Origin of the sequence: Sphaerisporangium sp. NPDC051011 (assembly GCF_040653595.1) — a bacterium.
Lineage (GTDB): Bacteria > Actinomycetota > Actinomycetes > Streptosporangiales > Streptosporangiaceae > Sphaerisporangium.
Map to the genome: position 1 here is coordinate 228,359 of NZ_JBFAGG010000005.1, position 115,343 is coordinate 343,701.

At 70.5% G+C, this 115,343-nt stretch carries 83 protein-coding genes and 1 pseudogene (2 of these 84 running past the window's edge); 39 read left to right on the forward strand and 45 right to left on the reverse strand.

Annotated elements, in window-relative coordinates:
- From treY to AB0H21_RS13935, 6 genes are all read right to left on the reverse strand, one after another.
- Positions 1-1,166 carry the 5' portion of a malto-oligosyltrehalose synthase gene (gene treY, locus AB0H21_RS13910; protein WP_358515988.1) on the reverse strand. Its footprint begins 1,111 nt before the window's first position, so the window shows 1,166 of its 2,277 coding nt (coding positions 1-1,166); it begins with the start codon at positions 1,164-1,166; its stop codon lies off the left edge, out of view.
- Between the two features lie 68 nt (positions 1,167-1,234).
- Positions 1,235-3,340: a glycogen debranching protein GlgX gene (gene glgX, locus AB0H21_RS13915; RefSeq protein WP_358515990.1), complete on the reverse strand. Its 2,106-nt coding sequence runs from the start codon at positions 3,338-3,340 to the stop codon at positions 1,235-1,237.
- 249 nt (positions 3,341-3,589) lie between these two features.
- Positions 3,590-6,889, reverse strand: a complete 3,300-nt coding sequence (locus AB0H21_RS13920; protein WP_358515992.1) for a BTAD domain-containing putative transcriptional regulator — start codon at positions 6,887-6,889, stop codon at positions 3,590-3,592.
- A gap of 153 nt (positions 6,890-7,042) precedes the next feature.
- Entirely contained in the window at positions 7,043-8,704 is a 1,662-nt protein-coding gene (locus tag AB0H21_RS13925) for a glycosyl hydrolase family 8 (protein WP_358515994.1), read from the reverse strand.
- A 221-nt stretch (positions 8,705-8,925) separates the two neighbouring features.
- Entirely contained in the window at positions 8,926-10,515 is a 1,590-nt protein-coding gene (locus AB0H21_RS13930; RefSeq protein WP_358515997.1) for a beta-N-acetylhexosaminidase, read from the reverse strand.
- 189 nt (positions 10,516-10,704) lie between these two features.
- Positions 10,705-11,010, reverse strand: a complete 306-nt coding sequence (locus AB0H21_RS13935; protein WP_358515999.1) for a hypothetical protein — start codon at positions 11,008-11,010, stop codon at positions 10,705-10,707.
- A 499-nt stretch (positions 11,011-11,509) separates the two neighbouring features.
- On the opposite strand from AB0H21_RS13935, the gene AB0H21_RS13940 reads away from it, so the two are divergent.
- The 8 genes from AB0H21_RS13940 to AB0H21_RS13975 all read left to right on the forward strand — a co-directional run bounded on the left by AB0H21_RS13940 (position 11,510) and on the right by AB0H21_RS13975 (position 22,434).
- On the forward strand, positions 11,510-12,358 hold the full coding sequence (locus tag AB0H21_RS13940) for a helix-turn-helix transcriptional regulator (protein ID WP_358516002.1): 849 nt from the start codon (positions 11,510-11,512) through the stop codon (positions 12,356-12,358).
- 188 nt (positions 12,359-12,546) lie between these two features.
- Positions 12,547-12,699, forward strand: a complete 153-nt coding sequence (locus tag AB0H21_RS13945; RefSeq protein WP_358516552.1) for a DUF397 domain-containing protein — start codon at positions 12,547-12,549, stop codon at positions 12,697-12,699.
- Positions 12,700-13,204: 505 nt separating this feature from the next.
- Positions 13,205-13,633: a large conductance mechanosensitive channel protein MscL gene (mscL, locus tag AB0H21_RS13950; RefSeq protein WP_358516005.1), complete on the forward strand. Its 429-nt coding sequence runs from the start codon at positions 13,205-13,207 to the stop codon at positions 13,631-13,633.
- 264 nt (positions 13,634-13,897) lie between these two features.
- Positions 13,898-16,333 carry a PQQ-dependent sugar dehydrogenase gene (locus tag AB0H21_RS13955; protein WP_358516007.1) on the forward strand — a complete coding sequence of 812 codons (2,436 nt, stop codon included), beginning with the start codon at positions 13,898-13,900 and terminating at the stop codon, positions 16,331-16,333.
- Between the two features lie 94 nt (positions 16,334-16,427).
- A complete protein-coding gene (locus AB0H21_RS13960; RefSeq protein WP_358516010.1) occupies positions 16,428-17,522 on the forward strand; it encodes an LLM class flavin-dependent oxidoreductase in 1,095 nt (364 codons plus the stop codon).
- Positions 17,523-17,834: 312 nt separating this feature from the next.
- Entirely contained in the window at positions 17,835-18,842 is a 1,008-nt protein-coding gene (locus AB0H21_RS13965) for a LacI family DNA-binding transcriptional regulator (protein ID WP_358516012.1), read from the forward strand.
- Positions 18,843-18,852: 10 nt separating this feature from the next.
- On the forward strand, positions 18,853-20,364 hold the full coding sequence (locus AB0H21_RS13970) for a protein kinase (protein WP_358516015.1): 1,512 nt from the start codon (positions 18,853-18,855) through the stop codon (positions 20,362-20,364).
- 660 nt (positions 20,365-21,024) lie between these two features.
- Positions 21,025-22,434 (forward strand): ice-binding family protein, encoded by a 1,410-nt coding sequence (locus AB0H21_RS13975; RefSeq protein WP_358516017.1) that lies wholly within the window; start codon positions 21,025-21,027, stop codon positions 22,432-22,434.
- A gap of 119 nt (positions 22,435-22,553) precedes the next feature.
- Here AB0H21_RS13975 and AB0H21_RS13980 read toward each other — a convergent pair whose 3' ends face one another.
- Positions 22,554-22,781 carry a DUF6158 family protein gene (locus tag AB0H21_RS13980; RefSeq protein WP_358516020.1) on the reverse strand — a complete coding sequence of 76 codons (228 nt, stop codon included), beginning with the start codon at positions 22,779-22,781 and terminating at the stop codon, positions 22,554-22,556.
- A gap of 486 nt (positions 22,782-23,267) precedes the next feature.
- Here AB0H21_RS13980 and AB0H21_RS13985 point away from each other — a divergent pair, with 486 nt between their 5' ends.
- Both AB0H21_RS13985 and AB0H21_RS13990 read left to right on the forward strand, forming a co-directional pair.
- A complete protein-coding gene (locus AB0H21_RS13985; protein ID WP_358516022.1) occupies positions 23,268-26,144 on the forward strand; it encodes a glycoside hydrolase family 48 protein in 2,877 nt (958 codons plus the stop codon).
- Between the two features lie 435 nt (positions 26,145-26,579).
- On the forward strand, positions 26,580-27,146 hold the full coding sequence (locus AB0H21_RS13990; protein WP_358516025.1) for an NlpC/P60 family protein: 567 nt from the start codon (positions 26,580-26,582) through the stop codon (positions 27,144-27,146).
- A 105-nt stretch (positions 27,147-27,251) separates the two neighbouring features.
- Here the strand turns inward: AB0H21_RS13990 and AB0H21_RS13995 are convergent, their stop codons facing one another.
- Positions 27,252-31,814 carry a cation-translocating P-type ATPase gene (locus AB0H21_RS13995; RefSeq protein ID WP_358516027.1) on the reverse strand — a complete coding sequence of 1,521 codons (4,563 nt, stop codon included), beginning with the start codon at positions 31,812-31,814 and terminating at the stop codon, positions 27,252-27,254.
- Positions 31,815-32,078: 264 nt separating this feature from the next.
- On the opposite strand from AB0H21_RS13995, the gene AB0H21_RS14000 reads away from it, so the two are divergent.
- Positions 32,079-32,441, forward strand: a complete 363-nt coding sequence (locus AB0H21_RS14000) for a DUF1304 domain-containing protein (RefSeq protein WP_358516030.1) — start codon at positions 32,079-32,081, stop codon at positions 32,439-32,441.
- A gap of 44 nt (positions 32,442-32,485) precedes the next feature.
- Here AB0H21_RS14000 and AB0H21_RS14005 read toward each other — a convergent pair whose 3' ends face one another.
- From AB0H21_RS14005 to AB0H21_RS14030, 6 genes are all read right to left on the reverse strand, one after another.
- The gene (locus AB0H21_RS14005; protein WP_358516032.1) at positions 32,486-33,691 is read right to left on the reverse strand and encodes an ImmA/IrrE family metallo-endopeptidase; all 1,206 of its coding nucleotides are present in this window, start codon (positions 33,689-33,691) and stop codon (positions 32,486-32,488) included.
- Between the two features lie 98 nt (positions 33,692-33,789).
- On the reverse strand, positions 33,790-34,140 hold the full coding sequence (locus AB0H21_RS14010) for a hypothetical protein (RefSeq protein ID WP_358516034.1): 351 nt from the start codon (positions 34,138-34,140) through the stop codon (positions 33,790-33,792).
- A gap of 226 nt (positions 34,141-34,366) precedes the next feature.
- Entirely contained in the window at positions 34,367-35,035 is a 669-nt protein-coding gene (locus tag AB0H21_RS14015; protein WP_358516036.1) for a response regulator, read from the reverse strand.
- Complete coding sequence (locus tag AB0H21_RS14020) at positions 35,032-37,599, reverse strand: ATP-binding protein (protein WP_358516038.1); 2,568 nt, start codon at positions 37,597-37,599, stop codon at positions 35,032-35,034. The genes AB0H21_RS14015 and AB0H21_RS14020 overlap by 4 nt, the downstream gene beginning before the upstream one ends.
- A gap of 72 nt (positions 37,600-37,671) precedes the next feature.
- Positions 37,672-38,499, reverse strand: a complete 828-nt coding sequence (locus AB0H21_RS14025) for a phosphatase PAP2 family protein (protein ID WP_358516040.1) — start codon at positions 38,497-38,499, stop codon at positions 37,672-37,674.
- A gap of 270 nt (positions 38,500-38,769) precedes the next feature.
- Complete coding sequence (locus tag AB0H21_RS14030) at positions 38,770-39,507, reverse strand: protein phosphatase 2C domain-containing protein (protein WP_358516042.1); 738 nt, start codon at positions 39,505-39,507, stop codon at positions 38,770-38,772.
- A gap of 127 nt (positions 39,508-39,634) precedes the next feature.
- Between AB0H21_RS14030 and AB0H21_RS14035 the strand changes: the two genes are divergently transcribed.
- Both AB0H21_RS14035 and AB0H21_RS14040 read left to right on the forward strand, forming a co-directional pair.
- Complete coding sequence (locus tag AB0H21_RS14035) at positions 39,635-41,809, forward strand: N-6 DNA methylase (protein ID WP_358516044.1); 2,175 nt, start codon at positions 39,635-39,637, stop codon at positions 41,807-41,809.
- A gap of 41 nt (positions 41,810-41,850) precedes the next feature.
- Complete coding sequence (locus AB0H21_RS14040; RefSeq protein WP_358516046.1) at positions 41,851-42,744, forward strand: serine/threonine-protein kinase; 894 nt, start codon at positions 41,851-41,853, stop codon at positions 42,742-42,744.
- Positions 42,745-43,029: 285 nt separating this feature from the next.
- On the opposite strand, the gene AB0H21_RS14045 is transcribed toward AB0H21_RS14040, so the two are convergent.
- Together AB0H21_RS14045 and AB0H21_RS14050 are read right to left on the reverse strand one after the other, a co-directional pair.
- Entirely contained in the window at positions 43,030-43,497 is a 468-nt protein-coding gene (locus tag AB0H21_RS14045; protein ID WP_358516048.1) for a MarR family transcriptional regulator, read from the reverse strand.
- 148 nt (positions 43,498-43,645) lie between these two features.
- Entirely contained in the window at positions 43,646-43,879 is a 234-nt protein-coding gene (locus AB0H21_RS14050) for a hypothetical protein (protein ID WP_358516050.1), read from the reverse strand.
- Positions 43,880-44,163: 284 nt separating this feature from the next.
- On the opposite strand from AB0H21_RS14050, the gene AB0H21_RS14055 reads away from it, so the two are divergent.
- The 6 genes from AB0H21_RS14055 (at position 44,164) to AB0H21_RS14080 (ending at position 49,675) form a co-directional block, all read left to right on the forward strand.
- Entirely contained in the window at positions 44,164-45,018 is an 855-nt protein-coding gene (locus tag AB0H21_RS14055; protein ID WP_358516052.1) for a helix-turn-helix transcriptional regulator, read from the forward strand.
- Positions 45,019-45,023: 5 nt separating this feature from the next.
- A complete protein-coding gene (locus tag AB0H21_RS14060; RefSeq protein ID WP_358516554.1) occupies positions 45,024-45,266 on the forward strand; it encodes a DUF397 domain-containing protein in 243 nt (80 codons plus the stop codon).
- Between the two features lie 158 nt (positions 45,267-45,424).
- Positions 45,425-45,802 carry a helix-turn-helix domain-containing protein gene (locus tag AB0H21_RS14065; protein ID WP_358516054.1) on the forward strand — a complete coding sequence of 126 codons (378 nt, stop codon included), beginning with the start codon at positions 45,425-45,427 and terminating at the stop codon, positions 45,800-45,802.
- A 190-nt stretch (positions 45,803-45,992) separates the two neighbouring features.
- Positions 45,993-46,472 carry a cold shock domain-containing protein gene (locus tag AB0H21_RS14070; protein WP_358516056.1) on the forward strand — a complete coding sequence of 160 codons (480 nt, stop codon included), beginning with the start codon at positions 45,993-45,995 and terminating at the stop codon, positions 46,470-46,472.
- 484 nt (positions 46,473-46,956) lie between these two features.
- A complete protein-coding gene (locus AB0H21_RS14075) occupies positions 46,957-48,045 on the forward strand; it encodes an FUSC family protein (protein ID WP_358516058.1) in 1,089 nt (362 codons plus the stop codon).
- Between the two features lie 493 nt (positions 48,046-48,538).
- Complete coding sequence (locus AB0H21_RS14080) at positions 48,539-49,675, forward strand: S1 family peptidase (protein WP_358516060.1); 1,137 nt, start codon at positions 48,539-48,541, stop codon at positions 49,673-49,675.
- A 73-nt stretch (positions 49,676-49,748) separates the two neighbouring features.
- Here the strand turns inward: AB0H21_RS14080 and AB0H21_RS14085 are convergent, their stop codons facing one another.
- Complete coding sequence (locus AB0H21_RS14085) at positions 49,749-54,005, reverse strand: BTAD domain-containing putative transcriptional regulator (RefSeq protein ID WP_358516062.1); 4,257 nt, start codon at positions 54,003-54,005, stop codon at positions 49,749-49,751.
- Positions 54,006-54,226: 221 nt separating this feature from the next.
- Here AB0H21_RS14085 and AB0H21_RS14090 point away from each other — a divergent pair, with 221 nt between their 5' ends.
- The gene (locus AB0H21_RS14090) at positions 54,227-55,372 is read left to right on the forward strand and encodes a hypothetical protein (protein WP_358516064.1); all 1,146 of its coding nucleotides are present in this window, start codon (positions 54,227-54,229) and stop codon (positions 55,370-55,372) included.
- A gap of 174 nt (positions 55,373-55,546) precedes the next feature.
- Entirely contained in the window at positions 55,547-56,473 is a 927-nt protein-coding gene (locus tag AB0H21_RS14095; RefSeq protein ID WP_358516066.1) for a hypothetical protein, read from the forward strand.
- Positions 56,474-56,569: 96 nt separating this feature from the next.
- Here the strand turns inward: AB0H21_RS14095 and AB0H21_RS14100 are convergent, their stop codons facing one another.
- The 3 genes from AB0H21_RS14100 to AB0H21_RS14110 all read right to left on the reverse strand — a co-directional run bounded on the left by AB0H21_RS14100 (position 56,570) and on the right by AB0H21_RS14110 (position 60,263).
- The gene (locus AB0H21_RS14100) at positions 56,570-56,974 is read right to left on the reverse strand and encodes a hypothetical protein (RefSeq protein WP_358516068.1); all 405 of its coding nucleotides are present in this window, start codon (positions 56,972-56,974) and stop codon (positions 56,570-56,572) included.
- A 60-nt stretch (positions 56,975-57,034) separates the two neighbouring features.
- Positions 57,035-58,783 (reverse strand): D-aminoacylase, encoded by a 1,749-nt coding sequence (locus AB0H21_RS14105; RefSeq protein ID WP_358516070.1) that lies wholly within the window; start codon positions 58,781-58,783, stop codon positions 57,035-57,037.
- Positions 58,784-58,859: 76 nt separating this feature from the next.
- Positions 58,860-60,263 carry an alanine racemase gene (locus tag AB0H21_RS14110; protein WP_358516072.1) on the reverse strand — a complete coding sequence of 468 codons (1,404 nt, stop codon included), beginning with the start codon at positions 60,261-60,263 and terminating at the stop codon, positions 58,860-58,862.
- A 108-nt stretch (positions 60,264-60,371) separates the two neighbouring features.
- On the opposite strand from AB0H21_RS14110, the gene AB0H21_RS14115 reads away from it, so the two are divergent.
- Positions 60,372-60,773: a RidA family protein gene (locus AB0H21_RS14115; protein WP_358516074.1), complete on the forward strand. Its 402-nt coding sequence runs from the start codon at positions 60,372-60,374 to the stop codon at positions 60,771-60,773.
- A 193-nt stretch (positions 60,774-60,966) separates the two neighbouring features.
- On the opposite strand, the gene AB0H21_RS14120 is transcribed toward AB0H21_RS14115, so the two are convergent.
- Entirely contained in the window at positions 60,967-62,124 is a 1,158-nt protein-coding gene (locus AB0H21_RS14120; RefSeq protein WP_358516077.1) for a hypothetical protein, read from the reverse strand.
- A gap of 334 nt (positions 62,125-62,458) precedes the next feature.
- On the opposite strand from AB0H21_RS14120, the gene AB0H21_RS14125 reads away from it, so the two are divergent.
- From AB0H21_RS14125 to AB0H21_RS14140, 4 genes are all read left to right on the forward strand, one after another.
- Positions 62,459-64,015 (forward strand): ATP-binding protein, encoded by a 1,557-nt coding sequence (locus AB0H21_RS14125; RefSeq protein ID WP_358516080.1) that lies wholly within the window; start codon positions 62,459-62,461, stop codon positions 64,013-64,015.
- A gap of 245 nt (positions 64,016-64,260) precedes the next feature.
- A complete protein-coding gene (locus tag AB0H21_RS14130; protein WP_358516082.1) occupies positions 64,261-65,502 on the forward strand; it encodes a glycosyltransferase family 87 protein in 1,242 nt (413 codons plus the stop codon).
- 153 nt (positions 65,503-65,655) lie between these two features.
- Positions 65,656-66,540: a decaprenyl-phosphate phosphoribosyltransferase gene (locus tag AB0H21_RS14135; RefSeq protein ID WP_358516085.1), complete on the forward strand. Its 885-nt coding sequence runs from the start codon at positions 65,656-65,658 to the stop codon at positions 66,538-66,540.
- Positions 66,533-68,149 carry a DUF2079 domain-containing protein gene (locus AB0H21_RS14140; RefSeq protein WP_358516088.1) on the forward strand — a complete coding sequence of 539 codons (1,617 nt, stop codon included), beginning with the start codon at positions 66,533-66,535 and terminating at the stop codon, positions 68,147-68,149. Before AB0H21_RS14135 ends, AB0H21_RS14140 begins: the two co-directional genes overlap by 8 nt.
- A gap of 43 nt (positions 68,150-68,192) precedes the next feature.
- Here the strand turns inward: AB0H21_RS14140 and AB0H21_RS14145 are convergent, their stop codons facing one another.
- Positions 68,193-69,737: a hypothetical protein gene (locus AB0H21_RS14145; protein ID WP_358516091.1), complete on the reverse strand. Its 1,545-nt coding sequence runs from the start codon at positions 69,735-69,737 to the stop codon at positions 68,193-68,195.
- 820 nt (positions 69,738-70,557) lie between these two features.
- Between AB0H21_RS14145 and AB0H21_RS14150 the strand changes: the two genes are divergently transcribed.
- Positions 70,558-71,655: an acyltransferase gene (locus AB0H21_RS14150; protein ID WP_358516094.1), complete on the forward strand. Its 1,098-nt coding sequence runs from the start codon at positions 70,558-70,560 to the stop codon at positions 71,653-71,655.
- Here the strand turns inward: AB0H21_RS14150 and AB0H21_RS14155 are convergent.
- The 6 genes from AB0H21_RS14155 to pstC all read right to left on the reverse strand — a co-directional run bounded on the left by AB0H21_RS14155 (position 71,633) and on the right by pstC (position 80,106).
- Positions 71,633-72,493 (reverse strand): methyltransferase domain-containing protein, encoded by an 861-nt coding sequence (locus AB0H21_RS14155; protein ID WP_358516097.1) that lies wholly within the window; start codon positions 72,491-72,493, stop codon positions 71,633-71,635. The genes AB0H21_RS14150 and AB0H21_RS14155 overlap by 23 nt on opposite strands.
- Positions 72,494-72,520: 27 nt before the next feature.
- Positions 72,521-74,890 (reverse strand): hypothetical protein, encoded by a 2,370-nt coding sequence (locus tag AB0H21_RS14160; RefSeq protein WP_358516100.1) that lies wholly within the window; start codon positions 74,888-74,890, stop codon positions 72,521-72,523.
- A 16-nt stretch (positions 74,891-74,906) separates the two neighbouring features.
- Entirely contained in the window at positions 74,907-76,871 is a 1,965-nt protein-coding gene (locus tag AB0H21_RS14165) for a substrate-binding domain-containing protein (protein WP_358516103.1), read from the reverse strand.
- 26 nt (positions 76,872-76,897) lie between these two features.
- Positions 76,898-77,668 carry a phosphate ABC transporter ATP-binding protein gene (locus AB0H21_RS14170; RefSeq protein WP_358516556.1) on the reverse strand — a complete coding sequence of 257 codons (771 nt, stop codon included), beginning with the start codon at positions 77,666-77,668 and terminating at the stop codon, positions 76,898-76,900.
- A 93-nt stretch (positions 77,669-77,761) separates the two neighbouring features.
- Entirely contained in the window at positions 77,762-78,811 is a 1,050-nt protein-coding gene (pstA, locus tag AB0H21_RS14175; protein ID WP_358516106.1) for a phosphate ABC transporter permease PstA, read from the reverse strand.
- A 179-nt stretch (positions 78,812-78,990) separates the two neighbouring features.
- Entirely contained in the window at positions 78,991-80,106 is a 1,116-nt protein-coding gene (gene pstC, locus AB0H21_RS14180) for a phosphate ABC transporter permease subunit PstC (RefSeq protein ID WP_358516109.1), read from the reverse strand.
- A gap of 243 nt (positions 80,107-80,349) precedes the next feature.
- Between pstC and AB0H21_RS14185 the strand changes: the two genes are divergently transcribed.
- From AB0H21_RS14185 to AB0H21_RS14195, 3 genes are read left to right on the forward strand one after another with little or no spacing between them, the layout of a single operon-like run.
- A complete protein-coding gene (locus AB0H21_RS14185; RefSeq protein WP_358516112.1) occupies positions 80,350-82,902 on the forward strand; it encodes a hypothetical protein in 2,553 nt (850 codons plus the stop codon).
- On the forward strand, positions 82,899-84,641 hold the full coding sequence (locus tag AB0H21_RS14190) for a sortase (RefSeq protein ID WP_358516115.1): 1,743 nt from the start codon (positions 82,899-82,901) through the stop codon (positions 84,639-84,641). The genes AB0H21_RS14185 and AB0H21_RS14190 overlap by 4 nt, the downstream gene beginning before the upstream one ends.
- 6 nt (positions 84,642-84,647) lie before the next feature.
- Entirely contained in the window at positions 84,648-87,110 is a 2,463-nt protein-coding gene (locus tag AB0H21_RS14195; protein WP_358516117.1) for a hypothetical protein, read from the forward strand.
- Positions 87,111-87,170: 60 nt separating this feature from the next.
- On the opposite strand, the gene AB0H21_RS14200 is transcribed toward AB0H21_RS14195, so the two are convergent.
- Together AB0H21_RS14200 and AB0H21_RS14205 are read right to left on the reverse strand one after the other, a co-directional pair.
- On the reverse strand, positions 87,171-88,049 hold the full coding sequence (locus tag AB0H21_RS14200; RefSeq protein WP_358516120.1) for a sulfotransferase: 879 nt from the start codon (positions 88,047-88,049) through the stop codon (positions 87,171-87,173).
- 164 nt (positions 88,050-88,213) lie between these two features.
- A complete protein-coding gene (locus AB0H21_RS14205) occupies positions 88,214-89,434 on the reverse strand; it encodes a substrate-binding domain-containing protein (RefSeq protein WP_358516123.1) in 1,221 nt (406 codons plus the stop codon).
- A gap of 276 nt (positions 89,435-89,710) precedes the next feature.
- Here AB0H21_RS14205 and AB0H21_RS14210 point away from each other — a divergent pair, with 276 nt between their 5' ends.
- Complete coding sequence (locus AB0H21_RS14210) at positions 89,711-90,151, forward strand: hypothetical protein (protein WP_358516125.1); 441 nt, start codon at positions 89,711-89,713, stop codon at positions 90,149-90,151.
- A 39-nt stretch (positions 90,152-90,190) separates the two neighbouring features.
- On the opposite strand, the gene AB0H21_RS14215 is transcribed toward AB0H21_RS14210, so the two are convergent.
- From AB0H21_RS14215 to AB0H21_RS14230, 4 genes are read right to left on the reverse strand one after another with little or no spacing between them, the layout of a single operon-like run.
- Positions 90,191-90,895, reverse strand: a complete 705-nt coding sequence (locus AB0H21_RS14215; protein WP_358516128.1) for a hypothetical protein — start codon at positions 90,893-90,895, stop codon at positions 90,191-90,193.
- A 23-nt stretch (positions 90,896-90,918) separates the two neighbouring features.
- Positions 90,919-92,163, reverse strand: a complete 1,245-nt coding sequence (locus AB0H21_RS14220) for a glycosyltransferase family 4 protein (RefSeq protein ID WP_358516131.1) — start codon at positions 92,161-92,163, stop codon at positions 90,919-90,921.
- Entirely contained in the window at positions 92,160-93,590 is a 1,431-nt protein-coding gene (locus AB0H21_RS14225) for an O-antigen ligase family protein (RefSeq protein WP_358516133.1), read from the reverse strand. Before AB0H21_RS14225 ends, AB0H21_RS14220 begins: the two co-directional genes overlap by 4 nt.
- Complete coding sequence (locus AB0H21_RS14230; protein ID WP_358516136.1) at positions 93,587-95,029, reverse strand: hypothetical protein; 1,443 nt, start codon at positions 95,027-95,029, stop codon at positions 93,587-93,589. Before AB0H21_RS14230 ends, AB0H21_RS14225 begins: the two co-directional genes overlap by 4 nt.
- A gap of 555 nt (positions 95,030-95,584) precedes the next feature.
- On the opposite strand from AB0H21_RS14230, the gene AB0H21_RS14235 reads away from it, so the two are divergent.
- Together AB0H21_RS14235 and AB0H21_RS14240 are read left to right on the forward strand one after the other, a co-directional pair.
- Positions 95,585-96,718 (forward strand): glycosyltransferase family 4 protein, encoded by a 1,134-nt coding sequence (locus AB0H21_RS14235; RefSeq protein ID WP_358516138.1) that lies wholly within the window; start codon positions 95,585-95,587, stop codon positions 96,716-96,718.
- Positions 96,718-98,160, forward strand: a complete 1,443-nt coding sequence (locus tag AB0H21_RS14240; protein ID WP_358516141.1) for a sugar transferase — start codon at positions 96,718-96,720, stop codon at positions 98,158-98,160. The genes AB0H21_RS14235 and AB0H21_RS14240 overlap by 1 nt, the downstream gene beginning before the upstream one ends.
- 329 nt (positions 98,161-98,489) lie before the next feature.
- On the opposite strand, the gene AB0H21_RS14245 is transcribed toward AB0H21_RS14240, so the two are convergent.
- From AB0H21_RS14245 to AB0H21_RS14280, 8 genes and pseudogenes are all read right to left on the reverse strand, one after another.
- A complete protein-coding gene (locus AB0H21_RS14245) occupies positions 98,490-98,651 on the reverse strand; it encodes a hypothetical protein (protein ID WP_358516144.1) in 162 nt (53 codons plus the stop codon).
- A complete protein-coding gene (locus tag AB0H21_RS14250; RefSeq protein ID WP_358516146.1) occupies positions 98,648-99,337 on the reverse strand; it encodes a class E sortase in 690 nt (229 codons plus the stop codon). Before AB0H21_RS14250 ends, AB0H21_RS14245 begins: the two co-directional genes overlap by 4 nt.
- Before the next feature lie 69 nt (positions 99,338-99,406).
- Positions 99,407-99,640, reverse strand: a complete 234-nt coding sequence (locus AB0H21_RS14255; RefSeq protein ID WP_358516567.1) for an LPXTG cell wall anchor domain-containing protein — start codon at positions 99,638-99,640, stop codon at positions 99,407-99,409.
- 666 nt (positions 99,641-100,306) lie between these two features.
- Positions 100,307-100,933, reverse strand: a pseudogene (locus tag AB0H21_RS14260) (HtaA domain-containing protein); the annotation flags it as partial.
- Positions 100,934-101,051: 118 nt separating this feature from the next.
- The gene (locus AB0H21_RS14265; protein ID WP_358516149.1) at positions 101,052-101,678 is read right to left on the reverse strand and encodes a class F sortase; all 627 of its coding nucleotides are present in this window, start codon (positions 101,676-101,678) and stop codon (positions 101,052-101,054) included.
- A 227-nt stretch (positions 101,679-101,905) separates the two neighbouring features.
- Complete coding sequence (locus AB0H21_RS14270) at positions 101,906-102,721, reverse strand: hypothetical protein (RefSeq protein ID WP_358516558.1); 816 nt, start codon at positions 102,719-102,721, stop codon at positions 101,906-101,908.
- 5 nt (positions 102,722-102,726) lie between these two features.
- Entirely contained in the window at positions 102,727-103,398 is a 672-nt protein-coding gene (locus AB0H21_RS14275; RefSeq protein WP_358516152.1) for a hypothetical protein, read from the reverse strand.
- 69 nt (positions 103,399-103,467) lie between these two features.
- Positions 103,468-105,180 (reverse strand): metallophosphoesterase family protein, encoded by a 1,713-nt coding sequence (locus AB0H21_RS14280; protein WP_358516155.1) that lies wholly within the window; start codon positions 105,178-105,180, stop codon positions 103,468-103,470.
- A 367-nt stretch (positions 105,181-105,547) separates the two neighbouring features.
- Between AB0H21_RS14280 and AB0H21_RS14285 the strand changes: the two genes are divergently transcribed.
- Positions 105,548-106,054, forward strand: coding sequence for a hypothetical protein (locus AB0H21_RS14285; protein ID WP_358516158.1), 507 nt, complete (start codon positions 105,548-105,550; stop codon positions 106,052-106,054).
- Positions 106,055-106,124: 70 nt separating this feature from the next.
- Here AB0H21_RS14285 and AB0H21_RS14290 read toward each other — a convergent pair whose 3' ends face one another.
- From AB0H21_RS14290 to AB0H21_RS14300, 3 genes are all read right to left on the reverse strand, one after another.
- Entirely contained in the window at positions 106,125-107,510 is a 1,386-nt protein-coding gene (locus AB0H21_RS14290) for an endo-1,4-beta-xylanase (protein WP_358516160.1), read from the reverse strand.
- Positions 107,511-107,832: 322 nt separating this feature from the next.
- On the reverse strand, positions 107,833-108,594 hold the full coding sequence (locus AB0H21_RS14295; RefSeq protein ID WP_358516163.1) for a GntR family transcriptional regulator: 762 nt from the start codon (positions 108,592-108,594) through the stop codon (positions 107,833-107,835).
- 123 nt (positions 108,595-108,717) lie between these two features.
- The gene (locus AB0H21_RS14300; RefSeq protein WP_358516166.1) at positions 108,718-109,839 is read right to left on the reverse strand and encodes an MFS transporter; all 1,122 of its coding nucleotides are present in this window, start codon (positions 109,837-109,839) and stop codon (positions 108,718-108,720) included.
- 471 nt (positions 109,840-110,310) lie between these two features.
- On the opposite strand from AB0H21_RS14300, the gene AB0H21_RS14305 reads away from it, so the two are divergent.
- The 5 genes in view from AB0H21_RS14305 to AB0H21_RS14325 are tightly spaced (at most 55 nt apart) and all read left to right on the forward strand, a layout consistent with a single transcriptional unit that may run on beyond the window.
- The gene (locus tag AB0H21_RS14305; RefSeq protein WP_358516169.1) at positions 110,311-111,069 is read left to right on the forward strand and encodes an SDR family oxidoreductase; all 759 of its coding nucleotides are present in this window, start codon (positions 110,311-110,313) and stop codon (positions 111,067-111,069) included.
- A gap of 55 nt (positions 111,070-111,124) precedes the next feature.
- Complete coding sequence (locus AB0H21_RS14310) at positions 111,125-112,462, forward strand: FAD-binding oxidoreductase (protein ID WP_358516171.1); 1,338 nt, start codon at positions 111,125-111,127, stop codon at positions 112,460-112,462.
- A gap of 38 nt (positions 112,463-112,500) precedes the next feature.
- Positions 112,501-113,346: an alpha/beta hydrolase gene (locus AB0H21_RS14315; RefSeq protein ID WP_358516173.1), complete on the forward strand. Its 846-nt coding sequence runs from the start codon at positions 112,501-112,503 to the stop codon at positions 113,344-113,346.
- Positions 113,343-114,872 carry an FAD-dependent oxidoreductase gene (locus AB0H21_RS14320; protein ID WP_358516176.1) on the forward strand — a complete coding sequence of 510 codons (1,530 nt, stop codon included), beginning with the start codon at positions 113,343-113,345 and terminating at the stop codon, positions 114,870-114,872. Before AB0H21_RS14315 ends, AB0H21_RS14320 begins: the two co-directional genes overlap by 4 nt.
- Before the next feature lie 10 nt (positions 114,873-114,882).
- Positions 114,883-115,343, forward strand: the 5' portion of a protein-coding gene (locus AB0H21_RS14325; protein ID WP_358516179.1) for a fumarylacetoacetate hydrolase family protein. It continues 397 nt past the right edge of the window; only the first 461 of its 858 coding nucleotides appear in the window; it begins with the start codon at positions 114,883-114,885; its stop codon lies off the right edge, out of view.

The window sequence follows — 115,343 nt, forward strand, 5'->3', positions numbered from 1 at the left end:
GAGCGGATCAGCCGCAGCGTCTCCTCCGGGGGCTCCTCCCCGGGCACGGCGTACGCGCGGTACACCGGCATGGCCGCGAGCAGCTCGACCATCGCCTCGCGCAGCTCGGGCACGTCCCGCGTCAGGCGGTCGACCTCGCCGGTGAAGAACTCGGCCAGCACCTGCTTCTTGGCGTCGTACCGGACGGTCTCGTAGTCGGTGGGGAAGCCGGTGTGCCGGACGAAGAGGTCCAGCAGCGGCCCCTCCCCCGCCGGGTCCACGAACAGCCGCGTCACCATGTTCAGCGCGTCGTAGCCGGTGGTGCCGTCGCACGCCCAGTCGTCCGGCAGCCGTTCGTCCTCGATGAGGATCTTCTCGGCGACCGTCCACACCGGGGCGCGCTCGCGCAGGCGCGCGAGGTAGCCGCGCGGGTCGGCCAGGCCGTCGGGGTGGTCGACCCGCAGGCCGGTGACCAGGCCCTCGGCCACCAGCCCCAGGATGACCTCGTGCGTGGCCTCGAACACCTGCGGGTCCTCGACGCGCAGGCCGATGAGCGAGCACACGTCGAAGAAGCGGCGGTACCCGGGGGCGTCGCGCCAGGACGCCAGCCGGTAGTACTGGTCGGCGAGCCGCCCGTCCCCGCCGGGGCGCAGCGGGAACGCGTGGTCGTGGTAGCGCAGGACGTCGCCGTCGGCGACGATGCCGGTCTCGGGGCCGGTCTCGGGGCCGATCGCGGGGTCGGCGTCGGAGGCGAGGACGGGCATCGCCATCTTGCCGCCGGCCCAGTCGATGTCGAACCACCGCGCAGAGGCCGCCTCCGGCCCGTTGCGGAGCACGTCCCACAACTGGGCGTTGCCCGACTCCGGGACCGGGATGGTCATGTGGTTCGGCACGATGTCGGCCACGATCGGCAGGCCACGGGCGGCGAGCGCGCGCAGGCCCGCCAGGCCCCCGAACTCCTCCCGGACGCGCGAGTGGTCGGTGACGTCGTACCCGTGCTGCGACGACGGCACCGCCTGAAGGATCGGCGACAGGTACAGGTGGCTCACGCCGAGCTCGGCGAGGTACCCCGCGAGCTCGGCGGCCTCCGCGAACCCGAACGCCGGGGTGAGCTGCAGCCGGTACGTCGCCGTGGGCGCCCCCTTGGCCGGTCCTGCGTGCTGGGGGGGCTTCACGGATTCGGTCACGTCATTCCTTCCGGGTCTCGGGCGGGCGGGGGCAGGCGGGGGCCCTCAGGGGGCACGAATCAGGCGCGTCAGGCGCGGCGCAGCACGCGGACCGAACGGCCCGCCACCGGCACCTCGTCCCCCGCGCGGTACAGCCGGGAATCGACGGAGATGGGCACTGTGGTGTCGATCTCTGGCATCCACACCTCGCCGAAGTCCTTGGGGATCGCGAACTCGATGGTCTCGTGGTGGGCGTTGAACATCAGCAGGAACGAGTCGTCGACGATGCGGCGCCCCCGCCGGTCGGGCTCGGTGATGGCCTCGCCGTTGAGGAAGACGGCCAGCGACTTGGCGTACCCGTTGTGCCAGTCGGCGTCGGTCATCTCGATGCCCGCAGGGGTGAGCCAGGCGATGTCGGTCAGCTCGTCGCCGGACCCGCGCACCGCGCGCCCGAAGAAGAACCGCCTGCGCCGGAACACCGGGTGGTCGCGCCGGAGCCGGGCGAGCCGCTGGGTGAACTCCAGCAGCAGCCAGTTCTCGCGGACGTCGGACCAGTCGACCCAGCTGATCGCGTTGTCCTGGCAGTAGGCGTTGTTGTTGCCGCCCTGGGTGCGGCCGAGCTCGTCGCCATGCGAGAGCATCGGCACGCCCTGCGACAGGAACAGCGTGGCCAGGAAGTTGCGCTTCTGCTGCTCGCGCAGCGCCTCGATCGCAACGCCGACCGGGCCCTCCGCACCGCAGTTCCAGGACCGGTTGTCGTCCGTGCCGTCGCGGTTGCCCTCGCCGTTGGCCTCGTTGTGCTTGTTGTCGTACGAGACCAGGTCGCGGAGCGTGAAACCGTCGTGGCAGGTAACGAAGTTGATGGACGCGGCGGGACGACGGCTGTCGTCCTGGTACAGGTCGCTGGAGCCGGTGAGCCGCGAGGCGAACTCCGGCAGGGCGGCCGGCTCGCCGCGCCACAGGTCGCGGATCGTGTCGCGGTAGCGGCCGTTCCACTCGGTCCAGCGCGGCGGGAAGTTGCCGACCTGGTAGCCGCCGGGGCCGACGTCCCAGGGCTCGGCGATGAGCTTGACCTGGCTGAGCACGGGGTCCTGCTGGACGAGGTCGAAGAACGCCGACAGGCGGTCGACCTCGTGCAACTCGCGGGCCAGCGTGGCCGCGAGGTCGAATCGGAAGCCGTCGACGTGCATCTCGATGACCCAGTAGCGCAGTGAGTCCATGATGAGCTGAAGCGTGTGCGGCGAGCGCATCAGCAGGCTGTTGCCGGTGCCGGTCGTGTCCATGTAGTAGCGCTGGTCGTCGTCCACGAGCCGGTAGTACGCCGCGTTGTCGATGCCGCGCATGCTCAGCGTCGGGCCGAGGTGGTTGCCCTCGGCCGTGTGGTTGTAGACGACGTCGAGGATGACCTCGATGTTCGCCTCGTGCAGCGCCTTCACCATCGCCTTGAACTCCAGCACCTGCCCGCCGAGCTCGCCGGAACTGGAGTAGGCGTTGTGCGGCGCGAAGAAGCCGATGGTGTTGTAGCCCCAGTAGTTGCTGAGGCCGCGCTGCTGGAGCGTGTCGTCCGTGACGAACTGGTGCACCGGCATCAGCTCGATCGCCGTGACCCCGAGCCCGGTCAGATGGTCGATGATCTCGGGGTGCCCGAGCGCGGCGTACGTGCCGCGGATGCGGTCGGGGATGCGGGGATGCTGGATGGTCAGCCCGCGGACGTGCGCCTCGTAGATGACGGTGTCGTGGTACGGCGTCGCGGGCGGCCGGTCGTGCCCCCAGCCGAAGAACGGGTTGACCACGACGGCCTTCGGCACGTACGGCGCCGAGTCGGTGTCCTCACGGCTGCCGGGGTCGCCGAAGCGGTAGCCGTACACGGCCTGGTCCCACTTCACGCCGCCCTCGATGGCCTTGGCGTACGGATCCACCAGGAGCTTGCCGGGGTTGCAGCGGTGCCCCCGCGCCGGGTCGTACGGGCCGTGGACGCGGTAGCCGTACCGCTGGCCGGGGCCTATGCCGGGAAGGTACCCGTGCCAGACGAACGCCTCGGTCTCGGCGAGCTCAACCCTTTCCTCCTTGCCGTTGTCGTCGAACACGCAGAGCTCCACGCGCTCGCCCACTTCGGTGTACAGCGCGAAGTTCGTTCCCGCGCCGTCGTATGTAGCCCCGAGCGGATAGGGGTCGCCGGGCCAAGTTTCGATCATGTCACCACCCGGATAGGGATTTGCCCCCATGTTCCCCGACCATGCGTACCCGCGCAGCCGTGTGCGTGGATCACTTGTCTGAGACCGACGTTGTGCACTTCCGCGCGAGCACCCTTCCGCGACCGGGCCCCTCGGCGACAGCCCGCCTCGGCGGCGTCGGCGGCCCGTTCCCGCGACCGGGCCGCCCATGTCAGGCTACTCGACGGACCCTTTCCGGCCTCGCCGGACACCCGGGCGGTAACAGAATGGTCACATAGGGCGATCGTCCCCGCTCCGTGTGCCTTCCAGGGAGGCGTCGGCGGCGAGCAGGGCGCGCGCCGGCGCCTCGTAGACCGTCGCGCCCGTCCGGCGCGCGAAGTCCAGCGCCGCGCGCAGGTACCGCCCGGCCGCGGCGTGGTCGCCGAGCGCGAGGGCCAGCCGTCCCTGGCACAGCTCGACCAGCGACCAGCCGATGACGCCCGTCCTGCCCTCCAGGCGGTCGCGCAGCGCGCGGGAGGCGGCGGCGTCCCCGGTGGCCAGGCAGAGCTCGCTGAGCGCGTCGAGGACGAACCTGTAGAAAAGGTCGTGGCGGACGGCCGCGTACCCGTCCGCGGCCAGCTCCGCGAGCGTCGCGCGCACCTCGCCGGTGTCACTGGCCAGGTCGAGCGAACCCTGGTCGAGCAGGGCCAGGCAGCGCACGAGCCGCCAGCTCAGGTCGTCCAGCCGGTCGGCCAGCGCCCGCGCGGCCAGGTCGAGCGCGTCGGCGGCCCGGCCGCGGGACCGCAGCACCAGCGCCTCGAACAGCCGTGCCCGCGCGTCGGGGTCACCCCGGCCGAGCGCGCCCTCGGGATGGGCGAGCGCGGACTCCCCGGCCGCGGTCAGCGCCTCGTCGAACCGGCCGCGCAGGTAGGCGGTGACGGCGGTCTGCCAGGCGGCGAGGCCCAGCATGGCGGGCTGGCGCAACCGCCGGGCGGTCTGCCGCAGCCAGGCCAGCACCGCCTCGGCGCCGTCGAAGTCGCCGCGCCACAGCCGCACGATGCAGCCGGCCTCGCGTCCGAGCCACTCGTACGGCAGGTCGCCGGTCCTGGCCCCGAGCTCGACGATCTCGTCGATGATGGGCTGTCGCGCGGGCGGGTCGCCGTCGCCGCGCGACACGATCTCCTGGGCGACCAGTGCCCGCAGCAGCGCCCGCTCGTCCCCCGCCTCCCTGGCCTCGCGGACGGCACGCGCGGCCAGCGCGTCGGTCTCGGCGTGCCCGCGCCCGTAGTACCCGGCGACGGCGAGCGCGGCGCGCAGTTGCGGCGCCCAGGACGAACCGGCGGGCGCGGCGTCCAGCACGCGTTCCAGGCGCGCGGTGAAGCGGCCGAGGCCGGACCACTCCTCGAAGGTCAGCCAGTAGATGAGGTCGGACAGGCCGAGTGCCGCCCGGGCGAGCCTGTCGGCGTCGCCGAGCCGCTCGGCGATCTCGGCGGCCTCGTCCAAGGTGGCACGCGCGGCCGTGCTCAGGCCCGCCACGGCCTGCGCCTCCGCCAGCTCCAGCAGCACGTCGCACCGCAGCCGCGGGTCCTCCGCCGGGAGCCGGTCGGTCAGCCGGACGGCGTGCTCCAGGTGCTCGGCCGCGTCCTCGTAGGCGTACTGGCTCATGGCGTGCGCCGCAGCCCGCCGGGAGTACCGGACGGCCTCGGCCGCCATCCCGGCGAGCACCACGCCCTCGCGCGCGTGGTGGGCGACCTCGGCCGGGGCCGCGTCGCCGCGCCGCTCCAGCACCGCGGCCACCCGGGCGTGCAGCCGCCGCCTGCGCATGGGGGCCAGCCCGGCGCGCAGCACGTCCCGGACGATGTCGTGCACGAAGCGGTACGCCACCGGCGGCCCGGGGTTCTCGGCGAGCAGCCGCGCCTGGACGGCCGCGTCCAGCACGTCGAGCACGTGGTCGCGGGGTACGTCCACACGGTCGGCGAGCACGTCGAGGAGCACCTCCAGCCCGGCCTCGCGGCCGAGCAGCGCGGCGGCGGTCAGCACGACGCCGGTGTGCTCGGGCAGCGCGGCGATCCTGCCCATGACCACGTCGGAGACCGCCTCGGGGGCGGGGGTCCCCTTGTCCAGGCGCACGACCTCACCGAGGAAGAACGGGTTGCCGCCGGTCAGCCTGGCCATCTCGCCGGCGAGCGCCGGGTCGGCCCCGGCGCGGCCGAGGTAGTCGGCGATGGCGTCCTCGGGCAGGCCGCGCACCGTGACGCGGCGGACGTGCGGCAGCCGCATGAGCTCGGCGAGCGGCCTCGCCGGTGTCTGGGCGGCCTCGGTGTCGCGGTAGGTCGCCACCACGGTCAGCCTCGGGCACGACCGGGTCGTGGCGAGGAAGGACAGCAGGCCGAGGGAGGACGCGTCGGCCCACTGCAGGTCGTCCAGGACGACGAGCGGGCGGTCGAGCCCGTTCAGCAGCCGCGCGACCGCCTCGTACAGCGTGACGCCCCGCGCCGCGCCCGCCAGTTCGGCCAGCTCGCCGTCGCCGCCGGTCAGCTCGCGCACGGCCTGCGCCCACGGCCAGAACGGCGGGGCTCCGCCGCCGTCCCAGCACCGGCCGAACGCCACCGCGCGCCCGTCGGCCAGGGCCGTGCGCGCGGCCTGCTCGGCGAGGCTGGTCTTGCCGATGCCCGGCTCCCCCGCGATCAGGACGACCCGGTGGCCGGGGCCGGACACGGCCTCGGCCAGCAGCGCCGACTCGCGTTCCCTGCCGAGCAGCGGGGGCGCCTCCGCGGCGGGCGGGGCGGGCGGGCGGGGCGGCGTCAGGGTGACCGCCGTCCTCGGGGTGAGGGCCGGGTCCTGGGCGAGGATGGCGCGTTCCAGTTCGCGCGAGGGCGGATCGGGGTCCAGGCCGAGCTCGTCCACGAGCATCCGCCTGCCCTCGGCCAGCATGGTGAGCGCGTCCGCCTGCCGTCCCGCCTGGTACAGCGCGTGCGCGGCGAGGCGGCGCGTCCGCTCGCGCAGCGGCGCCGCCGCGACCAGCCGGCTGAGCTCGGGCGCCAGCGCGGCTCCGAGGCCGAGCCCGAGGTCGGCCTCGGCGGCGTCCTCGGCCAGCGTCAGCCGCATCTCGCTCAGATGGGCGATCTCGTCGCGCGCCCAGGGGTCGTCCTCGAAGCCGGACAGGGGGTCGCCGCGCCACTCGGCGAGGGCCTGGCGCAGTTCACGCCCGGCGGCGGGCAGGTCGCCCCGGGCGAGCAGCCGGGTGCCCTCGGCGGCGCGCGACCGGGCCCGGCCGAGGTCCACGGTGTGCGCCGGGATCTCCAGGGCGTAGCCGCCGGGCCTGCTCACCAGGATGGTCGGGGGCACGGCCCGCGGCCGTCCGGGTTCGAAGACGCGGCGCAGCTTGGAGACGTACGCCTGCACGGTGTTGAGCGCGCCCGGCGGCGCGCCGTCCTCCCAGATGGCGTCGATGAGTCTGCCCGGGCTCACCGGCCGCGGCGCGGCGAGCAGGCACAGCGCGAGGACGGACCGCTGCTGGTGCGGCCCGAGTTCCAGCGGCTCGCCGTCGCCGCCGATGACGCATACGGGACCGAGAAGGCGGAACTCCACGATGCCCCCTCGGACGATCCGGTACAGACTGTGCGAACGGGCTGATATTAGCCGTGCGCGCGGAGAGCCGCCCAGGCATGGAGGTCTCCGGGCGGCTCTCGCCGCGCCGGGGGTGGGAGGGTCCCCCGGCGCGACGGCAGAGATCGGGAAGGGTCAGGGCACCCAGTAGTTGCCGCTGGCGAGGATCATCACCTGGAGCTGGATGCTTGTCGAGTAGTAGTCATTGGAGGTGAAGGAGGTGTTGAGCATCTTGGTCCAGAGCGCGTCCAGCCAGGCCTGGCTGCCGGGGTCAGTCATCGCGGCCACCGCGAACGGCGCGAAGAACGCCGGCTCGCTGCCGCTGCCGATCTGCGTCCCGTTCAGCGCGTAACCGACCGCGATCTTGTTCGGGTCGCCGCCCGTGTTGGCCTTGATCCAGGTGTTCAGCTTGCGCGCCGAGGCGAGCGAGGCGGAGTCGCCGGTGGTCACGGCGTCGGCGCCGATCCGCCACGGGTCACGGCAGGCGTTCCAGAAGTACTTGCCGTCGTTGGGGTCCTCCAGCACCTGGCCGGGCGCGGGCTTCGGCGTGGTGTTGGTGTTGACGACGAAGTCGGCGAGCAGGCCGGTCGAGGACGCGTAGGTGGCCTGCTGGGAGGTGATCAGGTTCTGGTGGGCCGTCCTGATCGTGTCCCACGCGGTGTCGCCGGTCGCCTTCTTGAACGCGCGGAAGTGGTCGATCAGCCAGTCGGAGGAGCGGCTGATGTAGTACGTCGAGTCGCCGGAGGTGCTCCAGTCGCCGAGCCGCATCAGGTGCGTAGTGGGGTTCACCTCGCTCGCCTTGATGGCGTTGATGTGCTTGACGGCGAGGTCCTTGTAGTTGTACGTGCCCGCGCTTCCCCACTGCCGGTCGGCCAGCAGCAGGCCGAAGGCGACGTCGAGGTCGCCGTCGGTGGCGGAGTCCGAGCCGTTGACGCTGCGGCAGGAGGTGTCCTGCTCGGCCGCCAGCAGGTTGGGGTTGTTGACCGACGGGTGCGCCAGCATGTACTTCACCATGCCGTCGAAGGCGGTCTTGGCGTTCGGGTCGGCCCCGGCCATCGTCGCCAGGATCACCATGCCGTAGCCCTGGCCCTCGGCGACGTACGGGTGGTCGGCGTCGGGCGAGATGACCTCGTACCAGCCGTTGCCGCAGTTCTGCTTGAGGAAGGCGGCCTTCCACTTGTTGTAGTACGTGATCACGGCCTGGTCGAGCGTGGCCTGCGATCCGGACGGCCTGAGGGTGCCGGAGGCGTAGGGGATCAGATGGCTGCCGAAGGGGACGGCCGGGCCGCCACCGCCGGTCCCGGTGGTCACGGTCAGGTAGTCCAGGTTGGGGTTGCCGTCGGCGGTCGTGGCGGTCGCGCGGATCTTGTTGGTCCCGGCGGCGAGCGCGGCGGTCAGCGTCCCGTCGGCCCAGGTGTCCCAGGAGCCGGTGCCGTTGAACGCCTTGGCGGACGCGACGACGGTCCCGTTCACGCTGATGTTCATCGGGCGGCCGGTCGTCGTGCCGTTGGCGTAGCGCAGGACCAGGTTCGCGGAGCCGGCGGCCGGCGCGGTGACCGTCCACTCGGTGTAGCTGCCGGCGACGTTGTCACCGTTGACGAACCCGGTGCCGGAGTACCCCGCGTGGTTCGACTCGACCACGCCCTGCGAGATCGTGGCGTTCTCGGCCTCGTACTTGCTCGTGTCCGCGGCGGCGCCGGTCCTCGCCGAGGCGAGGAGCGCCAGGGCGAGCGCGGCGACGAGGGTGGCGGCGGTGCGGACGGGGCGAGACATGCCCATGTATCCCTGTACCTTCATACGTCCTCTCCCTAGGGGGGTGTTCGGGCGAAAAGATGAGGAGAACGGGAGAGTTAAGAAAGCTTCTTAACTATATTTGACCATAGGAACACCGTCGTTTGGGCGGAGTCAAGCACCTGCGGCCCGGTATTCCGCGAGACTTGTCCGCGCAGTTCAAAGCAGCAACAGGCCCCGGTACGGCCTGGCCGTACCGGGTCAGCCCTCACCCCCCGCGCGGCCGGCTAGGACGGCCAGGGCACCTGCGGCGAGTGGTAGAAGTTCACCGAGCGCGCGGACCAGCGGGGCCCCTGGGCCGCGAGCCGCACGCGGTAGTCGTCCCACGAGCGTCCCCTTGCCGGGGACCAGCCGATCTCGGCGATCCCGGGCAGGCGCGGGTAGGCCAGGTATTCGAGGTCTCGGCTCGTGCGCGCCGTCTCGGTCCAGAGCGGCGCCTCCACGCCGAGCACGTCATCCTCGCCCACCCCGGCGACCAGCCGGGCCGGATCCCACGCGTACGCGCGGCGCACGTCCACCAGCCCCGCCCAGTCCGTCCCCAGGCGCGTCCGGGCGGTGTACTTCATGTCCAGGTACGCGTGGTCGGCCGGGGCCATGACCAGCTTCACGCCCCGGCGGGCGGCCGAGCGCGCGAGCTCGGTGCCGTCCTGCCGGCCGGTCACCGGGTTCCAGTGCTCGGCGACCGAGTCCGGCGAGGGCTTGGCGTCCGCGATCTCCTCCCAGCCCATCATGCGCTTGCCGTGCCTGTGGACGATCTTCTGGACGCGGGCCACGAACGCGCGGTAGCCGGCGCGCCTGGTGCTCTTGGCCTCGTCGCCGCCGATGTCGATGTACGGGCCGGGGGTGAGCCGCGCCAGCTCGCCGATCACGTCGTCGAGGAACCGGTAGGTCACGTCCTTGCCGACGCACAGCGAGCTGAACCCGACGTCGGTTCCTGTGTACGGCCTGCGGGCCCTGCCGTCGCAGTTCAGCCGGGCGTATGAGGCCAGGGCGGCGTTGGTGTGCCCGGGGGTGTCGATCTCCGGGATGACCGTTACATAGCGGTCCTGGGCGTACTTCACGATCTCGCGGTAGTCGTTCCGCGTGTAGAAGCCGCCGCGGTCGCCGCCCACCGCCGTCCGGCCGCCCACCTCGGTCAGGCGCGGCCATTTCCCGATCGCGATCCGCCAGCCCTGGTCGTCGCTCAGGTGCAGGTGGAACATGTTGACCTTGTACGCGGCGGCCAGGTCGATGTACCGCTTGACCTGCTTCACCGTGAAGAAGTGGCGGGCGACATCGAGCATCGCGCCGCGGTAGGCGAACCTCGGGCGGTCGGTCACCCGGGCTCCGGTGATCCGCCACGGGCCAGGCCGCCGGGACGGGCTCTCGGCCTTGGCGGGCAGGAGCTGGCGCAACGTCTGCACGCCGCGGAACAGGCCCTCGCCCGTGTCCGCCGCCAGCAGCACCCCCTTGCCCGACACCTCCAGGCGGTATCCCTCCGGGCCGAGCCCCTGCGGCGCGGTCGCGTCCAGGACGATGCCGCCGCCGGCGCCCGCGTCCTGGACGATCGGCAGGGCGTAGCCCGTGGACCGGCGCAGCAGGCGGGCCAGGTAGGAGGCGGCCCGCGCGCCGGCCCCCGACCGCACGACCACGCGCGTCGCCGAGGTCAGGGTGAACGGGTCACCGGTGGCCTCGACGCTGACGGGGGCCGGCACGAGACGGGGCGCCGCGGGGTGTGCGGCGCCGCCGTGATCGGCGGCCCTGGCCTGCCCGGGGGCGAGGCCCGCGATGACGACCGCCGCAGCGATCGGTAGTCCGAGTCGTCGGGACGGGCGCACCGCACCTCCAGGGCTTTATTAGTAAGGTTTCCTTACCTGCCTCTGCGGAGGAACCGTAAAGGCGTAGCGGCCGTCCGTCAAGGTCGTCCCGTACCCGGGCGCCGCGCGCCCTAACGTGTTCCCGCGGCGCCGGGCCTTCATCCGCGCCTGCGGCGCCTGGACTTATGGGCGCCCGCGGCGTCTCGCCTTTCAGCGCCTGCGGCGCCGGGGCGGCTCGAAGAAGTTGAGCAGCCCGTCCCCCTTGCAGGTGCGGCACGCGTGGCCGCCCTCCCCCTTGCCTTCGCCTCCACAGGTGGAGCAGGCGACCACCCGGTCGAACCGGGGGTCGCGGTAGCTGTGCCGGGTCCGCCGGCGGTTGATCGCCCAGCCCTGCACCAGCGCGAACCCGTCGATCTCGGCGAACAGCGCGTCACTGAGTTCCCAATGCCGGGCCAGTGCCTGGGCGCGGATGAGCGTCCACAGATTGGCCGTGACCCCGGCGGGACCGACGTTCATGGAGGATCGTCCTCTCGCTCCCTGATCTTCGGGTGACTTCCGGGGCCGGAACGGTGCCCCACCACCGGCCCGGCCATGACACGGCGCCGCTGAGGCGGTGCCCCGACTCCGCGCCCGCCCGGCGCGGTCCTCCCCGTCCCGCAGGGAGACGCCGCCCACGAGGGTCCGGCTCGCCGGGCGACGTCTGCTCCGTTAGGGACTAACCTTCTGTTTACCCTGGTTAGTGCTAAAGGCAACCGCCGATGGCAATTGCCACCAAACACTCCCCTGTTCGATACCTTTGACGTTCAACGCGTGCCAATACGGTGGCCAATACGCTGGACTGGTACCACGTAGGACCGCTGTAGACCGCTGTAGGCCGCTGACGCCTGCGATGGGCGCCGCGGCCGTCGCCCGGCCACGCAAGCCGCCGCCCCCTGCTTCGCCACGACCCGGCGAGCACGCGGCGCACGCCCGCGCCGGCGCGACGTCAGGGAACACCAGGAAGGGGTGAGCGCCGGTGGCCGAAGCCAACCCGACCCTGCGGCGCCGCCAGCTCGCCACGCGCCTGCGCGAGCTCCGCAAGGCCGCCCGGCTGAGCATCGAGGAGGTCGCCCACAGCCTGGAGTGCTCGCCCGCCAAGATCAGCCGCATCGAGACCGCGCGGCGCGGCGTCATCCCGCGCGACGTCCGCGACCTGTGCCAGATCTACGGCGCCGGTCAGGCCGAGACCGAGGCGCTCATGCGCATGGCCCGCGAGGCCCGCCAGCCAGGCTGGTGGCAGACCTACGACGACCCCGACTTTCGCCTTTATATAGGGTTGGAAGCGGAGGCGTCCTCGATAACCATCTACGACACCTGCGCGGTGCCAGGAATACTGCAGACCTCCGACTACGCACGGGCGATAATTCGAGCCGTTCTCCCGGAGATCGATGAAAGCGTTCTTCTGGACCGCGTCGAGACGCGCCTGAAGCGGCAGGAATTGCTACGGCAGGCGACTCCTCCCCATCACCTGGTGATTCTCGACGAATCAGTCCTTCATCGCCCCGTCGGGGGGGCGGAAGTCATGCACGCCCAGTTGACACACGTCATCGAATGGGCCGAACTCACGCACGTCACCGTTCGCGTGGTACCTTTCAGCGTTGGAGCGCACATGGGATTCAACAGCGCTTTCACACTGCTGGAAATGGACGACCCGACCGTGTCGGACGTCGCCTACGTCGAGTCCATCACCCGGGCGGAGTACCTGGAGAAGCCGGCCGAGTTGGCGGTGTGCCGGGAGGCCATCCGTCAACTGAATGCACTCGCGCTGGATCCCGAGGCATCGGTGCTCCGTATCGCCGAAGTAAACCAGAACCACGCTAGTTGATCAAGCGGCATGGCGGCGGTCCCACCAAGGATCTTGGGATGGGATACTGCGAGGGATGGACCACCGACCATCGGTGGCCATGTCACATCCAAGAGGAATCAATGAGGTTCTCGTCAGCCGCGTATTTTCCTGCGGTCGAGTGGCGCACGGCCGCTCGTTGCACCACCAAGAATTGCGTCGAGGTCGCGATCACGGACGGGATGATAGCCGTGCGTGACTCGAAGGACCCCGCCAACCCCGCCCTGCTCTACACAGAGAGCGAATGGCAGGTTTTCATCGACGGCGCCAAGAACGGCGAGTTCGATGTCCAGAGTCTCAAAAAGGGGCCCAGCGAGAAGTGAGCGACGCCGGGGTGGGTCAGAACGGCCCACCCCGGCCTCCGCAGAATACCTTCCCCATCGCCACCCTCATTCCATAGACGACCGCACATATGAACAACGGCGAAACGGCCACGAAGGCGGGCCCCCACCACTATGCCGACCGCCGTCGGCGCGACCATCGTCCTGCGCCTTCATTTCGCTCGGCTTCATCGAAGCCTTGCCCGGGCGTGAGTTCCGCGGCCGTCCCCGCAGACGCGAAAGGCCGGGCGCAGCCCCCTTCTCGGGACGGCGGCGGGAAAGTGTGAGAGGATTTCTCCGCATCGACGCCGGCACGTATCATGGCGATTCTCGCACCGAATGCCAGAGAACGGAGCGGCTTTCGGCCCCGTCCACCCGACGGCCACCGGCAGAACCGGGTGGCACCGCGTCGCGGGTCCGCTCGGCCCGGAAAATGGTCTGCGGGCGGGCAGATGGGTGGCCGGATGCATTCACCCCCCCCAGAAGCTCTCCCCGGAGGAAACCAAGAATGGGCGGATTCAGGAAGTTCCTGATGCGCGGCAATCTCGTCGAGCTGGCCGTGGCGGTCGTGATCGGCGCCACGTTCAGCGGGCTGGTCGAGGCGATGGTCGCCGACCTGATCACCCCGCTGATCGCCGCCGTCACGGGCGGCCGCCAGCCGGACTTCTCGCAGTACAAGTTCGTGGTGAACGGCGCCGAGTTCAAGTACGGCGATTTCGTGAACCACATGCTGACGTTCCTGATCATCGCCGCCGTCATCTACTGGCTCGTGGTGATGCCGATGACACGGCTGATCGCCTTCTTCGACCGCGACAAGAAGGCGACCGAGAAGCAGTGCCCGGAGTGTCTCAGCGACATCCCGGTGGACGCCCGCCGCTGCGCCTTCTGCACCGCCGAACTGCAGTCCGTGCCGGCCGGCGACCGCCCGCCCGCCTGACGCGGGGCCGGAGCGCCCGGCCCGCGGGCCCGGAGCGTGAGGGAGGTGCCGCCGAGGCGGGCCGGAGATCGATCTCCAGTCTGTTCCCGGCGGCACCTTTCGCTCTTCGGCGGCCCGATGTATTTTTCGGCAAGGACCTTTACTAACCCCGGCGGCGAACGCTCCGCCTCCAGCACCGCGTGACGGCGCATCGCGACGAACGCGGATTTGACCCATGGCTCTGACAGGAGAAAAGCTCGAATCATACAGATCCGGGAGGATCGCATGCGCGGAAGAAAACCCTGGTTACGCGGCCTGAGCTGCGTGGCGACGCTCCTCGGCGGCCTGCTCGTGGCCGCCGCCCCCTCGGCGAGCGCCGCCACCCGCTACGAGGCGGAGGACGCCACGATCTCGCAAGGAGCGGTCGAGTCGAACCACGCAGGGTACTCCGGCGCCGGGTTCGTCAACGGTGACAACGTCGCCGGCAGCTACACCGAGTGGACGGTCACCGCGGCGAACGCGGGCACCGCCACCCTCGCCGTCCGCTACGCCAACGGCACCGCGGCGGACCGCCCCTCCGATGTCAGCGTCAACGGCACGGTGGTCGCCGCCGCCCGGTCCTTCCCCGCCACCGCCAACTGGGACACCTGGGCGACCGTCACGCTGACCGCGCCGGTCACCGCGGGGGCCAACAAGATCCGCCTGACCGCCGCGGGCGCGGGCGGCAATCCGAACCTCGACTGGCTGGAAGTGGACGTCGCCGCGGCCTCCACCGACTACCAGGCCGAGAACGCGCAGCTCTCGCAGGCCAACGTCGCCACCAACCACACCGGCTACACCGGCACGGGCTTCGTCGACTACGTCAACACCGTCGGCGGCTACGTGCAGTTCTCCGTCACCGCCGCGGCGGCGGGCCCCGCGAGCCTGACCTTCCGCTACGCCAACGGCACCGCCGTGGACCGCCCGCTGGACGTCACCGTCAACGGCACGCTGGTGGCCTCCGGCCTGTCGTTCCCCGCGACCGCCAACTGGGACACCTGGCAGTCCAGGGCGGTGAACGCGACCCTCAACGCCGGCGCCAACACCGTCCGCGCGACCGCGATCACCGCCGACGGCGGCCCCAACCTCGACAAGCTGACCGTCGCGGCGGCGTCCGACACCCAACTGCCGACCATCCCCGGGCAGCCGTCCTGCTCGAACATCACCGCGACCGGCCTGACCCTGAGCTGGGGCGCGTCCACCGACAACGTCGGCGTGGCCGCGTACGACATCTACCACGACGGCAACAAGCTGGCGGAGGCCCCGGGGAACGTCACCTCGCGGGCGCTGACCGGCCTGTCGCCCGCCACCGAGTACCGCCTGTCGGTGTTCGCCCGCGACGCGGCGGGCAACGTGTCGCCGAGCAGCGCGCAGGCCATCTGCACCACGCTGTCCAGCTCCGACACCGTGCCCCCGACCGCGCCCTCCGGCCTCGCGTTCTCCTCGGTGACCTCCACCGGCGCGCGGCTGACGTGGACCGCCTCCACCGACAACGTCGGCGTCACCGCCTACGAGGTCAGGAGCGGCTCCAACGTGTACGCGACCGTCACCGGGAACCCGCCCGCGGCCGCGGTGACCGTCGGCGGCCTCGCCTGCGACAGCCCGTACACGCTGACCGTGGTGGCCAGGGACGCGGCGCTGAACACCTCCGCCCCGAGCAACGCGGTGTCGTTCCGCACGTCGGCCTGCTCCAGCGACGGCGGCACCCCGTCGAGCGTCACCGGCATCTCCACCGGCTGGTCGATCCCGTGGGGCACCGCCTGGATGCCGGACGGGCAGACGGCGCTGGTGACCGAGCGCGACACGTTCCGCGTCTACAAGGTCACCCCCGCCGGGGCGCGCACGCAGGTCGGCACCGTGCCGAACACGATGACCACCGACGGCGAGGGCGGCCTGATGGGCGTGGCCGTCGACCCGGCGTGGGCGACCAACCACTACGTGTACTTCATGCACACCGCCTCCGAGGGCAACCGGATCGCGCGGATGACCTACGACGGCAGCGCCCTCTCCGGCTACACCGTGCTGGTGCAGGGCATCAGGAAGAACCGCTACCACAACGGCGGGCGCCTCGCCTTCGGCCCCGACGGCTACCTGTACGCCTCGACCGGCGACGCGCAGACCTCCAGCCTCGCCCAGGACAGGAACTCGCTGAACGGCAAGATCCTGCGGATGACCACCACCGGCGCCCCGGCCCCGGGCAACCCGTTCGGCACGCTGGTGTACTCCATGGGACACCGCAACCCGCAGGGCCTGGCGTTCGACCGGAACGGCCGACTGTGGGAGGCGGAGTTCGGCAACAGCTCGCAGGACGAGCTCAACCTGATCAAGCCGGGCGCCAACTATGGCTGGCCGACCTGTGAGGGTACGTGCAGCGTGGCCGGCATGACGAACCCGAAGGCGTCCTGGCCGGTCGCGCAGGCCTCGCCGAGCGGCATCGCGATCGTCAGGAACGTGGTCTACATGGGCGCGCTGCGCGGCGAGCGGCTCTGGCGGATCCCGATCAACGGCGACACCGAGTCGGTCGGCACCCCCACCGCGTACTACGTCGGCGCCTACGGCCGCCTGCGGACGGTCACCAAGGTGCCGAACGCCGACCAGCTCTGGATGTCGACCACCAACGCCGACAACAACGGCGGCGGCGGTCCCGGCTCGGACCAGATCTTCCGGATCACCATCTCCTAGCGCGCGCTCCCGCCCGCGCCGGGTACGGCCGCCCGCCGTACCCGGCGCCTTCCCGTCCGGAATAGCCCTCATCCGGCCTGGGTTGTCCGATGGTGTGAGCGATCAGATCCGTGGCGTGGCCCGCGGCGAGTCCGGCGTCCCCCTGTCGATCCTGGACCTGGCCACCGTGGGCGCGGGTGACACGCCCGCCGATGCCCTCCGCACGACGACCGAACTGGCCCGGCGGGCCGAGGGCTGGGGCTACCACCGGTTCTGGGTGGCCGAGCACCACGGGATGCCCAGCGTCGCCAGCTCGTCCCCGGCCGTGATCCTCGCTCACCTCGGCGCCAACACCCGCAGCATCCGGCTCGGCTCGGGCGGCGTGATGCTGCCGAACCACGCGCCGATCATCGTGGCCGAGCAGTTCGGCACCCTCCACGCCCTGCATCCGGGGCGCATCGACCTCGGCCTCGGCCGCGCCCCCGGCACCGACCAGGCGACCGCACGCGCGCTGCGCCGCAGGGCCACCCCGGACGCCGACGACTTCCCCGAGCAGCTCGCCGAGCTGATCGCCTTCCTGGACGACACCTACGACCCCCACGGGTTCGACGACCCGCGCATGCGGATCCGGGCGATCCCCGGCGAGGCCGGCGCTCCGGGCTCGGGACGCCCGCCGATCTGGCTGCTCGGCTCCAGCGGGTTCAGCGCGGGGCTGGCTGCGCTGCTCGGCCTGCCCTTCGCGTTCGCCCACCACTTCAGCTCCGCCAACACGATCCCCGCGCTGGAGCTCTACCGCTCGCGGTTCGAGCCGTCCGAGGTGCTGGACAAGCCGTACGCGCTGATCGGCGTGAGCGCGGTGGCGGCGGACACCGGGGAGGAGGCGCTGCGGCGGGCGCGCACCGGAGCCCTCGGCATGCTGCGCCTGCGTCGCGGCATGCCGACCCCGCTGCCCACGCCCGAGGAGGCGGAGGCGTACCCCTACAGCCCGATCGAGGAGCAGTTCGTCCAGGAGTGGCTCGGCAACGTGGTGCACGGTGACCCGGCGACGGTCCGCGCGGGCCTGGACGCGCTGCGCGAGCGCACCGGCGCGGACGAGCTGATGATCACCACCGGCGTGCACGGCGGCGAGTCCCGGCTGCGGTCCTTCGAGCTGATCGCGGAGGCGTACGGCATGATCGGGGGCGAGGCGGCCGAGGGCGCCCGCGCATAACACCCTGGTAACGCCGGCGGCCACGCGCGGGGCGTCGCGACGCGGGACGGTGGGCCCGAGGCGGGGGCTGAGCTGCCCGACCGGCGGTCGGGCAGTGATCACCCGCGGGGATGCGCGGGCGGGGCCGGAGGTCTCCCAACCTCCACCAATCTCTGACAGGGACCTTTCTTCGCCTGGAATATGTCCGTAACATCGCCTCCAGATCCGCGCGAACATTTACTGGAAACATCTGTTGACACGGAAGAAACACTGTTATTGTAGTGGGAGCGCTCCCACACCTTCGCGATAAACCCCCTAAGCGGAGGAAGCCGGATGGCTGACCAGCCCACCCTCGCCCAGGTAGCAGCCGAAGCAGGGGTCTCCCCCGCCACGGCATCACGGGTTCTCACCGGCTCGGTCCGAGTGAGCACCTCGACGCGCCGCCAGGTCCACGACGCCATGTCGCGACTCGGTTACGTACGGCATCGAGCGCCTCGGGGCACCTCGGCGCGACGCTCCGACCAGCTCGTCGCCGCGGTGATCTGCGAGCACACCCCGCGCATCTTCTCCGAACCCTTCTACGCGCGGTTCCTGTCCGCCGCGGACGAGGTGTTCAACGCCTACGGTGTGCCGTTCGTCGTGATGACCGCCACACCCGCCACCTCCACCATCGCCGCGCCCCCGCTCGTCACCGGATCCTTCGACGGCGTCCTGCTCGCCGGAGCCAGGGAACGACATCCTCTGGCGATCACCCTCGCCGCCTCGGGAGTCCCGGTGCGCAGCGCCGGGCGGCCCCCGGACGGCGTCGACCTGCCCTACGCCGACATGGACAACCGCGACGGCGCACGCCAGGCGGCCGAGCACCTGCTGCTGACCGACCGGCGGAACATCACGGTGATCGCGGGCCCGCCCACGCTCCCGGGCGCCCGCGACCGCCTCGACGGATTCCTGCGGACGCTGCACGCGGCCGGGATGACCGACGTCCCGGTGGCCTACGGCGACTTCAGCCACGCCTCGGGCGCGCACGCCATGCAGTGGCTCCTGCAACGCTCCCCTCATCTCGACGCCGTCTTCGCCGCCTCCGACCCGATGGCGGCCGGAGCCCTCCAGGCGCTCCGGCGCTCCGGGCGGCGTGTGCCCGACGACGTGGCCGTCATCGGGTTCGACGACGCCCCGCTCGCCCGGCACACCTCCCCCACGCTCACCACGGTCCGCCAGCCGGTCGAGGAACTCGCCGTCCTCACGGCCAGGATGCTGCTCATGGCGATCGCCTCCGAGGACGAGGTCCCGCGCGGCAATCCGATCCTGCCCACGGAGCTGGTGGTCCGTGAATCCGCATGACTCAGGGGCCATGCGGGAGGGCGATGTGCTCACGCGCCGGTACCGGCTCGTGGAGCAGATCGCCTCGGGAGGGATGTCCGCCATCTGGCGGGCGTTCGACCAGTCCCTGCACCGCACCGTCGCGATCAAGGTGCTGGACGGGAGCCTCGGCGGCGACCACGGCGGGCGCGAGCTCATCCGCCGGGAGGCGCGGGCGACCGCCCGCCTGATCCACCCCGACGCGATCGAGGTGTACGACTACGGCGAGACGGTCACCGCGCGCGGGCGGCTCGCGGCGTACGTCGTGATGCGCCTGCTGGACGGGCGGCCCCTGTCCGAGCGGATCACGGAGGGGCCGCTGCCCTGGCGCGAGGCCGCGGCGATCGGCGCCCGGGTGGCGACGGTGCTCGCGGCCGCCCACCAGCGCGGGATCGTCCACCGCGACGTCACCGCCGAGAACGTCCTGCTCACGCCAGAAGGCGCCAAGCTGCTGGACTTCGGGATCGCGGCGTTCGTCGGCGAGCCGGTCGACCAGCGGCTCGCCGACATCGGCACGCCGCCGTACGTCGCGCCCGAGCGGCTGACCGGCGCCAGCGTGCATCCGGCCGTCGACGTGTACGCGCTCGGCGTGCTCCTGTACGAGATGCTCACCGGGGTCCCGCCCTACCCCGAGACCACCTGGGAGGCCGTCGAGGCTGCGGACCGCGGCGGGCCGCCGCCGGCGCCCTCCGGCGTCCCCGGACTGCCCTCCGAGATCGCCGCACTGTGCGCGGGCTGCCTGGCCGAGAACCCCGCCGAGCGGCCCGGCGCGCAGCATGTGGCCGACGTCCTCACCGCGGCGCTGAACGCCCCCGCGATCCCGGGGCAGGAGACCGCCCTCTGGATCCGGCGGATGCGCAGGGCCTCCATCGCGGCGGCGGCCCTGTCGGCGTGGACCGCCGCCCTTCTCTGGATAAATCCGGATCTGTCGCCGCCCACCGCGGCCGTCGACACTCATCCCACCGGCGCCGCCACCCCCGGCGGCACGCCCACGCAGGCCCCGGACACCACGCGGACCTCGCCGCCCCTTCCCAAGCGAACCGCCCATTCCGCCCCCTCTGCCGCCCCCTCTGCCGACACCGCCGACACCGCCGCCATGCCGCGCACCACACCGACCCACGCCGCACCGCCGGAGACGGCCCTGACGGATTCGGTCCCCACCCCGCGCACGGTCCTGATTCCCACGACGCCGGCCGCGCGCGGCGGCGAGACGGACGCCGAGCCTGCGGCCGACCTTGTTCCGACCCTCGCCCAGGCGGTGGGCCGGTTCGACGCGGCCGTCTCGGCCGGAGAGGTCGCCGGGGACATCCGCGCCGACGTCGCGCTCGACCTGCGCCAGGTCGTGCGCAACCTGCTCAACGGCCCGGCCAGGGCCGAGGGGCTGATGGACGTCCGCAGAAAGCTCGAGGACCGCAGCCGCGAGGGGGCGCTCTCGCCAGGCCAGAGGCAGAAACTGGAGCACGACCTGAACATGATCGACACCGCTCTCAGGCACGCCTCCTGAGGCTCGTCCGGACGGCCCTTTCACCGGCCCGATATCTCATGGCATACGCGGCGATACCGCGGAAAGCTCTTGCCTCCGGCAGCTGACGCGACGCCCTCGGAAAGTTCATCAATGCGGCGGATGGGAGCGCAATCCCGGGAGCCTCGAACATCACCTGCGCGTGATCTCGCCCGGCGCGTGAGCGGTCGCCGGTAGCGATCCGAGGGCGCGTCACCCCGTGGTGACGCGCCCTTTTCTGTGCGGCGCGTGCCGGCGCGCGGAGGCACGCCGTCCCTCCGGTCTCCTCGACGGCGCGCGGTGACCGCTTTGCCATGAATCCGCCCCGGCGCCGCGCCCGAGGGACGATCGCCGCGGACCATTACTCGGACGCGCTGAACTGGCGGTTCCCGCCCGATAAACACCCGGGACAATACCGGCGAAAAGCAATTCTTTCTCGCGGCAGACCATCGCTGGACGGACATTTCTAGCTTGTCTGAATATGGGGCTTGATTCAAAATTTCCGCATGTCGCATGACGATGGCGGCCCCATCGCTAAGTACCGTGGGATCTTGGGACGCATTATCGATAATGCGTTTTCGCTTAGCGATGGCAACAGCAAAGGACCGCTTCATGAATCATGCCAGTCGGCCTCGCGTCGGGGCGCGACATATCGTTCGTTCCTTGCTGGCGGCGGCTCTCACGGCGACCGTCGCGGCGTGGGTCGTCGCCGCGGCGCCCGGTGCCGGCGCGGCGGCACAGCCGATACCGGTGCCTCTCGGCGCGGCCGCCGGATTCGCGGTTCTGGCCGGCGCCTCGGTGACCAACACCGGCACCTCGACCGTCACCGGCGACGTCGGCGTCAGCCCCGGGACGTCGGTGACGGGCTTCATGCCGCCGAGCATCGTGAACGGCGTCATCCACCACAACGACGCCGCCGCCATCGCGGCGCAGGCCGCCCTGGCCACGGCGTTCGCCAACGTCACGGCCCGGCCGCTGACCAACCCGATCGCCGAGGCGCTCGGCGGCCAGACGCTGACCCCGGGCTTGTACGCCACCGCCGCGGGTGCGCTCACGCTCGGCGGCACCCTGACGCTGAACGCCCAGGGAGACCCGAACGCGGTCTTCATCATCCGCGGCACCGGTCTCTCCGTCGCTGCGGGCGCCACGGTCGCGCTGACCGGCGGCGCGCGCCCGTGCAACGTGTTCTTCGCGCTCACCGGCCCGGTGTCGCTCGGCTCGGGGGCCACCCTGCGCGGCAACCTGCTGGTGGTCCCGACCACCGCGGGCACCGTCACCGTCGGCCCGAACGCCACCATCGAAGGCCGGGTGCTCGTCGGCCCTCTCGGCACGGTGGCCATCAACGCGTCCACGATCACGCGGCCGCTGGGCTGCGCGGACCGCAGGCCGACCACCACCACGGTGGTCTCGTCCTGCACCAAGCACGGCAAGCCGGGTCCGATGACCCTGACCGCGACGGTGCGCGCGGCCGAGGGACCGGTCACGAACGGCCGCGTCGTGTTCACCAGCGACGGCATCGAGATCGGCACGGCCACCCTCGACGCGGCCGGGCACGCGACGCTGACGAACCCGGGCGTTCCCGTGGGCACACACCGGATCGACGCCCGGTTCACCGGGACCACCGAGTTCGACCCGAGCGCCGCACAGCCGCTGAGCGTGACGGCCGGCCCCAACGGGACCTGCCCGGAGGAGGAGTGCCAGGAGGACGAGGACGAGGACGATTGCGAGTGCGAGGAGGAAAAGGGCAAGAAGGATGAGAAGGGCGAGAAAGGCGAGAAGGGCGAGGTCAAGCAGGTCAACGACAGGAAGCGCCGGCACCACGTGCGCGATGACCGCCACCACCGTGACGACCACGGCAGGCTCGTGACGCTGCAGACCCTGCACACGCTGCACGGCTTCTTCAACGAGGGCGGCCACCACAGGCACCACGGCCGGCACGGCTCGGGGCATCATCACCACCACGGCTACAAGCCCCACTACAAGCCGTACAAGCAGCACTTCAAGCCGCACTACAAGCCCCGCTACCACAAGCACTACCAGGCACCGCGTCCGCGTGTCGCCGTCACCGGGTGACATGACGCCGGGAACGCACGGGGCCCGTCCGATCCTCTCGGACGGGCCCCTCGACGTACTGGTGACTTCGCTACAGGTGACCGCCGCGTCTTCCCGGAACGCGCGGCCCGCCTCGGAGGCTAGGTTCCGGGCGCGTCCCCGGGAACCGCAGCACCGGACGGGGCGGACGGGGCGCCCTCTCCGCGGCGGCGGGCGAACTCCTCCTCCAGTTCGCGGGTGCGGGACGCGAAGTCGTCCACGGCGTCCTCGGAACCGCGCAGCAGCGTCTCCATCCAGGACTTCTCGAGCTCACGGAGCTCGTCGCGCAGATCTCGCACGCTCAGGTTTCTCGGATCGGCTCTGTTCATGACTCCACCCTCCACCCGCACCCCCGATTCCGTCACCCCGTAACAAAGGGGGATATCTCACACTGCCACCGCCGCCCGGTGACGCCCCGGAGCGGACGGGACGGCAGGTCGGAGACGGGACAGGGGAGCGCGGGGCGGCCTTGCCGACACCTTGCCGAGACTGTCGCCGGAGGGGTGAAACTTTCAGCCCGCCGGTCCGCCCGGGCGGCCGGCCGGGCGGTGAACGGGCAGGCAGGGACGGAGGGGCGCGTCAACAACGCGGAATCAGCCGGACGTGTCATTGACATATTCGACCCGCCCACCAGAATCCGATGTGGGAGCGCTCCCATCGTACAGACACTTCCGCTTGACCCCGGTGCGACCCAGGACGTGCCGACCCCCGTACCGTCCATCGCATTCTCACCTTGGAGTACGTCCAGCATGTCAACATCATCGTTCGGAGCGGGAGCGCTCCCACGGTCACGAGCGAAACGACGTGGCGTGTGGGTGGCGCTCGTCGGCCTGGCGGCCGGCCTCCTCACCGTCGTGGCCTCCTCCCCTGCCTCGGCGGCCGTCGCCTGCTCGGTGGACTACACGACCAACGACTGGAACAACGGCTTCACCGGCGCCGTGAAGATCACGAACAACGGTGACGCCTGGACCAACTGGACGCTGCGCTTCGCCTTCCCCGGCGGCCAGCAGGTCACCCAGGGGTGGAGCGCCGACTGGTCGCAGACCGGCGCCAACGTCACCGCCACCAACCTGAGCTGGAACGGCAGCCTGGGCACCGGCCAGTCGACGAACATCGGCTTCAACGGATCCCACACCGGCACCAACCCCAAGCCGACGTCGTTCTCGATCAACGGCGTGGTCTGCACCGGCGGCACCCCGACCAACCAGCCGCCGACCGTCGCGCTGACGTCACCGACCGCGGGCCAGACCTTCACCGCGCCCGCCACGGTCAACCTGGCCGCGAACGCCGCCGACTCCGACGGCACTGTCTCCAAGGTGGAGTTCTACAACGGCACCACGCTGCTCGGCACCGACACCACCGCGCCGTACACCTACAGCTGGACCGGCGTCGCGGCGGGCGACTACTCGCTGACCGCGAAGGCGACCGACAACGCCGGCGCCACGACCACCTCCAGCCCGGTGGGCATCACGGTGTCCGGCACCACGGCCCAGGCCATCGTGGTCAGCCCGACCACGCTGGTCGTCCCCGAGGGCGGCACCGCGTCGTACGGGGTCAAGCTGTCCAAGGCCCCCACGGCCAACGTGACGGTGACGACGGCCAAGGCGGCGGGCGGCGACCCGGACCTCACCGTGCAGTCCGGCGGCACGCTGACCTTCACGCCCGCCAACTGGAACACGACGCAGCCGGTGACCATCGCCGCGGCCGAGGACGCCGACACGGCGGCCGGCACGGCGACGTTCACCTCCACCGCGACCGGCTGGACCTCCGCCTCGCTGGTGGCCACCGAGGCCGACAACGACGGCTCGGGCGGCAACAACGAGTACATCCAGCGGTTCACCACGATGTACAACAAGCTGCACGACCCGGCCAACGGCTACTTCTCGCCGCAGGGCGTCCCGTACCACTCGGTCGAGACGCTGATGGTCGAGGCCCCCGACCACGGGCACGAGACGACCTCGGAGGCCTTCAGCTACTACCTGTGGCTGGAGGCGGTCTACGGCCAGGTCACCGGCACATGGCAGCGGTTCAACGACGCGTGGGGGATCATGGAGAGGTACATCATCCCCTCCACGGCCGACCAGCCGACCAACTCCTTCTACAACCCGTCCAAGCCCGCGACCTACGCCGGCGAGTGGGACGACATCCGGCAGTACCCGTCCCGCCTCGACGGCGGTGTGTCGGTCGGCGCCGATCCGCTCTCCAACGAGCTGAAGTCCGCCTACGGCACCGGCGACATCTACGGCATGCACTGGCTGCTGGACGTCGACAACACCTACGGCTACGGCCGCTGCGGCGACGGCACCACCAAGCCCGCCTACATCAACACCTACCAGCGCGGCCCCGAGGAGTCGGTGTTCGAGACCGTTCCCCAGCCGTCCTGCGACACCTTCAGGTTCGGCGGCCCGAACGGCTACCTGGACCTGTTCACCGGTGACAGCTCCTACGCCAAGCAGTGGAAGTACACCAACGCCCCCGACGCCGACGCGCGCGCCGTCCAGGCCGCGTACTGGGCGTACACGTGGGCGAAGGCGCAGGGCAAGGAGTCGCAGATCTCCGCCACGGTCGCGAAGGCCGCGAAGATGGGCGACTACCTGCGCTACGCGATGTACGACAAGTACTTCAAGAAGCAGGGCTGCACCAGCACGTCCTGCGCGGCCGGGACCGGCAAGGACAGCTCGGCCTACCTGCTGTCGTGGTACTACGCCTGGGGCGGCGCGAACGACTCCTCCGCCGGGTGGGCCTGGCGCATCGGCTCCAGCCACAACCACTCCGGGTACCAGAACCCGCTCGCGGCCTGGGCGCTGTCCAACGTGGACGTGCTCAAGCCCAAGAGCCCGACCGCCGTCACCGACTGGAGCACCAGCCTGACGCGGCAGCTCGAGTTCTACCAGTGGCTGCAGTCGGCCGAAGGCGCCATCGCGGGCGGCGCGACCAACAGCTGGCAGGGTCACTACGCGGCCCCGCCGGCCGGCACGCCGACCTTCTACGGCATGGCCTACGACTGGCAGCCCGTCTACCACGACCCGCCGTCCAACCAGTGGTTCGGCTTCCAGGCGTGGTCGATGGAGCGCGTGGCCGAGTACTACTACGCCACGGGCAACGCCACCGCCAAGTCCATCCTGGACAAGTGGGTGGCCTGGGCGATGGCCAACACCACGGTGAACGCCAACGGCACCTTCCAGATCCCCTCGACGCTGCGGTGGACCGGCCAGCCGAACACCTGGACGAACCCGCCGACGCCGAACACGGGGCTGCACGTCACGATCGCCGACTACACCAACGACGTCGGCGTGGCCGGGGCGTACGCCAAGGTGCTCATGTACTACGCCGCCAAGGCCAACAACACGGCGGCGAAGAACATGGCCAAGGCGCTGCTCGACGGCATCTGGGCGAACAACCAGGACGCCAAGGGCGTGTCGGTGCCGGAGACCAAGGCCGACTACAGCCGCCTCGACGACCCGATCTACATCCCCGCCGGCTGGACCGGCAAGATGCCGAACGGCGACACGATCAACTCCAGCTCGACCTTCATCTCGATCCGGTCGTGGTACCGCAACGACCCGGACTGGCCGAAGGTCCAGGCCTACCTGAACGGCACGGGTCCCGCCCCGACGTTCAACTACCACCGTTTCTGGGCGCAGGTCGACGTCGCGGTCGCCCTCGCCGAGTACGGCCGGCTGTTCCCCTGATCCACCCGGACGCGGCGACGCCTGAGTGACGCCGCCGCGTCCGGGCCGGGTGCGGGGTGTGGTGGGCCCGACCCCCACCGCATCCCGCACCTTTCCCCCGCGAACGCGGTCCCGGCCACGGTGACCTGCACGCCCGCCTGATCTTCCAGACGTGGTCTCGAAACGCCCTGGGAGCGCGAGACCACAGCCCGGCCGGGCCTTTCAAGCGGGCCCGGCCGGGCACCCCCACGTCCGCGTCATCGCCCGGCCTGGCCCGCGGGCCCCGGGCGAGGGCCAGTCCCGCCGCCGGCACGGCGATGAACGGACAGTGATCGCCGCAGCGTAACATTCTCGCCATACAGCACTATGCGTGACATTTCATCAAACCCGCGCATCCTGCGATGACCCGATCAGAATGAAGAGGGCGGACATCGACCAGGGAACGGGGGGTTCCACGTGCGGCGATCCGTCCGGCTGGCGGCCGCGGCGGCCGTCCTCACCCTCGCGGCGGGGTCGGCGCCCCTGGTCGTCGCCAACGAGCCGAACCGGGTGGTGGCCATCGCCCAGGCCATCCTCAACGGGCAGGAACAGAGCCGGTGGAAGGGCGGGGCGATCCCGTACGTCTGGGGCGGCGGGCACGACACGTCGCCCGGCCCGTCCCTCGGCACCTGCCAGGGCTACCACGGGTCCATCCGGCCGTGCCCGGCCGACACCACCGTCGGCCTGGACTGCTCGGGGCTGGCCCGGTGGGTATACCACCTCGCCTACAAGCAGGACGTCCTCGGCGGCGGGACCACCGACGACCACATCCAGCGCATGCGGAGGATCCCCGCCAAGGCGGCCCGCCCCGGCGACCTGGTCTTCTACGGCAAGGTGCGCAAGCGGACCGTCCGGACGCACCACGTCGGCATCTACATCGGCGGCGGGAAGATGATCAACGCGCTGCGCACGGGCACCACGATCCGCACCGACCGCGTCACCGTCCTGCCCGACCTCGCCGGGTACTACCGGTACGAGGACTGACCGCTCCCCCGCTGCCCTTCCTGTTCGAGCTCGAGGTAGGCGTCCAGGTCGCCGGATCCGCCGTGGACGACCATCTGCATGACGGCTCCGGTGAGGGCCCTCGGCTCAGGCCCCCTGGTACGAGGGCGACCGTTCCGGCGCGGCCTCGTGGGCGGCGGGGGCCGGCCGCGCGTCCCCGGACGGCTCCCCCACCGCCGGAGCCCGCCTCTCCCACCGCTGTGCGAGCGCGCCGAGGCCGGTCGCGGCGGCGGCACTGCCCAGGCCGATCACCCAGCCCAGCGGGCCGAGGGGACGGCTGCCGAAGAAGTGGCTCACCCCGGGCACGGAGACCGCCAGCCACAGCACGACCAGCGATCCGAGCGAGGCCAGCACGACCAGCCGGTCCCGCCCGCCGCCCGCCACGGTCTGGAAGAGCTGGGCCGCGACGAGCGCGACCAGCCCGACCGTGTCCGCCCGTCCCTTCGTGCCGGTCAGCCGCCCGGCGAGCCAGGCCGCGATGGCGGCGCTCGCCGTGACGACGGAGCGCAGGTAGATGTCCCGGGTCAGCGACGCGCCGAGCGACGCCTCCGGACCCTCGGCGAGCAGCTTCTCCGGGTCGACCGACGCGGGCGGCCGTACGGCGACCGCCAGGGCCGGCGCCATGTCGGTGAGCAGGTTCACCAGCAGGAGCTGGCGGGCGTTGAGCGCGCTGCCGCCCGCGAGCAGTCCGGTGCCGACCGTGAAGACGATCTCGCCGACGTTGCCGCCGAGCAGGATGCTCAGCGAGTCACGCACCGAGGTCCACATCGCCCGGCCCTCGACGATGGCGTCCACGATCGTCTCGATGCGGTCGTCGGTCACCACCAGGTCGGCGGCGGCGCGCGCGGCGGGCGTGGCGCGCGAGCCGAGCGCGATGCCGACGTCCGCCATGCGGATCGCGGGCGCGTCGTTGGCGCCGTCCCCCGTGACCGCCACGACCTCCCCGGCCTGGCGCAGGCAGGTGACGATGCGCGCCTTGTGCGCGGGAGTGGCGCGGGCGAAGACGGCGACGTCGGGCAGCACCTTGGTCAGCGTCTCGTCGTCGAGCTCCTCCAGCTCGGGGCCGGTCATCACGCGGCGGCCGTTCAGCGCGTCCAGCTCGGCGGCGATGGCCTCGGCGGTGCTCGGGTGGTCCCCCGTCACCATCACGATGCGCACCCCGGCGCGGACCAGGCGGCGCACGCTCTCGGCGGCCGTCGGGCGCACCGGGTCGGCGAGGCCGAGGAACCCGAGGAAGCACAGTTCGTCGATGCGCGACTCGTCCAGGTCGCTCCGGTCGGAGGCGGGGCGCTCGGCAACCGCCAGCACCCGGTACCCCTGATGCGCCAGACGGTCGACCTCCCGCTCCAACGTGCGCCGCGCGACGTCGTCCAAGGGGACGACGGCCCCATCGGCGAGCACCTTGTCGCAGTGCGTGAGCACGATCTCGGGGGCGCCCTTGACGCTCAGCAACTGCCCGCGCTCGGTCGCGCCGAGGACGGCGTGGTACCCGCGGCCCGGCTCGAAGGGCATCTCGTCGACGCGCTCCCAGCTTTCCAGCCCCTCCCGCGGGGTGACGCCGACGCGCTCGGCCCCGCCCAGGACCGCGCGGTCGGTGGGGTGCGGGATCACCCGCCCGCCGCCGGCCGTCGGGCTCGCCCGGACGGCCGCCGCGAGGATCCGCCTCAGCCGGTCGCCGGCCTCCTCCACGCGCGCGCCGGCGTGCCCGTCCGAGATGTACCGCAGGCTGATGTGCCCCTCGGTCAGCGTCCCGGTCTTGTCGAAGCACAGCACGTTGACCCGCCCGAGCGCCTCGATCGTGGACGGGTTGCGCACCAGAGCGGCCCGCTTCGACAGCCGCCGCGCCGCCGCCAGCTCGGCCAGGGTGGCCACGAACGGCAGCCCCTCGGGGACGGCGGCCACCGTCAGGCTGACGGCCGGGGTGAGCGCCGCGGCCAGGGGACGGCCGCGCAGCAGGTCCGTGAACAGCAGGACGACACCGGCGCCGATCGAGATCGGCAGGATGCGGCGGCTCAGCTCGCGCAGCCGCAGTTCGACGCCGGTCGGCGGGCTCGGCTCCGCGGCAAGCCGCGCGCTGCGTCCGGCCTCGGTCATGTCGCCGGTCGCGACGATCACCGCGCGCCCGCTACCCGCCGCGACCGTCGTGCCCTGGTAGACCATGGAGCCGCGGTCGGCGATGGCCGCAGCCACCGTCGGCGCGGCCGTCTTGGTGACGAGCTGCGACTCCCCCGTGAGCGTCGACTCGTCCACCTCCAGGCCGTCCGCCTTGATGACCCGCGCGTCGGCGGGGACGTCGTCGCCCGCGCGCAGCTCGACCACATCGCCCGGAGCGAGGTCCTCCTTGGTGGCGGCCACGCTGCCGTCCGGACGGCGAAGCCGCACCCGGACCTCGGTCGCCTCGGTCAGCCGGTGCAGCGCCCGGCCCGCACGGAACCGCTGCACGCCGCCGAGCAGCGCGTTCGTCGCCATGACCACGCTGATCATGATGGCGTCCAGTACCGAGCCCACCAGGGCCGACAGGACGGCCGCGGCCGCGAGCGCGGGGGTCAACGGGTTCGCCAGCTCCTCGCCCAGCGTGCGCGCGAGCGACGCCACACGTTCGGCCTCCTCGGTCACGCCCTCGCGGCGGCGCCTTTCGGCCTCCTCGCCGGTGATGCCGTTGGACGACGAGCCGAGGCGCGCCAGGACCTCCTTGACCGACATGGCGTGCCACGGGGTCGTGTCGGCGCGCAGCGGGGTGGGCATGCGGCCGGCGGCGCGTCCCGACCACTCGCCGAGCAGGACGGCGGCCAGCGAGGCGGCGGCGTCCAGGAAGTACGCCCGGCGAAGCGCGGTCGCCTCCGGCCCGGCGATCGCGAGCAGGCCGCCGACGACCGCGGCGGCCGCGCCGAGCCGCACCCCGTTCGTGCTCGTGCCCACCGCCCGGGGCAGGCAGCTCAGGAACAGGTGGACACCGGCCGTGTCGGCGACGACGTCGGCGTCCCAGGGGACGAGCCCGGCCGCGTCCGGCACGCCGACGCCGATGTCCGCCCGCGCCAGCGCCGTACCCGTCCCCCGCGACACCACGACCACGCCGTGGCCGCGCGCCTGCAGGCCGTACACATGGGAGGCCGCGTCGGCGCCGACCGGGAGCACGTTCTTGATCGAGAACCGCCGGGCCAGATCCTCGCCGCCCGCCAGCACCACCGTCCCGGCGGCCTTCGCGGCGGCGACGATCGCCTCGGCCAGCGGGTCCACCTCGCGCGCGAGCCCGGCGACCGCGATCGGCCTCCCGTCGCGGCGCACCTCGAAGGCGCGCAGGCCGCGTTCCCCCCACGCGGCGGCCCAGGCCGAGGGCAGGACGTCCAGGTCGTCGAGCGGCGTGACCGACCAGCCGTCCCCGCTCTCCCCGGCTCTGTCGCCGGCTCTGTCACCGGCCGATTTCCCGGTCCCTTCCGGGGACACGCCGTCTCCGCCGGAACGGGCCCCGCGCCACGGATCGGAGAAGTCGATCAGCGAGTACAGGCGGGCGTACAGCTCGCCGGTCGTCATGCCGTCCGTGAGCGGCTCGACCCGGTCGATGGTCCAGGCCCCGGTGGTCAGGACGTCCGGGTGCAGGATCACCGTGTCGACCCGGTCCATCGCGCGCAGCGCGTGGGGGTTCAGGACGGCCGCCTCGCGCGCCGCCAGCGCACGGCCGACCGCCCCGGCGAACGCCTCGCGGGCCACGTCGGCGATCTTCGGGGTGCCGGCGACGAGGACCGACAGCGCGCGCGGGCCGTGCGCGGTTACCAGCCGGGTCGCCCCGTAGGCGGCGGCCGACGCCGGGCCGGCGATCTCCGCGTACCGCTCGGCGGGGCCGTGCGGCAGATGGTCCGGACGCGGTCCGGCGGTCGCCCGGATGTGGCGGTAACTCCCCGGAACGGCGGCCAGCCGTTCCTCCAGCAGCCTCCAGGATCCGAGCTCGGCCCTGGCCTCCACGTACCGGCAGACCGACCCCATCGTCTGCGCGACCAGCCCGAGCGGACGCGTGGCGAGCGTCTGCGTGACCATGAGGACCGTCGTGAACAGCGTGTCTGCGGGGCCGCGGCCGAGACGAGCGTCAAGCGCCTCGCGCGCGGCCGGGCTGAAGTTCAGCAGGTTCGCGATGGCGGGCACCGTCGGGTTCAGCGGCCGTACGCGGACGATCTGACCGGCGATCGCCAACCCGGCCGCGACCGCGCTCGCCGTCAGGCGGATCGCCGTACGCCTGCACTCGTCCGCCGGGCCGGCCGGGGCATCGCAGGCCGTGCCCCCATTGACGTCCCTATTGACGTCCACGTTGATGTCCACGTTGACGTCGCCGTTGACGTCGAACTCCTCGACGATCGCCAGCAGCGTGGCCTCGTCGGGCCGGCGCGCGCCGGGGTCCGCCTGCGCGAACCCGACGAAGACGCAACCGAGACGGCCGTTGACCTCGGCCCGTGCGACGCCGGGCACCGCGCGGAGCCGGTCCTCCAGCGCGTGGACCGCGTCCACGGTACCCGCGCCGCCGATCGCCCGCAGGTCGACGCGCACTCCTCCGGGGCAGGGCACGAGCCTGCGCGGGGAGCGGACGGCGCCCCGCAGCGGAGTGGGCAGGACGGCCCGCAACAGCGACAGCGGGGTCGCCAGCACACGCGTCAGCGCCATGCGGCTCTCCGGCGGGCGCACCTCATCATCCCTCCACGCGGGAGTCCGGGGGGCGTCCAGCGGAGTCGTACGAATGACCAGGTCAGCCGCCGTCTCCAACGACCGGGCGGCCGTCCCCGACACTCTTCCTCCCAGAAGGACCCCATAAACCAAGCTCACGTACACCACCGCTCAGACGGCTCAGGCCATCGCGGACCGGCCCGGGGTCTCTAGGCTGGGCAGGCCGGTCGATGAAGGCCATCCCCCCGATTCCGAGGAGCTCGTATGACAGTGGTCGCCGACGTTGTCGTGGCCGCGATCGCGCTGCTGCACGTCTACATCCTGGTGCTGGAGATGTTCCTCTGGACGACGCCCCGGGCGATGAAGGCCTTCGGCACCGACCCCGACCTCGCGCGCAGGACGCGGACCCTGGCCGCGAACCAGGGCCTGTACAACGGCTTCCTCGCCGCCGGCCTCGTCTGGGGCCTGCTCGCCGCCGACCCGGCGGGCTTCCAGGCGAAGATCTTCTTCCTGAGCTGCGTCGCCGTCGCCGGCCTCTACGGCGCCGCCACCGCGAGCAGAAGAATCCTCTTCGTCCAAACCATCCCGGCCCTGATCGGCCTGATCCTCGTCCTACTGACCCACTGACGCCGCGCGCGTTCCCCCACGCGGCCTCGGAGCCCCCGCCGGCCTCAGACCGCGAGCAGTTGGTTCTCCAACTGATGTTTGACCACCATCGGAGACACGTCGAAGCGGTCGGCGATCGCTTCGAGATCATCCGGCAACGCCGCTTCGGGAGCGTTGCCGAGAAGCTCACTGATGCCACCGGCCGGAGCGAGAAGCTCCGCGGCGAACGCCCGCTCGACTTTCTGGCGTTCCGTGTACGCGGTGGTCACGATGAAGATCGGTTCCGGCTCCCACAAGTAATGCCACAGCGCACGGGCAAGCGTGAACCGCCGCGAAGTGGCCGGACGGTCGGGCTGGATGATCGCCAAGGGACCCGAGTCCTCCGCCGCGCCGGCGACCGCCTGCAGTCCGCGATCCGCCGCCCGCCGGTCGAGGCCGGCGATGTAGGGGTCCAGGACGAACGCATCACCGTCCGGAAGCCCCAGCACCTGCCGTACCGCTCTGGCCTGGTTCCAGCCTCTCTGCCATGACCGGTCTCCGGGCGACGTTGGAGGCATACGCAGTTCGTTACGCAACTCGAGCGCGTCCATCGCCTGGCGAGAAGACGCTATCTCTGCTCGCGCCCTGCGCAGCCACTCCAACGCCTTGCCCATCGACGCCGGTTCGACCGCGTCCAGAAAGTCCCCGAAGAGCTGCCCCTGCAGGTCTTCGGAGGCTTGGAGTATCAGTTGCTCGTATGGCTCCGCCTCGGCATAGGGGTCCAGGCCCAGTCGGGCTGCGGCAATGCAGAATTCCGCCTCTTCGGGTTCCGCCCGCTGGATCTCCGCCCACTCTTTCTCCAGAGGTGTGCCCGTAATGCCCATTTCAGCGAGCCGGGTCAGCACAGCGGAGATCAAACGGGCGAACTCCCGCTCGACAGCTTCCCGATCAAGGTACGCTTCCCCTCTGCCCAGGAATCTGATCGACCACTGGGACGAAACTCGCCGATCCTCGTGCCAGATCAGATGCGTCTGCCGCCCGTCGGGGATGATGAGAAGGTCCGGCCAGAGAAATCCGTCCCCACTGGCCCGGAGTGAGTGCCGTTGAACCTCCGGCGTCTCGAAACGCTTCCGAGCGTCGATCGCCAGGGCGCGCGCGGGACGAGCGTCCGCCCGCAGGAGCCACCAGTTGTATGCCAGCCATTCGGCGATCGGATAGAGAGGACAATAAATGGATCGGCGTGAGCTGCCCGAGCTCAGGTCTTCGACCAGAGTGACGTCTTCGGACCCCACGCTGATCTGTATGCGAGCCCACGTGGCTCGATGCTCCGGAGCGCGTACCCCCGGCGCTACCTCCCAGTCCCAGCGGAACCTCAACTCTGGAACCGTCGTCATCGGTCACCGCCTCCACTGATCTCGTTGAGCCCCTCCGGACACTCATCTCGATCGAGCGGGTACCCCTTGTACTGACCGAGCTCCTGGTTGACCAACCTCGCCTCGTAAATCACATTATCCAGGCGATGCCAGGCGTAACGAGGGAACTCCCCCTCCCAGGGCGCGCCGACGTTGCCACACGCGATGGTCGACCGCAACCACTCCGTGATCTCGGCGGGGTCACCGAACTTCGGATCGCATTTGCCGGCGTCCGCTCGGAGCTTGGGCCGCCCGGCGAACGATGGATACGACTTGTGTTCCCCGCTGCCGACGTAGGACACCCTGAGGGCCAGCTCTTCCAGACACACGCCTTCAGGTGGCGGTGTGAGGCTTCTACGGAGAGGGCGTCGGCGTCTGGGGGCACGCATGGGCTCAGTATGGCAAACCTGTTTTCCCAGGTGACAGGGGTTTTCGAGATGCGTCTTAGGTAGCCGTTTGCGGCATATCTGCGGCCGGACTTGCCGGTCCTCGCCCCTGACCCGCGCGCCCCGGCTGTCGGCCCTGCTCTCCGGACCTGCGTGACCGGGTGGCTGTTCACGGCTGGAAGCGGTAGCCCATGCCTGGTTCGGTGAGGAGGTGGCGGGGGTGGGCGGGGTCGGTTTCCAGCTTGCGGCGGAGCTGCACCATGTACTGGCGCAGGTAGTGCGTCTCCTTCACGTAGTTGGCGCCCCAGACCTCGGTCAGCAGGCGGCGCTGGCTGATCAGCTTGCCGGGGTTGCGCAGGAGGATAGTCAGCAGGTGCCACTCGGTGGGCGTGAGCCGGACGCCGCCGGAGACGGTCTTGGCCACGAGGTCCACGACGTGGTCGCCGACGATGATCTCGGCCAGTTCCTCGTCCTGCGTGACCGAGCGCCGGGTGACCGCGCGAATGCGGGCCAGCAGTTCGTCGATGCCGAACGGTTTGGTGACGTAGTCGTCGGCCCCGGCGTCCAGCGCGTCGACCTTGTCGGCGCTTCCGGCCCGGCCGGACAACACGATGATCGGGACGCTGGTCCAGCCCCGCAGCCCGTGGATGACGTCCACGCCGTCGATGTCGGGAAGCCCGAGGTCGAGGACGACCAGGTCGGGGTGCCATCCGGCGGCCTGGCGCAGCGCGGTGCCGCCGTCCCTGGCGACCTCGACGTCGTAGTGGCGCGCGAGAAGGTTGATGCGCAGCGCGCGCAGGAGCTGCGGTTCGTCGTCGACGACGAGGATCTTGGTCATACGCCGCCCGCCCTGGAGGAAATCGGCAGAGTGAGGATCATAGTCAAGCCGCCTCCCGGCGTCTCCTCGGGGAGGAGGGTGCCTCCCATCGCTTCCGTCAGCCCCCGGGCGAGAGCCAGGCCGAGGCCGACCCCGGTGTGGTCGCCGCGGTCGCCGAGACGCTGGAACGGCAGGAACACCAGGTCGTGCTGGACGGCGGGGATGCCGGGCCCGCGGTCCACGACCCGGATCTCGGCGTACCGCCCGTAGGAGCTGGCCGTGACCAGCACCTTCTCGCCTTCGGGACTGTACTTCAGGGCGTTGGACACCAGGTTGACGAGGACGCGTTCCAGCAGCGCCGGGTCGGCCACGACCTCGGGCAGCTCGTCGGAGATCTCCTCCAGGACGCGCTCGCGCTCGGGCCCGAGGTCGGCGATCACGCGCGGCATGACCTCTTCGAGGCCGATCGGACGCGTGGCGAGGCCGAGGGCGCCCGCCTGGAGCCGGCTCATGTCCAGCAGATTGGCGATCAGCCGGTCGAGGCGGTCGAGGGACTCCTGGGCGGTGTCGACGAGCGCGTCGTAGTCGTCGCGGGTCCAGCGGATGTCCCCGCGCAGGCTGTCCACGGCGGCTTTGGCCGAGGCGAGCGGGGTGCGCAGGTCGTGGCTGACGGCGGCGAGCAGGGCCGTGCGCATCTTGTCGGCCTCCTCCAGAGGACGGGCGCGCTCGGCCTCCTCCGCCAGCCGCTCCTGGCGCAGCGCGACGGCCGCCTGGGCGGCGAACGCCTCGACCACCCGCCGGTCGGCGGCGTCGAGAAGGCGTCCGCTCAGCGCGAGGACCAGGTCCTCCCCCACCTCGACGTCGCTGCCGGCCTGGTCCGGGCACGCGGTCGCCGCGGGCTCCCCGGCGGTGGCGACGACGCGCCAGGCGCGCGGGTCGGACCGGTCACCGGCGACGGGCCGCAGCCCGGGTACGCGTTCCAGCAGCGTGACGGCGTCGAGGCCGAAGGTCTCGCGCAGGCGTTCCAGCAGCGTGGGCAGGGCGGCGTCGCCGCGCAGGACGTGCCCGGCGAGGGTGAACAGCATCTGGGCGTCGGCCCCCGCCCGCGCCGCCTCGCGGGTGCGGCGGGCGGCGAGGTCGACGACGGCGCTGACCATCACCGCCACGAGCACGTACACCGCGAGCGCCAGCACGTTCTGCAGCCGGGCCACGCCGAGCGCGTGGAAGGGCGGGGCGAAGAGGTAGTTGAGCAGGCCGAACCCGACCAGGGCCGCCGTGACGGCCGGGAGCATCCCCCCGGTCAGGGCCACCACGACGACCATGAGCAGGAACATCAGGATGTCGGCGGGCAGCGCGAGGGTGCCCCGCGCCGCGTACAGGACCCCGGTGAGCGCGGGCAGCCCGAGCAGCGCCAGCGCCCACCCGGCGGCGCGCCTGCGGAACGGGAGGACGGCCCGCCCGGCCTGGGACAGGCCCTTCCCGGCCTCCTTGTGCGTGATGACGAGGACGTCGATGGGGCCGGACAGGGCGATCGTGGTGACCCCGACGCCCGGGGAGAGCATCTGGGCGAGCCTGCCGCGGCGGGACGCGCCGAGTACGAGCTGGGTGGCGTTCACCCCGCGGGCGAAGTCGATCAGCGCGTGGGCGACGTCGTCCCCGACGACCTGGTGGTAGGTGCCTCCCATGCTCTCGATCAGGTCGCGCTGCCGGGTGAGGCGCGCGGGGTCGACGCGCGAGAGCCCGTCGGAGCGGGTGACGTGGACGGCGAGCAGGTCGGCGGCGCGGCTGCGTCCGGCGATCCTGGCGGCCCTGCGGATCAGCGTGTCGCCCTCGGGGCCGCCGGTGAGGGCGACGACCACGCGTTCGTGGGTCTCCCAGGGGCCGGCGATGCCGTGCTCGGCACGGTAGCGGTCGAGCTGGTCCTCCACCTTGCCCGCGACCCACAGCAGCGCCAGCTCGCGCAGCGCGGTCAGGTTGCCGACGCGGAAGTAGTTCGCCAGGGCCGCGTCGATCTGCTCCGGGCCGTAGACGTTGCCGTGGGCCAGGCGGCGGCGCAGCGCCTCCGGGGCCATGTCGACCAGTTCGACCTGGTCGGCGCGCCGGACCACCTCGTCCGGGATCGTCTCACGCTGCGGCGCGCCGGTGATCTCCTGGACGACGTCGTGCAGGGACTCCAGGTGCTGGATGTTCACCGTGGAGATCACGTCGATGCCCGCCTCCAGCACCTCCTCGACGTCCTGCCAGCGCTTGACGTTGCGCGAGCCGGGGACGTTGGTGTGGGCCAGCTCGTCGACGCACGCCACGCGGGGGTGCCGCCGGATCAGCGCCTCGGCGTCGAACTCGGTGAAGGTCGTCCCCCGGTGGACCAGCGTCCTGCGGGGGACGACCTCCAGCCCTTCGAGCAGCTCGGCGGTGCGGGCCCGGCCGTGGGTCTCGACCAGGCCGACCACGACGTCGGTGCCCCGGGAGGCACGGCGGCGCGCCTCCGCGAGCATCGCGAAGGTCTTCCCGACACCCGGCGCCGCCCCGAGATAGACGCGCAGCCTGCCCTTGGGCGCGGCGCCTTCCGGGCGTTCAGCCCCCATAGCGCCATCGTGCCCGACGCGGGAGCGGCCACCGTACGTGCCCCCTCGGTTACCACACGGCCACGCCCTCCGCTACCGGGCGGCCACGTCACGGCGCGTCGAAGAGCATGGACCCCGCAGGCGCCACGTCTCGAAGGCGGCCGTCGTGGCCGCGATCACCGCCACGCCGAGCACGATGCCCGCCACCACGTCGCTGACCCAGTGCACGCCGAGTGCCACCCGCGTGTAGGCGACGCCCAGGGCGATCACGGCGGCGACGACCCACGCGACCGTCCGCCACCGGGCTTTCAGGAGGGGCAGCAGCAACAGGACCAGGATTCCCGCGCCCAGCGTCGCGTTGAGCGCGTGCCCGGACGGGAACGACGAGCCCGGCGCGAGCGCCACGGGGTCGGGCAGGTGGGGCCGGGCGCGGGCCGTGACCTCCTTGAGCGCGACGCCGAGCAGCCCGCCCACCGTGATGGTCGTGGCCGCCCACAGCGCGAGCCTCGGCGCCCGCCGGAAGAGGAGCCAGATCATGGCCAGCCCGACCAGGACACGCCAGACGCCGGGGGACATGACGTCCGTCCAGGCCTGGAGGAACGTCACCCAGCCGGGGTGCGCGACGGCGTAGGTGTGCAGGTCGCGGGCGACGCCCTGGTCCAGGTCGTTCAGCGGCCCGAACGACGTCTGGACCAGCACGGCCAGCAACGTGAACGGCACCAGGACCAGGAACACCGCGGCGGTCGCGAGCGTGAGCCGCAGGCCGAGGCTCCTGTCGCGGTCGAACCGCCGCCCGAACCAGCCGCCTGCCCCGGCGTCGCCCGCCTCGCTGCCCGCCGCGGTCCGCCGGTCCGATCCGCCGGTCGGGTTCGGCCGCCCGCGATCACCATGCGAACCGAGATGGTCACCGTAAGTGCTCATCGTTCACCGTACCTCCGTCCCGGCCTTCACGACCTCACCCCGCACCGGGGTCCGAGCCGCTCCTGGTTGAGGACGGAGCTGAGCCCGACGACGGCGATCACGCCCGGGATCTTCGGGGCATGGCAGTGCGCACTACCCGAAAAGTCCGGATTAGAACGGACGTTTACCGATATGCGTCCGCGCGGGATCCCGGCCGGGGTCAGGACGCGGGCTGGACGTCGGCCCCGACCCAGCCCGGGAGACAGGCAGGACCTCCGCCACACCCCGGTCTCAGGACGCGGACTGGACCTCGGCGACGACGCAGGTGATGTTGTCGGGCCCGCCGCCCTCCCTGGCGAGGTCGACCAGCCGCTGCGCCACCTCGCCGAGGTCGTCGATCGAGCTCAGCGTCTCGTGCAGGACCTGCGCGGACACCACGCTGCTCAGACCGTCCGAGCAGATCAGGTAGCGGTCCCCCGCGGACGCCTCGCGCATCGACAGGTCGGGCTCGACGGAACCGGTGCCGCCGAGTGCCCGCATCAGCAGCGACCGGCGCGGGTGTGCCGCCGCCTGCTCGGCGGTCATCTGCCCGTCGTCCACCAGGGACTGGACGAGGGTGTGGTCGCGGGTGATCTGGTAGAGGTAGCCGTCGCGCAGCATGTACCCTCGCGAGTCGCCGATGTGGGCGAGCGCGAAGCGCCTGCCGTCCCACAGCATCGCCGTGAGGGTGGTTCCCATGCCGGTCAGCTTGGGGTCCCGGGCCGCCATGTCCTTCAGCCGCAGGCCGGCTTCGGTGATCGTGGCCTCCAGCGTGCCGAGGACGTCGGCGCCCGGCGGGTCGCTGTCGAGGACGGATAGGGCCGCGATGACGGTCGCGCTCGCCACCTCGCCGTGGCTGTGCCCGCCCATGCCGTCGGCGACGGCGAGCAGCCTGGGGCCGGCGTACACCGCGTCCTCGTTGCGCGGACGGCGAAGGCCGACGTCGGTGCGAGCCGCGTAACGCAGCGTGAGCGTCGCGTTGTTCGACATGACCTCAGTAAATCATTGGTTGAAACACTTCACAAGCATCTAGTTTGTGGATCGCAGCGGCATGGTGGACTACTCTGACCCTGGGGAGCCCGGGCAAACCACAGGCGAGCAGGGAGATGCACGACAAATGGGACACGACGCCATGTTGAACGCAGGCGACATCGCCCGGCTCGCCGACGTCGGCCGCGCGGCCGTGAGCAACTGGCGGCGCCGCTACGACGACTTCCCGCAGCCCGTGGGCGGCACGGCGGCGAGCCCGCTTTTCTCCCTTCCCGAGGTCGAGGACTGGCTCCGTCGTAACGGCAAATCGTACGAGATGTCGCTGGGAGACCGCGTCTGGCAGCGGCTGCGCGCCTCCGGCGACGACCTGCGCCTCGGCGAGCGCGTCGGCTGCGCGGGCGCGTTCCTCCTCTACCTGCGCCGCGACCCCGGCGGCTGGAAGGGCCTCGCACGCGCCCCCGAGCTCGTCGAGTTGCTGCCCGAGGCCGCCGCCACCGCCGTCGCCGACCTCCCCGTGCCGGTCGCCTGGGACCTCATCGACGCCCGCCTGTACCGCCTGCTCGCCGACCTCGCCGCCGAGCAGGGCCCGGCGGACGCGTTCGAGCTGCTCTTCGAGCGGTACGTCGAGGCGCACTCCCGCCGGCTTCCGGTGACCCGCCCCGAGATCGCCGACGTGATCACCCGCCTGACCCTGCGCGACCTGGACCTTCCCCCGACCGGCGACGACGCCACCGGACACGCGCGGACGGCCGAGGGTGAGCGGTCCTCCGGCACGGGGACGGCGGCCACCGTCCTGGACCCGGCGTGCGGCATCGGCGCGCTGCTGATGCCCTTCGCCGGCGCGCGGGTGCTCGGGCAGGACGGCGGCGACACGACCGCGCTGCTCACCGCCGTACGCCTGCTGCTGCGCGGCGCGCACGCCGAGGTCGTCGCCGGAGACTCCCTGCGGCAGGACGGGTTCCCCAGCCTGCGCGCCGACGTCGTGGTCTGCGACCCGCCGTTCAACGAGCGGGCGTGGGGCTACGAAGAGCTGACCGGCGACCCCCGCTGGGAGTACGGGCTGCCGCCGCGCGGGGAACCCGAGCTGGCCTGGGTGCAGCACTGCCTGGCCCACGTGCGCCCCGGCGGGCTGGTCGCCATCCTCATGCCCCCGGCCGCCGCGAGCCGCCGTCCCGGCAAGCGCATCCGGGGCAACCTGCTGCGCGCGGGCGCGCTGCGCGCCGTGATCACACTGCAGGCGGGCGGCCCCGACCTGTGGCTCCTGCGCCGCCCTGGCCCCGGCGAGCGCCCGCCGTCGTCCGTCCTGCTGATGGACGCCTCCGTGACGCCGCCGCAGGAGCCCTCGCTCCTGGACACGGTCCTCGGCCCGGCGACGCCGGACCCCTCGCCGGGCGCACGTCCCGGGCCCGGCGGCCCTCCATCCGGCGCACCTCCCGGACCTGGCGGCCCCACGCCGGCCGACGTCGCGTCCCGCGCGGAGGCGGAACGTCCGTCGTCCCCGGTGGAGGCCGCGTGGCTGGCCTTCACCGCCGATCCTGAGGCGCAGCCGTCCGGCCCGTACCGCGCGGTCCGCATCATCGACCTGCTGGACGACGAGGTGGACCTCAGCCCCACCCGCCACCTGCCGCCGCACGCCGACGAGGACCAGGCCGCCGGATTCGTCGCGATCGCCGGGCGCTTCCGCGAGGCCGCCGCCGCCCTGCCGGACGCCCCGCCGTCCCTGGGCGTGCTCGCCGAGCCGCGCGACCTGCCGAGCACCACCATCGGCGAGCTGGTGCGGGCCGGGCTGGTCACGATCCACCAGGGGCAGCCGAAGATGGCCACCGGCCCGGGCGAGGTGCCGGTGCTCACCGTCGCCGACCTCGCCGCCGGCGGACCCCCGTCCGGACGCACCTCCCCCGACCCGGCGCACGTCACGCTCGAACCGGGGGACGTGGTGGCGGCGGGCGCGACCGGCGAAGGCGCCGCCCGCACGGTCACCGAGGGCGGCGCGGTGCTCGGGCCGCAGCTCTACCTCTACCGGGTGGACCCCGAGCGCATGGACCCCGACTTCCTGGCCGGTTTCCTGCGGTACGCGGGCGCGTGGGGGACGGCCCGCTCGCATCCGGGGGCCAGCCGCGTGGACGCGCGCCGGGTGCGGATCCCCCGGCTCTCCCTGGCTGAGCAGCGGATCTACGGCAAGGCGTTCCGCGAGCTGCTGGAGCTGGAGGACCGGCTGCGCGAGACGGCCGCACTGGGCGAGGCGCTGATCCGGTTAGGCTTTGACGGACTGGTCGGCGGCCATCTGCGGCCCAGCGGCTGAGGGTGTATTTTTCCCCCGATAGATCATCAGGAGGGGCGAGAATGGTCATCGGCGACCGCTATGTCCTTGACGACCTGCCTCTCGGCCAAGGCGGCATGGGCGCGGTCTACGCCGGCCACGACAAGCACCTCGACCGCCGGGTGGCGGTGAAGTTCCTCCGCTTCCCCGGCGGGCACGACGCCGAGCTGGAACAGCGCTTCATGCGCGAGGCACGCATCCTGGCCCGGCTGGAGCACGCCGGGGCGCCCGTCCTCTACGACTTCGGCACCTTCGACCAGCGCCTGTTCCAGGTCCTGCAGTTCATCGAGGGTGTGACCGTCGCCGACCTGGTCAGCGAGCACGGCCCGCTGCCCGTCCCCTGGGCCGCCGCCATCGCCGCCCAGGCGTGCGCCGTGCTGTCCGCCGCCCACTCCCTGTCGATCTGCCACCGCGACCTCAAGCCGACCAACCTCATGCTCTGCCTCGACGGCAGCGTCAAGGTGCTCGACTTCGGCCTCGCGATGGTCCGCGAGGCGGACGTCGCGCAGTTCACCCGCATCGGGCAGATCCTCGGCACCCCCGCGTACATGTCCCCCGAGCAGATCCAGCGCGGCGCCGCGGGGCCGCGCAGCGACCTTTACGCGCTCGGCTGCGTCCTGCACGAGATGCTGACCGGGCGGCAGCTCTTCGTCGGCCCGACCGAGTACGCCGTGTTCGAGAAACAGGTCAACGAACGCCCGCCCGGCGTCCCCGGCGTCCCGGACACTCTGAACAGCCTGATCGCCGGCCTGCTGGAAAAGGACCCCGACGCCCGCCCCGCCGACGCCGTCACCCTGTACGACCAGCTCACCCCCTTCGCCGTCGACCTCCCCATGCTCCCCGGCTTCCTCACCCCGCCGTCGATCCCGAGCCCCGGCCGCATGTACGCCAGAATCCTCGGCCGCGTCCTCCCCTAACCCCTCCCCGTCCGCGTCCTCCCCTGACGCATCTTCCGGCCGCCCGATGCTCCCGCCCCACGCCGGACGTGCCCCCGCCCCGCGGCCTCCCCACCCACACACGCCACCCCGGCCTACCCATCGGCGCCGGGTCGGAGGGACGGTGTGCGGCGAACCCGGCGCCGCCGTACGGCGAGCGACTCGGCGAACGTTCGAGCCCACAGCCCATGTCAGGACATGTACCGAGGGGGCCCACTTCGACCGCCGCTCCCGGGCCCGTTCACCCTCGGTCCGGCAGCACCGCTCTCAATCCCCGTCTCCGGAGGTCAGGCCTGTCAGCACGCTGTCGAAGATTCCCTGGAGTTGCCGTACCTGCTCGGGGCTCAGGTGGTCGAACAGCACCCGCCGGACCTCTTCGACGTGCCCCGGCGCGGCCTCGACCAGCACCGCGTACCCTTCGTCCGTCAGCTTGGCGAGGTTGGTGCGTGCGTCGCCCGGACGCTTGCACCGGCTCACCCAGCCCTGCGCCTCCAGCTTGGCCACCGCGTGCGACAACCGACTCGGCGACGACTGGACCAGCCGGGCGAGATCGCTCATCGTCAGCTCCCGCCCGGGAGCCTCCGACAGCATGGCCAGGATGACGTAGTACGTGTGCGGCATGCGGGCGTCCCGCTGCAACTGCCGATCGAGCGACTCGTGCAGCAGGCGCGACGCCCAGAGGAAGCTACGCCACATCCTCTGCTCGTCCTCATCCAGCCACCGCGTCTCACCCATGACCCCAGTCTACCGATTTAGTTGAGCATTCAATCTTCCCAGGCACAGCCCCTCACCGGTCATCCCGTTTCCTGACATTTCCCGACGCGAGCGCCTGGGTGCCACCAGGACCACAGCCGGGGCGCGGACCCGGCCGTGACCACCTAGATCACGCGCTGCACTCGACGTCCAGCCACACCAGGTGCAGGCCGAGCTGACCGGCCACCCGGTCGCAACTCGACCAGCACCCGTGAGGCCGCCCGCTCACAGTGATCGTCGCCACGGAGCCATCGGGCACCTGCACCCCGTACAACTCCACCCCACCGTCGTCGCCGTACTCCTCGTCGGGGTAACGCAGCAGAGCGAACAACCGCGCCCGCTCCTCCAGCCTCGGCGCAGGCATGCCCGCACCCTGGCCACCGCCATCGTGATAGACAGTCGGCAGGCTGGAATGGGGTTGCTGATCCATCCGATCACCTCTCTTCCGGCATCTCGGCCGGGGCGGGCACAGCCGTCGCACGCCTGCCCGCCTCGGCCACTCTTCGAGTTCACATCACTCTGATGCGTAATCGACGTCTCGAGAGTAGAGTGACAGCCGCTTCTCCGCCACGCAATCTTGAGATTCTCTACTTCACAAAAAGGGGCATTAGCCCATTACGTCCAATTTCGAAACGTCTGAGAGGCTGCATGGCACCCAAGAAGGGACCGACGCTTCGCGCCCAATGGCTCGGCAAGCAACTTCGCGAGTTGCGTGAGACAGCCAAACTCACGCTTCGGGAGGCAGGCGACTACGTACAACGCGACCAGGCGGCGCTCAGCCGATGGGAGCAGGGCCTCACCCCTGCGCGAGCACCCGACGTACTTGCCCTGCTCAACCTTTACGGGGTGGATGATCCCGACCTTCGCGACGGCCTAGAAAAACTCAGCCGAGAAATCTGGCGGAAGGGCTGGTGGGACGACTACGCACGCGAGACTTCCGGGAGGGTCATCGATCACGCCTGGCTGGAGTCACGGGCCGAGATACTCTACTCATTCGACGTGCTCGTAATCCCCGGACTGCTCCAGACACCTGAGTACGCCGAAGCGGTGATCAGGGCAGCGAACCCGAGCGCGAACGATGCCTACGTCACTCGCTGGGTGGACTTCCGGATGACGCGGCAGCAGGTCCTGCACAGAGACGACCCGCTGCGGCTCATCGTCGTACTGGACGAGGCTCTACTACACCGCACGGTCGGTGGACCTTCGGTGATGCGCGCCCAGTTGCAGCGTCTTGCCGAACTCGGAAACCGACCCAACATCACGATCCGCGTTCTCCCGTTCAGCGCGGGAGCACACGCCAGCCCTCGCGGCGCTTTCATGCTCTTCGGGATGCCCTCCCCGTTTCCGGACGTGGGTTACGCAGAAACACGCGCCGGAGGTATCTATGTCGAAGCGGACGACGTCGTGAGCTTCGCGAACGCCTACGACAGATTGGAGCGCGCTGCACTCACCCCAGACGGCTCAAAAGCGCTCATAATAGCCACAGCGGAACGTACATCTTGATCGAGATGGAGACGCCCACGATGGCCACCCCCGAAGAACTGGCCCACGTAGCCTGGCACATCAGCACCTTCAGCCCCAACGGCGACGCGGAGTGTGTCGAAGCAGGCCCGCTGGCTGACGGCACCGGACGCGTCGCCGTACGCCACAGCCACCACCCCGACCGCGAGGTCATCCTCTACACCCGCGGTGAATGGGAAGCGTTCATCGCCGGCGTCAAAGCGGGCGAATTCGACTTCTTTACCCCATGACACGGACTACATCAGTAGCACCGCGCGCCTCTCAGGGAGTACCGAAACGCATGGTCGGAACTCAGTACCGTAGGCAGTGACTACTGATCTTAAAGGGCTAGTGCTACCTAACGTGTTCGTCTAGATACAGTAACGAGTTCCCGCAGCACAACTGCAATGTGCGTTACCCCCAGGGCGGAGGCCTGTCGACCCAGGCATGCGCCAAACGCGAGCAGATCCGCTTTCAAGCAGCCGACATGTTCGAGCGCGGCATCGCCCCGCCCGAGGTCGCCCGAAACCTGCGAGTCACCCGCCAGTCGGCCTGCGCCTGGCGCCGAATCTGGTCCAGCGGCGGCAGACAAGCCCTGGCCTCCAAGGGCCACGGCGGATCACCATGCCGGTTGAACACCGAGCAGATCCTGCTGCTGGAGGCCGAACTCCGCCAGGGACCGGTCGCGCACGGCTGGGATGACCAGCGATGGACCCTCACCCGGATAGCCACCGTCATCGCCGAACTCTTCCGGGTCGACTACACCCTGCCCGGAGTGTCTTACTAAAGGGAAACGTGGTTACTGGACCCCGGAAATAGCATCACCGCAGGTCGGGGCTTCGAAATTGTCCAATAGGATAGTTTCTCATTAGTATCTGCTGCACCGGCTCAGCTGGTCGCCACAGGTCCCCATCCATCGCGCCGCCGAACGCGACGAGGATGCCGTCACCACCTGGATGAAGGAGACCTGGCCCTATATGAAAGACAGGCAGCCACCCGCAGCGCCTGGATCTGCTTTGCAGACGAATTCGGAATCTATTCGCACGAGGTTGCCTGATAGCGGAGGGGCAAGCTATGTCCCCCGCTATCAGGCAATCTACGATACTACCGAGAGGATCGCAACAATGGGTGTTGAGCCGGTTGACGCAGCTACTGGAACGGTGGTGGAGTGGAACGACGACGAGGGCTGGGGGTTCATCAGATCCGCCGATGTACCCGGCGACGTTTTCGCTCACTTTTCGTCGATTGTCGGAATGGAAGGTTATAGATCCCTCGTACCGGGGCAGCGTGTTAGGTTCACGTGGGAGCAGTACCCTCAAGATGGTTTCAGTTTTCGGGTGATTCATGTGTTCGTCGGTGATGCCCCCACACCAAGCACACAACGTCTTGCGGGCGAGAGCGACATCGATGCTTACGCGAGCCGTCTACAAATCCAGCCGGACAATCAATCGGAGTAACTGCAGGTCGTGCTGCGCTCGACTAGCGCTTAAAGGATGTGTCGGCTATATGCGCCACCTTCTGACGAGTGCAGTTCGGCCGTTTTCGAAGTACAGCCGCTCGGACCGCTGCGCAACCTCGAGGTCCATCAGGCTGTAGCCGAGGTCGGACTGACCACTGGCCTGGTTGTAGGTGACGAGACGTACCGAGGTTAAACGACTGGCTTTACGGTGGTTCGATCACCGAATCTCCCGCTGCCCAGGAAGCCGGCGGACGAACATGATCACGGAAACTGATCCGAGGTGTCTCCGGGAGTACCGGCCTCGTCCCTCGCCCCGCACATCCCCGTTCACCTGCTGAGCAGGGGAGACAAATGGTGATTTGTCCGAAGTAGGATGCGCGGGTACCAACGAGCCCCCGGGTCCGGGCATGGCGGTGGTGAGCCCGCCCGCGCCGGTCCGGGGCCCGGGTGCGGTGGGGCGGATCCGACCATCGGAGGGAAACGTGGGACGCCGACTTCGCAGGCTGGCGTCCAGAGTGCCGTCCATCCTCCAGTGCGCGGCGGCCGCGGCCATCGCCTGGGTCGTCGCCAAGGAAGTGCTCGGACACCCGAGCCCCTTCTTCGCGCCGGTCGCCGTCGTCATCTGCATCGGCGTGGCCCTCGGGCGGCGGGTCCGCCGCATGCTGGAGATGGTCGCCGGGGTCGGGCTCGGCGTCGGCGTCGGTGACCTGCTCATCGCACGGATCGGCTCGGGACCCTGGCAGATCGCGCTGGTCGTCGCGCTCGCGATGGCGGTCGCCGTGCTACTGGACGAAGGACCGGTGATCGCCCTGCAGGCGGGGTCGTCCGCCGTGCTGGTCGCGACCCTGCTGCCTCCGAGCGGCAGCGGCGGCACCGCCCGCATGATCGACGCCTTCGTCGGCGGGTTCATCGCGATCGCCGTCGTGGCGCTGCTGCCGTCCGACCCGGTCGCGCTGGTCCACCGGCACGGGCGCGTGGTGCTGGACGAACTGGCCGAGGCGCTGGAAGGGGCCGCCGAGGCGATCGCCGCACGTGACGTCCCGCTGGCCGCCGACTCGCTGGACAAGGCGCGTGGCTCGCAGGCCGCCGTCGAACGACTCCGTGACGCGCTCCAGACCGGACGCGAGATCGCCGTCCTCAGCCCCCTGCGCTGGCACACCCGCAGCAGGCTGGCCCGTTATCAGGCGGCGAGCATCCACATCGACCGCGCGCTGCGCAACACCCGGGTCCTCCTGCGCCGCACGCTCGCGGCCCTGCGCGACGGCGAGCCGATGCACCCGGACTTCACCGGCGTCCTGCACGGCCTCGCCGAGGTCGCACGGCTGCTCCGCGACGAACTAGCCTCCGGCGTCGAACCCACCCAGGCACGTCAAGTCGCCCTCGCACTGGCCCACGGCGACCACACCGCCCTCGTCGACGACACGGGCTTCTCCTCCAGCGTCGTCGCCGCCCAGGTCCGCTCGATCATCGTGGACCTCCTGGTCGCGACGGGCGTGACCCGCGAAACCGCCCTGACTTCCCTCACACCCGCCGCCCCGATCGAGCAAGAAGAAGAGGCGGGCCAGGGCTGACAGGACCACACCGGCCAACCGGCAGAGGCCCGGGCCGGGTTGGAAATGTGGGCCAAAGATCGACGGTACGGGGCTGTTCACCGCGCGCGTGCCCAGCCCGCTGGCTCAGTGTGAGAAATCGCCACGAAATGCGTCAAGAGGTTGCCGTCTGACCGGGACCTCATGGACCTGGGCTCCGCGCTTTTGAGCGTTTTACCAGGGCTTATACCTCACATATACCCGCCTGTCCGATGCTCGTCCCGAGCCGATCCCGGCTTCGTGCCCGGTGATGAGTCGAAATCGAGAAAGGTGTGATCAATGCTCAGGACACGCGACCGCTGTCGCGGCCTTCGTCATGCGGCGGACACGTCCGCGCCACTCCTTCGATGGACTCCCGCTGGGCAGACACTGATCGTTTCGCCCCGGAGGCATGATGTCCCGCCCGAAAAGATCCCATTTGATAGTTGCGGCGCTCTGCACGGTCCTGGGCCTGCCGGCTCTGATGAGTGCGCCGGTGGCGGCCGAACCTGCGCCGCCCACCTCCGAGCAGCTCGACAAGGGCGTCAGCGCCGCGCAGGAGCCGCTGCGCAAGGCCGCCCACATCATTCGTCAGGTGGTGGAGGACACCAAGCCCGCCGGGTATATGAGCGTCGCCTTCGGTGAGGGCGAGGTGGAGCTGTACTGGAAGGGCGCGCTGCCGGCCCCGATCGAGGCGGCGGTCGCCGAGGCTCGCAAGATCGTCCCCGTCAAGGTGGTACCGGCCAGGTACTCCTACAAGGAGCTGGACGCGGCGTCCGAGCAGGTGCGCAAGGCGGCCTACGCCAACCGGTCGGCGGGCGTGCGGTCGGTCCGCATCCCGTACGACGGCAGCGGCCTGCGCGTGGGCGTGGACCAGACCGGTCTGGGCGTCGCCCGGGCCACGAGCGCCTTCACCGCCGCCGCGAGCATTCTGCCGAAGCTGCCGGTCGCCCACACGCTGGAGCAGGCCGACCACATCACGCGGACGGGCCGGTTGAACGACCACGAGCAGTGGCTCGGAGGCGGGCGCATCCGCAACTACAGCCGTAACTTCATCGGCTGCACCGGGGGCTTCGGCGTCCAAGGCTACGACGGCTACAAGTACATTCTGACCGCCGGCCACTGTGGCAAGCCCGGTGACTGGTTCGTCGACGGCGTCCAGAACAACGACTGGGTGGGCCAGGTCAAGTACGAGAACACCGGCCACGACACGATGCTGATCGCCTCCAACGCCCAGGGGTCGATCTGGGACGGGCCCGCCGACAGCTACTACCACAAGCCGGTCGTCGCGTGGGACTGGGTGTACCCGAACGAGCTGTTCTGCTCGTCGGGCTCGTACACCGGGGTGCGATGCGGCCTGAAGCAGCACGACTTCACCGCCTGGTACTGCGACTTCGACATCTACAACAACTTCGAGTGCTATGACGACCTCATCGAGGCCCACCAGGTCGACGGTCTGCGCGCCACCCAGCCCGGCGACAGCGGCGGCCCGGTCTTCACGCTCTCGGGCTCCGGCGTGGTCGCCAAGGGCATCATCAGCGGCCACGGCGTGAGCCAGAACATCATGTACTTCCAGGACTTCGCCACCGCCCGCAACGACTTCCCCATCCGGTTCGACCCGCTCTACTACTGACTCCGTACGTAACCCGGACCACGGCGGGCCCGGCACCACGCGCACCGGGCCCGCGCGCCGAAGATGTCGGCGCTCAGCAGGTGGGCCGGTAGGCCACGGAGGGGAGGTAGGTGGCCCACTCCTGGCGGGTGAGGTCACGGCCGATCTCCTGGCAGAGCTTTCCGACGAGCGGGTCGGCCCGGAGGGGCCAGCGGATGATCCTGCCGTCGTCGCCACCGGAGATCAGGTCTCCGTCGGCGGTGAAAGCGAGGCCCTTGATCGGGGCCGTGTGGCCTGTGAGTGTGGCGGCAGGCGTTCGCGACAGGAGGTCCCAGACGGTGATCGTGCGATCGTCGCCCGCGGACGCGAGCGTGCGGCCGTCCCGGCTGAAGGCGAGTGCCTGGATCGGGGCGGTGTGGCCGGGCAACGTGGCGTACGGCTCGCCGGTCCGCGTGTTCCACAGCCTGACGGTCCGGTCGGCCCCCGCCGTGGCGATCAGCTCGCCGTCCGGGCTGAAGGCGACGTCGAGCACCGAGCCCTGCCCGGTCCTGAGGGCGCGGACCGCCCGGTCCCGGGCCAGGTCCCAGACGAGCAGGTCTCCGGTGGGGCCGGTGGTGGCGAGCAGGGGGTCTCGCGGGCTGAACGCCAGCGCCGAGGCGAGCTGCCCGGAGGCCGAGAACGGCGCCTCGACCGGGTTCCCGGGATCGCGGATGTCCCAGCGGAAGCGGCCGAGGGCGGTCGCGACGAGGAAGCGGCCGCCGGGGTCGAAGGCGGCGTCGGTGGAGGCGCCGAGCCCCCCGTACCTGATCGTCGCAAGCCTCCGGCTGCTGCCGACGTCCCAGATCGTGACCGTGTGGCTGCGGGTGACGGTGGCGAGCCGGTGGCCGTCCGGGCTGAAGGCGACGGCCCGGACGTGGTCGGGATGGTCGCCGAGCGTGGCGATCGGGTTCCCGCGCACGTCCCACAGCCGGACGGTGGTGTCGCTGCTCGCCGACGCGACGAGACGGCCGTCCGGGCTGATCTCGATGTCGTTCACGGCCTGGCTGTGCCCGCTGAACGGAGGGAGAGCGCGCTCGCGGATCACGATGGTCCGGCCCAGTCCGGCCGAGGCGAGCATCGAGCCGTCCGCGCTGAGGGCGAGGGACAGCGTTTCGGTGCGACTTCTGTCCTGGTAGGTCTCGACGGGCTGCCGCCGCGCGATGTCCCAGACAGTGATCAGGCCGTCCTCGTCGGCGACGGCGATGCGGCCGGCGACGGGGGCGGACATGTCCCAGGTGTACGGCGACCGCCTGGGCAGCCCGAACACAGAGGTCACCCCACCATCGCGGGCGAGTCGCCAGAACCGCACCCCGTAATGAGACGACCCTGTGGCGAGCACCCCGTCGACGTGGTCGAAGCCCAGGCGGTGGACGTGATCGTCGGCGGGAATCTCGGCCACCGCGGCCCCGGAGACGACGTCCCACACGACGGGTCTCTGCGTTCCGCCCGTGGCCGAAACCAGAAATGCCTGGTCGGAGCTGAACGCGAGAGCCACGACCTCCTCCCGGTGTCCCCGCAGGGTGCGCCTGGTCCCGTCGCGCAGATCCCACACCTCGATCGCGCCCTTTCCTGCGCCAACGGCGATCTTCGTCCCGTCGGGGCTCAGTGCCATCGCGTCGGTGAGCTCGCCCCGTGACCGCTGGAACACCGGCCGGTGGGAGCGCAGATCCCACACCACGATCGCGCCCTTGCTCGCCCCCAGCTCGGCCTGTCTGACCACGGAGGCGAGCAGCCTGCCGTCGCGGCTGAACGCCACCGCCCTGGCGTGGACCACCTCTGCCTCCGCGAGTGACGCGGGCTCGGGGAACGTCGCGACCCGGGTGCGGCTGCGCGGGTCCCAGAGGCCGACCGTCCCGTCGTCGCCGGCCGCGGCCAGCCGCGAGCCGTCCGGGCTGAACGCCACCCCGAAGATCGACGGCCCTCCGGCGTTGAGCTCGATCCGGCGGCGCGCCGCCGCCGCCACGCTGAGGAGGGCGCCCCGCGTCTCGGCCTCCCGATCGAGTCGGAACGCGTCGATCGCCAGCAGCCCGGCCAGATCGGGATCGGTGTCGAGGAGCGATCGGGCCTTCAGGGACAGCTGCCGGGACAAGGCGACCAACTGCTGGTGACCGGCCTCCTGACTCTGCCGTACAGCCACGCCGCCGCCGAGCAGGGCGATCAGGAAGAGCGAGGCCATCCCGGCCAGGAGGCGCTGCAGGAGCCGGGTGCGGCGTCTCGTCGCGGTGTGCTCGCTCTCCGCCAGCGCGCGGCTGGCCCGCAGGAAGGCGGCCTCGATGTCGTTCAGTTCGTGCGGGTGATCCTCCGCCCACGTACGCGCGGCGAGCAACTGGACGCTTCGATACAGGGCGCCGGAGTCCCGGTCCAGCTCCTGCCACGTCTGCGCCGCGGCCGTGAGCCGACGGTGGACGAACAGGTCATCGCGGTCGTCGGTGAGCCACCGGTGCAGCCGGGGCCAGGCACGGATCAGCGCCTCGTGCGCCACGTCGACCGTCTCCTCCGCGAGGACGACCAGCCGCGCCGCCGCGAGCCGGTCCAGCACGCCGGAGACGACGCCCGGATCGGCCACACCCACGAGCTCGGCCCGCGAGATGGGACGCCTGGTGTCCTCCGTGCCGTCTCCGAGCGCGGTGAGCCTCACGAAGATCCTGCGGGCGGCCTGCTGCTCGGCAGGGGCGAGGTCGCGGAAGACCCGTTCCGCGCTCTGCGCGATCGCCCCGCGCACGCCACCGGCCGCTCGATAGGCCGACAGCGTCAGCCTAGGGCCGGCGCGGTTCCGCCAGGTCTCCAGCAGCGCGTGCGAGACCAGCGGCAGGCTGCCCGGCTCCTCGTCCGCGTCGGCCAGCACCGTGGCCAGCAGGTCGGGATCCACGGTGAGCCCCGCCCGGGCGGCGGGCCGGACGACGACCTCCCGCAGATCCGGCGGCGACACCGGTCCGACGAGCAACTGCGCCTCACCGCCCAGAGCCTCGACCAGGTCCGGGTGCTGGGTCAGGTGAGCGAGGAAATCGGCCCGTATGCCGAGCACCAGAACGACGCGGCCGGCACCGAGCGCCAGTCCCAGCAGGGCCTCGACGAACCGGCGGCGCTCCGCGTCGTCGGCGCAGAGCGTGAAGATCTCCTCGAACTGGTCCACGACCAGCAGCAGGCGGGCGTCGGTCTCGGCGTCCAGGGCGCGGTCCAGGGCTGCGCGCAGGGCACCGGGATCCGTCGAGACGTCACGGAGCGCCCCGGGATCGCCGCCGGACGCCTTGGCCACCAGCTCGGCCAACGTGTCCAGCGGGTGCTCGCCCGGCGTGGTGATCAGGCTCCGCCACGACCCGGCCGTGCCGTCCGCATCCGAGATCGTCCCCAGCAGGCCGGCGCGCAAGAGGGAGGACTTCCCGCTTCCCGACGCCCCGAACACGGCGACCACCGGAAGCCGGTCCACCAGCTCGCGGAGCCGCGTGACCAGCTGGGAGCGGCCGAAGAACCACTCCCGATCCTCCGGCTGGAACGCCATCAGGCCGCGGTACGGGCAGTCATCCTCGGCCCATCCCTCCGTCTCGCCCGGCCTGGCGGGCGTCCGGCCCAGCTCCGGGAGGAGGTCCTCGTCACCGCGGAGCATCGCCTCGTGCAGACGCTGGAGCACGGGACCGGGCTCGATGCCGAGCTGCGCGTTCAACAGGTCGCGGGTCCGGCGGAAGACCGCCAGCGCCTCGACCTGACGGCCGGACCGGTACAGCGCGAGCATGAGATGGCCGCGCAGGCTCTCCCGGTACGGATGTTCCCGGGTGAGATCGGCCAGCTCGGCGGCCGCCTCGGCGTACCGGCCCAGGCCGAGTTCGGCCTCTGCCAGCCGCTCGTGAGCGGTCAGCCGCGCCTCCTCCAGCCGCCGTGCCTCCTCGGCGATGACCGTGCAGTCGCCGAACTCCGCGAACGCCGGCCCGCGCCACAGGTCGAGCGCCGCGCGCAGCCGGTCACGGGCCGGTTCGAGATCTCCAGAGGCCAGGGCCGCGCACCCCTGCGCGACGAGGTCGCGAAAGCGGATCGCGTCGAGCGCGTCGGCGTTGATCACGTACCCGCCCGGCCGTCCGGCCAGGACGTCGGCGCCGAGCGTGCGCCGCAGCCGGTGGACGTAGAGGTGGATGTTGCGCCGCGCGGACGCGGGCGGCTGATCATCCCAGACCGCGGCGATCAGCCACTCGATCGATACCGGCCGACCGGCCTGGGCCAACAGCGCAGCGAGAGTGCGCCGGAGTTTGGGGGCTCCGCCGACAGGTACCAGGCGACCATCGCGGGAGATGCTGAGCGGCCCGAGAACGTGAAATTCCACCCAAACTCCGCCCCCGGTTGGACTTCCGCACAAAGAATCACGGACCGCCGCCTCATTGTCAATCATTCCCTCATGCCGGGCTCCTGCCCGCGCCGCACCGGTCCGCAGGCGCCAAAAACCGACTTCACCAGGGCCTATACCTCGCATATACGGGCGTGTCCGATGCTCGGCGTCGGCGAGGCGGGGAGATGCCCCGGCCCGTGTGACGGGGAGGTTGAGTGATGCGTGTGCTAGTGCGTAGGACGGCGGCGGTTCTCCTGGGGCTGTGCCTTGCCCTCGGGAGCGCGGCCACCGTGTCCGGCCCGGCGAACGCCTATGTCGTCCGTCCCGACGTCCAGACAGGCGCCGCTCTCGGCATGAACGCCGACGGACGGCTGGAGGCGTTCGTCGTCAGCTACGGGCAGATGTGGCACATCGCGCAGGATTCCGACGGCTGGGGTTCTTGGGACATCATCCTCGACCAGCCCAAGCCTTTCGATCAGCATCGCCCGGCGGTGGCACTGAACAAGGGGGGATGGCTGGAGGTCTTCGCGGTCGCCACCGACGGGAAGATGTACCACTCCTACCAGGCCAGTGGCAGGCAAAGCGGCTGGAGCCCCTGGTACAGCATGGGCGCCCCGAGCGGGCTCAGCTTCTCCTGGGCGCGGGTCGTGGTCGGCACCAACAAGGACGGCCGGCTGGAGGTCTTCGCCATCGGCTCCAACAACGAGTTGTGGCACGCCTGGCAGCTCACGGCCGGCGGCGGCTGGAGCGGCTGGGCGAGCCTGGGCGGGCAGTTCGAGGGAGAGGCCCTGCCGGCCGTGGGCATGAACGCGGACGGGCGAATGGAAGTGTTCATCACCGGCGGCGACGGTCACCTCTGGCACCTCTGGCAGCTCTCGCCCGGCGGCGGCTGGAGCGGCTGGCTCAACGAGGGCGGGTCCTTCCAGCACGGGGCGAACACCGGTCCCGCCGTGGGCGTCAACATGGACAAACGGCTGGAGCTGTTCGCGACCGGCACCGACGGGCGGACCTACCACAAGTGGCAGGGGTTCTCGGGCGGCTGGAGCGGCTGGGTCGGCATGGGCAGCGGCGGGTCGTTCCCCGTGGTCGAGAGGAACCAGGATGGCCGGTTGGAGCTCTTCACCAACGGCGGCTCCCACGTCCTCCATGCCTGGCAGGTGGCCCCCAACAGCGGCTGGTCCGGCTTCGGTGGGGTGGGCGGGCAGACCAACCCGTGGAACCAGCCGAGCGTCATCCGCAATCTCGACGGCCGGTTGGAGGTCTTCGCCCATGCGGGCATAAACAAGACCGGCGCGATCATCCACTCGTGGCAGTCGACGCCGGGCGGCGCATGGTCTGGCTGGATCCCCCTCGAAGGTAGCTGATCCGATCTCCGTCCTGGCGGCGGCCGAGACGATGTGGTCCCGTGCGGAGCCCCCGCACGGGACCACATCGTCAGCCATCATGATCGTCGGTTGGTCAGAGTCAGAGCGCGCGGGTGCAATCTTGTACCTCAGAGGGACCGCAACATTGCGACTGTTTCCGGCATCCAATGACGCATGGGACTTCGTACGACTCTCGCGGTACTTCTCGCGGCCGCCATGACACTGACCGGACAACCCGCGGCGGCCGACGCGCCGGTCCGGATCGCGTACGCGCAGGGAACACACGTCTGGGAACTGGGGCTGACCAACGGCGATGTGGTGGAGGTACCGGAGGCGCTGGCCAAGGCGCCTGCCGATGCGGTCAATAACGGTGAGCGGGCGCCGTTCCTGGTCAGCGGGGACGGGCGGCATTTCCTCTATTTCCGGAAGTCGGATCGGCTGTTCGTCGAGCGGACTCTGAACGGCAAGGAAAGGGTGGTGTCACGGCGGCTCACGGCGTACTCCATCGACGAGGAGTGGCCGTTCGTATCGGACGACGGCAGCTATGTGGTCACGGCGACCTCGGCGCCAGGGGTAGGGGTCTTCACGGACCTGCGGACAGGCAGGACCTTGCCGCCTCCCGGAGGGACGGACGCGTGGAGCTTCCTGGGATTCAGCCCGGACGGCAAGGGACTGCTGCTGGCAGGGGAACGGCTGACGACGGTGTTCGATCGAGCGCTGCGTGCCCGGACGCGCTCGAAGACGCGGCTGCCCGTCGTAGCGCTGGCGAATGACCACGTCACGGCGGCGACCCTTGCCGGCACGGGGCCCAAGAGCCGCAAGCTGCGCCTGCTCAACCTGCGCACCGGCCACGCGAGCGGAGCGGTGACCGTGCGCCTGCCCCGCGGGCAGTACATCGACGACCTCGACTTCGACCAGGCCGGACGCGTGATCGTCCGATCGAAGACCGCTACCGGCGTGGCGATCTACCGCGTCTCGAAGACGACCGGCAAGGCGACGCTGCTACGGACGATCGCCCGGCCTGACGCGGACGTCTGGGTACTCCCGGGCGACACCACGTACGAGCCCTGGACAGAGAGAAAAGGCCAGGCCCCTCAGTAATCTTCAATCGCTCGGGCAACAAGCCGACATGGCCTTCCGCCAGAATGCCCCCGTCTGATAGTCCATGGACACGACGTCGAGGGGAACTTCGTGGGGTTATCGGAGCTTCTGGGTTGGCGGATCAGTTTCCGCCTCACGGGAGTACCGGTTTGCTATCAGCCGTACCGCCCGCTTTACACGGGTCTCGTCGGGGTACTCGCCGAACCTTCTGGCTAGGCCTTCCCGGACGAGTGCCTCGATCTCGTCCGTGGACAGCAGGTGGAGCGCTCCGTTGACGGGTGCCATCAGCACGATCATCTCGGCAACAACATCACTGTACTCGTGAGGATTATCCGGGTACACGATATCAAAAGGGTCGGCCTCCTCGAGCGCCTCCTCCAGTATCGCAATCGTCTCCGGAAATCTTTGCCGGAGAACCCCCATCACAACCTCTCCCTCCGATACTAAATCAATGTTCCAGAAAGGCTCCTTCAATGGCGCCTCGTCCGGCCTCAGTTCCATTGTTCTCTCTTTCCGGGGAGCGCACCGCATGGGTCGCCCTAATGGGGTTTTGGTGGTTTATCAGAGGGCGTGGGCGCCTTTGGGGGTGTGGCGTAGGGTTTTGCCGGGGAGGGCGCCGGTGGGGGTGCCGTTGTTGATTACCGCTACGCCGTTCACGTAGACGTAGGGGATGCCGGACGGTTGGCGGCGGGGATTTTCGTAGGTCGCGGTGTCGGTTACCGTATGCGGGTCGAAGAGGACGAGGTCGGCGTGGTGGCCTACACGGATGAAGCCTCGGTCGACCAGGTTCAGGCGCTTGGCGGGGCGGCCGGAGAGGTGGGCGACGCACTCCTCCAGGGTGAGGACGCCCTCGTCGCGGACATAGTGGCCGAGGTAGCGGGGGAAGGTGCCCCAGGCGCGGGGGTGGGGGCGGGCGCCGGTGAGCAGGCCGTCGCTGCCGCCCGTGTGCGCGGGGTGCCGCATGATGGCCCGGACGTTCTCCTCGTTGCCCACGTGCAGCAAGATCGTGGTGCCGAGCTCGTCGTCCAGGAGCTGTGTGCGGAACACCTCGAATGCCGTGTGGCCTGATTCGTCGGCCGAACCAGCGCTCGTCCGACCCGCACCTCCGGAACCCCGACCGGAGATCGTCTCCCCCACGTTCCCGGATTGGCCGGGTAGATCGTTCACTCCGGCTTCGCGGGCCAGGTCGGCGATCGTCTTGCTCACGCGGTCGGTGAGGGACGGGGAGCGGGTGCCGGAGATCTGGATGGTCGTCCAGTCCACCGGGACGCCGTGGCAGCCGTCCGAACCGACCGCCTCCATGTCGTGCCGGATGCGTTCGGCGGTGGCAGGGTCGCGCAGGCGGGCGAGCGTGGGGCCGGGGCCGCCTTCGGACGCCCAGCTCGGCAGGAGCGCGGCGAGGGTGGTCGAGCCGGGCAGGTAGGGGTACGTGTCGAGGGTGAGGTCGCAGCCACCGGCGATGGCGGTGTCGAGCAGGTTCAGCAGGTCCTTGGCCCGGCCGACGTTGACGGCGAAGTTCATGGTGGCGTGGGCGAGGTGCAGCGGGCAGCCGGACGCGCGCGACACCGCGACCATCTCGGCGTACGCCTCCAGCGCGCCCGCGCCGTACGAGCGGTGGTGCGGCGAGTAGTAACCGCCGGCCGAGGCGACGACCCGGCACAGCTCGACCAACTCCTCCGTGCTCGCGTACATGCCGGGGGTGTACGTGAGCCCGCTGGACATGCCGACCGCGCCCTCGGCCATCGCGGCGGCGACCAGTTCCTTCTGCCGCTGAAGCTCCGCGGCGGTGGCCGGGCGCGCGTCCCAGCCCATGGCGAGCGCCCGTACGGTGCCCTGGGGCACCAGGTAGCAGGCGTTGACGGCGATGCCCCGGTCGAGCCGGGCAAGGTACTCGCCGACCGTCCGCCAGTCCCAGTCGAACCCCTCGGGGTCGCCGTTCCACCCGGCGATCTGCTGTCTGAGCTGCGCGAGTGTGGTGTCGTCCACGGGCGCGTACGACAGGCCGTCCTGCCCCAGCACCTCGCAGGTGACCCCCTGGCCGACCTTGGCGAGGTGGTCGGGCTCCGTCAGCAGGGCCAGGTCGGAGTGGGCGTGCATGTCGACGAACCCGGGCGCGAGGGCGAGGCCGGTGGCGTCCAGGACCCGCCGCCCGTCGGCGACGGCGGAACCGGGTGCGCCGATTTCGGTGATACGGCCGCCGGTGACCGTGACGTCCGCGACGTACGCGGGGTCGCCGGTGCCGTCCACGACCGTGGCCCCGCGGACGACCAGCCCTGTCGTGCCCGGCCGCCGACCCGCCGTAGCGCTCATCCGTGCTCCCGAATCATGCCGCTCATCCGTCCTCTGAGCCGTGCCCGACCCGGCGCTCATCCGTTCCCCTATAGGTCTAGAAGAAGGTTCTCACGAGGTCCACGACCTCCGGATCATCGGCCTCGACGTCGTCGACCACCGGGATCAGCGTCCACTTGTCGAAGGCCGTGCACGGGTGGGAGAGCCCGAGGCGGACGACGTCGCCGCAGTCCAGCGCGGACCCGGCCTCCACCGACAGGAAGGTGAGCTGGTCGTTGAGCGCCGTGACCCGCGCCCCGCGCAGCGCCTCGGCGGGCCGGCCGCGTACGGCCTGCGGCTCGGGGAGGCCCTCGTCGAACGGCAGGTCGCGCTTGCCCGCGTCCAGCAGGGCCAGCCCGGGTTCGGGACGCGAGACCACGCGGGCCCAGCCGTGCATCGCGGGCCGCAGCGGACCCGGCCCGGTGCCGCGCGAGGACCCGGCACCGCTCGACAAACCGCCAACGTCCAAGGACCTGGCGCCGTTCGACGGCCCGGCACCGCCCGGCAAACCGCCACCGCCCAAGGACCCGGCCCCGTTCGACGGCCCGGCACCGCCCGGCAAACCGGCGGTGCGCGAGAACGGGGAGATGGCGCGGTAGAAGCCGTCGTCGTGGACGATGTAGGCCCCCGAGCGCAGCACCAGCCGCCCGTCCAGCCCGCCGAGGACGTCCACGACCTGGTCGAAGTACGCGCTGCCGCCCGCGGTGACGACCGGTTCGTCCACCTCGTACGGCAGGTCCGCGTGCAGAGACGCCATGCGCTTGAGGAAGGCGTCCACCGCGCCGAGGCTGGACGGGGACGCGTCGTGGCCGAGCGCGCCCTCGTACCCGGCGATCCCGGCCAGCCGCAGCCGGTCGGAGGCGCGGATCGCCTCGGCGACGGCCCGCGCCTCGGCCTCGTCCCTGGCACCGGTACGGCCGCCGGGCGCGCCGAGCTCGACGCAGACGTCCACGGGCCGCGCGGCGCCGCGCAGGACGGCGTCCATGATCTCGACCGTGCGGAGCGAGTCGGCCCAGCACAGGAACGAGAACCCGGGGTCGGCGTCGAGCTGGGCGCCGATCCAGGCGAGCCCGGCGGGGTCGGTGAGCGCGCCCGCGAGCATGAGACGGCTCACGCCGAAGGCGCGGGCGACGCGGAGCTGCGGCAGGTTGGCGAGCGTGAGCCCCCACGCCCCCGCGTCGAGCTGGCGTTTCCACAGCGCGGGGGCCATCGTGCTTTTGCCGTGCGGGGCGAGCGACACGCCGGCCGCGGCCGTCCAGGACGCCATCGTGGCAAGGTTGTGCTCGATGGCCCGGCGTTCGAGCGTGAGCAGCGGCGTGCCGAAGCCGGTGAGCCGGGGACGCCCGGCGAGGTACTCGCCCACGGTGACCGGCGCGCCGGAGAACCCCGGCGGCAGGGCCTTGAAGCGCCAGTCGAACGGCTCGCCCCGCAGCGCGGCGACGGCGGCGGCGTCGATGAGCACTGCGGCCTCCCTCGGGGGACGGGCGGGGTTCGTGGCCCGCTCGGTGATCTGCGGTATTTTCTACCCGGCATGCACGACGCGTGAAAAGCCGATCTTGGGGAGACTGTCATGAGTGACAAGACCGTGATCCGCACCGACGGCGCGCCGGCGCCCGCGTGGGTGTTCTCCCAGGGCGTCCGCAAGGGCCCGTTGCTGCAGGTCTCCGGCCAGGGCCCTCAGGACCCGGCGACCGGCGAGTGGGTGCACCCCGGCGACGTGAAGGCGCAGACCCGCAGGACGCTGGAGAACGTCAAGGCCATCCTGGAGGCGGGCGGCGCGGGCGTCGAGGACGTACTGATGTTCCGGGTGTACCTCACCAAGCGTGAGGACTTCCCGCTGATGAACGAGGTGTACGGCGCGTTCGTCGAGGAGAACTGCCCGAGCGGCGTCCTGCCGTGCCGCACGACGGTGTTCGTCGGGCTGCCCCACGAGTCGATGCTGGTGGAGATCGACGCCCTGGCCTCGGTGTAGTCAGAGCGCTCGCCGAAACGACAACCGCTCACGACCCCGCTTGCCGAACAGGCGGAGGCCCTTGAGGCGAAGGTCGAGCATCCACCCGGCTCGTTACCTGCGGCCGCGTGGTAGGGCGAGTCCAAGGTGCGCGTGATCTTCGGTCCCCGGGACGACCCCGAAATGACCGCGTCGCGTGCACGTCCCGGCGCGTCTACCTCAGTGTGGATCGGACGATCTTCGGTCTGCCCGCGCCGAGGAAGAAGATGCCCGGGTAGCCCTTGGTCTCGAATCCGGCGCTGCGGTTGCGGCGCAGCGCCGAGTCCTCGATGAGGAGGGTGCCGGTGCGGTCGTTGCTGACGAAGAAGACCGCCCCGCCGCCCTCCTTGGCGGAATTGTCCTGGATGACCGATCCGGCGACGCGCACGCTGAAGCGGTTGCCGTCGGCGTAGATCGCGCCGCCGCTGCCACCGCCCGGAGTGCCGCCGCGCGCCGGGTTGGCCCCGCGTCCGGTCGCCGTGTTGTACGTCATGACGCTGTTGAGGATCTCCCAGGACACGCCGATGCCGCTCACCGCGCCGCCGTTCGCGCACGCGCCGCCCTGGCCCGCGGCCCCGCCGAAGGTGCTGTTCACGACGTAGACGGGCCGGTCGCGGGACTGGTCGAGCACGCGGATGGCCGCGCCGCCGACGTCCGGGCCGGTGGGGTCGCAGCGGTTGCGAACGAACCGCGTGTTGACGACCTTGACGCGCCCGCCCCGGACGAAGATCGCGCCACCGCCTCCCCCGTCGGCCCGTTGCCCCGTCGCGTTGCCGTCGGCGAAGGTCAGGTTCTGGACGGTGAGCTGGGGCGTCTCCTGGTCGTCGCAGTGCGAGGTGGTCCATCCCTGCGCTTGGTCGCAGGTATTCATGTAGAGGATGCGGCGCTTGCCGGCGCCGCTGAGCGTCACCTTGCCGCCGCCGTCCAGGACGATCCTGGGCCGGGCGTTGCGGACCTTGGCGGTGGCGGTCATCGTGATCGTCACCGGGCGGGGACCGCAGGAGAAGGTGATGATCCCGCCCGCCGCCACGGCCTTCACCACTGCCTGTGACGTGCAGCTCGCGGGCGTGCCGTTGCCGACGACCCGGTTCGGGCGTGAGGTGTCGACGGCCCGCGCCTCCAGTGGCACGACAGCGCGACCGTTCGGGTTCCCCGGGACGGGAGCCGCCAGGGACGCCGACGCGGGGACGGATGCCCCCAGGAGTGACGCCGCAACGGACGCGGGGACGGACGACGCGGAGGCGGCGGCGTCCGGCAGGCCGGGCAGGCCTGTCAGAGACGCGTTGACCGCGGTGACGGAAGCGACAAGGACGACTGCCCACCTGATTCGCACGCGGCCGATGCTACTGCGACACATGTGGCTGCATTTCCGGAATCGCCGGACTCGTTGAGCAGCGCTCCCCCGACCTGGGGGACGACCAGGATTGGACTCACGAGGCCCGGTACGTCCACGGTGCCCGGATAGAGCGCCACGGAAAGCGGCTGATCGTACGTCCGGTGTCGATATAGAGGAATAGGGCGAAATAGCACCTATACGGCCATTTACGGTATAAGGAAGCTGGTCAGGGCGCTCTTTTCGGGAAATATCCCACCATTGACCAGGGTTTCCGCCCCTGGGTGACGCACAATTCCCAGCAAGTACGTGTGAACTCTGCCAATGTGACCCTATGCATCTCAACGACGCCAGGGAACTGGCGCAGAGTCTCAGCGAACTCCTGAAGGATGCTCACCAGACGCTCGACGGGGCCCGCGAGACGCCCGAGCTCGTCGCGCGGGTCACCGGCCACCTCGGCTGCGAGCTGAACGCCGTCGTCAACGTGGTCAGCAGGTTCCCGGCGTGGGAGCACGTCAACCTGCAGCGCGGTGTGGACGCCTACCTCGCCGCGCGCACGCCGGACGCCGAGTGGTTCGGCATCGCCGGGCAGGGCCGCGAGCACGAGGACTTCATCAACATGCTGGCGAGCGCCGCCAAGGGATGGAGCAGCTACGAACCGGGCGCGGTCGACTACGCGACAGCCGCGATCGGGCCCGACGAGACCACCGAGGTCGTCTCGTTCGGTCTGGTCCTCACCTTCTCCCCCGACGGCGGCCCGGTCGTGCTGGGCCTGCGCGGAGCCACGGACTCCCCGCAGTGCCAGATCGTCGTCCTGGCCCCGGACCGGTCGAGCGCCACGCGCACCCGCGACGAGATCGAGCGGCTGACCCGCGAGCACGACATCTACCGGGGGCAGATCCTGTCCTTCACCTGGAGCGAGCACCGTGGCAACGACCTGGTGACCTTCCTCCCCCGGCCCGAACTCACCGCCGACCAGGTCGTCCTCCCGGACGGCGTGCTGGAGACCGTCGAACGGCACATCGTCGGCATCGCCGAGCACGCCGTACGACTGCGCGAGCACGGGCAGCACCTCAAGCGCGGCCTGCTGCTGCACGGCCCGCCCGGCACCGGCAAGACCCACACCGTCCGGTACCTCATGGGACGGATGAGCGACTGCACGGTGATCGTCGTCACCGGCACCGCGATCCGGTTCGTCTCGCAGGCTGCGGGCCTGGCCCGGCGGCTCCAGCCCGCGATCGTCATCCTGGAGGACGTGGATCTGGTCGCCCAGGACCGCTCCTACACCGAGGACGGCAACCCGCTGCTGTTCTCGCTGCTCGACGCGATGGACGGGGTCGGGGCGGACGCCGACGTCACGTTCGTGCTCACCACCAACCGCGCCGACGTCCTGGAACGGGCCCTCGCCGACCGCCCCGGCCGGGTGGACCTCGCCGTGGAGATCCCCAAGCCCGACGCGACCGGCCGCGCCGCCCTGCTCCGGCTCTACGCCCGTGACCTGCGGCTCGAAGCCGACCTCGACCCGGTCGTGGTCAGGACCGAGGGGGCCACGGCGTCGTTCTTCAAGGAGCTGCTGCGCCGGGCCGTCCTCGACGCGCTGCGCGCCGGCGAGGGCGAGCCCGTCCTCACCGACGCGCACCTCGGGCGGGCGCTGGACGAGATGCTCACCGAACGCGAGACCCTGACCAGGTCACTGCTCGGCTCGGGGCGACGCGTCACCGGCGAGGACCCTGACGACGGGGAACCGCCGTACGACGCGGACCCGGACGACGACGGCGAACCGATCGACGGCGCGTACGGCGGCCATTTCGGCGGCCCCTTCCCTGCGCCCGCTCCCGGCTTCCCCCGCGGCGCCGCCTCGCACGGTTTCAGCGGCTTCCACGAATCCTGACGAACCTGACCAACCCTGACCAACCCGCCGGGGCCACGGCATCCGGCGGGTGGCGGGTCCCTGGCAGGCGGGGCACCGGCAGAACGGGCCGGGGGCGCCGCGGACGTCGATGTCATGGTTATTCGCCATCCTGGCCTGGTCGGACCGGTAGCATCGCGACCGCGCGGCCGCTTTCGGACCTCCCGGCGCGCGCGATTCGCCGTCCAGGCACGTGATGTTCATCCGAGGTGAGTAGGTTCCGGCGCGTGCGAGACGAGGCCCCGCTGCGGCGGACGACGACAGGCGCGGCGCTGGCCATGACGTACATCTGGCTGGCCACCAGAGTGCTGCTCCTGCTCATGGTTCTCGACGTCGTGCCCCTGTTCCGCAGCGTGAGCTGGGACGTCGTCGGCGTGTACCACGGCTGGCACGAGACCATGCTGACGGGCAGCTTCCCGATCAAGGACGTCACCTGGCAGTACCCTCCGGCCGCCGCGCTGATCATCCTCGCCCCGTCGATGCTGCCGTTCAGCTATCTCGGCGGTTTCCTGGTGATCACGGTGGCGTTCGACGCGCTGACGATGGCGTCGCTGGTGCGCGCGCCCGCCGGGGGCGAGGGGCGCAGCCGGGCGGGGGCGTGGGTGTGGCTGCTCGGCGTGCCGCTGCTCGGGCCGGTCGTCTACGCGCGGTTCGACCTGCTGGTGGCGGCGCTGGCGGTGTCCGGCCTGTTGCAGCTGAACGCGTCCTCCTGGCGCGGGGGGCTGTCGCTCGGCGTCGCGGCCGGTCTGAAGCTGTGGCCCGCGCTGGCGTTGATCGGTGTCCCGCGCGGCGCCGCCACGCGCATGGCGCTCGCCGGGACGGTCGCGGGCGCGGCGGTCTCGACGCTGCTGATGCTGCTGGCGCTCGACGGCGGCATGGACTTCGTCACCGCGCAGCAGGACCGCGGCGTGGAGGTCGAGTCGGTGTGGGCGCTCGGTTTCCATGTGGCCCGCTGGTTCGGCTGGCCGGGCATGGTGAGCTACAACTACGGCTCGATGGAGCTGCTCGGCCCGTACGTCGACATGGTGAGCCGGGTCTCGCTCGGGGCCACGCTGCTGGGTCTGTGCTGGCTGCTCTACTGGCGCTACCGTGCCCGGACGTGGAGCGACGCCACACCGTACGACGCCGCGTGCGCCGCCGTGCTCATCTTCGTGGCCACCAGCCGGGTGATCAGCCCGCAGTACCTGGTGTGGCTGGTGGGCCTGGCCGCCGCCTGCCTGACCGTGCGCGCGTCCACGCAGCGTCCGGTGGCGGTGCTCGTGCTCGCGGCGACGGCCGTCACGATGGTGGAGTTCCCCGAGTTGTTCGAGGAGGTGCAGCAGAGCACCGCGCTCGGGGTGACGGTGCTGCTCGTGCGCAACGGCCTGCTGGTGGCGGCGGCCGTCCTGGCGTGCGTCCGGCTGTGGCGGGCGACCGTCCCCCGGCCTGTGGCGGCGCGTCCGCTGGACCCCGGCCTCTCACCTGCATGACCTGGAGAGATCTGCCCTGGAACGCCGGTGGACCGGTCGAAATAACACCTCAATGCAATGTTAATCTTGACGTTCCTCCCTGGTCGCGGGGCACTGAGTAGCGTCGCTGGACGGCCCACGTGGGAGCCGACGACCTCAGGGAGAGCGACATCCGTGGGCGTGACCCAGATCGGACCGAACGCCGCGGGAACCTCCCTCGCGGCCGGTCTGCTCCGCACGGCCCGCCCGAGGCAGTGGTCCAAGAACCTGCTGGTCGCGGCGGCCCCCGTCGCCGCGGGAACCTACGACGCCGGGACGCTGCGCGGCACCGGCGCGGCTTTCCTGATCTTCTGTGTGGCGGCGTCGGCGGTGTACTTCCTCAACGATGTCGTCGACGTGCGCAAGGACCGCCTGCATCCGGTCAGGCGGCTGCGGCCGATCGCCGCGGGAACCGTTCCCGAACGGCTCGCGCTCGTCTGCGCCGCGCTCCTGGCGCTCGCCGCCCTCGGCCTCGCCGCCGCCTGGCGCCTGGAGGCCGCCGGGGTGGTCGGCATATATCTGCTGGTCAACGCCCTGTACTGCCTGAAGCTCAAGCACGTCGTGATCGTCGAGTTGGCCACCGTCGCGAGCGGGTTCCTGCTGCGGGCGGTGTTCGGCGGGGTGATGGCCGGCCTGCCGCTGTCGCAGTGGTTCCTGATCGTGGTGGGAGCGGCCGCGCTGTTCATGGTGGCGGGCAAGCGGTTCTCGGAGCTGACGCTGCTCGGCCCGAAGGCCACCGCGACCCGGCCCGGGCTCGAACACTACTCGGCCGACTATCTGCGGTTCGTCTGGCAGGCGTCCGGGACGGTCGCCATGACGACCTACTGCCTGTGGGCGTTCGAGTTACCCGGCCGTCAGCTCACCGTCGTCCCCCTCGGCCTGGCCTTCCTGCGGTACGGCTGGCACGTGGACCGGGGTGAGGCGGGCGAGCCGGAGTCCGTCGTGCTCCGCGACCCGTGGCTGCTGGGACTCGCCGCCGTGTGGGTCCTCCTCTTCGTGGCCGGGGCCGCCCATGTCTGAGCCGACCACGCCCGCCCGGACCGCACCGGCGCCGTCCACGCCCGGCCGGACGACGCCGGAACCGCCGGTGACCGCTCTGCCCACCGCGCGCCTCGCGGCGGGGCGGGCCGCCGCCGGACGCCTGCTGCTCCGGGGCCGGACGCTGCTGCGTGCCGTCCCCCGCCCCTCGGCGCGTGCCCGGCACGTGATCGCCCTGACGGCGCTCGTCCTGGCCGCCACGTGGGTGTACGCGCGGCTCGGCCTGGTGAGGTACGACCTGTACCGGGCGACAAGTCTGGACCTGACGCTCTTCGACCAGATGGTCCGTGGATTCGCCCACTTCAGCGCGCCGACGAGCCCGCTCCGGGGGTTCACCCTCGACAAGGGCATGGACTTCAACCAACTCGGCGAGCACTTCTCCCCGATCCTGGCGTTGCTCGCTCCCCTGTACTGGATCCACGACGGCCCCGAGACGCTGATCGTGGCTCAGGCGGCGCTGTTCGCGCTGGCGATCCCGCCCCTGTGGGTGTTCGTCCGCCGGGCGCTCGGCACGACGGCGGGCGCGTACTTCGTGGTCGTCGCCTACGCCGTCTCCTGGCCCGTGGCGCGGGCGATGAACTTCGACTTCCACGAGGTGGCGTTCGTCCCGCTCATCACCGCCGTCATGATCGAGCGGTTCAGCGCGGGCAGGCACGGCCACGTCCTCACCGCGGCGGCGGCGCTGCTGCTGGTCAAGGAGGACATGGGCCTCATGGTGGCCGGGTTCGGCGCCTTCGCGCTGGTGCGGGGACGCCGCTTCGACGGCGTCGCGTACATCGTGGGCGGGCTGGGCTACACCCTGTACGCGCGCGGTTTCATGATCCCGGGCGTCGGCGGAGACCCTGAGATGTACTGGGCCTATGGCCAGTTCGGCCCGGACGTCCCGCACGCGGCGGCCAAGGCGGTCTCCGATCCGCTGGCCGTGGTCGGCACGCTGTTCAGCCCGCAGGTCAAGATCGACACGTGGGGATTCCTCCTCTGGCCCACACTGATGCTGTGCCTGCTGTCCCCGCTCTTCCTGATGGCGCTGCCGCAGCTCCTGGAGCGGATGCTGTCGGACCGCCTGCACTGGTGGATCACGGACTTCCACCACAGCGCCTTCACCGTGGTGATCCTGCTCTGCGCGGGCGCCGACGGGGCCGTCCGGCTGGGCCGGTGGCTGCGACGTCGCCGTGACGGCCTGGAGGAACGGCACACCGCGCTGATCTGGGCCGCGGGCGTGTGCGTGGTGGCGGTCACGCTCGTCCCCCGCTTCCCGTTCGACCAGCTCATCCGCCCGGAGTTCTACGAGAAGCATCCGGACGTGGTCGCCGCGGAGGAGGCGGTGAAGGCTGTGCCCTCGGGGGTCGTGGTCGAGGCCGTGAACCACGTCGGCCCGCACCTGTCCGCCCGGACGACGGTCCTGCTCTGGGAGGACAAGCCGCCCGTGGCTCCCTGGATCGTCGCCGACACCGCCCGCATCTCCCACCCGTGGGGGTCGCCCGACCGGCAGCGGGACCGCGTGAACGAGCTGAAGCTGCTCGGCTACCAGGTCGTCTTCGACCGCGAGGGCTACGTGGTGCTGCACCGCCCCGGCGCCACGCCCCCCTGACACGGGGCCTGGCGCCACCCACCATGGTCTGGAGCGACGCAGATCACGTCACGAATACCTGGGCGCACATCATCGGCGCCTCGTCGGCGACCTGATAATCGGATACCGTCGGGGCTGTGCCCGGGAGTGCCCCGGTGCCCTGATTGAACCGGAACCCTGCCCCTACCAACAGGCTTGCATCACTCAAACGCACATTTGGCAGGCATGGGACGGGCCCGGACAGGCTTCGCCACGTCTGACCCGTGCCCGCGGTGATGGTCTTGATGGCCAGCCAGTAGAGCCCGGGATCGAGTGGCAGATAGATCGCCCCGGCGCCGGATGCGGGACTTTGCTGCAGCCCGGTCGCCAAGGGGACGGTGAACACGCCACCAGAGGTGGCCTCCTGGATCAAGGTCTGCGGCTGCCCGGTCCACCCGACGTCGTCATAGAGGCCCCATCGGAGCGTGGGCGACACCGAGCCGGCCGCCGACACACTGATCGCGAGGCGGACGATCACATCGCGAGCGCCGGTGATCATGAGCGGTATGAACCACAGGTCCCCGATCGTCGGCGTATAGGCCGGACCCTCAGCGCGGGCCTCAGCGGTGTACCAGCCACCCTGGATCCTTGGCCGCGCCAGCCCGCCGATCCGCGGCGATGGAACGTTGAAGCTCGCCGTCGCGCCGAGACCCGACGTCGGCTGGAGCCGGCTGATCGCCGCCAGGACCGCGTCGGCGCACTTCGCGGCACCCCGTTCGTTCGGGTGCAGGCCGTCGACAAAGAGCGTCGGATCTTTGCTCAGCGCGGCATCGAGGTCGGCGACCTGCACCATCCCGTCGAATTCGGCGGCCAACGCCTTGATCGCGTCATTCGTCGCGACGACGTCGGCGTCTTTGGCGGCCTCGCTCCCCGACCAGCCGCCGTAGAAGCCGTACCCGGCGGTGGCGAGTCGCGGAATGTCGCAAACGATCACTGGGGGCGCCGCCTTGGCTTCGATCCACCACGCGTCAAAGGCGACGGTTCCGCCGGCGCCGAGGCTCGTTACGGTGCCGACGATGGTCTGCCCCGCGTTCGCCGGCGTCAGATTCGTGATCCGGTGGACCACCTTGGTCCGCGAAAGCAAGCCCGCCGGCACGATATTCGAGGTGCTCACGGTACCCGTCACCCCGGCCGAGCCGGTCAGTGTGACAGTTCCCCCGGCGCCGTTCTGGCCGTCAAGACAGATCACCACCGGGCTGCCGTCATAGTCGGCGGGCAATGTGATCGTGAACGTCGCGTTGCCGGTCGACGTGGCGTTACGCGTCGAGGAGCCGAACGACCATTCCGCGGTATTGCCGACAAGGGCGAATCCGGCGCCGTAGACGATCGAGGTGTCAGTGTTGTCGAAAACTCTCGCGGCCCGCCACAGCGAGATGGCCGCCCGCATGGCGTGGATGAACGCTCCCCGCGTCTGCGTCATGCCGAGCGGCCCGGTCGTGCCGAGATCGTTGATCCCGTAGCACATGAGCAGGCCACCACCATCACCGACGTACGGCGCGCCGCCGAAGGTGCGTTTGCCCGCCTCCTGGAAGATCCTCGCGAAGCCACCCTGGCGGCGGCCCTGAAGCACCAGCTGAGCACCCCATACGCCCCTGCCGCGCCACCCCGTGTGGTCGATCCCCAGGGCCAAACGGACCAGAGAGTCAATGCGGCCCGTTTGATTCGCCGAACCCCCGGCACGCGAGCAATAGGAGTGTGAAAAGACCGTCCACATGCCCGTCGTCTGAGAGGTCTGTGTCGGAGCTTGTAGGGACGTAAGCGGCCTTTCCGCTATTGCTGCGGCGGGGATGAACGCCCCTGTGCCGAGCCCTGCGAAAAGTTGCATCGCATTGCGACGCTCGAGTTCCATGTCGTCCTCGTCGGGGGTGCGTGCGGGCTTGTTGCCAATGTGCGCAGCCGGGCAGGCAGTTGACCACGGGTGCCTTGGGCGTCATCCAGGACCTTCACGGGGAGCGAGACGGGTTGCCGCTCGCCTTGCTGCGCAGCCTTGGCCACCAGGGAGAACGATCAATGAATCAGGTCTACCAGGACGCGTAATCCTGTGTGGCGAACATGTTCGCGCCATGTGGTCATGGACCTTGCCGGTGCTCGAGCGTGCGGAATTCGAACCCGGCCTCCAGGCCGGCTCGCCCGCCGCCGCCTCCCCGACCAGGGGATTGCTGTACCCCGGCAAGATCAGGCACACGTAAGGCCGGCGAAACGAAAGTGACGGCGACTGCGTATTCGACAGCGGGAGTCATCATCGGGGAGTTCCGCGAACGTTCCGTGCGCGCTTGTCGAATGCTCATCCCGCGTCGATACGGTTGCCCACCGCAGCTAAGATCAGCCAACTCTCAGGGCGGGCGGTATTGGTGGACCGGGTTACAGGGACGCATGAATCGGCCCCCGCCGTGGGCGGGCCGACGCGCCAGGCGCAGCGCCTCCCCTCCCTAACTGGCTTGCGGTGGTTTGCGGCATTCGCGGTGTTCGGCTTCCACCTCTACCACTCCCCTGTGCGAATGATCGACCCGAGCGTCGAAACCGTGCTCCGGGTTCTGTTCGGGCCGGGATCGGTGGGTGTGCCGTTCTTCTTCATCCTCTCGGGATTCGTCCTCACCTGGTCCGCGCGTCCCGGTGACAGGGTGGCGGCGTTCTGGCGGCGGCGGGCGGCCCGCGTGGTGCCCAACCACGTCGTCACGTGGCTCGCCGTGCTCGCCGTGCTCGCCGCCGCCGGGCGTGTCCCCACGCCGGGCCCCACGCTGACCGGGCTGGTCCTGCTCCAAGCCTGGATTCCCGTGGAGGCGTACTACTACGCGGTCAACGTCCCCGCGTGGTCGCTCTCGTGCGAGATGGCGTTCTACGCGCTGTTCCCGGTGTTGCTGCCACTGCTCCGGCGCGTGCCGGGGCAGCGGCTGTGGATGGTCGCCGCGCTGCTGCTGGCGGGCATCTGGGTGGTCCCGTTCTTCTCACTGCCGATGTCGGCCGAGCTCGCCGAATGGTGGGTGTGGGTCTTCCCGATCACCCGGGTCCTGGAGTTCGCGCTCGGCGTGACCGTCGCGCTGATGATCAAGGACGGCCGGTGGCGGGGCCCCGGCCTGGCGGTCTCGGCGGCATTGGCGCTGGCCGCGTACCTGACCCAGCCGTTCGTCTGGGAGGCATGGCAGCGGGTCGCCTGGATGGCGGCGCCTCTGGCGCTCCTGGTGGCCGCCGCCGCCACGTCTGACCTCGCGGGGCGGCGGTCCTGGCTGCAGTCCCCCGTAATGATCTGGCTGGGGGAGATCTCGTTCGCGTTCTACCTGGTCCACCAACCGGTGATCAGGTTCGGCGCCCGCGCGCTCGCGGGAGATCGTCCATCGCCCCTCGTGCTGCTGGCCGCCGGCGTGGGCATGCTCGCCCTGGCGATCGTGCTGTCGTGGCTGCTCTACCGGCTCATCGAGCACCCCTTGGAACGACGGCTGGGGAGGCCAAGAAGAACCTCCCCCGCGGTCAGCGGGTCGCGACCAGGGTGAAGGTGAGCAGCTCGAGGTCCTCTGCGTCGCGGTATGCACGGCTGAGTCCCGGGCGCACCCACTCGATGTAGTCCGGCCGGGCGACCAGCACGGGCACGAGCCTGGCGTCCCACCCGGTCGCGGTCGCCGCGGCGAGGAAGTCCCCCGCCCGCAGGCGGTTGGGGATGCCGGGAAAGCTCATCACCCGGTAGAGCCAGCCCGGGTAGCGCAGCATGTTGAGCGGGTCACGCTGCCTGATGCCCCGCATGTGCACCATGCCGTCGATGTGGTGGCACATGACGCCGCCCGGGACGACCAACTCGGCCAGGCGCGCGAACGTCGCCGTGACGTCGTCGAAGTGTTCGAGTGCCGCGTTGCTCACCACCAGGTCGAAGGGACCGGAGACGTCGGGCATCGCGGGGAAGCTGGTGACGTGGTAGCCGATCCGGTCTTTCTCCACCTCATGGCCGAGACGGCGGCCCAGCTCTTCGTAGAAGGCCGGGTTGGTGCCGGTCGCCAGCGGGAACCGGTCCGCCGCGGCATAGGACGCGGCGCCCCTGGAGAGGAGCACCGCGCCCGTGCCGAGGTCGGGGCCGGGCCCGAGCTCCAGGATCCTGCGGCCGTCGACGTCCAGATCGCCGTCCTTCAGCCATTGGTCGACCACGCCGAGGACGTAGTCGACGCTACGGCCGACCTCGTCCGTCGTGAAGGGGCGTGGCGTGCGGTACCCGCGCAGCCGGTGCCGCACCGCGTTCGCCATGCCCATCGCGAGCCCGGCCGCCCACCATGCCATGCCGGACTGGCCGGTGGCTTCGCGGGTGACCGCGCCGGGCCCGCCTTCAGGAGTGGCTGTGGTCATGAGGTTTACCCGTATTCCTTCCGAAGGTCACGGGGCGACGGGGCGGCTTCGGCCCCACGCCTCCGCGACGGTCGCGGGATCGGTGACAGTGGCCTGGCCGCGGGCCGTGTTCAGCGCGGCCATGAAGTCGTCGATGCAGTAGGCCTCAGCGGAACCGGTCCAGTGGGTGCGCCAGTCGGAGCCGGTGCAGTCCCACGACTCGCCCTGCCCCTGGTTCACGATTCGCTTGCCGCGCATGAACCTGTATGCCTGCAGCGACCGCCATGTGTTCGGGTAGCCCTTGAGGAACTCACCCAGCCGATCCGGAGCGATGTAGGTGTAGTTGTTGCCATCGGTCGGGCTCGGCACCCACTTGGCGCACAGCTTCGAGGTGTCGTTGCACCTGCCCCCCGGGATGCTCCAGGTGTTCTGGAACCACGGCGTCGCCACGCCGCCCGAGGTGCCCGGAGGATTGTTGGAACCGGTGCCGTACTTGCGGCCGAAGGCGAAACAGGTGGATACGACGTCCTGCTGGATCTGCGTGGTCAGTTTGTCGTTGGGGTAGACGAACAGCCCCCATGCCCGATTGTGACCGTGGTTCTCCAGCGCCGTCAGGGAGCCGCACGATTCGTCGCGCTGCTCCTGCGGGGTCAGGGTCGTCATGTTGCGGTAGGCGGCGCCGTGGCTGATGAAGGTCCAGCCGTACTGGTCGCGCAGCGCGTCGATGTCGGCCCAGTTCGCGTAGTCGGTCATCTCCAGACACTGCCGGCCCTGGTCCAGCGCGCGGTTGATCACCACCGTCCCGGTGGCCGTGAATCCTCTGTCCTTGAACAGGCGGGCGGACTCCTCCAGCGGCACGGCCGCGCGCAGCGGACGGCAGGCCCCGTCCGTCGCGACCCGCTGAGTCCGTGACATGAGCAGGGTGACGAACCTGTCCTTCTTGCCAGGGTCGTGGTCGAAGCTCTGCCAGCGCGTGAGCTCCTTGTTCGCCGTGTCCACGATCTTCGCGGCGAGGACGTATCGGCCGGCGGCGGGCGCGTGCCAGGTGTACGACCAGTCCTCGCCGACCAGCGTCGCGGGGAACCACACCACGCTGTTGCCCCAGGTCCCGTTCGCCTGCGACCACTTGCCGGTGTCCAGGTTCTGGACGCCGATGACGACCTTGGCGACCGCGACATCGTCTGTCGCCGTGCCGCGCATCTGAATGTCGGCCGAGGTATAGCCCTGGCCTCCGATCGGGCTGGTCACCGTCCCCGCAGGCGGCGCGTTGTCGGGGCCGGGCGGGACGACGGAGAAGGGTACCCAGGGATGGGCGGTGTCGACGAGACCCGTCACGTCGAGTGACATCACCGCCAGGCCGTAGTCTCCCGTGGTGGGCGGCATCCAGGTGAAGGTCCAGCCGGTCTCCGTGAACGACAGCTGCCCTGACGCCGACGCCTGCCAAGGCTTGCTGTTCGGCGGCCCGGTGAGCGGGACCGTCCGGTCCTGGTAGTCGCCCCAGGTGCCGTCATTGTGCCACCACAGCTTGCTGCCCCTGTCCAGGATCGCCATGCGGACGGAGGCGACGCCGCGGTTGTCACTGGCCGTACCGGTCCAGGTGATCGGGTGCCCGGCCGGGTATGTGGCCTGCCCTGCGGCGGCCGTGACGGCGGGAGGGGCCGCGTCCGTCTTCAGCAACACTCCCGACGAGGGAGTGGTGACGCCCTGAGCGTTCCGGATCCTGACGCCGAGCCAGAAGTCCCCTTCGATCGGGGGTGTCCAATCATAGGACCAGGTCACCCTGGTGGCGCCCGGCGAGTCGATCGTCACGGGAAGCGCCTCGAACGCCCCCCACGTGCCATCCGCGTGCCAGAAGTTCCCGCTGGCCGCATCGAAGATCGTCATGCCGGCCCAGATCACCCCGCCGGACGCCTGGCCCACCCCGCGCATCGTCACCTTGGTACCCACCCGCGCGATCGTGCCGGCGGCGGGCTCCGCGACGAGCCCGGCCGGCTCGGCCGCAGCCGCGGGAAGGTCCACGACGGTGAACCGTCGATACGGATACGTGGTGTCGACGGAGCCGTCGGCCGCGACCGCCTTGGCCTGGATCAGGTAGTCACCGGGCTCGGGGTTCTGCCAGGTGAAGCTCCAGGAGTCGCCGTCGAGGGGCGCCTCCTGGCCTTGGTAGTCACCCCAGGTGCCGTCCGTGTGCCACCAGACGTTGCCGACGCGGTCGGAGATGGCGACCACCATCTTGACGGCACCGCTCAGGGTGCCGCGGAAGGTGATGGGCGCCCGGGTGTAGAGGACGCCGTCGGCTGACGGCTCTCTGATCACGCCGGACGGGGCCGCGGAAGCGGGCCCGGCGGACACGGCAACCAGCGCGGCGGCGAGCACCGCCAGGGCGGCCAGGCCGGTGAGGAGTCTTCTCAACTTCATCGTGATCGTACTTGTCTCACTCGCCACCGGGACGGCTCAGGCGGACCAGACGGCGGACCCCGCCAACGATCCCCGGCGCGAACACGATGGCGATCAGGAGTAGCGCCAGCCCGAACAGGCCCCATGGCGCGCCGGCCGAGGACGCGACCGTGTTGACCTCGCGCGCGGCGTTCGCGGCCAGCGCCGGATCGATCATCCCGTTGCCCGTGGCCCCTGGTGTGCCCGGAACCTGCGGGGCGTTGGGATCGGTCGACTGCGGGAGGCCATTGGTCGCGGGGGCGTTGGGGTCGCCTGTGGCGGTGGTGCCGTTCGCACCGGGCTCGGTCGGCCCGTTCGTGCCGGGCGCGGTCGGGCCCGGCGTGTTCTGGCCGGGTTGCGGCGCGCCGGTGCTCGCTCCGGGAGTGGGCGTCTTACCGCCGGTGCCGTTTCCTGTGGGGGTGCCGTTCGGCGACTTGGCGCCGTTCTGGTTATTCTGATTCTTGTTCTGCTCGTTGTTCTGCTTATTGTCGTTCTTGTTCTTCTGGTCCTTGTTCTGGTTGTTCTGATTCTTGTTCTGCTCGTTGTTCTGCTTGTTGTTGTCGTTCTTGTTCTGGTTGTTGTTGTCGTTCTTGTTCTGGTTATTGTTCTGATTGTTCTGGTTGTTGTTGTTCTGGTTGTTGTTGTTCTGCTGCGGCGGGGGGTCGTTCTTGGTCTCCTGGCCTTCCTGCTCGCAAGAGGTGCCGTCCGGAAGCTTCAGGCTCTTGTAGTACACGCCCCACTTGGTGTCGGCCAGGCTGTCACTCGGAATAGCGGGGTGACCAGGGACCTGGCCCAACACCGCGAAACCCTGCTTGATCAGGTTCGCGGGGAGTTGTGAATAGCCGATCTGGTCGACGTTCTTCTGGCCGTCGGTGATGGAGTACAGCACGAACTTGGCGAGCGTCTCACCCTTACCGGGGTCCAGGCCCTCCGTGGGGACGATGACGTAGTTGTAGCTGGAGATCGGGTACGCGCTGGGGGACGGATGGGTGTGCACGTTGTCCAGGTTGTACGTGCCGTCCGGGTTGCGATTGGCGCCCGTGAGGGCGATCGCCTGGTTGCACGCCGTGGGCAGCGTGTAGGAGCCGGCCACGTTCTTGATCGTCGCCACCGGAACGCCGAGCTGCAGGGCGTAAGCGTATTCGGCGTAGCCGATCAAGCCCCAGTTCCCCATGCCCTGCTGGATCTTGATGGCCAAGGTATCGGAGCCGTCCGCCTTATCGGTGTCCGGCCGGTCCGGCCACTCGTCCGTCGGGCCGCAGATCTTGTCGACACACTTGGTCGAGGGATTCTGGATGCACAGGGGGTTGCGATTGTCCCCCTTCATGTACGCACCCACACGGCCCGGGTCGATCTGGTACAGGTAGTCCGTGAAGACAGCGGTCGTCCCGGAACCCCCGGCACGCACCACGGGTCGCACCCGGATGTGGGGGAGCGAGTTGGCGATGGTCGGATTGTCCGCCTTGACAGCCGGGTCGTCCCAGTACATCTCTGGATTGTTGGCCGGGTCGACGCAGCTGAACATGTTCTGCGTGAACAGCTTGACGAGCAGCGGGCCGGAGAGCTGGAGGTTCTTGATCGGGCGGCCCGCGTTGTCCTTGATGTTCACCATGATCGCCGTACCACCGGCGACGAGCGGCATGTACGTGAATGGGAAGGACGGCGGCGTGTCGTTGGGCCCCAAGCCGTTAGGGAACTGGTAGGACACGTCGCTGGACGCGAAGTCGACCAGCCGGCCGGCGAAGTCCCTCCGGCCCTGGGTCGAGCCCTTGGACTGGAAGTTGACGCTCAGGCCCTGCAAGCGTGCCACGTCGGACATCCACTGCTGGATCGCGACGAACGCGAAGCTGGAGCCGGACCCGTTGACGGGTGAGGCGGCCCACGCGGGAACCGTGATGACCTGTATCAGTAACGCCACCAGCGGCAACAGAGCCAGGCGGGCGGCTCGACGCCGGATTGTCATTCCTCTGCTCCTACGATCGCAAGCACTCAGCCGAACCGGCCGTTGACGTAATCGGCGGTTCTCGGGTCGTGCGGGTCCGAGAAGATCTGCTCTGTGGGGCCCTGTTCGACCACCCGTCCGGGTTCGTTCTCGGCCGCCAGGAAGAAGGCGCAGTGTTGGGACACGCGCTGCGCCTGCTGCATGTTGTGGGTGACGATGATGATGGTGACCTGGTCCTTCAGCTCGTGGATGGTCTCCTCGATGCGCCGGGTCGACGTGGGGTCGAGGGCCGAGCACGGCTCGTCCATGAGAAGGATGTCCGGGCTCACGGCCAGCGACCTCGCGATGCAGAGCCGCTGTTGCTGGCCACCCGACAGGCCGCCCGCCGGCGCGTCCAGCCGGTTGCGGACCTCGTTCCACAGGCCCGCCCTGCGCAGGCTGGTCTCGATGAGCCCGTCGCGGTCGGAGACCTTCTTGCCCGTCAGCTTCAGGCCGGCGGCCACGTTGTCGGCGATGGTCATCGCCGGGAACGGATTCGGTTTCTGGAAGACCATGCCGATGCGGCGGCGGACCTCGGTGAGCCGCAGGCCGACGCCGTAGATGTCGTGCCCGTCGAGCAGGACGGAGCCGGCGAGCGAGGCGATCGGCACCAGCTCGTGCATCCGGTTCAGCGTCCGCAGGAAGGTCGACTTGCCACATCCGGAGGGCCCGATGAGCGCGGTCACGACGCCCGCGTCCATCTTGATGTTGACGCCTTCCAGCACCTTGCGGGCACCGAACCAGCAGCTCACGTCGACGCCCTCCAGCACGCCGCCCATCGGGCCCGGCGTCGCCTCCTGCTGGGGCATGGGGCGCGTGTGGTCGAGCTCTGGCGCGGTCATGGGTTCTGTCCTTCCACGATGGGTACTGCGTCAGCGGCCACTGCGCCGCCTGCCTCGGCCGGGAACGGGGATACGGAACCGGCGCTGTCCGGGCTTGGCGGAGCCGATGACCCGCGCCAGGATGAACAGCAACAGCACGACGACCAAAAGGATCAACGCGCCCGTCCATCCACGGTCCACCTGGCTGTCCTGCGAGCTTCTGATCTGCGCGAACACGAAAAGCGGCAGGTTGTCCTGGAATCCGGAGAACGGGTTGGTGTTCAGGGCCGTCGTACCGCCCGTGGTCATCAGCACCGGAGCGGTCTCACCCACCACGCGCGCCATGCCGAGGATCACTGCGGTCGACAGACCGGCTCTGGCGGTGGGGAGCACCACCATCAGGACGCTGCGCCAGTACGGTGCGCCCAGCGCCAGCGCGGCCTCGCGCAAACTGCCCGGCACCACGCGCAGCACCTGCTCGGCGGTGATCGTCACCGTCGGCAGCATCAGGATGGACAGCGCGAAGGCGCCCAGGAGGCCGGACTGGGTGAAGATGTGGGGTTCGATGAACAACGAGAAGATGAAGAGGCCCGCCACGATCGACGGCAGGGCGGTCATGGCGTCGGCGACCAGACGGACGGGACGTGCCAGCGGGCCCTTGATCTCGCTGAGGTAGACCGCGGTCAGCACGCCCAGCGGCACCGCGATGATCGTGGCGAGCGCGAGCTGCTCCAGCGTGCCGATGATCGAGTGGATGGCACCGCCCTCGGTCGCCTTCGCGAGCGGGCCGACGACCTGCATGGTCTCGGTGAAGAAATTCGGCCGCAGGGACTTCAGACCGCGAAACAGGACGTACCCGACCACGGTCACGATCGGCACGAAGGTGAACATCGCTCCCGCGATGACGAACGCGGTGGCGAGCCGGTCTTTCGCCGCCGTCGCGCCCTGTCCGTCCTTGATCACGAACCAGTAGATCGGAAGGAACAGAACAAACCAGATCACGAAAAAGGCGAGCGGCATGATCCGGAAGGGCAGCAGCCTGTTGAAGATCAGCCACGTCAGAAAGAAGGAGGCGGCGAGCGCGCCGGCGGACTCCGCCACGTCGCTCCATCGCCACGCTCTCGGCCTCCGACGCGGCGGCACCTTGCGGGCCGGCCCCGTGGATGGTGCTGCGGATGGCCCCGAGGATGGCGCTGTCCCGGGCGCGGTATCGGAACCGGCGGCCAGAGAACGGCGGCTCGCTCCGGGAACGGCCGTGAGTGCCTTGGTCTCCTGTGTCGTCACGTGCTTGCTCCGGATCGCGACCTGCTGACCACCATGGCCGCAAGGAAGTTGATGACGAAGGTGACCAGGAAAAGGGCGAGGCCGGCGGCCATGAGGGCGCTGAGGCCCATGTCCCTGGCGTCGCGGAACTGAATGGCGATGCCGCTCGCCACCGTGATGCCGCCGTTCTCGAGGATCCTGGGCTTGATCTCGAAAGCGATCGAAAGGATCAGCGTCGCGGCGAGGGTCTCCCCAAGTGCGCGGCCGAGGCCGAGCATCGAGCCGCCGATGATGCCGCCCTTACCGAACGGGAGGATGACCGAGGTGATCATCCCCCAACGCGTCCCGCCAAGGGCCAGCGCGCCCTCGCACTCGTGCCGAGGTGCCTGGGAGAGGACCTCACGGATGATCGAGGTCGTGATCGGGATGGTCATGCAGGCGATGATCAACCCCGCGTTGAACAGCGACGAGCCCGTGGCCGACGCCGCTGCCAGCGGGAACCAGCTTCCGATCTGCTCGACCACCCAGTCTTCGATGGGCGTGAGCGTCGGCACGAGGAAGAACAACCCCCAGATCGCGAAGATGATACTCGGGATCGCCGCCATCAGATCGACCAACGAGGTGAGGCCGTTGCGAACGGCCGGGGGCGCGTACTCGTTGATGAAGAGCGCCGTGCACACCGCGACGGGCACAGTGATCCCCATCGCGACCACGGCGCTGACCAGCGTGCCGAACATCATCGCCGCGACACCGAAACTCGGCGACTGACCGTCGGGGTTCCATTCCTTCGTGGTCAGGAACGAGAACCCGGCCTCCTTCAGCGCCGGCAACGCACCGATCAGGAGAAAGATGCCAATGAGAGTGATGAGCAGCAGCGTCGCGGCCGCACCTGACGACACGACGGCCCGATAGAGGCGGTCGGCGTCGGTGAGCCGAGCCTCGAGCCTCCGTGGCTCCTCCGTACGCGGCCGCCCTTCGGGCACCTCACTCGGGACCGACCCGTCGGGGTCAGTTATCTGCACGTCGATCCCCTCGTCAGCGGGCGCTGGTTCGCCAGCGATTCTTCGACGGATCCTCATGGCCGTCGCTTGGTCCTGGCAGGTTGCTAGGGGTCCGCGGTAAGTTTCGGACATCTCGTATGACCGACGCGCGAATGGCACGTGAACAAGCGTGGGCGAGTGCCCGGCGACCTTCCTCCCCCACTCCATCTCGCTTTGGGCCCATATCCAGGGTGCGAATCCAGGATGAACGAGCTCTGACGACTCCGCGACGAATGCCCGCGCTCGTTGTCCCGAGGCGGCTCAGCGCGATTCCCTATATACGGGGCATATGCAGCGGAGTCGAACGCCCCGTTCCGGGCATCGAGGAGAGCGGACGTGTTGCGAAGAAGGCGTTTGGCGCTACTGGCCGTGGTGGTGATGGGGGGTTCCGCGGTCCTGGCGGTCGGCCCGGCAACCGCGCAGTCCCCGGCGAGTGCGGCGGAGCCGACTCCTACGGTCGAGGTGTGGTCCGCGGATGGCAAGACCAGGCTGGACGGAATCACCAGCGAGCTGCTTGGCGCCCAGCAGGCCGTCACCGTCAAGTGGACGGGCTTCACCCCGAACTCGCGGGTCGTACTCAGCCAGTGCCTGACACCCGGCCGGGCCTGGTACCAGCACGGGAACTTGATGAACAGCACTACATGGGACCCGTACCGGTACTGCGCTCACCAACTCCGGAAGGCGGTCACCACCAACGCCGACGGCAGCGGCTCGGCGACATTCACCGTCAAGCAAGGCGAGATGGCGTTGTCGCGGATCGGCCTCCAAGGGAGCGGGTCTGCGTTGGATAGTCTTGTCTTCAGTTGTGCAGCAGGCTCCGCGTGCACCGTCATCGCCAGCGAGTGCGAATGGAGCCAGCCACTGGACTGGCAAATTCCTCCCAACTTTCCGATCATGCTGCATCCCCGGGCGGTGACACCTGAGGGCATTAAGGACCCCGCGCGGGCTGCGGCCAGCCAGCCCCTCAATTTCGCCATGGGCAGCGATGGAAAACCGATCAACACCGTTGTCCCCGCGCTCCCCCTGCCGGACTTCCCCGAGGACAAGCCGCCGCCCGTGCCGCCGCCGATCACGGGTGAGCTCGTGGGTGCGTCCATCTATGGGACCGGGTCCGCCAATGTTGGGACAGTATTCGACGCTTGGCTGGCTGGCGTGCGAGGCACATCCAAGGCAGCGGACGTGGGCTTCTCCCGCACGACGTCCGAACAGGGTGGCGGCGTACTCAAGAGCGGGTTCCAGAGCAAATTTGACCGCGGTGGCGATTTCGCCGTCACTGGCCTCGACTACGACAAGGAGACGGTCGGCGGAGACGTCGCCTACGCTCCCATCTCGCTCACGGCGCTCGCGGTCGCCAACTCGGTGGAGATCGCCGGCCAGCCGCTCCGCGACGCCCGGATGAGCCCCCGCGCCTTCGGGGTCATGCTCGGCATCGCCGGCGTGCCCCAGGGCAACAACACCCAGAACTGGGGGGGACTGCCCGCACCTGGGCAACAACCCATCCTGCCTCTGGACAACCACGGCTGCGAGCTGCCTCCCAAGTCCGTCGTCCCGGTCTTCCGCCTGGGCAAGTCCGCGCAGAACCAGGTCCTGTCGGGGTGGCTGGCCGCGAACGTCCCATCTTTCGAGCCCACGGAGGGTGGCCTGGAACTCCAAGGCTCGGCGGGGGGTGGCACCCGCGGCGTCCAGTCCGGCAGCGAAACCGCGCAGCAACTCGCCACGCAGTTCGGATCTCTCACCTCTAAGAACTCAGAGGGTGTGCCCCTGCCGGAGGCGGAACAGAACCGCGCGGGCAGGGGTTCGCTGGGGTACCTGGACATCACCGAGGTGGACGCGTTCGCCGCGCGAGGGTTCACGCTTGGCGTTTCCCCGCTGCTCAACGCCGCCGGCAAGTACGTCGCGCCGACCAAGGACTCGATCCTCGCGGCGTTCGCGACGATGAAGAAGAACGACGACGGCATCTACACCCCCGTCTTCGACGCCAAGAATGCGGAGGCGGCCTACCCCCTGCCGATGATCCACTACCTGGCGGTGCCGAAGAGGGGCGCCGACGGTAAGAACCCGCTGCCGCAGGACAAGCGCAAGGCACTGGCGGCGTTCATCAGGTACGTCGCCAGCGACGCCGCCCAGGCCAAGGTCGAGCAACTCGGCGGCGCGCCGCTCCCTCAGACGCTGCGCGACCAGTCGCTCCAGGTCGCCGCCATGCTGGATCTGAACGATGCCACGCCCCCGCCTGCCGGTAATGGCGGAGAAAACGGCAATGGCGGAGGAAACGGCGGCGGAGGAAACGGGGGCGGCGGTAACGGGAACAAGACCACCGACGAGGGAACGCCGGGCGCGCCCGACAACAACGCGAAGCTCCTCGACGGCGGCGCCAAGCCCGCCCCGACCGCGACCGTGAGGATCACGCACACCCCGTCCCCGCGGGCCACCACCAAGTCGTCCGGCACCGGCAAGAGCGGCGGCAGTGGGAGTGGCGGCTCCTCGAACCAGCAGCCCATCGAGAACCGCAGCGGCACCAACACGGGCGGCGCCACGACACCGCCACCCACCACCGACACCGGAACCGGCGGAACCGGCCAGCCCGTGCCCGACGGCGGCGCCCAGCAGCCCGGCGCCCAGACGACCACCACCCCGAGCGCGCAGCCGCTGGCCAACGAGGGCACCGTCCGCGGCGGCACGATCCCGGCGGCCTCGTGGGCCGCGCGGACGAGCCTGCTGCTGATCCTCGGCCTGATCGCCCTGTCTGTCGGCGGCACGTGGCGTGGGTACGTGCTGTGGCGGATCCGTGCCAACGCGGCCACCGCCGCCGGTACCGGCGGACCGAAGCCGCCCACCGGCACCACGGACTCCGGCGCGGCTCCCTCGACGACCCCAGGCTCCGGCGCATGACCCCGATGGATGTCGCGTCGTCCGCCGATGGCGGCGGCGAGGAAGCGTACTCAGCCGCCTTGGAGATGGCCGAGCAGGCCGTCGCCCGGCTGGAGGAGACGGTCGCCCGTGTGTCCGGGACCGGCGGTGGGCCCGAGCACGCCAACGCCCTCGTCCAGGCGGGGTCGGCCTCGGTGCTGCTCGGGCAGCTCGAACTGACCGTCCCCGCCCATGACGCCGGGCGCAGGGCGGCGGCCCTGGCCCTGCGGGCACGCTACGACAACGCGCTCCTGCGCCTCGGGGCGGTCCCCGCCCCCGCGCAGGCGGCGCCCCCCGCGCCTCCCGCGCCGTACAACCCGCTGGCGTCGTGGATCCAGGTCGCGCCCGGGCAGTGGGCGCCGCTGCCTCCGGGAATGTCGCCCGGCCTGCCGCCCGGGTACACCCTGCCGCCGGGCTACGGGACGGCGTACGGCGTTCCCCCGCAGTACGGCGTTCCCCCGCAGTACGGCATGCCGGCGCCCTACGGCGCTCCCGTGGGCCAGACGGTCCTGCCCGGCCAGACCATGCCCACCGGCCCGGCCGTGCCACCGGCACCTCCGGCCGGGGGGGCGCCGGCGCAGACGGCCGTGTCCACGCCGGACTCGCCGCAGGCGCACGCGGCGGCGGCCACGCAGACCGCCGGCCATCCGGCGGCCGCTCAGGCGGCGCCGCCCGGTCAGCCGTACACACAGCAGTACGGCCAGCCGTTCACGCAGGCGTACGGACAGCCGTTCGCGCAGCCCTTCGGGCGCCCGATGCCACCGGGCCCGGCCGGGCCGATGTACCGCATGCCCGGGTACATGCCGCAGAAGCGGGAGAGTTGGTGGCGCAGGCTGCGGAAGCAGATCGACGGCCTCCCCCCGGAGGTGCGCAAGCTCGGCGGCGTCGCGATGAGCGCTCTCATCGTGATGGGCGCGCTGCTGGTCGCCTTCTCGTTCTACGCGTCGTGGTTCGGCCACCTGACCTACGAGCGCAACCAGCGGATCATGTTCGACCAGATCAACGACAAGTTCAAGATCTCGGCGGCCATCGCGGCGGCCCCCCAGCCCGGCGACCCGAACCTGGCGGCCAACCCGCCGCGCGGCGAACCCATCGCGCTGCTGGAGATCCCCAAGTTCGGCACGCACGAGGCCGTGGTGCAGGGCACCGGCACGGCCGAGCTCAGGTCGGCGGTCGGCCACTACCGGCCGTCGCCGATGCCGGGCCAGGCCGGAAACGCCATCCTCGCCGGGCACCGCGATCTGTACGGCGCGCCTCTGGCCCGCATCGGCGAGCTGGAGCCCGGGGACAAGATCTTTGTCACCACGCAGGAGGGCAAGTTCTCCTACACCGTCGAGACGACGATGCGCGCCAAGACCGGCGAGCAGGACTTCCTCTCGCAGGCCACGATCGTCAACCGGCTCACGCTGCTGACCACCCTGGACACGGGCGGCGGCGGCAGGCTCGCGGTGGTCGCGCGGCTTGACGGCCAGCCCGCCTCACTGAAGACCCTGGACAAGAACCAGGTCAAGGTGGACGAACTGGGCCTCGGGCGCGATCCGACGGCGTGGTGGCCGAGCATCGGCTGGGGCGTGGTGTTCTTCGGCCTGCTGACCGGAACGTTCGCGCTGTATCGCCGGTGGCGCCGGGCGTCGACCTATGTGCTCACCACTCCCGCGCTGCTCGCGATGGTGCTGATCTGGTTCGAGGCGCTCGCCCGCCTGTTCCCCTCGACGTTCTGAGCCGCGGTGCAGGCAACGAGGCTTCGCCGCCGGCTCCCGTTCACGCCGAAGACCGCGTGGGGCATCGCCGACCAGGCCCTGGCCAGCGCGACCAGCATCGCGCTGACCGTGGTGGTGGCCCGGGAGGTGAACGTCGCGGCGCTCGGCGCGTTCGCGATCGCCAACACCCTGTACATGATCGTGCTGGGCTTCTCGCGGACGGTCGTCTCCGAGCCGCTGCTCGTCCGGTTCAGCCATGTGCCGCCGGAGCAGCACCGGCGCGGCGTGCGCGAGTCGACCGGGCTCGCGCTGGTGATCGGCCTGCTCGGCGGGCTGCTGCTACTGGCCGTCGTGCCCCTGTACGGGGGCGCGGTGGCCGAGGCGGTGCTGCCGCTGGCGGTCTTCCTTCCCGGGCTGCTGCTCAAGGACGCCTGGCGGTTCGCGTTCATCGCCGCGGACCGGCCGGGGCAGGCCATCCTGAACGACGTCATCTGGGCCGCCGGCCAGGTGGTGGGGGTCGGCTGGGTCATCGGCTCCGGCCACCCGACGGTGGGGGCGATCGTAGCGGCGTGGGCCGTCTCGGCGACCGTCGCCGCCGTGGCCGGGGCGGTGCAGGCCCGCGTCCTGCCGGCCCCGTGGCGGGCCCGCCGGTGGATCCGCGCGGTGTGGGACCTGCTGCCCGCCTACACCGTCGAGTTCTTGGCGCGGATGGGCGGGCGCAACCTCGCCATGCTGGCCATCGGCTGGGCGGGCGGGCTTCAGGTCCTCGGCGCGATCCGCGCGGCCGAGGTGGTGTTCGGGCCGTTGAACGTGCTGTTGCAGGCGGGCGGCCTCGTCGCCATCCCGCAGGCCGTGGGCGCGCTGAGGCGCTCGGTCGCGACCCTGCGCACGACGGTGGTCGCCCAGTCCGGAGCCCTGGTCGTGGTGGCCGCCGCCTATACGGTGATCGCGCTGGTCCTGCCCGCGGGCGTCGGACGGGCGCTGGTCGGCGGTTCGTGGGAACTGGCCGAGTCCATCCTGCTGCCGACCGCCCTGCTGTACGCGTGTGTCGCGGCCATGACGGGCCCGGTCGTCGGGCTGCGCGCGCTCGGCGACACCCGCCGCAGCCCGGCCGTCCGCCTGATGTTCGCCCCCCTCTACATCGGCTTCAGCGTGGTGGGGGCCGCGCTCGACGGCGCCGTGGGCGCCGCGACGGGGCTGGCGCTCGCCAACCTCGCCGGGGCGGCGCTGTGGATCCGGCAGTTCCACACCGCGCTGCGCGAGACCGAGCCGCCGGACTCCTCACCGCCTCTGGTGCCGACGTCCGTGACCTCCCCCCTCCCGCCGTCCGCCGCGAAGCCCGCGCCCATGGGCCCCGGGCGGGCGTCATCGGCCATGACATCCATCCGACGAGTCACCCGAGGAGACACGATGGAACTCTCCGAATATGGGCGACGGTATCGCGGGATCATCGTTCCGCTGGCCGCCATTCCCATCGTCGCCGCGGCGGGCGGCGCCGGCTGGGCGTACCTCCAGCCGCTCACCTACCAGCACGTCGTCGAGCTGCAGGTGACCACCCCGGACGCCGCCGGCGCCGCCCTCGCCGAGCAGTCCGTCGCCAACTTCCGCACGCTGGTCGGCTCGGCCGCGGTGACCGAGGCCGCGGCCAGGAAGACGGGCCTCGCCGCCGCCGCGATCGCCGGTGGGCTGACCACCGCGCGGCCCGACGGCGTCAAGGAGCGCGGCACCGTCGTCCAGGTCATCTACACCGGCGAGGACCCGGTGAAGGCGGCGGCCGTCACCCGCGCCGTGGCCATCGCCGCCGTGGACGCGCTGGTCGACCCGTACATCCAGCGCGCGAAGTCCGACGTCGCGACGGCGCGGCGCACCGCCGACGACAGCGCCAAGGCCATGGCCAAGGTGGTGAGGAAGAACGGGCTGGCCCCCGACCGCTACCGCGTGCTGTACGCCGAGATCACCCGGCTGCAGTCGGAGCTGGCGGCTCCGACCGGCACCCGGGACAAGAACGAGATCCTCAAGGCCATCAGCAACCGGCAGAAGCAGCTCGCCGCCCTCACGCCCGACCTGGTGCCGTTCCTCGCGCTGCAGAACGAGTCCGACCAGGCCAACCGCTATCTGGTGCAGGTCACGCAGACGCTGTACCAGGCCGAGGCGCGGCTGGCCCAGTCCAAGGCGTCGATCCGGCCGGTCACCCCCGAGGGTGAGGCGGTCGCGAAGTCGCCGCTCGTGGCGAGGTCGGCGGCGATGGCGGGCGGCGTCGGAGCGCTCCTGGCGGTCGTCATCCTGCTGCTGCGCGAGCTGCTGCGCCAGCGCCGCCCGGTGACCCACCTCCCGCCGCCGCGGGTCTCGGCGGTGCAGGCGATGCCGCCCGCGCCCGGCCCTGACCACGACGTCCGGGTGATCGAGTCGGACGTCCGGATGATCGACTCGGACGTCCGGATGCTCAACGGGGGCGGCGAGCGCACCGGCGAGCACCGCCGGCTCACCTGATCCTCCGCCGCCGGGCGCTGAGCCAGGCTCAGCGCTGGTCCTCCGCCGGAGCGAGCCCTCCTAAACCTCGTAGCCGAGCCGCCTGAGGTGCTCGCCCAGTGAGCGGTCGAGCAGGGCGACTTGGGCGGAGGTGAGGTCCCGGCGGAAGGCGTCGGCCCGGCCGGCGGAGAAGGAGTACCTGGCGAAGCCGCGCTCGAAGCCGGGCGTCCAGGGCAGACCGAGGAACTCCAGGACGACCTCGAGATGCTTGCGCGGGTCCGCCACGATGTCCTCGTAGCGCACCTCCAGCCAGGCGTCCTCGGGAAGGGCCTCACGGGCCGCCTCATAGGCGTCGATCATCAGGTTCCAGGACAGGCCGGCGAGGTGGACGAGCGAGCGCCCCTCGGCGTCCCACTCGCGTCCGTAGTGCTCGGGCAGAGGCCCGAAGGACCAGCCCTGAAGCCCGAGGTGCCCGCGCCACCAGGGCATCTGCAGCAGCGAGTTGGCCACGGCGCGCCCGTCACGGACGATGTGGACGAACCGCGCCTCGGGGAAGATCTCCCGGAGGAAGCCCGTGCGCGGCCAGCCGGTGAACTTGTGCAGGTACAGCGGGGCGCCCTCGGCCTCGGCGCGGGACTCGAAGAAGGTCCGCATGCGCTTGGCCAGCCAGGGCGTGACGTCGGAGGCCAGCAGGTCCCGGAACGGGTCCACGAGCACCGGGGACACCTCGCGGGCGAGCGCGCTGTAGGCCTCGGAGGGGGCGTAGCGCAGCCGGCCCTTGGCGGTCAGCCGGGGCGGCACCCGGCGGTAGATCGTGCCGCTGTTGCGGCGGATCCAGCCGGGGCAGCGGGCGTACCTGTCGTCGAGGTTGGAGACGAACCCCACCTCGGGGTGCCGCGCGAGCACCTCGTGAACGAGCGTCGACCCGCAACGCCCGGTACCGATGACGAAGCTGAGCACGTGTTCTCCCGACGAACACTTGGAGCCTGTTTCTGATCCCCGGCACGCCAGGACCTCGCGGGCATGACGGACGGGAAAGCCCCGCGAACGGCCGAACCGGGCCGGGCTCTGGGAGCCCGGCCCGGACGGGTTTCACGGGGGTGCTGCTGTGACCGGTGACTACGTCAGTTCACGTCGAACGTGACGCACTTGTTGCCGGTCGGGTTGACCTTCACGAAGCCGTTGGAGGTGATGACCTTGTCGATCGCCACGCCCCAGTTACGGTCGACGTTGCCGTTCTCCTGGCCCGGGTTCGGGTCGCCGACCGGCTTGCTGTGCAGGGCGTTCGGCTTGCAGATCCAGCCGGCCTCGCCCACGAAGCCCTGGATCCACGGCGGGCCGCTGCGGCGGTAGACGTTGAACAGGGTGCGGTTGAACTGGTAGGTGCCGTTCTGGATCGTGGCGGGCGACGCGGCGACGCTGTTCACGCTGATCAGCGCGGTGGGGGCGGCGGCGGTGCTGCAGTCGGCCTCACCGGTGGTGTACTTGCCGAAGGACAGGGCCCAGATCGAGCGCTGACGGTCGACGGCAGGCAGGGTGTTGATCGGGGTGCAGTTGTTCTCGAACAGGACCTGGCCGCCGGTGGCCGCGACACAGGTGTTCGGGTCGCCGCCGAGGAAGCCCTGCCACGTCGAGTAGGTGCCGGAGCTGGTCTGGATGCCGTTCACGCGGATGGCCGCGTTGCCGCCGCCGAACTCGTTCCAGTTGTGGTTGCAGGTGCCGACGGTCCCGGGCGGGCTGCCGGCGGGGGGCGTGCCGAGGAAGATCTGCTTGAGCTGGTCCAGCGTCAGGTTGCCCACGCCGTCGGAGGGGCCGCCGGTCCACCGCGGGATGGCCACGGCGTCCTTGGCCCAGCCGACGTAGCGCAGCTTGTCCTTGGTGTCGTTCTTGCACTCGCTGGGAGCGCTGGCCGGAGCCGAGGAGGAACGCGCGTAGCTGTAGTACAGGGTGCCCGTCAGGCCGTCGTTCTCCTGGCAGAGCACGCGCAGACCGGCCGAGGAGCCCTGCGGGAACATCTCGGCGGCGACCTCGTGGTCGTAGTTCTCCGTCAGCACGGTGGTGGCCGTGTCGGGACCGCAGGTGAACTGCGGCAGCGCCGGCGGGACGATCAGGTTGCAGCCCGGCGACTCGTTGAACAGGTCGTCCATGTCCTGCATGGCGAAGTAGGTCGTGTCCGACCCCGCGCCGTTCATCATGAAGTTGAACTTGCCGTCGGCGAAGTCGGGGAGCGCCGCCGACGCCGGGAGCGCGATGAGGCTCGCCGAGGCGAACACGGCGGCCACAGCGGCGAAGCGCTTGGCCATGCCGCGGAACCGGCTCGTCTTTTCGGGACTTTCGATGGACATGAATCCTCAATCCTCTGGGGATAGGGGAACGTCGGTCCGCGGCCCACCCCCCGTAGGGGTGGTCTCATCGCGGCACCACTGGGATCATCAGGTGCAGTCGCGCCGTTCGCCAACTAACCTGGAATGTCGGCACCGAGAACGCGAGATGAGCAAAACGGGTATTACGGCATTCCGGAAACCAGTCCAAGGATTTTTCAATTCGTTTACCGTCTACGCACTCCACGGACCGGCTCGCGGCGCTTTCTTCGCCGAGAGTGCGATGTCATGAGAAGAGCGGTGATCACGATTTCGGTGTCCATGGCGGGGCTGCTGTGTGCGGCCGGCTGCGCGGTGGGCCAGGAGGACCAGACCCCCCCGAACAAGTCTCGCGTTCCGACCGCGACCGCGGCGCCGCTCACCTCCGCCGAAACCGCGCGGATCGCCAACGGCGCCATGGTCAGGCTCACCGACGCCGGGCCGATCCCCAAGCAGCTGATCACCGGCGCCGGCACGACGATCACCTGGAAGAACGACACGGCGAAGAGCGCCTCGGTGCGCCTGATCGACGGCACGAAGCCCTCGGGCGACATCCCGCCGGGCGGCACGTTCACGCACGTCTTCGAGACGATGGGCTCCTACGCCTACCGGCTCACCAAGGACGGGGAACTCGTGGGGGTCGTCGAAGTCATGCCGCACGAAACCACGCAGGCCGTTCCCTCGCCCAGCTCGACGAGATGAGCGCGGCGCGCGGCCGTACGGCCGCGCGCCTTCCTTCCCTCAGGAAGCCCTACAGGCGATCAGCGACTTGGTGAACCCGGCGAAGCGCTCGGCGATCAGCGTAGAGCCGGGGAAGTAATTCCGCATATGAGTACGGCTCATCAGCTCGACCTCCATCACCAGAGGCAGCGCCTCGGCCCGGGTACGGGGGCGCTTGCCCCACGCCGACAGAGGCCACTTGGCGGCGATGGTCGTCTGCACCGGCAGCGGCAGGAACTGGAACAGCGGGAACACCCAGTGCGGCTCGACCGGGAAGTACAGGTGGGGCACCTGCACCCAGTGGCGATCCGAGAGCATGTGGACGGAATCGGCGAACCGCCTGCGCATCTCGTGCCCGCCGACGTGCTCCATCACCGAGTTGGAGAAGACCAGGTCGAACCGGCGGCCGGTGATGTGGGGTGGCAGAGCGCAGGCGTCACCGATCTCCATGGTCACCCAGTCGGGCAGCACGTCGTCGGCGACGCCCTTGACCGGCGGCTCGGGGTTGACCAGGTGCACGTGGGCGGGTCGCACCGGAGATCGGGTCCAGGTGCGCACGGTGCCGCCCAGGTCGATGACCTCCATCCGCGCGAGGTCGGGGAACCGTTCCAGCAGCATTCCCATGCGCTTGGCGCGGAATCCCGTGTTCAAGGAGTTCGGCTGGCCTATCAGACGCGAGCGCACGCCCTTGCCGCGGTCCGGACGTACTTCGTCTACCGACGTCATCTCTGGTTCCCGTCTCGCTGTGGTCACTTCTTCGCCCGGAGGCCCGCGCGGCGGGCCTCGGCGTAGATCTCCCCGAGGGCGCTCATGTGCCGTTCGGGAGAGAAGCGGGCGTTCGCCGTCATGCGCGCGGACCTGCCCATCGACAGGCTTTTCTGCGGGTCGCGCAGCAGGGCCAGCGCCGCGGACGCCAGCTCCATGGGGACCTCCGGGGGCACCAGCCGCCCGGTGGCGCCGTCGGTGATGAGCTCGCCGATGCCGCCCACCGCAGTGCCGATCACCGGGACGCCGCAGGAGAACGCCTCCAGGATCGTCATCGGCTGGTTCTCGTGCCAGCGGGACGGCACCAGCAGGGCGGTGGCCGAGCGGACGAGCTCCAGCACCTCCTCGCGCGACCTGCGGCCGAGGAAGGTGACGCGGCCGGGCACGAGGTCGGCGGCCATCTTCTCCAGCCGCTCGCGGTCGGGCCCCTCCCCCGCGATGACCAGCCGCGCGTCCGCGCCGAGCAGGCTCATCGCGCGGATCGCCGTGTCGACGCCCTTGCCCTCGTGCAGGCGGCCGACGCACACCAGCGGGCCTCCCGGCTCGGTCTTCTGCGGCGGGTCCGTGAGGTCGACGAAGTTGTCGAGCACGCGCAGCCGGTCGGGGTAGACCTCGGCGGTGGTGAGCTGCCCGGCCAGGAACTTGCTGGGGCTGATGAAGACGTTCACCCCGTCGTACGCGCCGAACCGGCGGTGCAGCCAGGTCTCCGCCGCGAGCACCGCGCTGGCCGAACGGGAATCGTCCTTGCAGCGGCGGCGCACCGCCTCGCGCAGGCTGCCGCCGACACACGCGGTGCACACCTTGCCGTGGTCGAGGAAAGAGTACGACGGGCAGACCAGCTTGCAGTCGTGCAGGGTCATGACGACCGGTACGCCCGCCTCCCTCAGCGCGGACACCACCGAGGGTGAGAGCTGGTGGTAGATGTTGTGCAGGTGCGCGACGTCGGGCTTGAAGTCGGCGATCACCCGGGCGATCCCGCGGCGGGCGCTGGTGGACCACAGCATGCGGCCGACGCCCTTGGCTTTGGCGATGGGGCCGCGAGGCGCCGGGTTCAGCTCCAGGTTCCGGGGAAAGTGCTCCTCGTACTTCGAGGGGATGTTCTCCGGATGCGCCATGGCGTAGAACGCCACCTCGCCGCCGTTCTTCACCTGCAACTCCGCCAGACCCAGCATGTACGATTCCGCGCCGCCACGGCGGTACAGGAACTTGTTGACGTGCAGAACCCTCACTGGGTCTCCTTCCCGGGCGCCCCGACGCACAGGGCCAGCCCGGCGAACACCGCCAGATACCACATGACGACCACGGCGGTCATGATGTTGTCGGTCAGGGCCGACACGGCGAACGCGGTCACGCAGCCGGTGAAGCCGACGGCGATCCCGCGTGACGGGTCCGGGGAGCGGACGCCCGGCACCGGGGAGGTCGCGCGCAGCGCCTGCCGCGCGGCGATGAACAGGGCGGCCAGCAGGCCGAGATAGGCCAGCAGGCCGACGATCCCGGACTCGACCAGCGCCCGGACGTAGTCGTTGTGCACCTCTTTGTAGAGGATCAGCCGCGCGGTGCCGAGCCCGGTGCCGGTGATCGGGTTCTCGGGCAGCAGGCTGGTCGCCTCGATCCAGTGGTTGAACCGCCACACGAGCGAGTTGGCCTCGTAGCCGCCCGCCGTGTAGTTCTGCGACAGGTCGGAGAACCGCTGCAGCACCGAGGGCACCGCGACGAGCACTCCCCCGACGGCGACGAGGGCCGCGTAGATGACGCGGCGGTCCTGGAGGACCCCGACCACGAGCACGCCGATGAGCGCCGCGATCCACGCACCGCGTGCGGCGGTGGCGACCAGGGCGGTGCCGAGGCCCGCGACGAGCAGGACGAGCCCCAACCGCGCGCGCCCGCGCACGTGCCACAGCATCGCCACGCCCATGATCATGATCATGTAGCAGAACCCGCCGAGCGAATTCGGGTGCCAGAAGGTGCCGACCGGCCGCATGAGCCCGTCCAGGTCCACCAGGCCGTTCCCGGTGACGACCTGGTAGAACGTGACCAGCACCGGGACCACGGCGGAGGCGAACACCGCGCCGAGCAGCGGCCCTCTGCGGGTCGGGTCGTCGGACACCAGCCGCTCGACAACGAAGATCATGATCAGGAAGGCCAGGACGCGCAGGACCTCGCCGACGCTGACGGCCGGGGCCCGGGAGCCGAGCAGGCTGAGCAGGCACGCGCCGAAGAACGCCAGGGCCGCCCGCGGCACCGCCGGGTACGGGCGCAGCTCGGCGGGACGGCGTCCCTGAACGACAAGCCAGGCCAGCCCGGCGCAGATGAACAGCACCGCGAGCATCGAGGACGGGTCGAACAGGCTGGAGGCGGTCGGCTGCCCGCCTCCCGCGTCCACCGTGTCGTCGATGCTGGCCAGCTTGGCGGCGTCCAGGCTCGATCGGATCGCGAGGACGATGACCAGGAACAGCGTGAACCGGGTGATGGCGACGACGGTCAGCGCGCCGGCCATCACCAGCGCCACGGGCAGGATCCACGCGCTGCGCGGCGCGCCCGAGGCGAAAACGACGCCGCAGTACACCGCGAGGACGATCGCGAGCACGCTCGCGGCGAGCAGGCTGCGCTCGACGTGGGTCCGGGGCCTGCCAAAGGTGGAGCTGTGCGGGATCATGCCGCCTCCAGCCAGCGCAGCGCGTCCGTGTAGGGCGCGGGGAAGGTGACGATGAGCGGTTCCGTACCGACCTCGAGAGTCCCGCTCGTCCAGGACCACGAGCGGCCGTTCGGCAGCGCGGTCACCGCGATGGGGCGGGAGGGGTCGACGGCGGGCAGGGGCTGGGCGACGGGCGCCCCGCTCGTGCTCCAGAGGACCATCGTCGTCGTGGCCCCCTGGTCGGCGAGCCCGCCGCTGAGCCCCTGACGTGCCACGGGATGCCAGGTGCCGGTCGCGAAGTGTTCCCTGAACTTGTCGTACACCAGCTTGGCCGGGCGGGCGACGTTGTCCGCGCCGTACAACCCGCGCCAGTGCTCCGAGGAGACGAGCGCCCCCTTCGTCTTGTAGTTCAGCGGAAGGTAGACGATCCGCTTGACGCCGCGGGCGAGGAGCAGGGCGACCACCTTGGCGGTCTCCGTGCCGTGCAGCGCGGGGTCGTAGTCCGAGCCCGGCCAGTAGGTGCCCAGTTCCCACGCCTCGATCGGCATGCTCGCCGGCACCTTGGCGCGGATGTGGTCGATGACGTCGGGCACGGCCGACCAGCCCGCGTAGTAGTGGAGCTGGACGATGTCGAAGACGCCTTCCCTGTCCAGTTCGAAGACCGCGTCCTGGGCTGTGATGGCCCGCTGGGCCCTCGGCAGCGCGAACGCGGCCCGCAGCTCGTCCGCGCTGTTCGCGAGGGGGAAGTTGCCGTCGCCGCGTCCGGCGTAGAAGTCGCGGTAGAAGGTGAGGGCCCGGTCGGGCTGCCCGGCGTCCAGCAGAGCCTTGGCGACGGTGATGCCGTAGCCGGCGCTGGCCACCCCGGCGTCCAGCACCTTGGCGGCGGGGTCCGCCGCCCGCACGGCCCGCGCCCCGGCGCGCCCGACCACCTGGTACTCGCGCGGGTCCACGCCCCAGCTCGTGAAGGCGTCGATCTCGTTCTCGATGCCGTACAGGTGTACGCCCTTGGCGGCGTAGCGGGTCACCGTGTCACGCACGAACGCCTCGTACGCGGCCGTGTCGGCGGGCGGGTAGGACACGGCGACGCGCGGGCGCTCGGCGTCGGGCCGGCCGCTCGCCCAGCAGGACCCGACGCGGATGCGCAGCATGACGCGGTAGCCGTAGGCGAGCAGGTCGCTCACGACGCGGTCGTCGAGCCACCAGTTGCGCTCGCCCCGACGCGGCTCGACGGCGCACCAGACGATCTCGTGGAACGTGCCACCTCCCCCGTACGCCTCAATGACGGCGTCGTGGGGGGTAGGCGGGTGCTGGTAGCCGTCCCACTTCAGACCGAAGGGCTGCTCGGGCGGCTGCCGATGGACCGGGGTCGTTCCGGGGGCGGGCCGCTGCGGGCCGGCCGTGCACGCGGTGGCGCACAGAACGGTCAGGACCGCGAGTACGGCCGCGACCACGCGGATCACGATTTCTCCTCCCAAGGACCAGCCATTTATAGCGCCTGCGACCCGTATCGCACAGCGACCATCAGGCGAACCGATAAATACGCGAACTGAAATGACTGGTGCCGTAAATTTCATCTTTGACGGGTTGTTCAGGCCTTGACTAACCGATAAAACCCGTATGGAATGCAGGAAATACCGAGGTGTGCCCGCCCCCTGCCCGACCCGGCCACCCAATCGCAGCTCAAGCGCGGGTTCCATCCCGAGAGGGCCGAAGATCTTATCTGGAACTTATCGACCCGCGGCGGTACGGATCGTTAACGATCAAGAGCGCGGCCATGAATTTCTCCCCCGGGGAAAGGTCCCACCGACTGCGGCGCGCCCGCGCGAGGTCGCGGGGGCCAACCGTCGGTGAAGAGCGCGGAAATACCCCGGACCCCCCTTTCCGGGGCCGTCCGAAATTCCCTAGCGTCCACGCAGAGGCGCGTTCCGCGATTGTCATATTTGGGGAGTTCGGGCATGCCCGCGGCCGAGACTACAGGTTCCATCGCACATTCCCCGGCGTCCGCCGATCGGCGGGTGCTCCGCATAGCCATGATCGGCCAGCGCGGCATCCCGGCCACCTTCGGGGGCATCGAGCACCACGTCGCGCACCTCGGGCGGCGGCTCGCCGCCCGAGGTCACGAGGTGACCGTCTACTGCCGCAACAACTACGTCCTGGAACGGCCATCGACCGTGGACGGCGTGCGGCTGCGGCACCTACCCACCCTCGGCACCAAGCACTTCGACGCCCTCGCGCACAGCCTGGTGTCCACCATGGCCGCCCTCGCGGACGGCCACGACATCCTGCACTACCACGCGCTCGGCCCAGGCCTGTTCGCCCCGCTGCCCCGCTACCTGTCGCGCGCGCGGGTCGTACAGACCATCCACGGGCGCGACGACCGCCGGCAGAAGTGGGGAGGCGCGGCCAAGGCCGTGCTGCGCAGCGCCCGCTGGCTGAGCGAGCGCGTGCCCGACGCGGTCATCGGCGTCTCCCGCGAGATCGCCGACGAGTACGCGGCGCTCCGCGAGCGCCCGACCGTCCACATCGCGAACGGCGTCGAACGGCCGACCGCGGCCGTCTCCGCCGCGCCCGTCGTCGAACGCGGCCTGACCCCGGGGCGGTACGTCCTGTTCGTCGGGCGCCTGGTGCCCGAGAAGGCCATCGACCTGCTCATCCGGGCGTTCCGCGAGGTGCCGGGAGACATGCGGCTCGCCATCGTGGGCGGCTCGTCCTACACCGACGAGTACGTCCACGAGCTGAACGCGCTGGCGGCGGGCGACCCGCGCGTGCACATGCTGGGCTACCTCTACGGCGATGACCTGGCCTCGCTCTACCGCCACGCCGCCGTCTACGTACAGCCCTCGCACCTGGAGGGGCTGCCGCTCGCGCTGCTCGAGGCCTCCTCCTACGGCCTGCCGACCATCGCCAGCTCCCTCGGCTGCCACCGCGAGGTGATCGAGGAGGAGGGCCCGGGCGGGCGGCTGTTCCGCCAGGGCGACCACGAGCACCTGCGGGACGTACTGGTGCGCGTGCTCTCCTCCCTCGACGCCGAGCGCGACAGTGCCCGGATCAGGTCCGAGGACGTGCTCGCCCGCTACTCCTGGGACGTCGCCACCGACCGCACCGAGTCGCTCTACCGCTCGCTGGTGGCCGCGCCGGAGCGGCGGTAATGACCGCCACGTCCCTGTCCAGGCCGGTCACCGCCGCTTCCGCGCCGTCCTGGGTGGGGCGCTACCAGCGCCGTCTGGTGGCCGGGGACGCGCTCGTCGTGTGCGCCGTCGTCGTCGGCTCCTACGGCGGCCGGTTCGGCTGGCGCCCGCCCGTCATGGCCGGCGTCCCCTACCACCTGGTCGGCCTGGTGATCGCGGCGGCCTGGCTGCTCTGCCTGCACCAGACGCGCTCCTACGACGGCCGGATGCTCGGCTACGGCATCGACGAGTACCGCCGGGTGGCCAACGGCAGCCTGTACCTCGCGGCGTTCGTGGGCATCACCTGCTACGTGCTCGACCTGCCCCTGGCCCGCGGCTTCGTCGCGCTCGCCTGCCCGGTCGGCACCGCGGCCCTGCTCGGCTGGCGGTGCGCAGCCCGCACGTGGCTGCGCCGCCTCAGGGCGCGCGACGCGTCCTGGTCACACCGCGTGCTCGTGGTGGGCACCGAGTTCCGCGTCACGCACCTGATCCGCGAGCTGCGGCGGGAGGCGCAGGCCGGGTACGCGGTCGCCGGGGTGTGCCTCTCAGACGGGTACGACGACGCGCTGCCCTCCCTGCCGGACGTCCCCGTGCTGGGCACCGTCGACGACGTGCGGCGGGCCGTGACCCGGGCCGGCGCCGACACCGTCGCGGCGACGGGCCTGACGATCCCCCGGATGCGCGCGCTGGCCTGGGAGCTGGAGGACATGGGCGTCAACCTGATCGTCGCGCCCGCGCTCACCGACGTCACCGGGCCGCGGATCCACACCCGGCCCGTCGGCGGGCTGCCGCTGTTGCACGTCGAGGCGCCCGAACTGGCCGGGCCGCGCCGCACGGCCAAGGACCTGCTCGAACGCGCGGTCGCGGCGCTGGCCGTCCTCGCGTTGCTCCCGGTGCTCGCGGTCGTCGCGCTGGCCGTGCGCCTCGACAGCCCCGGCCCGGCCATATTCCGGCAGACCCGCGTCGGGCTCGGCGGACGGCGGTTCACCGTGTACAAGTTCCGCTCCATGGTCGTGGACGCCGAGGCCGCGCTGGCGGACCTCGCCGCGCGCAACGAGAAGGACGCGGTGCTCTTCAAGATCCGTCACGACCCGCGCGTGACCCGGGTCGGCAGGTTCATCCGCAAATGGTCGCTGGACGAGCTGCCCCAGCTCTTCAACGTCGTCAGGGGCGACATGTCGCTCGTCGGCCCGAGGCCGCCGCTGCCGTCGGAGGTCGCCCGGTACGGCAGGGACGCGGCGCGGCGGCTGCTGGTACGGCCGGGCATCACCGGGCTGTGGCAGGTGAGCGGCCGGTCCGACCTGACGTGGGAGGACAGCGTCCGGCTGGACCTGTACTACGTCGAGAACTGGTCCTTCACGGCGGACCTGGTGATCCTGTGGAAGACGATCGGCGCGGTCCTGCGCCGCGACGGCGCCTACTGAGTCTGGACCGTGACATTCCCGGAGTCCTGGCAGGACCGTGACATTCCCGGAGTCCTGGCAGGACCGTGACATTCCCGGAGTCCTGGCAGGACCGTGACATTCCCGGAGTCCTGGCAGGGCCGGCGACATTCCCGGAGGTCCGCAGGGCCGGCTGCCGTCCGTGACATACCTGGAGGTCCTGGCGGGGCTGCCGTGACAGCCCCGGGAGATCCTGGCCAGGCCGTGAACCCCTGAGTGGCCCGGCCGGCCGGGCCGGTGAACCCCGGCGGTGCTCAGCCGGGCCGTGACCCCTCGGCGTGCCCGGCCGGGCCGTGGCAGCGGTGGGGGTTCTACTCGCCGATCGTGGCGTCGTCCGTGGGCAGCAGGCCGTCCACCAGCGGGAACACCACGTACCAGAGGAGCAGCACCACCACGGCGAGCAGCACCACGGCCGACACGAGCTTGCCGAACCTGCCGCCCGGAAGTCGCTTCCAGATCCACGGGTAGATCACGGGTGCCCCTTGAGTTCGGCCGGGCGGCCGGCGGACTTGGCCTGCTCGCGCACGAGCTCGGCGTGGACGATGAGCCGCTGCCAGTTCTGGAACTTGGGGTTGCAGGTGGTCAGCGTGAGCATGGCCTTGTCCGGCGGCCGGTTCTCGTCGTCCGGGTTCGGGGCGATCACCTCGACCTGGTTCGGCCGCACGAGGCGTTGCCGGGTCACCTTGTAGACGAACCAGCCGGTCTTCGTCTCGGCCACGATCGTGTCGCCCTTGTGGAGGCGGTCGATGTCCCAGAAGACCGACGAGATCCGGTGCCCGGCGATGGCCACGTTGCCGACCTCGCCGGGCTGGGCGGTGCGCGGATAGTGGCCAGGCCCCTTGCTCAGGTCGGACTGGTCCACCCCCTCGACCACCGCCCACTTGCGGTCCAGCTTGGGGATGTGGATGCGGGCCATGGGCTGGCCCGGCACCGGGCGCGCCTCGTTCGCCGCCCAGCGCTTGTCCAGCTCGGCGGCGACGTCGTTCTGCGCGGCCTCGATCTGCCACGCCTTGCCGTACACCGCGTAGCCGGCGAACAGGAGCGCCAGCAGGCCGAGGGTGAGCATGACCTCGCCCGCGGCCCGCGCGGCACGCCTGCCGGACGGCTCCCAGCCGTCCTCGACGTGCCGCGGGGTCTCCTGCTCGACGGTGCCGGTCACCGTTCGCCCGTCACTGCTCGCCCGGACACCGCGGGCCCGGTCACCGCTCGTCCGGTCACTGGTCGCCTGTCACTGGTAGGCGCCGCGGCGGGAGGCGCGCAGCGTGATGCCGCCGCCCACGATGAGCCCGATGCCGGCGGTCATCAGCGGGATGACGAAGCCGTCGCCGGTCTTGGCCAGCTTCTCCTCGTCGCCCGCGTTCTTGGCGGGCAGCGTGGTGTTCTCCGTGACGGTGTGCGTCGGCTTGGGCGTCGCGCTGGTCGAGGTGGACTTCGACGGCGAGGAAGACGGCGAGGGGGACAAGCTCCTGCTCGGCGACGGGCTGTTCGAGGGACACCCGGAGGCGCTCGCGCTCGGGGACGAGCTCGCGCTGGTGCTGCCGCTGGGGGACGGAGTGGTCGAGGCCTCGGCCTCGGCATCGTCGAAGGCTGCGAACCGCACGACCATCTCGCTGGCCGCCCGCGCCGCCCCCGGGGATTGCGACGAGCTGGAGGAGGTCGACGGGCTCGACGACACGGAGGTGGAGGGGCTGCTGGAGGAGCTCGAGCTCGGCGAGCTCGACGGGCTGGAGCTGCTGGAGCTGCTCGGAGACGAGGTGGGGCATGGCGAGCTGCTCGGCGTGGGCGAGCCCGAGCCCGACGGGGAGGGCGAGGCCGAGGGGCTGGGCGACCCGCTGGCGCACGGGCTCGCCGACGCGCTCGGCGAGGCGCTCGCGCTCGCCGAAGCGCTCGCGCTGCCGGAGACGCAGGGCGACGGCGACCCGCTGCCGGACGGCGAGGGGCTGCCCGACCCGCTGCCCGACGGCGAGGGGCTGCCGGAGTCCGCCGCGCCGGGGTTCGGGGCCGGCGTGCCGGCCTGGTCGAAGGTGACGGTGAGCGTCAGCGGGGTCAGCGGCTCGGTGCCGAGCACGTCGGCCAGCAGGCGGGCCGACTCCTCGGTGGCCTTCGCGGGCACGGCGGCCCACGTCACGGTCTCCCCCTGGACGCCGGTCGCGTCCTCCTCGATGGCCAGGCGGGCCAGCTCGGTGAGCGGCATCGGGGTCGCGGCGGTGCCGGTCGGGTGCGCGGTGGCCGTCGCCGGCGCGTGCGTGGTCGGCGCCGCCGTGCCGCTGGGGCCGGCGGACGGCGCCGGGGCGGCGACCTCGGCGTGCAGCGCGGACTCGGTGCCGTTGATCACGACGAGAGGGTCGGCGATGACGACGGTCTTGTGCGCGCGCGTGATGGTGACGCTGCCGCCGTACTTGACGGTGCCGCCTCCGGTCGCCGGGTCATAGGAGCCGCTCGCGGCCGGGAAGTGGAACACGCCGTCCCGGTCGCGCTCGACTCCCCCGGCGAGGACCACCTGGGTGTCGCCGGCCTGCGCCGTGCCGTTCCTGCCCTGCTCGCCGAGGTGCTCGTTGATCGCCCAGGTGAGCGACCCTCCGGTGACCTCCCGCGTCGTGGGCTGCCTCACCTGCACCGACACCGAGGCGAGTGCCGCCACGGTCGACAGGCCACCGACCACCACTTGCACGAGGCCGAGCATGATCAACCAGCGGACGCGCCGTCGGGCCGGCCGGGGACGACCGATGGACGTGGGACTCATCGAACCAACCATCCTGAACTATCTGTTTCTGCGGACGTGGACATCCGGAAAGTCACAGAACACCGGTCAGCCGACGTGGCGCTGTGAACGAGGCGAAGGACAAATGAACGCGATCCGGACATTGCGACTGTTACGGGCCGGCCGGTTTCAGGGAGGCGTAGACGATCAGGTTGTCGGAGTGGGAGCCGGTCCCCCGGTCGAACGCGCCGGCGCAGGTGATGAGCCGCAGGCCGGGGTGGTCGATGTTCCCGTAGACCCGCTCGGTCGGGAACTCCGTCTTGCGCACCTGTTCCAGGCGGTCGACCGCGAACGAGACCGTCGACCGGTCGGAGCGCACGACCGTGATCGTGTCTCCCCGGCGCAGCTCGGCCGCCCGCGCGAACACCGACGGACCCGACCGGGTGCTCCTGTGCCCGACGATCACGGCCGGCCCCAGGCTGCCGGGGACGGGTCCGTACTTGTACCAGCCGGTCAGGTTGCGCGGGGCGAGCGGCGGCACCTCGATCTCGCCCGACGGCATCAGCCCGACGGGGCGCACGGGCGCGTCCACCCCGATGCGGGAGATCACGATCCGCACCGGGCGGACCTCGGCCACCGCGGGGCGGGCCGCCGCGGCGTACACCGGCGTCGCCACTCCCAGGAGAACGGCCACCGCGGCGACGACCGTCGTCACCGCCGTCGTCACCACGAAGGCGATCCGCACCGGCCGTCCGAACAGGCCGGGCGGCTTCTGGCTCTGCGTCACCCTCTGCGTCACTGTGTCTCTTCCCGTCTACGCGCGTCCGGGTCGTAAAAGGGTGTCGAGCTTCGGTTACGCCAAGGGGGCGGCCCGGCGGCTCACCGGTGTTGCCGCTGTGAAGGGTCTTTTGAAAGGTGCACAGAACGCGACGCGGACATTTCCGGCAGGCGTCCGGCTGGTGATCGGAACGTGGAACGGCCGGGAAACGCGCCTCCGGGCCCTCTCCACGCGCACGCGACGCCGGGTCAGGTCACCAGGACGGCGACCGCGAAGTACAGGTACAGGAACCCGCCGATCGACACCACGACCCCCGCCACGACGGGCGTCCACGCGGCCAGGGCCGTGGCCGCCGCACCCGCCCGCAGGCGGCGGCCGAGCAGCGCGTACCCGCCGATCGTCACGGCCCCGACGCCGGTGAGCGTGCAGGCCATCCCGACGCCGAAGGCGAGGACGAGCACGACGGCGTCGACGCCGCGTCCGGTGAGCAGACCGCTGACCAGCACGAGGAACGCCGACGGCGACGGCAGCAGCCCGCCGGACAGCGCGAGCGCCACCAGGCCCTTGCGCGACCACGGGTCGGTCGGCCCGTCGTCATTCCCGTGCCCATGTCCATGACCGTGCCCATGGCCGTGGCCGTGGCCGTGGCCGTGCCCATGCCCGTGGCCCTGGGCGTGCGCGCGGGCGCGTGGGAGCCGTCCCCTCAGGTGCCGGTAGGTGAGATGGCCGCCCACCGCGACCACCACCAGCCCGGCCACCACCTGCATCCACGCCGTGACCGACTCCGTGCCGAACCCGGCGATCCCGCTCACGCCGACCCAGGCGAGCGCGAGCACCAGCACCGAGAGCGTGTGCATGGCCGCGACGATGACGCCGAGCCGCACCGCGTCGCGGTACCGCCCGTGCGTGCCGACCAGGTACGCGGCCGTGATGCTCTTGCCGTGCCCCGGCGCCACCGCGTGCGCCGCGCCCGCGCCGAGCGCGATGACGAGCGCCAGCCAGAACACCCCGCTGCCGTCGAAGAAGGCGACGAGCCGGTCGTCGAGCCCGGGAAGCCCGCCCATGCCGGTCACGCCCTCCCGCCGCGCCGCACCCGCCGGGCGACCAGGACGCCCGCGCCGGCGACCAGCACGACGCCCACGCCCGCGACCGTCCCCGTCACGCCCGCCGGGGTGCTCGCCGCCGTGGCCGAGAAGCGCACCCGCTGGGTGGCGGTCGCCTTGGTGAACAGCGTCCGCGCCGGGGTGGCGGGCGTCTCGGCGGTCAGCATCGTGCGGTAGTTCTCGTTGAGGTCGGTCAGCGCGGCGAGGGTGACCTGGACCTCGGTCACCGGGCCGTCGCAGTCGAAGCCGAACCGGGCGCCCTCGGTGAGCAGCGCCCGCAGCTCCTCCAGCCGGGCCTCACAGGGACGGCCGTTCCGCGCGACGGTGATCCGGCCGAGCAGGTAGTCCCGAACGGCGGGCGAGCGCGACAGCTTCTGCTCGCCGGTCAGCGCGGTCGACACCGCGCCGGTCGCGGGGTCCTCGAACGCGCCGACCGACTGGCCGAGCGCGACCCAGTCGTCCTCGGCCGCCATCCACGACAGGGTCACGTGCGAGCCGTCCACGCTGATCCGCGCGGTGGACGGCGGGCCGAACGGGTGCGCGGCGGCGGGCACGGCGCACGCGATGACGGCGAACGCGCCGAACACGGCGGCGCACGTCAGCGGCGCGGCCTTCGGCATGAGGGTACGGATTTTCACCACGAGCTCCAGTCCGGGTCCGGCCGGACGCGGGCCCGCACACGGCGGCGGGCCCGCGTCCGGCGTGGATCACTTCTTCGTCACCGTGATGACGGGAGAGGTGATCTTCTGGTGCTCGCTGGACAGGTACACCACGTACGTCTCGTCCTTGCGGGAGACGGACGGGGCCTTGAAGGTGTAGGTCAGCCGGCCGAGCTCGTCGGCGGTGCGGTAGCCGACCAGGGAGCTGTCACGGTCCCACAGCTTGCACAGATCCCGCCAGCTGCGGATGCGGGCGCGCTCCTGCTGCGCCTGGTCGGCGTCGCGCAGGAAGACGGCGACCTTCTCGCCCGGGTCGTACCCGTAGGCCGAGACGGTGATCTCGCCGCGCGAGTTCACCGTGGTCTTGTCGACGGCGACCTGCTCGCCGGTGGTGTTCTGCTCGGTGCGGATCTCGTTGACGGTGCGCTCGCCCTTGTCGTTCTTACGGACGAGGAACCCGTCGTGGTGCTGGCCGTTCGCGTAGCGCGCCTCGAAGCGGAGCTGGCCCTTGTCGACGTCGATGAGCTGGTAGAGCTGCATGTCCTGGCCCTTGCTCACGACCTCGGCGCCGTTGCCGGTCCAGTTCTCGCCGTTGTTGAGCGCGTACATCTTGCCGCCGGAGACCGACACGACGTACACCACGCCGTTGTGGACGGCGGCGGACTTGCGGGCGGTCTGCACGTTGCCGCGCCCGTAGGAGTGGTCGTGACCCTGGAGGACCAGGTCCACGCCGTACTTCTCGAACAGCGGGCCCCACTGCGCGCGCACCTGCGGGTTGTTGCGGGTGCCGGTGGTGGAGTAGACGGGGTGGTGGAAGGTCACCACGGTCCACTTGTTCGGGTTGTTCTTGAGCAGGTTCTCCAGCCACGCGGTCTGCGCGGCCATCAGGGAGGCGTTGCTCTGGTAGTTGGAGTCCAGGCCGATGAAGCGCACGCCCTGGTAGTCGACGGAGTAGGCGGTCTGCTTCAGCTCGGGGTTGCCCGGCCCGTTGTCGGGATACGGGAACTGCGGCCGCCAGAAGCTGGACAGGCCACTGCTGTACTCGTGGTTGCCGGGGATGGAGAAGTTGTTGACCTGGCTGTCGATGAAACCGCCGGCCTTGTACCACTGGCCCCACTGCTCTTCGCTGTTGGCCGAGTCGATCAGGTCACCGGCGTTGACGATGACCTTGGCCTGCGGGCGCTCGGCGAACGCCTGGCGGAAGACGCGCGGCACCGCGGAGTCGATGTAGTTCTGCGCGTCGCCGTAGTAGATGAACGAGAACGGCTGGAAGTCCACGGCGGCGGTCGTGAAGTCCGTCCACTCGCTCCAGTTGGTGCCGTCGCCGACGCGGTAGGTGTACCGGGTGCTCGGCTTGAGGCCGCTGAACTCCACGGTGTGGTACGTCGAGGCGTACCCCAGCGTCGTGTTGACCGGCGTGCTGGAGACGGCCTTGACGTTGGTGACCGCCCCGGCGGCGGGGGCGACCTGGCCGAGCGCCTTCGGCGACTCCAGGATCTCCGCCTGCGCGAACTCGGCCGTGGTCTCGGCGCGCCAGGTCACCTTCTGGGAGGTGGCGGGCGTGGTGGTCGGGGTGAGGATGACGCGGTCGGGCATGGGGGACGGCTTGTGGATCTCGGCTGCCGGGTAGCGCGGCGGCGCGGCGGCGCCGAAGGCCACCGGGCCGAAGGCGATGCCGCCGACGAGCAGCGCGCCGACACCGACGAGGGCGAGCCTGGCCTGTGCGGAGCCCTTGAGCCAGATCTTTCTTTCGTTGCTCACGTGGGGTTTCTTTCTGTCCGTAAAGGAGGGGAGTTCCGTCCGCGGAGCACGACGGTGATCGCATTCATCCAGCCGTCGCTGGCAGAAGACTGAAGATCACCTGGACCCGAAATGAACATAGGATCGTATATGACCTAGATCACATAGCCCCTGACCTGGGAATTCGCGAAGAAGTTGGATGATCGGTTCGTCACCGGCACTCTCCACGCCGGACACGCCGCGTTGCCTCGGCATTCAGCCGGCCCCGCCTACGATCAAGGGTGCGTCCCGCAGCCCCCTCGTCCCATTCCGGACATCGCTCGTCCGGGCCCCGCTCTTCCGGGCCCCGCCGATCGTCCGGACCTCGCCGTTCGCCCGGGCCGCGCCGATGAGCGCCGTACGGCCGGTCGCGCCGCGGCGGTGGTCCCGTCCGCTGGCCATGCTGGCCGCGCTGCCCGGCGTGCTGGCGCTCGGCGCGCTGTTCGTCGTCCCGCCCGGCCGGGCCGTCGTCAAGGGCGACGCGTTCATGACCGCGCAGACGACCGGCCTCCTCAACATCGAGGCCGGGGAATGCTTCGACGACCCGGTGTACTCGCCGGCCGCGGGCGAGAAGATCGTGCTCTACAAGCCGTGCCCCGAACGCGCCGACAACCAGGCCTACGGCTTCGTGCACGCCGCGGACGGCCCCTGGGACCGCGCCGGGCTCGCCGCGTTCGCGTGGAAGAACTGCGCGCAGGGCTTCGCCCACTACTGGCCCGGCGAGGCCGGCGCGGGACTGAACTACTACCCGGTCATGCCGACGGCGGAGACCTGGGCCGACGGCGACCGCGACGTCATGTGCGTCGTCTACAGCCCCCAAGGCAAACTGACCCGCTCACTGCTCCCCCTCAAGTGACCCCAAGTGCGCGGGGGCCGGGCATGCGGGAGGCCGGATGTGCCGGAGGCCCGGCACATCCGGCGCGGGGTCAAGGGCTGGTGCAGGTGGCGGTGGGGGTGGTCGCGGCGCCGTTGGCCGTGAAGCCGAAAGTGGTGGACCCGTTCGCCGCAATGGAGCCGTTGTAGGGGGCGTTGCGTACCGTCACGGTGGAGCCGGAGACGGTATGCGTGCCGTTCCACAAGCTGCTGATCGTCTGGCCGCCGGGCCAGGTCCACCTCACGGTCCAGCCGTTGACCGGCGACGTGCCCGCGCGGACCGTCACCGTCGACTGGAACCCGCCCTGCCAGCTGTTGACCGTCGTGATCGTCGCCGAGCAGGCACCCGGCTCCGGCGTGGGTGTGGGAGTGACGGTAGGCGTCGGGGTGGGGTTGGGGTCCGCGGCGTTGAGGGCGTTGAGGACGGAGGTGTAGGCGGCCTTCTTGTTGCCGTTGCCGTCGAACAGCAGCGGGGTGTCGCCCGAGCGCCAGGAGTCGCTGTCGCGCACGCCCCACGTGGTGATGCCGACGCAGCGCGGCACGGCCAGGCAGTCGTTGGTCACGTTGGTGTAGGTGGTGGCGGAGGCGCCCTGGATGTCCAACTCGGTGATGGCCACGTCGACGCCGAGGGCGGCGAAGTTCTGCAGGGTGGTGCGGAAGTTGCTCGGGTAGGGGCTGCCGCTGTTGAAGTGGGCCTGAAGGCCGACACAGTCGATGGGCACGCCGCGGGACTTGAAGTCGCGGACCATGTTGTAGACGCCCTGCGTCTTGGCCCAGGTCCAGTTGTCGATGTTGTAGTCGTTGTAGCAGAGCTCGGCGGCCGGGTCGGCGGCGCGCGCGGTGCGGAAGGCGACCTCGATCCAGTCGTTGCCGGTCCGCTGGAGGTTGGAGTCGCGGCGACCGCCGGAGCCGTCGTCGAAGGCCTCGTTGACCACGTCCCAGGCGTAGATCTTGCCCTTGTAGTGGGCCATCACGCCGTTGATGTGGTCGATCATCGCCTGGCGCAGCGCGCTGCCCGACAGCGACTGCATCCAGCCGGGCTGCTGGGAGTGCCAGGCCAGCGTGTGCCCGCGCACCTGCTTGCCGTTCTGGACCGCCCAGTTGTGGACCCGGTCACCGTTGGTGAAGTTGAACTGGCCACGGCTCGGCTCGGTGGCGTCGATCTTCATCTCATTCTCGGCCGTCACCATGTTGAACTCGCGGTTGGCGATCGTGGTGTACGCCGAGTCGTTCAGCTTGCCCGCGTTGATCGCGGTGCCGAAGTACCGCCCGCTTTGGGCGGCCGCCGCGCCGAGCGTGCTCGCGGCGGCATCGGAGGGGGCCGGCAGCGTGAGCGCCGTGATCGTGCCGAGTACGCCGAGCGTGCCGGCGATCAGGGCCCGGCGCAGGCCGCTGACGGGTCGCCGGGTTCCAGGCGGGGGTATGGCGTTTGCGCCCATGCCTGAGCCTCCACAACTAAGTCACGGAATAGCGGGAAACGCGGCGACGCCTGGAGTATCGGGCCCACCCCATAACCGGGAACGCACCACCACTCGGACATCGCCGGCGGAGGCCCCTGTCGCCGCACCAACGACCTGTCAGGGAGACCGCCTCGGTGACTCAGTCTGGAAACCGCTCCGAAACCTGTCAAGATCACTATGAAACTTTCGACTACCCCCAGCACACACGCATCCGCGCGCGTGCTTCACACCCCGTCCCGGCCTGCCGAAATACTGAAACGACCCCGCCATCACGGGGCGAAGCATTCGATGAAAATTTCAGTCAGGGCAGGCGCGTCGTCCCCGTCACGTGCCGCTCGGCGGCGGCCTGCGACAGCTGGGGCTTCGGAACACTGACCGTGTCGAGGAAGAGGAGCTTCACCGTGCGTTCGAGATGGGTCACGAGCGCGTTCGTGCAGGCCTCGACGTCGTCGGTGAGCGCTGCCTTGAGTATCGCCTCGTGCTCCTCCTGGGAGACCCGGAGTCGCTCGAGAAGTGTGTCCTCGCCCGCCACACCCTCGTTGGTGAGGTAGGCCAGGCGGTATCGCTCGGCCTGGTCCCACAGGGTCGCGAGCAGCGTGCGCATCCTGGTTCCGGTTCCCGCGATGATCCCCATGTCGAAGTCGCGGTGCTCTCGACGGAAGCGTTCGAGGTCGCGATCCTCGATCGCCGCGGCCATCTTGGCGAGTTGCCGGCTCAACGCCGTGCGCGACGGGCGGTCGAGGGGCAGGGTCGCCCGCACCGCCACCGGCTCCAGAGCGATCCGCATCGCGTAGATCTGGTCGAGGTCTTCGAGATCCAGCTCCGACACGCGCATCCGCTGATTGAAGTTTCCGCTCACGAGATGCTCGGCCGCGAGCCGGCGCAGCGCCTCGCGCAACGGTGTGCGGCTGATGCCGAGATCCCGCGCGAGTTGCGCCTGCGAGAGGGTGCTCCCGGGTGTGAGCGCCCCGTTGAGGATGTCCGAGCGCAGCACGCGGTAGGCGAACTCGGTTGCGTCCTCGTCGCGGCCGCGTGTTCCGCCCGTTGGGCTGGTCGTGGCCATAGGTGACAAACTCCTAAGCGGTCACACCACGCACGGTCGTGCGTGGTGTGACGTCGAGTCTATATGTAGACAGTTTTCACGGTCGTATGGCACCGCTCAGCGCACATCGAGGCCGAGACGGTGTCACAGCAGGCTTGCCACCTGTCGACGACGCAGCGACGCCCAGAGCGCCACGACCGCGATCACCGTGACGATGCCGAGGACGCCCATCGCGGTTGGTCGTGCCCCGACCAGGGCGCCAAGCCCCGCGACGACAAGCGGCGAGGCGAACTGACCGAGGAACACCGCCGACGTCCAGCGGCCGCTCGCCCGGCCCCGCTGGTGGAACGCGAGGGAGGACAGGGTCCAGGTGAGGAGGGTGGGGAGGAAGACCCCGGCGCCCGCCGCGGTGATCGCGGCGCCGACGACGAGCCAGGGGACGGAACCGGCGAGCCACACCATGAGGAGCCCGACCGCGGAGATGCCGAACGTGGTGGGGAGCAGGCGCTTGACCCCGAATCGGGCGAGCCATCGGATCGAGTAGCTCGCGGCCCCCGAGATCAACTGGGTCACCGCGGACGCGAGGCCGATCATTGCCTCGCTCGTCTCGCCGAGCCCCCCCATGAGATACGCCAGCTGCACGATGATCGAGTAGAAGACGATCCCGCCGAAGGCGGTCATCCCCAGCGGGATGAGCAGCGGGCGGAGCGGTAGCGGCTCGAGAGGGCGGCTATCGCTGACGGACCGCTCCTCGTGGGCGGGACGCCAGGCCACAAGCCCCACCGCAAGGGCGATCACGATGGCGATGCTGTAGATCCAGAACGGCGTCCGCCAGCTCGCCGCGCCGGCGATCCCGCCCACGAAGACGAAGACGGTCGCGCTGAATCCCAGCACGACGCTCTGCAGGCTGATGAGGCGCGTCCGCCGCCTGCCGAAGAAGTAGTCGGACATGAGCGCGACGCAGCAGGTGAAGATCGCCGCCTCCGCGACCCCCAGCACCGCGCGCGTGGCGAGGATCGCGAGCAGCGAATCCAGGAAGACGGGGGCGACTCCGGCTACGGAGTAGAGCAGGAGCGCCCCGGCGAGCAGGCGCTTACGGCCGATCTTGTCCGCGATCACCCCCGCGAGGGAGGCGAGCAGGGCGATCATCAGTGCCGGCACCGTGAGGATCAACACCGCGAGGACGTCGGCGCCGGGCGTCGACGCGAAGGCGGCGCTGATCGTGGGCAACGACGGCGCCAGGAGGACGGCGCCGAGCACTGGCATGGAGACCGCCGCTAGAAGTACCGCGGCCTGGCCGGCCCCGGCGGGTTTGCCGGTCCGGGGGTTGACGGCGGCTTCGGGCGAAGAAGCCGGCGGAGTGATGGTGTCCGTCTCCGCGACCGATGCGCCTACGGCGGGTCGGGACGGTTGGAATGACTCGGACAAGGGGGCCTCCTCATCGAGCGCTTGGTCAGGAGACTTCGTAGCACGCACGACATCATCTGTCTACAGAGATTTAACTTCTGTAGGCAGATCTGTAGGCAAAGCGTGATAACGTCCGGCGCTCATCTCGCTCTCGTTTCGTCGACAAAGAGCCCTACGGCGCGCGATGCGCGGCATGACTTGCCAGGTCGATCTCGCAACGGCCGCTTGCATTCGGTCGGCAGTTTCTGACAATCTGCCGACAGAAAGCGCAGCGCAGAGTCGTGGGTCCTCTAGGGACCTCGTCTCGGCTTGATCAAGGAGAGGATTGCTGTGGCAGGTTTCCCTGGTGCGCATGTCGGCCGTGTCGCCGTCGTGACGGGAGGCGGGACCGGTCTGGGCCGGGCGTTCTCCCTCCGGTTGGCCCGCGACGGTGCCCGGGTCGTCGTCGCCTATCTGCGCGATCAGGGCGACACGGTGGACGCGATCACGCGGGAGGGCGGCGAGGCGATCGCCGTGCAGTGCGACGTGACGTCGGCCGAGTCCGTGGAGCGACTGCGGGCCGCGGCGGACGACCTCGGCGGTTGCGACATCCTCGTGAACAACGCGGGAGTCCACCCGAACACGCCGTGGAACGAGCTGGAGTTCGACGAGTGGCGGCAGGTCCTCTCCGTCAACCTCGATGCCGCGTTCCTCACGTGCAAGGCCTTCAGCAAGGGCATGGCGGAGCGGGGCTTCGGCCGGATCATCAACATCTCCAGCGATGTCGTCGACCTCGTACTCCCCGGATTCGCGCACTACACCGCGAGCAAGGCGGGCCTTATCGGCTTGACGCGATCGCTCGCCACCGAGCTGGCGCAGGACGGCATCACCGCCAACTGCGTCCTGCCCGGTCTGACGCGGACGCCGAGCGTGGATGCGCAGTGGGCGGGGAGGACGCACGTGCTGGAGGCGTTGGTGCAGCACCAGGCGATCAAGCGCCCCGGAGTTCCCGAGGATCTCGACGGCGTCGTCTCCTTCCTCGCCACCGAGGACGCGCGCTGGCTCACCGGCCAGTCGATCGTGCTCGACGGCGGGCAGATCCGGTACTGATCGACGGCGGCCGCGCCCGCCTCCACATTCGGCCATCGAAGGAGACGACACCGCCATGGACGAGCGCTCGACGACGATCGCACGATCCGCCCCCGAGTACGAGGCCGCCCGGCAGCGCGCCGTGTGGAACGACCTGAAGCCCGACCGCTATCCCGACGTGATCGTGCAGGCGCGCTCCGAAGCCGACGTGCTGCAGGCGGTCCGGGACGCGCGGGAGCGAGGGCTTCGCGTCAAGGCCCGCTCCGGCGGGCACAGCTGGACGGCTTCGGGCGTGCGCGACGGCGGGGTTCTCGTCGACCTCTCGCAGCTCAAGGACATCACCTTCGACGCCGATACCGGGATGGCGACGGTGCAGCCGGGCGTGTACGGGGGCGAGCTGAACCAGGTGCTGGAGGCCGAGGGGCGCTTCTTCCCGTCCGGGCACTGTCCTACCGTCGGGCTGGGCGGCTTTCTGCTCCAGGGCGGGCTCGGCTGGAGTTCGCGCGTCTACGGACCGGCCTGCGCGAGCGTGGAGGCGATCGACGTCGTCACCGCGGACGGGCGGCTCGTCCATGCCGACGCCGACGAAAACCCCGACATCCTCTGGGCCGCCCGAGGGGCAGGACCGGGATTCTTCGGGATCGTCACGCGCTTCTATCTGCGCACCTACCCGAGCCCGTCCGTCCGCCGCGTGAGCATCTACGTCTACCCGATCGACGTGCTGGACGAGGTCCTTCGCTGGACCCTGGAGAACGCTCCGTCCGTGGCGCCCGAGCTCGAGCTTCTCGTCGTCGCCACCAACCCGCGCACGCCGGACGGCGAGCCGGCGGAGGGGCCGACCGCGCTACAGCTCATCGGCAGCGCCACCGCGGACGACGAGGCGCGGGCGCACGAGCTGCTGCAGGCGCTCGAGACCTGCCCGGTGCTCGACCGGGCGCTCGTGAGAGAGGTCGCCATCCCTGCGACGATGGACATGCTCTACGCCAACGTGGGCGCCATCGAGCCGCCCGGCTACCGGTGGGCGGCGGACAACATGTGGACCGACGCGGACCCGGATGTCCTCGTGCCGGCCGTGCGGGAGATGTTCCTCAGCGTTCCGACGCCGGTCTCGCACATCCTCTGGTACCCGTGGACGTCCCCTCCGCTGCCCGACGCCGCGATGTCGTTGACGGGCAAGCTCTACCTCGCCGCCTACGCGGGATGGTCCGCCGCCGCCGACGACGCCCGGGGCATCGCCTGGGTCACCGAGAACATGCGCCGCCTCGAGCCGCTCGCCAAGGGCATCTCCCTCTCGGACGAGAACCTCGCACGCCGGAAGGCCCCTTGGGGATCCGCGGAGGCGGAGGCCCGGCTGGAGGAACTGCGCGCGGTGCATGACCCCGACGGCAGGTTCCACGGGTTCCTGACCGCTTAGTGAGACCGGACAGCATGATGAACGACGATGGAGCACGGATGCCCGACACGAGCGTGATCGCGACCACGCATGAGTACGCCATCACGGAGTCGGGTCGACTCTTACTCGACCTCTACCGGGCGGAGGGATCGCGCGCGGCGGTGATCCTGCTGCACGGGGGTGCGTGGGTGATGGGAAGCCGTTCCGACTACGACCAGCGGCCCCGCGGTCTCGCCCAGCGAGGCGTCACGGTGGCCTCGATCGACTATCGGCTCGCGGGCGACGCGCCGTTCCCGGCCCAGCGCGCCGACATCGAGAGCGCGGCGGCCTGGCTGATCGACACGGGCGTCGTCGACGACCCCTCGCAGATCGTCCTCATGGGTGCGTCGGCCGGTGCGCATCTCGCGGCGCTCGCCCTGCTCACCTCGCACACCCGGTTCGCGGGCTTCGTCGGGCTCTTCGGGCGGTACGACCTGACCGCGCTCGGCGACGCGTTCAAGCCGAGCGGCGACCTCGAGGTGCCCGCCGACATCCGCGTCATGCGGCCCCCCGCCCGATTGGCCCATCTGGACCTGCGGGGCCGGCTCGCTCTGCTCGCGGGCGTCGAGGCCGCCCAGCTCGACGAGCGGCTCCTCAAGGAGCTCAGCCCGGCGGCCAGGATCTCGCCGGGAGCGCCCCCGATGCTGCTGCTGCACGGCGAGGCCGATGCGGTCGTCCATCACGGGCACGCCCTGCACTTTGCCTCGCGGGCCGCCGATGCGGGCGTCGCGTGCGAAGTCGTGCTCATCCCCGAGGCGAATCACGAGGACGAACGGTACGGCGGCGACGACTGCCTCGACCGGGTCGCGTGGTTCGTGGGCAAGGCGACGTCTCGCTCAACTCGATTGAAAGGAGTGCGACTGTGACCGTGGATGCCGATGTCATCGTCGTGGGAGCCGGGCCGTCAGGGCTGACGGTGGCGGCCGAGCTGGCGCTCGCGGGGAGCAAGGTGCTCGTGCTCGAGCGCCGTGAGGAGGGCGTCCAATCGCGCGCCGGCACCGTGCTTCCGAGGGTGCTGGAACTCATGGACTACCGAGGCCATGCGCAGAGCTTCATCGACCGGGCGCGCGAGATCCGGCAGAACCCCCTCATCCCGTTCCACATCTGGGCGGGCATGCAGCCCATCCAGTGGTCGAACCTGGGCTCGGCGTTCGGCTATCGCCTGACCATCCCGCAGAACGTCACCGAGGAGCTGCTGCACGAGGTCGTCGAGGCGCTCGACGTGCCGATCCTGCGCGGCCGCACCGTCGTCTCGCTCGACCAGGACGCCGATCAGGTGACGGTGGGCGCGCGGACGCCGAGCGGGGTGGAGGAGCGCTACACCGCGCGGTACGTGGTGGGCGCGGACGGCGGCAGGAGCGCCGTCCGGAGCTTGAGCGGCATCGACTTCGTGGGCCACGACGGCACCTTCACCGGCATCATCGCCGATGTGCCGGTGAACATGCACTGGCCGGCGGGACGGGCGATGACCGACAACGAGCACGGATGGGCGGCGTCGTTCCCCTTCGCCGAGGGCGGCGAAGTGACCCGCTTCAACCTGGTCCACGCCGAGCGGCGCCACGCCGACAAGTCTGAGCCGGTCACCGCGGACGAGGTGAAGCGGTGCGTGCGGGACATCTTCGAGATGGACATCGAGTTCGACGAGCTCGTGTGGGGTTCCCGCTACACCGACGCGATGCGGCTGGCGACGAGCTTCCGCGCCGACCGGGTGTTCCTGGTGGGCGAGAGCGTCCGCATCCACTATCCGGCGTCCGGTGTAGGGATGAACTTCTGCATCCAGGATGCGTTCAACCTCGCGTGGAAGCTCGCTCGCGTCGTCACCGGCCGTGCGGACCCGCGGATTCTCGACAGCTACGAAGCCGAGCGGCGCCCGGTCGTCGAGGACCTGCTGGAGAGCGTCCGCGCGCAGTGCGCCGTGCAGTTCGACTTCACGCCGGAGGGGATCGCCTTCCGACGGCTGTTCAGCCGCGACCTGCTGCCGCTCCCCGCGGTCAGCCGCGAGATCGGCCTGCAGCTCAACGGACTGCGTCAGAGCTACACCACGGCGAGGGGCGAGCACCCTCTGCTCGGGCGACCCGTTCCGGAGGCGACGCTGCAGAGCGAGCGCGGCCTCGAGCGGATCGCGACGCTGCTGCGGGATGGGCGGTTCGCGCTCATCGACCTCACGGGCAACGGGCGGTTCGCGGAGCTCGCGAACCGGGATCTGCTCGTCGCGACCGGCGCGATCAGCGGCGTCGTGCCCCGGCTGGCGGGAGTCACCGCGCTGCTCGTCCGGCCGGACGGCTACGTTCACTGGGTGAGCACCTCCCCCTCGCCCTCTCCCGACGATGCGCGCGGCGCGGTCGCCGACTGGCTCACCGACGTCGCGACAACCGATTCACCGACCGCGTGAAGGAACAATGATGAAGATCGGAAATCTGAACGGCAGACTCGTCGTCGTCTCCGGCGATCGCGCCATCGACGTCGAGACCGCGAGCGAGGGGCTGTACTCCTCGGACCCGCAGGCGGTCTACGACCGGTGGGCGTCGTTCGTGGAATGGGCAGGCGAGATCGGCGAGGACGGCGTCCCATTCGACGAGTCGGAGCTCGGCGCGCCGGTGCCGCGCCCCCGACAGGTGTTCGCCATCGGGCTGAACTATCGCGAGCACGCCAAGGAGAGCAACTTCGACCTGCCCGAGGACCCCGTGGTCTTCACGAAGTTCCCGAGCAGCATCACCGGTCCGCGATCGACGGTGGAGCTTCCGACCGGCACGGTCGACTGGGAGATCGAGCTCGTCGCGGTGATCGGCGCGCCCGCGCACCACGTCGCCGTCGAGGATGCCTGGGACCATGTGGCCGGCCTCACCGTTGGGCAGGACCTCAG

What these genes read in the sequence shown, in the direction of transcription:
- glgX (WP_358515990.1), bottom strand. Translation starts at nt 3,340, where the DNA reads ATGATCGAAACTTGGCCCGGCGACCCCTATCCGCTCGGGGCTACATAC.
- AB0H21_RS13925 (WP_358515994.1), bottom strand. Translation starts at nt 8,704, where the DNA reads ATGAAGGTACAGGGATACATGGGCATGTCTCGCCCCGTCCGCACCGCC.
- AB0H21_RS13935 (WP_358515999.1), bottom strand. Translation starts at nt 11,010, where the DNA reads ATGAACGTCGGTCCCGCCGGGGTCACGGCCAATCTGTGGACGCTCATC.
- mscL (WP_358516005.1), top strand. Translation starts at nt 13,205, where the DNA reads ATGGGCGGATTCAGGAAGTTCCTGATGCGCGGCAATCTCGTCGAGCTG.
- AB0H21_RS13955 (WP_358516007.1), top strand. Translation starts at nt 13,898, where the DNA reads ATGCGCGGAAGAAAACCCTGGTTACGCGGCCTGAGCTGCGTGGCGACG.
- AB0H21_RS13965 (WP_358516012.1), top strand. Translation starts at nt 17,835, where the DNA reads ATGGCTGACCAGCCCACCCTCGCCCAGGTAGCAGCCGAAGCAGGGGTC.
- AB0H21_RS13970 (WP_358516015.1), top strand. Translation starts at nt 18,853, where the DNA reads ATGCGGGAGGGCGATGTGCTCACGCGCCGGTACCGGCTCGTGGAGCAG.
- AB0H21_RS13980 (WP_358516020.1), bottom strand. Translation starts at nt 22,781, where the DNA reads ATGAACAGAGCCGATCCGAGAAACCTGAGCGTGCGAGATCTGCGCGAC.
- AB0H21_RS13995 (WP_358516027.1), bottom strand. Translation starts at nt 31,814, where the DNA reads ATGGCGCTGACGCGTGTGCTGGCGACCCCGCTGTCGCTGTTGCGGGCC.
- AB0H21_RS14000 (WP_358516030.1), top strand. Translation starts at nt 32,079, where the DNA reads ATGACAGTGGTCGCCGACGTTGTCGTGGCCGCGATCGCGCTGCTGCAC.
- AB0H21_RS14015 (WP_358516036.1), bottom strand. Translation starts at nt 35,035, where the DNA reads ATGACCAAGATCCTCGTCGTCGACGACGAACCGCAGCTCCTGCGCGCG.
- AB0H21_RS14020 (WP_358516038.1), bottom strand. Translation starts at nt 37,599, where the DNA reads ATGGGGGCTGAACGCCCGGAAGGCGCCGCGCCCAAGGGCAGGCTGCGC.
- AB0H21_RS14025 (WP_358516040.1), bottom strand. Translation starts at nt 38,499, where the DNA reads ATGAGCACTTACGGTGACCATCTCGGTTCGCATGGTGATCGCGGGCGG.
- AB0H21_RS14030 (WP_358516042.1), bottom strand. Translation starts at nt 39,507, where the DNA reads ATGTCGAACAACGCGACGCTCACGCTGCGTTACGCGGCTCGCACCGAC.
- AB0H21_RS14035 (WP_358516044.1), top strand. Translation starts at nt 39,635, where the DNA reads ATGGGACACGACGCCATGTTGAACGCAGGCGACATCGCCCGGCTCGCC.
- AB0H21_RS14040 (WP_358516046.1), top strand. Translation starts at nt 41,851, where the DNA reads ATGGTCATCGGCGACCGCTATGTCCTTGACGACCTGCCTCTCGGCCAA.
- AB0H21_RS14045 (WP_358516048.1), bottom strand. Translation starts at nt 43,497, where the DNA reads ATGGGTGAGACGCGGTGGCTGGATGAGGACGAGCAGAGGATGTGGCGT.
- AB0H21_RS14050 (WP_358516050.1), bottom strand. Translation starts at nt 43,879, where the DNA reads ATGCCTGCGCCGAGGCTGGAGGAGCGGGCGCGGTTGTTCGCTCTGCTG.
- AB0H21_RS14055 (WP_358516052.1), top strand. Translation starts at nt 44,164, where the DNA reads ATGGCACCCAAGAAGGGACCGACGCTTCGCGCCCAATGGCTCGGCAAG.
- AB0H21_RS14060 (WP_358516554.1), top strand. Translation starts at nt 45,024, where the DNA reads ATGGAGACGCCCACGATGGCCACCCCCGAAGAACTGGCCCACGTAGCC.
- AB0H21_RS14070 (WP_358516056.1), top strand. Translation starts at nt 45,993, where the DNA reads ATGAAAGACAGGCAGCCACCCGCAGCGCCTGGATCTGCTTTGCAGACG.
- AB0H21_RS14090 (WP_358516064.1), top strand. Translation starts at nt 54,227, where the DNA reads ATGCGTGTGCTAGTGCGTAGGACGGCGGCGGTTCTCCTGGGGCTGTGC.
- AB0H21_RS14095 (WP_358516066.1), top strand. Translation starts at nt 55,547, where the DNA reads ATGGGACTTCGTACGACTCTCGCGGTACTTCTCGCGGCCGCCATGACA.
- AB0H21_RS14100 (WP_358516068.1), bottom strand. Translation starts at nt 56,974, where the DNA reads ATGGAACTGAGGCCGGACGAGGCGCCATTGAAGGAGCCTTTCTGGAAC.
- AB0H21_RS14105 (WP_358516070.1), bottom strand. Translation starts at nt 58,783, where the DNA reads ATGAGCGCTACGGCGGGTCGGCGGCCGGGCACGACAGGGCTGGTCGTC.
- AB0H21_RS14115 (WP_358516074.1), top strand. Translation starts at nt 60,372, where the DNA reads ATGAGTGACAAGACCGTGATCCGCACCGACGGCGCGCCGGCGCCCGCG.
- AB0H21_RS14125 (WP_358516080.1), top strand. Translation starts at nt 62,459, where the DNA reads ATGCATCTCAACGACGCCAGGGAACTGGCGCAGAGTCTCAGCGAACTC.
- AB0H21_RS14140 (WP_358516088.1), top strand. Translation starts at nt 66,533, where the DNA reads ATGTCTGAGCCGACCACGCCCGCCCGGACCGCACCGGCGCCGTCCACG.
- AB0H21_RS14155 (WP_358516097.1), bottom strand. Translation starts at nt 72,493, where the DNA reads ATGACCACAGCCACTCCTGAAGGCGGGCCCGGCGCGGTCACCCGCGAA.
- AB0H21_RS14160 (WP_358516100.1), bottom strand. Translation starts at nt 74,890, where the DNA reads ATGAAGTTGAGAAGACTCCTCACCGGCCTGGCCGCCCTGGCGGTGCTC.
- AB0H21_RS14165 (WP_358516103.1), bottom strand. Translation starts at nt 76,871, where the DNA reads ATGACAATCCGGCGTCGAGCCGCCCGCCTGGCTCTGTTGCCGCTGGTG.
- AB0H21_RS14170 (WP_358516556.1), bottom strand. Translation starts at nt 77,668, where the DNA reads ATGGGCGGCGTGCTGGAGGGCGTCGACGTGAGCTGCTGGTTCGGTGCC.
- pstC (WP_358516109.1), bottom strand. Translation starts at nt 80,106, where the DNA reads ATGTCCGAAACTTACCGCGGACCCCTAGCAACCTGCCAGGACCAAGCG.
- AB0H21_RS14190 (WP_358516115.1), top strand. Translation starts at nt 82,899, where the DNA reads ATGACCCCGATGGATGTCGCGTCGTCCGCCGATGGCGGCGGCGAGGAA.
- AB0H21_RS14205 (WP_358516123.1), bottom strand. Translation starts at nt 89,434, where the DNA reads ATGTCCATCGAAAGTCCCGAAAAGACGAGCCGGTTCCGCGGCATGGCC.
- AB0H21_RS14215 (WP_358516128.1), bottom strand. Translation starts at nt 90,895, where the DNA reads ATGACGTCGGTAGACGAAGTACGTCCGGACCGCGGCAAGGGCGTGCGC.
- AB0H21_RS14225 (WP_358516133.1), bottom strand. Translation starts at nt 93,590, where the DNA reads ATGATCCCGCACAGCTCCACCTTTGGCAGGCCCCGGACCCACGTCGAG.
- AB0H21_RS14240 (WP_358516141.1), top strand. Translation starts at nt 96,718, where the DNA reads ATGACCGCCACGTCCCTGTCCAGGCCGGTCACCGCCGCTTCCGCGCCG.
- AB0H21_RS14270 (WP_358516558.1), bottom strand. Translation starts at nt 102,721, where the DNA reads ATGGGCGGGCTTCCCGGGCTCGACGACCGGCTCGTCGCCTTCTTCGAC.
- AB0H21_RS14285 (WP_358516158.1), top strand. Translation starts at nt 105,548, where the DNA reads ATGAGCGCCGTACGGCCGGTCGCGCCGCGGCGGTGGTCCCGTCCGCTG.
- AB0H21_RS14290 (WP_358516160.1), bottom strand. Translation starts at nt 107,510, where the DNA reads ATGGGCGCAAACGCCATACCCCCGCCTGGAACCCGGCGACCCGTCAGC.
- AB0H21_RS14295 (WP_358516163.1), bottom strand. Translation starts at nt 108,594, where the DNA reads ATGGCCACGACCAGCCCAACGGGCGGAACACGCGGCCGCGACGAGGAC.
- AB0H21_RS14300 (WP_358516166.1), bottom strand. Translation starts at nt 109,839, where the DNA reads ATGCCAGTGCTCGGCGCCGTCCTCCTGGCGCCGTCGTTGCCCACGATC.
- AB0H21_RS14310 (WP_358516171.1), top strand. Translation starts at nt 111,125, where the DNA reads ATGGACGAGCGCTCGACGACGATCGCACGATCCGCCCCCGAGTACGAG.
- AB0H21_RS14315 (WP_358516173.1), top strand. Translation starts at nt 112,501, where the DNA reads ATGCCCGACACGAGCGTGATCGCGACCACGCATGAGTACGCCATCACG.